Origin of the sequence: Castellaniella denitrificans (assembly GCF_027214045.1) — a bacterium.
In the GTDB taxonomy this organism is placed as follows: Bacteria; Pseudomonadota; Gammaproteobacteria; order Burkholderiales; family Burkholderiaceae_B; genus Castellaniella; species Castellaniella denitrificans_A.
Map to the genome: position 1 here is coordinate 108168 of NZ_JAPWHE010000003.1, position 112003 is coordinate 220170.

General features: G+C 67.8%; 104 protein-coding genes, 4 tRNA genes and 1 pseudogene (1 of these 109 running past the window's edge). 56 read left to right on the forward strand and 53 right to left on the reverse strand.

All coding sequences use genetic code 11. The features are described from left to right. Window positions 1–122: 122 nt before the first annotated feature. Both O4H32_RS06320 and O4H32_RS06325 read right to left on the reverse strand, forming a co-directional pair. The gene (locus O4H32_RS06320; RefSeq protein ID WP_269357698.1) at window positions 123–1181 is read right to left on the reverse strand and encodes a TRAP transporter substrate-binding protein; all 1059 of its coding nucleotides are present in this window, start codon (window positions 1179–1181) and stop codon (window positions 123–125) included. Between the two features lie 201 nt (window positions 1182–1382). Continuing rightward, window positions 1383–2288: a LysR family transcriptional regulator gene (locus tag O4H32_RS06325; RefSeq protein WP_269357918.1), complete on the reverse strand. Its 906-nt coding sequence runs from the start codon at window positions 2286–2288 to the stop codon at window positions 1383–1385. 121 nt (window positions 2289–2409) lie between these two features. On the opposite strand from O4H32_RS06325, the gene ychF reads away from it, so the two are divergent. From ychF to O4H32_RS06355, 6 genes are all read left to right on the forward strand, one after another. Continuing rightward, window positions 2410–3501, forward strand: a complete 1092-nt coding sequence (gene ychF, locus O4H32_RS06330) for a redox-regulated ATPase YchF (RefSeq protein ID WP_269357699.1) — start codon at window positions 2410–2412, stop codon at window positions 3499–3501. A gap of 127 nt (window positions 3502–3628) precedes the next feature. Beyond that, on the forward strand, window positions 3629–3949 hold the full coding sequence (locus tag O4H32_RS06335) for a nucleotide pyrophosphohydrolase (protein WP_269357700.1): 321 nt from the start codon (window positions 3629–3631) through the stop codon (window positions 3947–3949). Next, window positions 3946–6138 (forward strand): DNA/RNA helicase domain-containing protein, encoded by a 2193-nt coding sequence (locus O4H32_RS06340; protein WP_269357701.1) that lies wholly within the window; start codon window positions 3946–3948, stop codon window positions 6136–6138. Before O4H32_RS06335 ends, O4H32_RS06340 begins: the two co-directional genes overlap by 4 nt. A 266-nt stretch (window positions 6139–6404) precedes the next feature. Beyond that, complete coding sequence (locus O4H32_RS06345; protein ID WP_269357919.1) at window positions 6405–7406, forward strand: linear amide C-N hydrolase; 1002 nt, start codon at window positions 6405–6407, stop codon at window positions 7404–7406. 100 nt (window positions 7407–7506) lie between these two features. Beyond that, window positions 7507–8736, forward strand: coding sequence for an MFS transporter (locus O4H32_RS06350; RefSeq protein WP_269357702.1), 1230 nt, complete (start codon window positions 7507–7509; stop codon window positions 8734–8736). A gap of 28 nt (window positions 8737–8764) precedes the next feature. Continuing rightward, window positions 8765–9394, forward strand: coding sequence for a MiaE family protein (locus O4H32_RS06355; RefSeq protein WP_269357703.1), 630 nt, complete (start codon window positions 8765–8767; stop codon window positions 9392–9394). A gap of 44 nt (window positions 9395–9438) precedes the next feature. On the opposite strand, the gene O4H32_RS06360 is transcribed toward O4H32_RS06355, so the two are convergent. Continuing rightward, window positions 9439–10050, reverse strand: a complete 612-nt coding sequence (locus O4H32_RS06360; RefSeq protein WP_269357704.1) for a LysE family translocator — start codon at window positions 10048–10050, stop codon at window positions 9439–9441. Between the two features lie 2 nt (window positions 10051–10052). Next, the gene (locus O4H32_RS06365) at window positions 10053–10694 is read right to left on the reverse strand and encodes a trimeric intracellular cation channel family protein (protein WP_269357705.1); all 642 of its coding nucleotides are present in this window, start codon (window positions 10692–10694) and stop codon (window positions 10053–10055) included. Between the two features lie 502 nt (window positions 10695–11196). Between O4H32_RS06365 and mgtA the strand changes: the two genes are divergently transcribed. Continuing rightward, window positions 11197–13962 carry a magnesium-translocating P-type ATPase gene (gene mgtA, locus O4H32_RS06370; RefSeq protein ID WP_269357706.1) on the forward strand — a complete coding sequence of 922 codons (2766 nt, stop codon included), beginning with the start codon at window positions 11197–11199 and terminating at the stop codon, window positions 13960–13962. A 112-nt stretch (window positions 13963–14074) separates the two neighbouring features. Here mgtA and amaB read toward each other — a convergent pair whose 3' ends face one another. Next, window positions 14075–15571 carry an L-piperidine-6-carboxylate dehydrogenase gene (gene amaB, locus O4H32_RS06375; protein WP_269357707.1) on the reverse strand — a complete coding sequence of 499 codons (1497 nt, stop codon included), beginning with the start codon at window positions 15569–15571 and terminating at the stop codon, window positions 14075–14077. Between the two features lie 192 nt (window positions 15572–15763). Between amaB and O4H32_RS06380 the strand changes: the two genes are divergently transcribed. From O4H32_RS06380 to O4H32_RS06395, 4 genes are all read left to right on the forward strand, one after another. Continuing rightward, complete coding sequence (locus tag O4H32_RS06380; RefSeq protein ID WP_269357709.1) at window positions 15764–16945, forward strand: NAD(P)/FAD-dependent oxidoreductase; 1182 nt, start codon at window positions 15764–15766, stop codon at window positions 16943–16945. Window positions 16946–16989: 44 nt separating this feature from the next. Then, window positions 16990–17652 (forward strand): helix-turn-helix domain-containing protein, encoded by a 663-nt coding sequence (locus tag O4H32_RS06385; RefSeq protein ID WP_269357710.1) that lies wholly within the window; start codon window positions 16990–16992, stop codon window positions 17650–17652. Continuing rightward, on the forward strand, window positions 17645–18568 hold the full coding sequence (locus tag O4H32_RS06390) for a delta(1)-pyrroline-2-carboxylate reductase family protein (RefSeq protein ID WP_269357711.1): 924 nt from the start codon (window positions 17645–17647) through the stop codon (window positions 18566–18568). Before O4H32_RS06385 ends, O4H32_RS06390 begins: the two co-directional genes overlap by 8 nt. 98 nt (window positions 18569–18666) lie before the next feature. Continuing rightward, on the forward strand, window positions 18667–20313 hold the full coding sequence (locus tag O4H32_RS06395) for a thiamine pyrophosphate-binding protein (RefSeq protein WP_407932628.1): 1647 nt from the start codon (window positions 18667–18669) through the stop codon (window positions 20311–20313). Window positions 20314–20347: 34 nt separating this feature from the next. On the opposite strand, the gene O4H32_RS06400 is transcribed toward O4H32_RS06395, so the two are convergent. After that, a complete protein-coding gene (locus tag O4H32_RS06400) occupies window positions 20348–21292 on the reverse strand; it encodes a LysR family transcriptional regulator ArgP (protein WP_269357713.1) in 945 nt (314 codons plus the stop codon). Window positions 21293–21471: 179 nt separating this feature from the next. On the opposite strand from O4H32_RS06400, the gene O4H32_RS06405 reads away from it, so the two are divergent. Then, a complete protein-coding gene (locus O4H32_RS06405) occupies window positions 21472–22104 on the forward strand; it encodes a LysE/ArgO family amino acid transporter (protein ID WP_269357714.1) in 633 nt (210 codons plus the stop codon). Here O4H32_RS06405 and O4H32_RS06410 read toward each other — a convergent pair. Further along, window positions 22101–24122 (reverse strand): methyl-accepting chemotaxis protein, encoded by a 2022-nt coding sequence (locus O4H32_RS06410; protein ID WP_269357715.1) that lies wholly within the window; start codon window positions 24120–24122, stop codon window positions 22101–22103. The genes O4H32_RS06405 and O4H32_RS06410 overlap by 4 nt on opposite strands. Before the next feature lie 213 nt (window positions 24123–24335). On the opposite strand from O4H32_RS06410, the gene O4H32_RS06415 reads away from it, so the two are divergent. The 8 genes from O4H32_RS06415 to O4H32_RS06450 all read left to right on the forward strand — a co-directional run bounded on the left by O4H32_RS06415 (window position 24336) and on the right by O4H32_RS06450 (window position 32752). Next, entirely contained in the window at window positions 24336–25508 is a 1173-nt protein-coding gene (locus O4H32_RS06415; RefSeq protein WP_269357716.1) for a mechanosensitive ion channel family protein, read from the forward strand. A 143-nt stretch (window positions 25509–25651) separates the two neighbouring features. After that, entirely contained in the window at window positions 25652–27556 is a 1905-nt protein-coding gene (gene htpG / locus O4H32_RS06420) for a molecular chaperone HtpG (protein WP_269357718.1), read from the forward strand. A gap of 83 nt (window positions 27557–27639) precedes the next feature. After that, window positions 27640–28758 carry an S-(hydroxymethyl)glutathione dehydrogenase/class III alcohol dehydrogenase gene (locus O4H32_RS06425; RefSeq protein ID WP_269357719.1) on the forward strand — a complete coding sequence of 373 codons (1119 nt, stop codon included), beginning with the start codon at window positions 27640–27642 and terminating at the stop codon, window positions 28756–28758. Then, window positions 28745–29584, forward strand: a complete 840-nt coding sequence (gene fghA / locus O4H32_RS06430; RefSeq protein ID WP_269357721.1) for an S-formylglutathione hydrolase — start codon at window positions 28745–28747, stop codon at window positions 29582–29584. Before O4H32_RS06425 ends, fghA begins: the two co-directional genes overlap by 14 nt. A 107-nt stretch (window positions 29585–29691) precedes the next feature. Next, entirely contained in the window at window positions 29692–30360 is a 669-nt protein-coding gene (locus O4H32_RS06435; protein WP_269357722.1) for an ankyrin repeat domain-containing protein, read from the forward strand. Window positions 30361–30390: 30 nt separating this feature from the next. Further along, complete coding sequence (locus tag O4H32_RS06440; RefSeq protein ID WP_269357724.1) at window positions 30391–30864, forward strand: nucleoside deaminase; 474 nt, start codon at window positions 30391–30393, stop codon at window positions 30862–30864. Continuing rightward, the gene (locus tag O4H32_RS06445) at window positions 30861–32060 is read left to right on the forward strand and encodes a cyanate transporter (protein ID WP_269357726.1); all 1200 of its coding nucleotides are present in this window, start codon (window positions 30861–30863) and stop codon (window positions 32058–32060) included. The genes O4H32_RS06440 and O4H32_RS06445 overlap by 4 nt, the downstream gene beginning before the upstream one ends. Window positions 32061–32122: 62 nt before the next feature. Next, entirely contained in the window at window positions 32123–32752 is a 630-nt protein-coding gene (locus O4H32_RS06450; RefSeq protein WP_269357728.1) for a Fic/DOC family protein, read from the forward strand. On the opposite strand, the gene O4H32_RS06455 is transcribed toward O4H32_RS06450, so the two are convergent. The 3 genes from O4H32_RS06455 to O4H32_RS06465 all read right to left on the reverse strand — a co-directional run bounded on the left by O4H32_RS06455 (window position 32721) and on the right by O4H32_RS06465 (window position 34406). After that, window positions 32721–32909: a hypothetical protein gene (locus O4H32_RS06455; protein WP_269357730.1), complete on the reverse strand. Its 189-nt coding sequence runs from the start codon at window positions 32907–32909 to the stop codon at window positions 32721–32723. The two genes, O4H32_RS06450 and O4H32_RS06455, sit on opposite strands and share 32 nt — an antisense overlap. Window positions 32910–33000: 91 nt before the next feature. Further along, entirely contained in the window at window positions 33001–33831 is an 831-nt protein-coding gene (locus O4H32_RS06460; protein ID WP_269357731.1) for an isocitrate lyase/PEP mutase family protein, read from the reverse strand. Window positions 33832–33959: 128 nt separating this feature from the next. Next, window positions 33960–34406 carry a carboxymuconolactone decarboxylase family protein gene (locus tag O4H32_RS06465; RefSeq protein ID WP_269357733.1) on the reverse strand — a complete coding sequence of 149 codons (447 nt, stop codon included), beginning with the start codon at window positions 34404–34406 and terminating at the stop codon, window positions 33960–33962. A 156-nt stretch (window positions 34407–34562) separates the two neighbouring features. Between O4H32_RS06465 and pdxR the strand changes: the two genes are divergently transcribed. Further along, on the forward strand, window positions 34563–35981 hold the full coding sequence (gene pdxR, locus O4H32_RS06470; protein WP_269357735.1) for a MocR-like pyridoxine biosynthesis transcription factor PdxR: 1419 nt from the start codon (window positions 34563–34565) through the stop codon (window positions 35979–35981). Window positions 35982–36019: 38 nt separating this feature from the next. On the opposite strand, the gene O4H32_RS06475 is transcribed toward pdxR, so the two are convergent. The 4 genes from O4H32_RS06475 to O4H32_RS06490 are packed head-to-tail and all read right to left on the reverse strand — an operon-like array spanning window position 36020 to window position 38124. Continuing rightward, window positions 36020–36442, reverse strand: coding sequence for a VOC family protein (locus O4H32_RS06475; RefSeq protein ID WP_269357736.1), 423 nt, complete (start codon window positions 36440–36442; stop codon window positions 36020–36022). Next, window positions 36402–37031 carry a 1,6-anhydro-N-acetylmuramyl-L-alanine amidase AmpD gene (gene ampD, locus O4H32_RS06480; RefSeq protein ID WP_269357737.1) on the reverse strand — a complete coding sequence of 210 codons (630 nt, stop codon included), beginning with the start codon at window positions 37029–37031 and terminating at the stop codon, window positions 36402–36404. The genes O4H32_RS06475 and ampD overlap by 41 nt, the downstream gene beginning before the upstream one ends. After that, a complete protein-coding gene (locus O4H32_RS06485; protein ID WP_269357739.1) occupies window positions 37032–37280 on the reverse strand; it encodes a PP0621 family protein in 249 nt (82 codons plus the stop codon). It abuts the gene before it with no gap. After that, on the reverse strand, window positions 37273–38124 hold the full coding sequence (locus tag O4H32_RS06490; protein WP_269357741.1) for a cytochrome C assembly family protein: 852 nt from the start codon (window positions 38122–38124) through the stop codon (window positions 37273–37275). The genes O4H32_RS06485 and O4H32_RS06490 overlap by 8 nt, the downstream gene beginning before the upstream one ends. A 95-nt stretch (window positions 38125–38219) precedes the next feature. Between O4H32_RS06490 and ffh the strand changes: the two genes are divergently transcribed. Next, entirely contained in the window at window positions 38220–39635 is a 1416-nt protein-coding gene (ffh, locus tag O4H32_RS06495) for a signal recognition particle protein (RefSeq protein WP_269357743.1), read from the forward strand. 11 nt (window positions 39636–39646) lie between these two features. On the opposite strand, the gene bfr is transcribed toward ffh, so the two are convergent. Genes bfr through trmB form a run of 4 tightly spaced genes read right to left on the reverse strand, consistent with a single transcriptional unit; the run spans window position 39647 to window position 42153 of the window. Continuing rightward, the gene (bfr, locus tag O4H32_RS06500; RefSeq protein WP_269357744.1) at window positions 39647–40111 is read right to left on the reverse strand and encodes a bacterioferritin; all 465 of its coding nucleotides are present in this window, start codon (window positions 40109–40111) and stop codon (window positions 39647–39649) included. Between the two features lie 50 nt (window positions 40112–40161). After that, entirely contained in the window at window positions 40162–40362 is a 201-nt protein-coding gene (thiS, locus tag O4H32_RS06505; RefSeq protein WP_269357920.1) for a sulfur carrier protein ThiS, read from the reverse strand. Window positions 40363–40381: 19 nt separating this feature from the next. Next, window positions 40382–41323, reverse strand: coding sequence for a prolyl aminopeptidase (pip, locus tag O4H32_RS06510; RefSeq protein WP_269357921.1), 942 nt, complete (start codon window positions 41321–41323; stop codon window positions 40382–40384). Continuing rightward, window positions 41320–42153 carry a tRNA (guanosine(46)-N7)-methyltransferase TrmB gene (gene trmB / locus O4H32_RS06515; protein WP_407932621.1) on the reverse strand — a complete coding sequence of 278 codons (834 nt, stop codon included), beginning with the start codon at window positions 42151–42153 and terminating at the stop codon, window positions 41320–41322. The genes pip and trmB overlap by 4 nt, the downstream gene beginning before the upstream one ends. Before the next feature lie 4 nt (window positions 42154–42157). Between trmB and O4H32_RS06520 the strand changes: the two genes are divergently transcribed. Further along, window positions 42158–42231 (forward strand) — tRNA-Gly (locus tag O4H32_RS06520). A 46-nt stretch (window positions 42232–42277) separates the two neighbouring features. Here the strand turns inward: O4H32_RS06520 and O4H32_RS06525 are convergent. Further along, window positions 42278–43102 carry a dienelactone hydrolase family protein gene (locus O4H32_RS06525; RefSeq protein WP_269357746.1) on the reverse strand — a complete coding sequence of 275 codons (825 nt, stop codon included), beginning with the start codon at window positions 43100–43102 and terminating at the stop codon, window positions 42278–42280. Between the two features lie 96 nt (window positions 43103–43198). Between O4H32_RS06525 and O4H32_RS06530 the strand changes: the two genes are divergently transcribed. Both O4H32_RS06530 and O4H32_RS06535 read left to right on the forward strand, forming a co-directional pair. Further along, window positions 43199–44182, forward strand: coding sequence for a GlxA family transcriptional regulator (locus O4H32_RS06530; RefSeq protein WP_269357747.1), 984 nt, complete (start codon window positions 43199–43201; stop codon window positions 44180–44182). Between the two features lie 65 nt (window positions 44183–44247). Beyond that, window positions 44248–45303, forward strand: a complete 1056-nt coding sequence (locus tag O4H32_RS06535; RefSeq protein ID WP_269357749.1) for a DUF72 domain-containing protein — start codon at window positions 44248–44250, stop codon at window positions 45301–45303. Here O4H32_RS06535 and O4H32_RS06540 read toward each other — a convergent pair. Next, window positions 45300–46370 carry a permease gene (locus O4H32_RS06540; RefSeq protein ID WP_269357751.1) on the reverse strand — a complete coding sequence of 357 codons (1071 nt, stop codon included), beginning with the start codon at window positions 46368–46370 and terminating at the stop codon, window positions 45300–45302. The genes O4H32_RS06535 and O4H32_RS06540 overlap by 4 nt on opposite strands. Before the next feature lie 216 nt (window positions 46371–46586). Between O4H32_RS06540 and O4H32_RS06545 the strand changes: the two genes are divergently transcribed. The 3 genes from O4H32_RS06545 (at window position 46587) to O4H32_RS06555 (ending at window position 50919) form a co-directional block, all read left to right on the forward strand. Further along, window positions 46587–47012, forward strand: coding sequence for a VOC family protein (locus tag O4H32_RS06545; protein ID WP_269357753.1), 426 nt, complete (start codon window positions 46587–46589; stop codon window positions 47010–47012). Window positions 47013–47095: 83 nt separating this feature from the next. Beyond that, on the forward strand, window positions 47096–48220 hold the full coding sequence (locus O4H32_RS06550) for a metallophosphoesterase family protein (RefSeq protein ID WP_269357754.1): 1125 nt from the start codon (window positions 47096–47098) through the stop codon (window positions 48218–48220). Continuing rightward, window positions 48217–50919: an AAA family ATPase gene (locus tag O4H32_RS06555; RefSeq protein ID WP_269357755.1), complete on the forward strand. Its 2703-nt coding sequence runs from the start codon at window positions 48217–48219 to the stop codon at window positions 50917–50919. The genes O4H32_RS06550 and O4H32_RS06555 overlap by 4 nt, the downstream gene beginning before the upstream one ends. Window positions 50920–50935: 16 nt before the next feature. Here O4H32_RS06555 and O4H32_RS06560 read toward each other — a convergent pair whose 3' ends face one another. Both O4H32_RS06560 and O4H32_RS06565 read right to left on the reverse strand, forming a co-directional pair. After that, window positions 50936–51286 (reverse strand): GFA family protein, encoded by a 351-nt coding sequence (locus O4H32_RS06560; protein WP_269357756.1) that lies wholly within the window; start codon window positions 51284–51286, stop codon window positions 50936–50938. Window positions 51287–51369: 83 nt separating this feature from the next. Continuing rightward, window positions 51370–52353 carry a LysR family transcriptional regulator gene (locus tag O4H32_RS06565; RefSeq protein WP_269357757.1) on the reverse strand — a complete coding sequence of 328 codons (984 nt, stop codon included), beginning with the start codon at window positions 52351–52353 and terminating at the stop codon, window positions 51370–51372. A 115-nt stretch (window positions 52354–52468) separates the two neighbouring features. Between O4H32_RS06565 and O4H32_RS06570 the strand changes: the two genes are divergently transcribed. After that, a complete protein-coding gene (locus tag O4H32_RS06570; protein ID WP_269357758.1) occupies window positions 52469–53083 on the forward strand; it encodes an FMN-dependent NADH-azoreductase in 615 nt (204 codons plus the stop codon). Between the two features lie 18 nt (window positions 53084–53101). Here O4H32_RS06570 and O4H32_RS06575 read toward each other — a convergent pair whose 3' ends face one another. From O4H32_RS06575 to O4H32_RS06595, 5 genes are all read right to left on the reverse strand, one after another. After that, on the reverse strand, window positions 53102–53899 hold the full coding sequence (locus O4H32_RS06575) for an RES family NAD+ phosphorylase (RefSeq protein WP_269357760.1): 798 nt from the start codon (window positions 53897–53899) through the stop codon (window positions 53102–53104). After that, on the reverse strand, window positions 53896–54267 hold the full coding sequence (locus tag O4H32_RS06580; protein ID WP_269357762.1) for an MbcA/ParS/Xre antitoxin family protein: 372 nt from the start codon (window positions 54265–54267) through the stop codon (window positions 53896–53898). The genes O4H32_RS06575 and O4H32_RS06580 overlap by 4 nt, the downstream gene beginning before the upstream one ends. A gap of 130 nt (window positions 54268–54397) precedes the next feature. Beyond that, window positions 54398–54880, reverse strand: coding sequence for a YajQ family cyclic di-GMP-binding protein (locus O4H32_RS06585; RefSeq protein ID WP_269357764.1), 483 nt, complete (start codon window positions 54878–54880; stop codon window positions 54398–54400). A gap of 45 nt (window positions 54881–54925) precedes the next feature. Further along, window positions 54926–55246, reverse strand: coding sequence for a branched-chain amino acid transporter permease (locus O4H32_RS06590; protein ID WP_269357765.1), 321 nt, complete (start codon window positions 55244–55246; stop codon window positions 54926–54928). Then, the gene (locus O4H32_RS06595; protein WP_269357767.1) at window positions 55239–55934 is read right to left on the reverse strand and encodes an AzlC family ABC transporter permease; all 696 of its coding nucleotides are present in this window, start codon (window positions 55932–55934) and stop codon (window positions 55239–55241) included. The genes O4H32_RS06590 and O4H32_RS06595 overlap by 8 nt, the downstream gene beginning before the upstream one ends. Window positions 55935–56026: 92 nt before the next feature. Between O4H32_RS06595 and O4H32_RS06600 the strand changes: the two genes are divergently transcribed. From O4H32_RS06600 to O4H32_RS06610, 3 genes are all read left to right on the forward strand, one after another. Further along, entirely contained in the window at window positions 56027–56947 is a 921-nt protein-coding gene (locus O4H32_RS06600) for a Rossmann-like and DUF2520 domain-containing protein (RefSeq protein ID WP_269357768.1), read from the forward strand. 114 nt (window positions 56948–57061) lie between these two features. Continuing rightward, window positions 57062–58231: a GGDEF domain-containing protein gene (locus tag O4H32_RS06605; RefSeq protein WP_269357770.1), complete on the forward strand. Its 1170-nt coding sequence runs from the start codon at window positions 57062–57064 to the stop codon at window positions 58229–58231. Window positions 58232–58234: 3 nt separating this feature from the next. Then, complete coding sequence (locus O4H32_RS06610) at window positions 58235–59458, forward strand: GGDEF domain-containing protein (protein ID WP_269357772.1); 1224 nt, start codon at window positions 58235–58237, stop codon at window positions 59456–59458. On the opposite strand, the gene O4H32_RS06615 is transcribed toward O4H32_RS06610, so the two are convergent. Both O4H32_RS06615 and O4H32_RS06620 read right to left on the reverse strand, forming a co-directional pair. Continuing rightward, window positions 59399–60181, reverse strand: coding sequence for a uracil-DNA glycosylase (locus O4H32_RS06615; protein ID WP_269357774.1), 783 nt, complete (start codon window positions 60179–60181; stop codon window positions 59399–59401). The genes O4H32_RS06610 and O4H32_RS06615 overlap by 60 nt on opposite strands. Window positions 60182–60212: 31 nt before the next feature. Next, on the reverse strand, window positions 60213–61616 hold the full coding sequence (locus O4H32_RS06620; RefSeq protein WP_269357776.1) for an aminotransferase-like domain-containing protein: 1404 nt from the start codon (window positions 61614–61616) through the stop codon (window positions 60213–60215). Between the two features lie 119 nt (window positions 61617–61735). Between O4H32_RS06620 and O4H32_RS06625 the strand changes: the two genes are divergently transcribed. Beyond that, window positions 61736–62629 (forward strand): DMT family transporter, encoded by an 894-nt coding sequence (locus O4H32_RS06625; RefSeq protein ID WP_269357777.1) that lies wholly within the window; start codon window positions 61736–61738, stop codon window positions 62627–62629. A gap of 63 nt (window positions 62630–62692) precedes the next feature. Here the strand turns inward: O4H32_RS06625 and O4H32_RS06630 are convergent, their stop codons facing one another. Genes O4H32_RS06630 through O4H32_RS06640 form a run of 3 tightly spaced genes read right to left on the reverse strand, consistent with a single transcriptional unit; the run spans window position 62693 to window position 64954 of the window. Next, a complete protein-coding gene (locus tag O4H32_RS06630; protein WP_269357778.1) occupies window positions 62693–63448 on the reverse strand; it encodes an amino acid ABC transporter ATP-binding protein in 756 nt (251 codons plus the stop codon). After that, window positions 63445–64125, reverse strand: coding sequence for an amino acid ABC transporter permease (locus O4H32_RS06635; protein ID WP_269357780.1), 681 nt, complete (start codon window positions 64123–64125; stop codon window positions 63445–63447). The genes O4H32_RS06630 and O4H32_RS06635 overlap by 4 nt, the downstream gene beginning before the upstream one ends. A gap of 28 nt (window positions 64126–64153) precedes the next feature. Then, window positions 64154–64954, reverse strand: coding sequence for an amino acid ABC transporter substrate-binding protein (locus O4H32_RS06640; RefSeq protein WP_269357781.1), 801 nt, complete (start codon window positions 64952–64954; stop codon window positions 64154–64156). Between the two features lie 209 nt (window positions 64955–65163). Between O4H32_RS06640 and O4H32_RS06645 the strand changes: the two genes are divergently transcribed. Beyond that, complete coding sequence (locus O4H32_RS06645; protein ID WP_269357782.1) at window positions 65164–65565, forward strand: DUF2946 family protein; 402 nt, start codon at window positions 65164–65166, stop codon at window positions 65563–65565. A gap of 96 nt (window positions 65566–65661) precedes the next feature. Beyond that, window positions 65662–67689 (forward strand): TonB-dependent copper receptor, encoded by a 2028-nt coding sequence (locus tag O4H32_RS06650; protein WP_269357784.1) that lies wholly within the window; start codon window positions 65662–65664, stop codon window positions 67687–67689. Between the two features lie 87 nt (window positions 67690–67776). Here O4H32_RS06650 and O4H32_RS15010 read toward each other — a convergent pair whose 3' ends face one another. Together O4H32_RS15010 and O4H32_RS15015 are read right to left on the reverse strand one after the other, a co-directional pair. Continuing rightward, window positions 67777–67938 carry a hypothetical protein gene (locus O4H32_RS15010; RefSeq protein WP_407932622.1) on the reverse strand — a complete coding sequence of 54 codons (162 nt, stop codon included), beginning with the start codon at window positions 67936–67938 and terminating at the stop codon, window positions 67777–67779. After that, window positions 67938–68132: pseudogene (locus O4H32_RS15015) on the reverse strand (nitrate reductase); the annotation flags it as partial. The pseudogene O4H32_RS15015 and the gene O4H32_RS15010, both read right to left, overlap by 1 nt. Before the next feature lie 241 nt (window positions 68133–68373). On the opposite strand from O4H32_RS15015, the gene O4H32_RS06660 reads away from it, so the two are divergent. After that, entirely contained in the window at window positions 68374–71214 is a 2841-nt protein-coding gene (locus O4H32_RS06660) for a bifunctional diguanylate cyclase/phosphodiesterase (protein WP_269357785.1), read from the forward strand. On the opposite strand, the gene ovoA is transcribed toward O4H32_RS06660, so the two are convergent. After that, window positions 71211–73382 (reverse strand): 5-histidylcysteine sulfoxide synthase, encoded by a 2172-nt coding sequence (gene ovoA, locus O4H32_RS06665; protein ID WP_269357786.1) that lies wholly within the window; start codon window positions 73380–73382, stop codon window positions 71211–71213. The genes O4H32_RS06660 and ovoA overlap by 4 nt on opposite strands. A 119-nt stretch (window positions 73383–73501) precedes the next feature. After that, complete coding sequence (locus O4H32_RS06670) at window positions 73502–74215, reverse strand: ferredoxin--NADP reductase (RefSeq protein WP_269357788.1); 714 nt, start codon at window positions 74213–74215, stop codon at window positions 73502–73504. 80 nt (window positions 74216–74295) lie between these two features. Between O4H32_RS06670 and O4H32_RS06675 the strand changes: the two genes are divergently transcribed. From O4H32_RS06675 to O4H32_RS06710, 8 genes are all read left to right on the forward strand, one after another. Continuing rightward, on the forward strand, window positions 74296–76239 hold the full coding sequence (locus O4H32_RS06675; protein WP_269357790.1) for a sensor domain-containing diguanylate cyclase: 1944 nt from the start codon (window positions 74296–74298) through the stop codon (window positions 76237–76239). A gap of 85 nt (window positions 76240–76324) precedes the next feature. After that, window positions 76325–77524, forward strand: a complete 1200-nt coding sequence (gene serA, locus O4H32_RS06680; RefSeq protein ID WP_269357792.1) for a phosphoglycerate dehydrogenase — start codon at window positions 76325–76327, stop codon at window positions 77522–77524. A 187-nt stretch (window positions 77525–77711) separates the two neighbouring features. Then, window positions 77712–79142 (forward strand): NarK family nitrate/nitrite MFS transporter, encoded by a 1431-nt coding sequence (locus tag O4H32_RS06685; RefSeq protein WP_269357794.1) that lies wholly within the window; start codon window positions 77712–77714, stop codon window positions 79140–79142. Between the two features lie 54 nt (window positions 79143–79196). Further along, window positions 79197–82952 carry a nitrate reductase subunit alpha gene (locus O4H32_RS06690; protein WP_269357796.1) on the forward strand — a complete coding sequence of 1252 codons (3756 nt, stop codon included), beginning with the start codon at window positions 79197–79199 and terminating at the stop codon, window positions 82950–82952. A gap of 12 nt (window positions 82953–82964) precedes the next feature. Next, complete coding sequence (gene narH / locus O4H32_RS06695) at window positions 82965–84506, forward strand: nitrate reductase subunit beta (protein ID WP_269357798.1); 1542 nt, start codon at window positions 82965–82967, stop codon at window positions 84504–84506. Between the two features lie 13 nt (window positions 84507–84519). Next, on the forward strand, window positions 84520–85218 hold the full coding sequence (gene narJ / locus O4H32_RS06700) for a nitrate reductase molybdenum cofactor assembly chaperone (protein ID WP_269357800.1): 699 nt from the start codon (window positions 84520–84522) through the stop codon (window positions 85216–85218). A gap of 10 nt (window positions 85219–85228) precedes the next feature. After that, window positions 85229–85915: a respiratory nitrate reductase subunit gamma gene (narI, locus tag O4H32_RS06705; RefSeq protein WP_269357802.1), complete on the forward strand. Its 687-nt coding sequence runs from the start codon at window positions 85229–85231 to the stop codon at window positions 85913–85915. 18 nt (window positions 85916–85933) lie between these two features. Further along, window positions 85934–86680 carry a peptidylprolyl isomerase gene (locus O4H32_RS06710; RefSeq protein ID WP_269357804.1) on the forward strand — a complete coding sequence of 249 codons (747 nt, stop codon included), beginning with the start codon at window positions 85934–85936 and terminating at the stop codon, window positions 86678–86680. 69 nt (window positions 86681–86749) lie between these two features. Here the strand turns inward: O4H32_RS06710 and O4H32_RS06715 are convergent, their stop codons facing one another. The 3 genes from O4H32_RS06715 to O4H32_RS06725 are packed head-to-tail and all read right to left on the reverse strand — an operon-like array spanning window position 86750 to window position 88938. Then, the gene (locus O4H32_RS06715; protein ID WP_269357806.1) at window positions 86750–87214 is read right to left on the reverse strand and encodes an RrF2 family transcriptional regulator; all 465 of its coding nucleotides are present in this window, start codon (window positions 87212–87214) and stop codon (window positions 86750–86752) included. A 19-nt stretch (window positions 87215–87233) separates the two neighbouring features. Next, window positions 87234–88538, reverse strand: a complete 1305-nt coding sequence (locus tag O4H32_RS06720; protein ID WP_269357808.1) for an NnrS family protein — start codon at window positions 88536–88538, stop codon at window positions 87234–87236. Next, window positions 88516–88938 carry a group III truncated hemoglobin gene (locus tag O4H32_RS06725; protein ID WP_269357810.1) on the reverse strand — a complete coding sequence of 141 codons (423 nt, stop codon included), beginning with the start codon at window positions 88936–88938 and terminating at the stop codon, window positions 88516–88518. Before O4H32_RS06725 ends, O4H32_RS06720 begins: the two co-directional genes overlap by 23 nt. Before the next feature lie 177 nt (window positions 88939–89115). On the opposite strand from O4H32_RS06725, the gene O4H32_RS06730 reads away from it, so the two are divergent. Together O4H32_RS06730 and O4H32_RS06735 are read left to right on the forward strand one after the other, a co-directional pair. Beyond that, window positions 89116–90213, forward strand: coding sequence for a glycosyltransferase family 2 protein (locus O4H32_RS06730; protein ID WP_269357922.1), 1098 nt, complete (start codon window positions 89116–89118; stop codon window positions 90211–90213). Beyond that, complete coding sequence (locus O4H32_RS06735) at window positions 90210–91856, forward strand: ArnT family glycosyltransferase (protein ID WP_269357812.1); 1647 nt, start codon at window positions 90210–90212, stop codon at window positions 91854–91856. Before O4H32_RS06730 ends, O4H32_RS06735 begins: the two co-directional genes overlap by 4 nt. On the opposite strand, the gene O4H32_RS06740 is transcribed toward O4H32_RS06735, so the two are convergent. After that, window positions 91816–92208 carry a GtrA family protein gene (locus O4H32_RS06740; RefSeq protein WP_269357813.1) on the reverse strand — a complete coding sequence of 131 codons (393 nt, stop codon included), beginning with the start codon at window positions 92206–92208 and terminating at the stop codon, window positions 91816–91818. The genes O4H32_RS06735 and O4H32_RS06740 overlap by 41 nt on opposite strands. A gap of 67 nt (window positions 92209–92275) precedes the next feature. On the opposite strand from O4H32_RS06740, the gene O4H32_RS06745 reads away from it, so the two are divergent. The 5 genes from O4H32_RS06745 to mobA all read left to right on the forward strand — a co-directional run bounded on the left by O4H32_RS06745 (window position 92276) and on the right by mobA (window position 95800). Then, on the forward strand, window positions 92276–93031 hold the full coding sequence (locus O4H32_RS06745) for a ChbG/HpnK family deacetylase (protein ID WP_407932623.1): 756 nt from the start codon (window positions 92276–92278) through the stop codon (window positions 93029–93031). Further along, window positions 93028–93390 (forward strand): protein tyrosine phosphatase family protein, encoded by a 363-nt coding sequence (locus tag O4H32_RS06750; protein ID WP_269357815.1) that lies wholly within the window; start codon window positions 93028–93030, stop codon window positions 93388–93390. Before O4H32_RS06745 ends, O4H32_RS06750 begins: the two co-directional genes overlap by 4 nt. A gap of 69 nt (window positions 93391–93459) precedes the next feature. After that, window positions 93460–93921 (forward strand): universal stress protein, encoded by a 462-nt coding sequence (locus O4H32_RS06755; RefSeq protein WP_269357816.1) that lies wholly within the window; start codon window positions 93460–93462, stop codon window positions 93919–93921. Between the two features lie 12 nt (window positions 93922–93933). Further along, the gene (gene moaA, locus O4H32_RS06760) at window positions 93934–95019 is read left to right on the forward strand and encodes a GTP 3',8-cyclase MoaA (protein ID WP_269357817.1); all 1086 of its coding nucleotides are present in this window, start codon (window positions 93934–93936) and stop codon (window positions 95017–95019) included. A 187-nt stretch (window positions 95020–95206) separates the two neighbouring features. Continuing rightward, window positions 95207–95800 carry a molybdenum cofactor guanylyltransferase MobA gene (gene mobA / locus O4H32_RS06765; protein WP_269357818.1) on the forward strand — a complete coding sequence of 198 codons (594 nt, stop codon included), beginning with the start codon at window positions 95207–95209 and terminating at the stop codon, window positions 95798–95800. Between the two features lie 44 nt (window positions 95801–95844). Here mobA and O4H32_RS06770 read toward each other — a convergent pair whose 3' ends face one another. The 5 genes from O4H32_RS06770 to moaC are packed head-to-tail and all read right to left on the reverse strand — an operon-like array spanning window position 95845 to window position 98853. Beyond that, window positions 95845–97053 carry a molybdopterin molybdotransferase MoeA gene (locus tag O4H32_RS06770; RefSeq protein WP_269357819.1) on the reverse strand — a complete coding sequence of 403 codons (1209 nt, stop codon included), beginning with the start codon at window positions 97051–97053 and terminating at the stop codon, window positions 95845–95847. Window positions 97054–97066: 13 nt separating this feature from the next. Beyond that, window positions 97067–97591: a molybdenum cofactor synthesis domain-containing protein gene (locus tag O4H32_RS06775; RefSeq protein ID WP_269357820.1), complete on the reverse strand. Its 525-nt coding sequence runs from the start codon at window positions 97589–97591 to the stop codon at window positions 97067–97069. 42 nt (window positions 97592–97633) lie between these two features. Next, window positions 97634–98086, reverse strand: coding sequence for a molybdenum cofactor biosynthesis protein MoaE (locus tag O4H32_RS06780; protein WP_269357821.1), 453 nt, complete (start codon window positions 98084–98086; stop codon window positions 97634–97636). Window positions 98087–98126: 40 nt separating this feature from the next. Further along, complete coding sequence (locus O4H32_RS06785) at window positions 98127–98381, reverse strand: MoaD/ThiS family protein (RefSeq protein WP_269357822.1); 255 nt, start codon at window positions 98379–98381, stop codon at window positions 98127–98129. Further along, complete coding sequence (gene moaC / locus O4H32_RS06790) at window positions 98359–98853, reverse strand: cyclic pyranopterin monophosphate synthase MoaC (protein WP_269357823.1); 495 nt, start codon at window positions 98851–98853, stop codon at window positions 98359–98361. The genes O4H32_RS06785 and moaC overlap by 23 nt, the downstream gene beginning before the upstream one ends. A gap of 105 nt (window positions 98854–98958) precedes the next feature. Between moaC and O4H32_RS06795 the strand changes: the two genes are divergently transcribed. After that, a complete protein-coding gene (locus O4H32_RS06795; protein WP_269357824.1) occupies window positions 98959–100287 on the forward strand; it encodes an MFS transporter in 1329 nt (442 codons plus the stop codon). Window positions 100288–100293: 6 nt separating this feature from the next. Here the strand turns inward: O4H32_RS06795 and O4H32_RS06800 are convergent, their stop codons facing one another. The 3 genes from O4H32_RS06800 to bioB all read right to left on the reverse strand — a co-directional run bounded on the left by O4H32_RS06800 (window position 100294) and on the right by bioB (window position 103322). Beyond that, window positions 100294–101313 (reverse strand): BMP family protein, encoded by a 1020-nt coding sequence (locus O4H32_RS06800; RefSeq protein WP_269357825.1) that lies wholly within the window; start codon window positions 101311–101313, stop codon window positions 100294–100296. Window positions 101314–101451: 138 nt separating this feature from the next. Next, window positions 101452–102348: an EamA/RhaT family transporter gene (locus tag O4H32_RS06805; RefSeq protein ID WP_269357826.1), complete on the reverse strand. Its 897-nt coding sequence runs from the start codon at window positions 102346–102348 to the stop codon at window positions 101452–101454. Beyond that, a complete protein-coding gene (gene bioB, locus O4H32_RS06810) occupies window positions 102336–103322 on the reverse strand; it encodes a biotin synthase BioB (RefSeq protein ID WP_269357827.1) in 987 nt (328 codons plus the stop codon). Before bioB ends, O4H32_RS06805 begins: the two co-directional genes overlap by 13 nt. Before the next feature lie 330 nt (window positions 103323–103652). Between bioB and O4H32_RS06815 the strand changes: the two genes are divergently transcribed. From O4H32_RS06815 to O4H32_RS06830, 4 genes are all read left to right on the forward strand, one after another. Further along, window positions 103653–103728: transfer RNA gene (locus O4H32_RS06815), tRNA-Ala, on the forward strand. Window positions 103729–103750: 22 nt separating this feature from the next. Further along, window positions 103751–103826, forward strand: a tRNA-Glu gene (locus tag O4H32_RS06820). 20 nt (window positions 103827–103846) lie between these two features. After that, window positions 103847–103923: transfer RNA gene (locus O4H32_RS06825), tRNA-Asp, on the forward strand. A 233-nt stretch (window positions 103924–104156) separates the two neighbouring features. Further along, window positions 104157–107042, forward strand: a complete 2886-nt coding sequence (locus O4H32_RS06830; protein WP_269357828.1) for a bifunctional diguanylate cyclase/phosphodiesterase — start codon at window positions 104157–104159, stop codon at window positions 107040–107042. On the opposite strand, the gene lnt is transcribed toward O4H32_RS06830, so the two are convergent. The 5 genes in view from lnt to miaB are tightly spaced (at most 52 nt apart) and all read right to left on the reverse strand, a layout consistent with a single transcriptional unit that may run on beyond the window. Then, a complete protein-coding gene (lnt, locus tag O4H32_RS06835) occupies window positions 107027–108670 on the reverse strand; it encodes an apolipoprotein N-acyltransferase (protein ID WP_269357829.1) in 1644 nt (547 codons plus the stop codon). The two genes, O4H32_RS06830 and lnt, sit on opposite strands and share 16 nt — an antisense overlap. Next, window positions 108660–109541 carry an HlyC/CorC family transporter gene (locus O4H32_RS06840; RefSeq protein ID WP_269357830.1) on the reverse strand — a complete coding sequence of 294 codons (882 nt, stop codon included), beginning with the start codon at window positions 109539–109541 and terminating at the stop codon, window positions 108660–108662. The genes lnt and O4H32_RS06840 overlap by 11 nt, the downstream gene beginning before the upstream one ends. 52 nt (window positions 109542–109593) lie before the next feature. Further along, entirely contained in the window at window positions 109594–110079 is a 486-nt protein-coding gene (gene ybeY / locus O4H32_RS06845; protein WP_269357831.1) for an rRNA maturation RNase YbeY, read from the reverse strand. Next, the gene (locus O4H32_RS06850) at window positions 110069–111121 is read right to left on the reverse strand and encodes a PhoH family protein (protein WP_407932624.1); all 1053 of its coding nucleotides are present in this window, start codon (window positions 111119–111121) and stop codon (window positions 110069–110071) included. The genes ybeY and O4H32_RS06850 overlap by 11 nt, the downstream gene beginning before the upstream one ends. Next, window positions 111118–112003, reverse strand: partial view of a tRNA (N6-isopentenyl adenosine(37)-C2)-methylthiotransferase MiaB gene (miaB, locus tag O4H32_RS06855; protein WP_269357832.1) — the 3' portion only. 617 nt of this gene lie beyond the right edge of the window; the window shows 886 of its 1503 coding nt (coding positions 618–1503); its start codon lies beyond the right edge, outside the window; it ends in the stop codon at window positions 111118–111120. The genes O4H32_RS06850 and miaB overlap by 4 nt, the downstream gene beginning before the upstream one ends.

The window sequence follows — 112003 nt, forward strand, 5'->3', positions numbered from 1 at the left end:
CCCCCCCCCCCGCCGCCGCGCCGGGCGGGCGCGCTCCGCCCCCGGGGGCGGCCCCCCCGGGGGGCCCCCCCGCCCCCCCCCCCCCCCCCCGGGTCTGGAGACGCGGCGCGGGCCGCGTCCGCCTACTTGGACGCGGTGATGCCCACGATCTTGCCGATCGTGCCGTTGAAGTCTTGGACGCACTGCGCGGAGCAGCGCGCGGCCCATTTCGGCACGATGGTCTCGGCCAGGACCTTCTTGAGCAGCGCCCGGTCGGCTTCGGACGGCTGGACCAGCGTCATCTTGCCCTTGACCGCCTGCTTGCAGGCGGCGGCGCCAGTGTTGCAGTCGTAGCCTTGCTGCGTCTCGGCGGCGGCGTCGGCCCAGATCTTCTCGAACATCGTGTCCAGGTTCTTTTGCAGGAAGTCGCGGACCTTGGGATCGAGCTTGTTCCAGTACGCCTTGTTGGCTGCGTGGATCTGCTGGTTCCAGTTGATCGGCAGGGCGTACAGGTGCGTGCTGACCTCGTACCATTTGGCCGAGTAGCCCGACATCGAACCGGTGATGGCGCAATCGACCACGCCGTTCTGCAGGGCCGGCACGACTTCGCCGAAGGGCAGGGTCACGCTGCTGCCGCCGAAGGCCTCGACGAACTCGGCCTGGGTGCGGCTGCTGGTGCGTACTTTTTTGCCCTTGAGGTCGGCCAGGCCGTTCATGGCGCCGTTGCAGAACAGCACCTGCGCCGGGTAGGACGAGAAGCCGAGCACCTTGATGTTCTGCTTGTCGTAGAAGGCCTCGTAGGCGGGCTTGTAGGCGTCGGTCACCTGCTTGGCGATCGCGGCGGTGGGCGCCAGGCCGGCCAGGTCGATGGCCTCGTTGATGGGATTGTCGCTGGCGAAGTAGGCCAGGGTCGAGGTGCCGACCGGGATCACGCCCTGCGACATCAGGCGCAGCATTTCCGGACCCTTCAGGCCCATTTCATTGAAGCCCTTGATGGTGGCGGTGACTTGCCCGTTCGACAGCTCGGGCACGGTCTTGGTCCAGAAAGGCTGTTCGAAGTTCTGGTAGAGCGTCAGGTTGCTGAGCGCGCCCGCGACCTGGATCTGGGTCTTGGGCAGGCCGTCCACCTTGTCTTGCGCGACGGCGGCGGAAGCGAGCAGGACGGCGCCTGCGGTGAGCGTGATGGTGGCCAGGTGCTTCATGGGGTCTCCTCGGGATGTCGAGTGCATGGAATGGGTGGCATGCCCGGATTGCACCGTGGCGGACCCGCCGCGTCCAATCATCAATCGGCATGCCTGGTCATAACGGATTCTTATCGTTCAGTAAAAAACCATTGTTTTATAAGGGTTTAATGGCCTCTTCCGAGATTCGATGTGAATACCTGACAGGCGGCTGAATAGGGGTTATCCCTGATGATCGCGCGCGCCCGCCTTGTGGGCGATTTCCTGCGCCAGCCGCGCGACGGTCAGGGCCGTATGGCTGTCGGGCGTGTCCAGCCAGCAGGCGTGGAAATCGATGTCGGGCAAGGTGGTGTCGGTGCGCAGTATGCACAGCTTGCCCTGCCCCAGTTCCTCGGCGATCACGGCGGGCGCGATCACGCAGGGCCCCATGCCGTGGCGCGCCATGTGGACGATGGTGCTGAGCGACGCGCTGCCGTACAGGCGGGGTTCCTTGATTCCCGCGTCCTGCAGGATGCGCTTGACCGCGTGGTGCGGGACGCTGGCCGGCGGATAGGTGATGATGGGATAGGCCGCCAGTTCCTTCGCCTTGACGGTGCGGCCGTGCAGGCGCAGGCTGGGGCTGGCGATCCAGGCCAGGGAATAATCCCACAGATGCAGGCTGTGTTCGCGCGGATCCTGGGATGTGCCCACCAGCATGGCCAGGTCGATCTGGTGCGACAGCAATTGCGAGCGCAGCACATGGCTGGTGTCCACCTGCAGTTCCACCACCAGCGCCGGATGCCGCTGGTGCAGCCGTTCGAGCAGTTCGGGCAGCCAGGTGTGCACCAGGGTCTCGGCCACGCCCAGGCGGAACAGGCCGCGGATCGGGGACGCCTGCCGGGCGGCCGTCAGCATCTCGGTGCGCATGTCGATGATGCGGCGGGCGTGGGACAGCAGCTCCTGGCCCTTTTCCGTCAGCTTGATGCCGCGCGCGCTGCGCTCGAACAGCCGCACGGACAGCGACGATTCCAGCGCCGCGATGCGCTGCGAGATCGCGGGCTGCGTGGTGTGCAGCTTTTCCGCGGCGATCCGGAAGCTCTCGACCTCGGCGACCCACACGAAGGCTTCGATGTGCTTGAAATCCATGATTGGACGAGGGAAGAAGCGTCTACCCGCAAGCGGGGGAAGATGTCAATGGGCGGGGTACAATCGCGGTTTCCCCAGGACGGGCCCCGGGCCCGTCTGCCGATACACAAGGATAATCGAATTCATGGCACTGCAATGCGGCATCGTTGGCCTGCCCAACGTCGGCAAATCCACCCTGTTCAACGCCCTGACCAAGGCCGGCATCGCGGCGGAGAACTATCCGTTCTGCACCATCGAGCCCAATGTCGGCGTGGTCGAGGTGCCGGATCCGCGCCTGGCGCAGCTGGCCACCATCGTCAAGCCTGAGCGCATCGTGCCCGCCGTGGTCGAATTCGTGGACATCGCCGGCCTGGTGGCAGGCGCGTCCAAGGGCGAAGGCCTGGGCAACCAGTTCCTGGCCAACATCCGCGAGACCGACGCCATCGTCCACGTCGTGCGTTGCTTCGAGGACGAGAACGTCGTCCACGTCTCCGGCCGCGTCGACCCGGTGTCCGACATCGAGGTCATCAACACCGAACTGGCCCTGGCCGACCTGGCCACCGCCGACAAGGCCCTGCAAAAGAACCGCAAGCTGGCCAATTCCGGCGACAAGGAAGCCATCCGCCTGGTGGCCCTGCTGGAACGCATCGTGGCCGTGCTGGACCAGGGCAAGTCCGTGCGCGGCCTGGGACTGGACGAGGACGAGCAGGCCCTGGTGAAAAGCTATTGCTTCATCACCGCCAAGCGCGCCATGTACGTCGCCAACGTCAAGGACGACGGCTTCACGGACAACCCGCACCTGAAGGCGGTGCAGGACTACGCGGCGGCGGAACACGCCCCCGTGGTCGCCGTCTGCGCCGCCATCGAGGCCGAGATCGCCGACCTGGACGAAGAGGACAAGACCGTCTTCCTGGAAGACATGGGCATGACCGAGCCCGGCCTGGACCGCGTCATCCGCGCCGGCTACCAGTTGCTGGGCCTGCAGACCTATTTCACCGCCGGCGTGAAGGAAGTCCGCGCCTGGACGATTCCCGTCGGCGCCACCGCCCCCCAGGCGGCCGGCGTCATCCACACCGACTTCGAACGCGGCTTCATCCGCGCCCAGACCATCGCTTTCGACGACTTCATCGCCTGCAAGGGCGAGCAGGGGGCCAAGGAGGCCGGGAAAATGCGGGCGGAAGGCAAGGAGTACGTGGTGAAGGACGGGGATGTGATGAATTTTTTGTTTAACGTGTGACCGCAGAGCCTGGACGCTGGGCTTGCCTTGCTCGGGCCAGGGGCATTGAATGCGGGTTTAAGTACAGGGGCCGATGTACCAGGGGATCATTCTTGACGGTACGTCAACCCTGAAAAGGATTGAGGAAATGGACCGGATACTGCGAAGGTTGCGACAGTTTCGCGATGATCGCGACTGGCAGCAGTTTCATAATCCCAAGGACTTGGCAGTGGCCCTGAGCATCGAAGCCAGTGAGCTGCTGGAGGCTTTTCTATGGAAATCGCCCGAAGACGCTGATCCCGAGAAGGTCAAGGAGGAACTGGCGGATGTCCTGGCCTACGCGCTGCTGCTGTCGGATGCTTACGGGTTCGACATCCAGCAAATCATTCTGGATAAAATCGAGCGGAACGAGGAAAAATATCCGGTCGACAAAGCCCGGGGCAGCGCAAAGAAATATAACGAGCTATGAGCCAGCCGGACCTTGTCGAAGTCAATCGATACGGGTTTTCCGCAGACGACTTGGCAGCCATCCAGGCGAATGCGTACGCTGTGGATCATTGGCCGCTGGTATACGTTCTCAGCGACGGTGCCGCATGCAACGCTTATGTCGGTGAAACCACCGACACGCTCACCCGGCTGAATACCCACCTCAAGCATCCGTGCAAGAAACAGCTGACCACGGTGCACCTCATCAGCAGCGAGCGCTTCAATAAATCCGCGACGCTCGATATTGAGTCTTCCCTGATCAAGTACATGGCGGCCGATGGCCGCTTCAGGCTGTTGAACGGCAACCTGGGCCTGGTCGACCACAACTACTTCCAGAAGAACGAGCTTTATTCGGCGATTTTTCGGGAAACCTGGGACAAGCTTCGGAGACAGGGTATTGCATCGCATTCCCTGGAAGCGATCGACAACTCCGATGTCTTCAAGTATTCGCCCTACAAATCCCTGTCATTCGACCAGCGCAGGGGCTTGCTTGGAATCATGCAGGCGTTGTTGGATACCGGACTGAAGAACCTGGTTGTCGAAGGTGGTGCGGGAACGGGAAAATCCGTCCTGGCCATATTTCTGTTCAAGCTGATCCATACCGACAATACTGAACTGGATTTGCGTGAATTTTCCGAAGAGGAAGCCGAACTGCGCGAACTGCTGGCGCGGTTCAAAAAGCTTTATGCACAGCCGCGCATGGCCCTGGTCGTGCCGATGAAATCCTTCCGTGAGACCCTGAAGAAAGCGTTCAGGAATATCGTCGGCCTGCATCAGGACATGGTTATCAGCCCTTCAGAACTGGCACGACAGTCCTACGATATCGTGCTGGTGGATGAATCGCACCGGCTGCGCAAACGGGTCAATTTAGGGTCTTATTACGGCGCCTTCGACAAGGCCTGCGCAGCCCTGGGATTGGACAAGAGCACATGCAGCGAAGTCGATTGGGTCACCCGGCAGTCAGGGAAAGCCGTCTTTTTCTACGACGCGGACCAATCCGTTAAACCGTCCGATGCCAATGCCGGCGATTTCCAGACCATCAAATCGTCGCCCGACTCGAAGGTCATGAGGCTGGTTTCCCAGTTCCGGGTCCAGGGAGGTCGGCACTATGTGGAGTTCCTCGACGATCTTCTGAGTGTGCGTCTGCCTGACAACGGGAAATTCCATTCAAAGAAGTACGAGTTTCTGATGTTCGACGATATATCGGACATGGTGAGGGAGATCGGTCGACGGAATCAAACGCATGGCCTTGCACGCCTGATCGCCGGCTATGCCTGGCCCTGGAAATCCAAAAAAGATCCGGGCGCATATGATATAGAGATTAAAGATATTCGGTTGCGCTGGAACAGGGTCAACATTGATTGGATCAACTCGCCAAATGCCGTGAATGAGGTCGGCTGCATCCACACCACCCAAGGCTATGATCTGAACTATACGGGTGTCATCTTCGGCCATGAAATCCGCTATGACGCGAAGCTGGACCGGATCATCATCGACAAAGCCAGTTACCACGACCGCAACGGCAAGCAAACCATCAATGATCCGGATGAGCTGAAGCGCTACATCCTCAACATCTACAAAACCATCATGCTGCGCGGCATCAAGGGGACTTTCGTTTACGCTTGTGATGAAGGCCTTCGCAGCTACCTGAAGCGGCACATCCCCGTTTATAAATCCAATGTTGTCGCGCTGGCCAGGCCGTCTGAAAAGCTGGAGCCTTACGTCAATGCAGTTCCACTCTATGACTTGCAGGCCGCCGCCGGGGGGTTCAGCGAGCTCCAGCATGTCGAGCATGAACACTGGGTCTTCGTCCCGCCAGGCATGGCGGTGGGAAGGAATATTTTCGCCTGTCGGGTGGTCGGCGAGTCGATGAACGAGATTATTCCGAATGGCGCCATCTGCCTTTTCCGCATGAATCCTGGTGGCAGTCGAAACGGGAAGATCGTGCTGGTCGAGTGCGCCGATATCCAGGATGGTGATTCGGGTTCACGATATACCGTCAAGGAATATCAGAGCATCAAGATTGATACCGAAGACGGATGGCAGCACCAGAAAATTCTCTTGAAGCCCCGCTCCCACAATCCCGACATGGCGACGATCGAGCTCTGCGGCGACGATGATGATGAGCATCGTTATCGTGTGGTTGGCGAGTTTCTGAACGTGATCGAGTAAGAGGATTTTGAGGGGCGAACAGGGTCCGGCAGGGTTTGCAACGGGTGTTCCAAGCACCGCACATTCCGCGGCGAATCAGTCTGTAATCTCCGCATGAGTCGCGGCGATCCTCGCCCCAAACCCCCCCATCCCCCACCTTCCCGCCCCCCAGACCGCCGCCCTGTTATAAACCCTCATCGACAGTCGAATGAGGTGCCTCGATGACCGCCCGGAAACGTTCCATCCCGATCCTGTGCGCCGGCCTGCTCGCGTTCGCCGGCCTTCAGATGGCGCCGGCCGCGCAGGCGTGCACGCGCTTCGTCTACCTCGGCGCCGGCGATCAGGTGATCACGGCGCGGTCCATGGACTGGAAGACCGACGTCGGGACGAACCTGTGGGCGTTCCCGCGCGGCATGCGGCGGTCCGGAGAGGCGGGGCCGAACTCGATCGAATGGACGTCGAAGTACGGCAGCGTCATCGCCTCCGGCTATGATGTCTCGACCACCGACGGCATGAACGAGGCCGGACTGGTCGCCAACGTGCTGTGGCTGGTCGAGTCCTCTTATCCCGAATACGATGGCACGACGCCGGGGCTGTCCCTGGCGGCCTGGGCGCAATATGCTTTGGATAATTTCGCCACCGTCCAGGAGGCGGTCGACGGATTGGCGAAGGAGCCTTTCACCCTCGTCACCGACCGGGTGCCGGGCGAAGACCGGCTCGCCACCCTGCACCTGTCCCTGTCGGATGCCAGCGGCGACAGTGCCATCGTCGAGTACATCGACGGGCGGCAGGTCATCCACCACAGCCGCGATTACCAGGTGATGACCAATTCCCCGGTGTTCGAGCAGCAGCTTGCGCTGAACGCCTACTGGCGGCAGATCGGCGGCACCGTCATGCTGCCGGGCACGAACCGGGCCTCGGACCGCTACGCGCGCGCCGCCTTTTACGTGAACGCGATTCCAAAGAGCGAGCGCCCGGCCGAGGCGATCGCGAGCGTCTTCAGCGTGATCCGCAATGTGTCCGTGCCCTACGGCATCACCACGCCGGACCAGCCCAACATCTCGTCCACGCGCTGGCGGACGGTCGCCGACCAGAAGCACAGGCGCTATTTCTTCGAGTCGGCGCTCACGCCGAACGTCTTCTGGGTCGATCTGGAGAAACTGGACTTTTCCGAGGGCACCGGCCGGGTGATGAAGCTCGAGCTCGGCCCCGACCAGACGCGGATCCACGCGGGGATGGCCAACGACCAGTTCGTGCCGGCCAAGCCGTTCCGGTTCCTGGGGCGCTGACCGTGCCGTGGCCGCCGGCCGCGTGCCGCGCCGGCCAACTGGGGTAAGCTAACGCCTGCGGACCCGTTGGGCCCACGTGAACGTTTCCGGCCCTTTTCCCATGCCCGCCTTTCCATCCCCCGACGCCGACGGCCATTACCGCCTGACCATCCCCCTGTTGCTGACCGTGGCGCTGGTGGGGGTGTTCGCCTTCATCCAGGTGTATTCGGTGCAGTCGATCCTGCCCGAACTGCAGCGCGACCTGAACGCGACCGTGGTCGAGATCGGCAATGCCGTGGGGATGACGGTGCTGGCGGTGGCGCTGATCTCGCCCTTCATCGGCATGCTGTCCGACGCCCTGGGGCGCAAATGGCTGATCACGGTGTCCGTGTTCGCGCTGGCCGTTCCCACCGCGCTGATGACGCAGGTGCAATCCGTGCACGGCTTGCTGGTGCTGCGCTTTCTGCAGGGGCTGGCGGTGCCGGGCGTGTCGGTGGTGGCGATCGCCTACATCGGCGAGGAATTCCGCGGCGCCGCGATGGTGCGGCTGGTCACCGGGTACGTCGCCGGCTCGGTGCTGGGCGGTTTCCTGGGCCGCTTCCTGATGGGGCACCTGACGGAATTCATGGCCTGGCGCACGGCCTTCGGGGCGATGGCGGTGATCAATCTGGCGGGGGCCTGGCTGGTGTGGCGCGGCCTGCCGCCGTCGCGCCATTTCGTGGCCAATCGCCGGATCTCCGGCAACCTGGCGACGCTGGGCCAGCTGTTGCGCAACCCCGCGTTGCAGGTGGCGTGTTCGCTGGGTTTCACGGTGCTGTTCGCCCTGGTGGGGCTGTTCACCTTCGTCAACCTTCACCTTGCGGCCGAGCCCTATCGTTTCAGTTCGGGCGATCTGGCCAATATTTTCACGGTCTATCTGCTGGGGGTGCTGGTGACGCCGCTGGCGGGGCAGGTGATCCCGCGCATCGGCTCGCGACGCACGGTGCTGACGGCGGTGGCCTTGTCCGCGCTGGGCGTGCTGGGGTCGCTGGCGGCGCCGGTCTGGGCCATCGTGATGGCGCTGGCCGTGACGGCCTGCGGGGTGTTCGTGACGCAGTCGGCCACGATGAGCTTCATCGCCCACCGGGTCACCCACGGCCGTTCGCTGGCCAGCGGCCTGTACTACGGGGCGTATTATTGCGGCGGTTTCGCGGGTGCCTGGGCCTGCGGCATTGCCTATACGCTGGGCGGCTGGCCCGGCACCGTGGCCACGCTGTGCGCCGTGCAGGCGCTGGGATGGCTGATCGCCTGGCGTTTCATGCCCGGGCTTGCGCGGCCCCTGGGGTCCGGCGGGCCGGCACGTCCTGAATGATCCCTGTGCGCCCGCCTCGAAAGCCCCGATGAACCCGCCCGAACTGCCCGCCGACCTGCTCGATTTCCTGCCGTGCCCCACGCCCGATGCCTGGGTGCGGGCCGCGCTGGCGCGCCAGGATGTGCTGTTGCTCGACCACCGCAATTGCGAACTGAAGGCGGCGGCGACGGCGATGAGCCTGATCGCGCGCTATGGCCAGGACGCCGAGCTGTCCGCCGCCCTGTCGAAGCTGGCCCGCGAGGAACTGGTGCATCACGAGCAGGTGCTGCGCATCCTGAAGCGGCGCGGCATCGCCTTGCGGCCGCTGACGGCCAGCCGCTATGCATCGGGTTTGCGGGCGGCGGTGCGCACCCATGAGCCGGCGAAGCTCGTCGATACGCTGATCGTCGGAGCCTTCATCGAGGCCCGCTCCTGCGAGCGCTTCGCCGCGCTGGTGCCGCACCTGGACGAGGAACTGGCGTCGTTCTATGCCGGGCTGCTGCAATCGGAAAGCCGCCACTACCAGGGCTACCTGCGCTTCGCGCGGCGTTTCGGCGAGGCGCGCGACGTGGAGCGCTCGGTGGTCCGGATCCGCGAGGCGGAGCGGGAACTGATCGAATCGCCGGACGCGGAATTCCGTTTTCACAGCGGCTGTCCGGCCGGCGGCGCGGCGGCCTGACCGCGCGCTGTCCGGGCCCGGACCGGAGCCACACGCCGCCGCGGCTACATCCCAGAACTGCCGACCTTGGCCGCCAGGCCCAGCAGCACCACGCCGATGGCGCGGTCGAACCAACGCAGGCGGGTGCGCAGCCATTGCAGCATGCGCGGGGCCGAGAACAGCGTGGCCACCAGGGCGAACCACAGCAGGGATTCGGCCACCAGCAGGGTCCAGACGACGGCCAGGTGCGCGCCGCCCAGGTCGGGGGTGACCGCCTGGGACAGGATGGAGCCGAAATACAGCATGGCCTTGGGGTTGAGCAGGTTGGTGAAGAAGCCTGTCACGTAGGCGCGCCGCCCGCCCAGGGCGGCCGAGCCCGACTCGGGCATGTGGCCCTTGGACCGCAGGCACTGGATGCCCAGCCACATCAGGTAGAGCGCGCCGGCGATGGACAGGGCGCGCGACAGGCCGGGCAGGGCGGCCAGCACCAGGGTCAGGCCCAGCAGGCTGACCAGGGTGTAGACGCCGATGGCGCTGGCGACGCCGGCCGCCGCCCACAGGCCGGCGCGCCGGCCCGACACGATGGACAGGCGGGTGACGACGGCGAAGTCGGGGCCGGGCGACACCAGCGCCACGGCATGGATGGTCAGGATGAGCAGCAGGGTATGCGCGAACATGGTCAGTGAAGGTTTTTGGTGTAGACGAATTTCGGCATGCTCCAGCCGAAACGCAGGGCCAGCAGCCGCAACGCCAGGCCGATCGCCAGCGCGCCGCCCGTGACGGCCTCCTGGCGCAAGTCGAGCGTCAGGCCGCCGACGTACAGGGCGCCCGCGACGATGGACACCGTGGCGTAGAGTTCGGCGCGGAACAGCAGCGGGACTTCGTTGCACAGCACGTCGCGCAGCACGCCGCCCACGCAGCCGGTGATCATGCCCGAGACGATGGCGATGCCCCAGGGCAGGCCCAGGCCCAGCGCGATGTCGCAGCCGATCACGGTGAAGACCACCAGGCCGACGGCGTCCAGGAACAGGAACAGGTGCCGCAGCGAATGGATGAACCGGGCCAGCGCGATGGTGACCAGGGCCGCGCCGCCGGTGATCAGCAGGTAGGACGGATGGGCGACCCAGGACAGGGGGTGGTGGTTCAGCAACAGGTCGCGCACCGAGCCGCCGCCCAGCGCGGTGATGCAGCCCAGCAGGCACACGCCCAGCCAGTCCATTTCACGCCGCCCGGCGGCGAGCGCGGCGGTCATGGCCTCGGCGGCGATGGCGACGAGAAACAGGGCGTGCAGAAGTTCGTTGGTGATCGGGCTGCTGGACAAGGAAAGGCTCCGGTAAGGCGATCCGGCAAGCGTATCGTCCCCGGCCGCGTCGCGCAACGTGTCCGTCCTGGCGTCCTTGCTCCCCGCAGGCGGCGGCATTAAAATCCCGTCGTTTTCATTTTCCGGAGTGCCTCCTGTGGACTTACCCAGTCGTCGATCCCTGATCGGCTGCCCGCAGGCAAGGTAACCGCGAGTCTTCTCGCCGCCTTGCCCGCAGGGCAGGGCGGCAGCCCGGACGGCCTTCCCCCGCCGCCGGTCTTCCATCCCTGAATCCGCATCGCCCCCGCAGGGGCGTCCTGTCGCCGTCGGCCCGTCCGCGGCGGCGGGCGTTCCGCGGTGAAATCGCCCTGGATGCCCGCATCCGGGCGACCGGCGCGCGCGTCCGTCCCGTCCATTTCTCCCATGACACGAACCTCGAAACCCAACGCCATGAACCCGGACCCACAGCCTCGCAAGCCACCCTCCTGACTCTTCCAGGATGGTGGCGACCAGGAGAACAAGCATGCGCATCACCATCCTGAAAAACCTCTTCGCGAACTTTCTGCAGGTTCGCCGCATGACCCGGCATTTCAGCCGGCGCGTCATGCTCGATTCCGTCGTCCGCACGGGCGTCGGCCGCGAAGCGCCCGACGCGCTGTCCCGGAACCTGGCCGCCGCAGCCCTGGACGACCGGGATGCCCTGCTCGCCCGGCTCGGCAGCCACATCGACGGCCTGACTGAACGGCAGGCCGAGACGATCCGCGCGCGGGTCGGCCTCAACGAAGTGGGCCACGAAAAACCGATGCCCTGGTGGCGGCATCTGTGGCATTGCTACCGCAATCCCTTCAATCTGTTGCTGACCCTGCTGACCGCGATCTCCTGGTGGACCGATGACCTGGAGGCCGTGGCCGTGATCGGGACGATGGTGGCGCTTTCCACTGTGCTGCGCTTCTGGCAGGAGGCCCGGTCCAGCCGGGCGGCCGATGCGCTGAAGGCGCTGGTGGGCAACACCGCGACCGTCGTGCGGCGCGCGCCCGCGGCCGACGCCGCGCCCCAGGCCGAAGCGTATTTCGGCGTGCGGCTGGCGGTGGCGCCGCCGCGCGGCGTCGAGGTGCCGGTCCGGATGCTGGTGCCGGGCGATGTGGTGCGGCTGGCAGCCGGGGACATGGTCCCGGCCGATTGCCGGGTGCTGGCGGCCAAGGATCTGTTCGTGGCGCAGGCCGCGATGACGGGCGAATCCCTGCCGGTGGAGAAATTCGCCGTCCAGTCGGACGCGACCGTCCGCAATCCGCTCGAACTGGACGACATCCTGTTCATGGGCACGAACGTGGTGTCCGGCTCGGCGGCGGCCGTGGTGCTGGGCACCGGGGACCGGACGTACTTCGGCGCCCTGGCCGGCCGCGTCCAGGCCGTGGACCGGGGGCCGACCGCGTTCCAGGCGGGCGTGAACCGGGTGAGCTGGCTGCTGATCCGTTTCATGCTGGTGATGGCGCCGCTGGTGCTGCTCATCAACGGCTACACCAAGGGCGACTGGGGCGAGGCGCTGCTGTTCGCGCTGTCCGTCGCGGTGGGCTTGACGCCCGAGATGCTGCCCATGATCGCCACCTCCACCCTGGCGAAGGGGGCGGTCGCGCTCTCGCGCCGCAAGGTCGTGGTCAAGCGCCTGGACGCGATCCAGAACCTCGGCGCCATGGATGTGCTGTGTACCGACAAGACCGGCACGCTCACGGAGGACCGGATCGTCCTGGAGCGGCATGCGGACGCCTGGGGCGAGACCTCGGACCGGGTGCTGGAGCTGGCCTGGCTGAACAGCCGGCACCAGACCGGGCTGAGGAACCTGCTGGACGAGGCCGTCCTGGCGCGGGCGGGCTCGGGCGGACCGCCCGGCCTGGCCGCGTCCTATGCCAAGGTCGACGAGATTCCCTTCGACTTCGAGCGCCGCCGCATGTCGGTGGTGGTGGCCGGCGCCGACGGCCGGCATCTGCTGATCACCAAGGGGGCGGTGGAGGAAGTCCTGCGGGTCTGCGACCGGGTGCTGCGCGATGGCGAGGAGGCGCCGCTGACGCCCGGGCTGCTGGCGCGCGTCCGCGCGGTGGCCTCGGCGCTGAACGACGAGGGCCTGCGGGTGGTCGCCGTGGCGTACCGGGAGCCCGAGCCCGCGCGCGGCGCCTACGGCGTGGCCGACGAGCGGGGGCTGGTCCTGGCGGGCACCATCGCCTTCCTGGATCCGCCGAAGGCCTCCACGCCAGCAGCCCTGGCGGCCCTGGCCGCGCACGGCGTGGCGGTCAAGGTGCTGACCGGCGACAACGAGCGGGTCGCGGCCAAAGTCTGCCGCGACGTGGGCCTGGCGCCGCGCGGTGTGCTGCTGGGCGGGGATGTGGAAGACATGGACGACACCGCGCTGGCCGGGGCCGTGGCATCGCACGATGTGTTCGCCCGGCTGACGCCTGCGCACAAGGAGCGCATCGTGCGACTGCTGAAGGCCGGCGGCCACGTCGTCGGTTTCCTGGGCGACGGCATCAACGACGCGCCCGCGCTGCGCGCGGCCGATGTCGGGATTTCGGTGGACACGGCCGTGGACATCGCCCGCGAGGCCGCCGACGTGATTCTGCTGGAGAAGAGCCTGATGGTCCTGGAGGCGGGCGTGATCGAGGGCCGGCGCACCTTCGCCAACATGCTGAAATACATCAAGATGACGGCCAGTTCGAACTTCGGCAACGTCTTTTCTGTGCTGGTCGCCAGCGCCTTCATTCCTTTCCTGCCGATGCTGCCGATCCACCTGCTGGTGCAGAATCTGCTGTACGACGTTTCGCAGGCCGCGATCCCGTTCGATCGCGTGGACGAGGAGCAGGTGCGGCGCCCGCAGCGCTGGCAACCCGGGGAGATCGGCCGCTTCATGCTGTTCTTCGGCCCGGTCAGCTCGGTGTTCGACATCCTGACCTTCGCCATGATGTGGTTCGTGTTCGGGGCGGACACGCCGGCGCGGCAGACCTTGTTCCAGTCGGGCTGGTTCGTGGTGGGCCTGCTGACCCAGACGCTGGTCGTGCACATGATCCGCACGGCCAAAGTCCCTTTCGTGCGGAGCCGGGCGGCCTGGCCGCTGATGGCGATGACGGGGGCCATCATGGCGACGGGCCTGTTCCTGCCGATGGGACCGCTGGCGCAGGGCCTGCGGCTGCAGGCGCTGCCGCCGCTGTATTTCGCGCTGCTGCCCCTGATCCTGCTGGGCTACATGGGCCTGACGCAGTGGATGAAGGGGTTCTATGTCCGCCGCTGGGGCTGGCAGTGAGCGGGCATCCGCGGGTCCGGGCGGTCCGCGGCGTCACTTCACGTCGCCGCTTGCAGGCGGCTCCGATTCGGCAGGCATGGGTCAGTCCGCGAGGACTGACCCATGTCCGGCCTCATCCAAACCGGATGCCCTGCGCCAGCGGCAGTTCGCGGGAATAGTTGATCGTGTTGGTGGCGCGGCGCATGTAGGCCTTCCAGGCGTCGGACCCGGATTCGCGCCCGCCGCCGGTCTCTTTTTCGCCGCCGAAGGCCCCGCCGATCTCCGCCCCCGAGGTGCCGATGTTGACGTTGGCGATGCCGCAGTCCGATCCCGTGGCGCCCAGGAAGGCCTCGGCCTCGCGCAGGTCCGTGGTGAAGATCGCCGAGGACAGGCCCTGCGGGACGTCGTTGTGCAGGGCCAGGGCCTCGTCGAAATCGCGGTAGCGCAGGACGTACAGGATCGGGGCGAAGGTCTCGTGGCGCACGACATCCGTCTGGCCGGGCATTTCGGCCAGGGCTGGGCGGACGTACCAGGCGTCGGGGTGGCGGTCCGCCAGCAGGCGTTCGCCGCCCGTGACCGTGCCGCCCTGGGCGCGGGCCTGGTCCAGCGCCGCCCGCATGGCCTCGTAGGCGGCCTGGTCGATCAGCGGTCCGACCAGCGTGCCGGGGTCCCGCGGGTCGCCCACCGGGGCGCTGGCATAGGCGGCCTTCAGCCGCGCCAGCAGGGCGTCGGCGACCGATGCGTGGACGATCAGGCGGCGCGTGGTGGTGCAGCGCTGGCCGGCCGTGCCGATGGCGCCGAACAGGATGGCGCGCGCGGCCATGTCCAGGTCGGCCGATGGCGCCACGACGAGGGCGTTGTTGCCGCCCAGTTCCAGCAGGCAGCGGCCGAAGCGCCGTGCCACGCGCGGGCCGACCTCGCGGCCCATGCGCGTCGATCCGGTGGCCGAAACCAGCGCCACCCTGGGATCGTCGACCAGCGCCTCGCCCGGTTCGCGGGCGCCGACCAGCACCTGCAGCAGGCCGTCGGGCGCGTCGCCGAAGTGGGCCAGCGCGCGCCGGAACAGGGCCTGGCAGGCGAGCGCCGTCAGCGGCGTCTTTTCCGAGGGTTTCCAGACGACCGGATCGCCGCAGACCAGGGCCAGGGCGGCGTTCCAGGACCAGACCGCCACCGGGAAGTTGAAGGCGGAAATCACGCCCACCACGCCCAGTGGATGCCAGGTCTCCATCATGCGATGGCCGGGGCGCTCGGATGCGATGGTCAGGCCGTGCAGTTGCCTCGACAGGCCGACGGCGAAATCGCAGATGTCGATCATTTCCTGGACTTCACCCTCGCCCTCGGCGGCGATCTTGCCGGCCTCCAGGGTCACCAGGCGGCCCAGCGCCTGTTTGTGGGCGCGCAGTTCCTCGCCCAGCAGGCGCACCAGTTCGCCGCGCCGGGGCGCGGGCACCTGGCGCCAGGCCAGGAAAGCCTGGTGCGCGCGGTCGATCATGCGTTGCGCGTCGTCCGCGTCATGAGGGCGCAGGTCCGCCAGAAGGGCGCCGTCGATGGGCGAGCGCACCGGCAGGCCGCCCGCCTGGAGCGTGCCGGCATCCAGGCCGAAAGCGTGCAGAAAATCCTGGGTGTCCATGGTGGGGGCTCCGGGCTGGGCGCGCCGTCCGGGCGGCGCGCCGGGGTCGATGTCCGGGCCAGGATATCACGCGTATTTCCGATGGGAAAATTTTCTCCTCTAGGGAAAATGCCTAGGGAAATAGGGGGGAATTGCTTCCAGAATAGGCGCCGGACAGCCCTCTCGGTCCAGGGGGCGGGGGAGAGCCTCAGGATGCCGCAGACGCAGTTCGATGTCGTGATCGCCGGGGGCGCCGCCGTCGGCAGCGCCGTCGCGTACTTCCTGACGGCGGACAGCGGCTTCCGGGGTTCGGTCGCCGTGATCGAACCCGATCCAACCTACCAGCGCTGCGCCACCGCCCTGTCGGCCGCCTCGATCCGCCACCAGTTCTCCACCGAAGAAAACATCCGCATGTCGCGCTTCGGCACGGCGTTCCTGCGCGCCTTCGCCGACACCCTGGCCGTGGACGGCGTGCGGCCCGATCCGGCCTTCCACGAGGGTGGCTATCTGTTCCTGGCCACGCCCGCAGGCCTGGACGTCCTGCGGGACAATCATGCGCTGCAGCGCCGCGAGGGCGCGGACATCGCCCTGCTGGACGCCGCCGCCCTGCGGGCGCGGTTCCCCTGGCTGCGCGTGGACGACCTGGCGGCCGGGTCGCTCGGTCTGAGCGGCGAGGGCTGGCTGGACGCCTACGGCATGCTGCAGGGGCTGCGTCGCAAGGCCGTCTCCCAGGGCGCCGTGTACCTGCCGCGCCGGGTGACGGGCATCGACCGCGCCGGCGCGCGCGTGACGGGGGTGCGCCTGGACGATGGCCTGACACTGTCGTGCGGCGCGCTGGTCAACGCGGCCGGCGTCGGCGCGCCGGCCCTGGCGCGCCTGGCGGGCATCGAGCTGCCGGTGCAGGCCCGCAAGCGCAGCGTCTTTTACGTGCAGTGTCCCGAGCGCCTGCCGGGGTGCCCGATGGTGATCGACCCCGGCGGGGCCTATTTCCGTCCCGAGGGGCGGGGCTTCATCACCGGCATCGCGCCGCCGCCGGACCAGGATCCGGAATGCTTCGATTTCGACGTGCAGCACGCCCTGTTCGAGGACGTGCTGTGGCCTTTGCTGGCGCACCGGGTGCCGGCGTTCGAGGCGCTGCGCTGCGTGCGCAGCTGGGCGGGGCACTACGACATGAACCTGGTCGACCAGAACGTGATCCTGGGTCCGCATCCCGATCTGGACAATCTGTATTTCGCCAATGGCTTCAGCGGCCATGGCATGCAGCAGGCGCCGGCCGTCGGCCGGGCGCTGGCCGAACTGATCGCGCATGGCCGCTATCGCACGCTGGATCTCGGCCGCCTGGGCTGGCGGCGCATCCTGGAAGGCCGGCCGATCATTGAAAAGAACGTGGTATAGAGTGTCCGGACCGGGCCCGGCGCCCTATCGAAAAGGATGAGGCAGTGAGTATCGACGCAGTCAAGGAACGCCAGTCCGCGCTGGCCGAACGCCTGAAGTCCCTGCGCCTGGGGCGCGGCTGGACCCAGGGCCAGGCGGGGGACGCCAGCGGGGTGTCGGTGTCCACCTGGTCGAAGATCGAGAACGGCCTGATGTCCCCCACCTACGATGTGCTGCTGCGTCTGGCCCATGGCCTGGGCGTGGACGTGGCCGAGCTGTTCGCCCCTGCGCGGGAACACATGGGCGCGGGCCGGCGCAGCGTCGAGCGGGCCGGCGAGGGCGAGATCCACGAGACCCCGATGTACCGGCACAGGCTGCTGTGTTCCCAGCTGTCCCACAAGCGCATGATGCCCTTCCGCAGCACCATCAAGGCGCGCGATCTCGCGGCGGACGAGGGCTGGAGCCGGCACGAGGGCGAGGAATTCGTCTATGTGCTGGAAGGCGCCGTCGAACTGCACACGGAATACTACCGGTCCGTGGTCCTGCGGGCCGGCGACAGTTTTTATATCGACAGCCGCATGCGGCATCGTCTGGTCAACGCCGGCCCCCGGGACGCCGAGGTGCTGTGGCTCAGCATGGCGTCGTGTGGCGCGCCGGTCCGGGCCGCGCCGGAGCCGCGGACCGGATCCGCGGGGGGCGCCGGCCAGGGGGAGGACCGCGATGAATGAGGCGGCGCGGGCCTTGCATGATGCGGCCGGGACCCGGGCCTTGCTGCCGTTCCCGGCCCTGATGCGGGAAATCGTCCGGGCGGCGGGTGACATGACGGCGGGGCGCCTGTGCGCGCCGGCGCGGCAGGCCGTGCCGTTTCCCCATGGCGCGGTCATGCTGTCCATGCCGGCCACGGCGGCGGACGTCGGCATCCACAAGTTGGTCAACGTCGCGCCGGGCAACCGCGCGCACGGGCTGCCGACCATCAACGGCGTGGTGTCGGTCTATGACGGCGAAACAGGGCGGCTGCGCCTGTTGCTGGATGGCCCGACCGTCACGACGCGGCGCACGGCTGCGGTGTCGATGCTGGCCGTGAGCCGGCTGTTGCCCGCCGGCCCCCGCCATGCGGCGGTGTTCGGCACCGGGACCCAGGCGGCGGGCCATGTCCAGGCCCTGCTCGAACTGTATCCGCAGGCGCGGGTGGACGTGATCGGTCATGCACCCGGCCGGGCCGAGGCCTTCGCCCAGTCCTGCGGCGCGGCACGGGTCCGGCCGGCATGCGGGGTCGACGCGGCCGCGGATCTTGTGATCACGGCGACGACCAGCGCCGTGCCGGTTTACGAACAGCCCGCGCGTGACGGCCGGCTGGTGATCGGCGTGGGTGCCTATCGCCATGATCTGGCCGAGATCGGCGCGCGGACCCTGGCGGACAGCCGCCTGTTCGTAGATGACCTCGAAGGCGCCCGGCACGAGGCGGGCGATTATCTGCAAGCGGGCGTGGACTGGTCCCGCGTGCGGTCACTGGCCAGCCTGTTGGCGGACGGACCGCCAGGGGGCGCGGCCGTCTTCAAGTCCGTCGGCTGCGCGGCCTGGGATCTGGCCGCCGCGCGCTGTGCCCTGTCTTTCGATCACTCTTCGGAAAGGAACCCCTCATGACCCTGCGTTCCAGCGCAAGCCCCGCCACCCCGGAGGGTTCCGGGCACGGCGGCCCCGTCCTGGCGCCGTCGCGGCGGCCGGTCCATCCGGCGCCTCGCCTGGCCGGCCACGTGCTGGTGGATCAGTTGCGCCTGCACGGCACGGAACATGTGTTCTGCGTGCCCGGAGAAAGCTACCTGCCCGTGCTCGACGGGCTCGTCGACGCCGACATCGAGGTCACGGTCTGTCGTCACGAGGGCGGGGCCGCCATCATGGCCGAGGCCTATGGCAAGCTGACCGGCCGGCCCGGGATATGCCTGGTGACCCGCGCGCCGGGTGCCGCCAACGCGTTCGCGGGGGTGCACGTGGCGTCTCAGGATTCGACGCCGCTGATTTTGCTGGTCGGGCAGATCGACCGGGCCATGCGCGACCGCGAGGCGTTCCAGGAAATGGACTACCGCGCCGTGTTCGGTTCCCAGGTCAAGTGGGCCGCCGAGATCGACCAGGCCGAACGCATTCCCGAATACCTGTCGCGCGCCTTCCATGTGGCATTGTCCGGGCGGCCCGGCCCGGTGGTGCTGGCCCTGCCCGAGGACATGCTGGAGGAGACCGTGGCGGTGGCCGACGCGCGGCCCTGCCACGTGCCCGAAACCCTGCCGCCGGCCGGGCAGATCCAGGCCCTGGCCGACCGCCTGGCGGATGCGCAGCGTCCCCTGGCCATTCTCGGCGGCAGCCGCTGGGACGCCCGTTCCGTGCAGGCCTTCGGCGCCTTCGCCGAGCGCCACGCCCTGCCGGTGGCGGTGCAGTTCCGCCGCCAGATGCTGTGCCCCGTGGAGCATTCCTGTTTCATCGGCGACCTGGGGCTGGGCGCCGATCCCCGGCTGATCGAGGCGATCCGCGAGTCCGACCTGATCCTGGCGGTGGGCGGACGCCTGTCCGAGATCCCCAGCCAGGGCTACACGCTGTTCGGCGTGCCGAACCCGTCCCAGACGCTGGTCCACGTGCATCCCGACGTGGGCGAACTGAACCGGGTCTATCAGGCGGACATCGCCATGGCGTGCGCCCCCGGGATCTGGGTGCGCGCCATCGAGCCGCTGTCCCCCACGGCGACGCCGGCGCGCGTCCGGCGCTGCGAGGCCTTGCATGCGCGGCGCCTGGCCTGGAGCGACCCCTCGGCCATCGAGCACCCCGGCGCCCTGCAGATGGGTCGGGTGATGGCGCATCTGAACGCCGTGCTGCCCGAGGACGCCATCCTGACCAACGGGGCCGGCAATTACGCCACCTGGCTGCACCGGTTCTATCATTTCCGCGCCTACGGGACCCAGCTGGCGCCCACCTCCGGCTCGATGGGCTACGGCCTGCCGGCGGCGGTGGCCGCCCAGCGCCTCTATCCGGATCGCAGGGTGGTCTGCTTCGCGGGCGACGGCTGTTTCATGATGCATGGCCAGGAATTCGCCACGGCGGTCCAGTACGGCCTGCCGATCCTGGTGATCCTGATCGACAACGGCATGTTCGGCACCATCCGCATGCACCAGGAACGGCGCTATCCCGGCCGGGTGTCGGCGACCGCGCTGCGCAATCCCGATTTCGCGGCCTATGCGCGCGCCTTCGGCGGCCATGGAGAACGCGTCGAGACGACGGAGGATTTCGCCCCCGCGCTGCGTCGCGCCCTGGACAGCGGCCTGCCGGCCATCCTGCATTGCCTGCTGGACCCGGAGGCCATCACGCCGACGACGACCCTGAGCCGTCTGCGCCAGGGCGCCTGACGGCCGCCGTGTCCGGGTGCGGCCGGGGCTGGATTCAGTCCGCGGCCGGCCCGGCGGCTTCCGGCGCCGCAGGAACCGGCGCGCGGGCCGGGCGCACCAGGGCGCGGGCGGCGCGCAGCACCGCCGAGGTCAGTCGTTCCATGGTGTGCGAACCCGTGCGCCAGTGCTGCCAGTACAGCGGCACGTCCTGCCAGGCCCGCGCCCGCAGGGGCACCAGACGGCCCGCGTCCAGCGCCTCGCGGATCATGGGCAGCGGGTTCATGGTCCATCCCAGTCCGGCCAGGGTGGCCGAAACGAAGGCGTGGGACGAGGGCACCCACCAGGTCGGCGGTTGCCAGGGCGTGTCGCCCATCACCCCGCGCGCGAACTGCGCCTGCAGGTCGTCCTTGCGATTGAAGATCAGGACCGGCGCGCCCGCCAGGGCCTCGGGCGTGACGCCCCGGGAGAAATGCCGCGCGTGGAAGTCGGGCGCGCAGGTGGCCACATAACGCATGCGGCCCAGCGCGTGGACCCGGCAGCCCTGCACCGGATCGCCCAGCGTGGTGACGGCCGCCAGCACGCTGCCGTTGCGCAGCAGGGCGGCCGTATGGTCCTGATCCTCCGAGACCAGGTCCAGTGTCGTGCGGGTCTGCGCCGCATAGCGGGTGGCCGCCTCGATGAACCAGGTTTCGAGGCTGTCGTGATTGACGGCGACGCGCAGGCTGGGCGCGGGGCGGTCCTCGCCCATGCCCAGGCGGTCCAGGGCTTCGTGCTCCAGCAGGGCGGCCTGTTCGGCCAGGCGCACCAGGACGCGGCCGTCGTCCGTGGGCTGTGCCGGAATGGTGCGCAGGATCAGCAGCCGGCCCATGCGGGATTCCAGCGTCTTGATGCGCTGGGAAACGGCCGAAGGCGTGACATGCAGGGCGGCGGCGGCCCGCTCGAAACTGCCCTCGCGCACCACGGCCGCCAGGGCGCGCAGATTGTCGTGATCCAGTTGCATGGGGGGCTCCCTAGGTCCGGCATCCGGCCCCGCGCCGGATCCACGGATTAAGTTTTTCTAAATCGTATTTAAATAAATTAGCTGTATTTTATATCTTCTCCTGTTCCACAATGATGGCCAGATCAATGCGGAGCCGGCCTTGCCGCTCCGTTTTCCGTTCATGCCGCAGGAGCCGCACGATGTTCGCCGCCGCCTTCCCCGCCGTTTCCCCCATGCTGTCCGCCTGGACCAGCGGGACGCTCACGGGCCTGGGCATGTTCGCCGTGGTGGGGGCGCAAAGCGCCTTCATCCTGCGCCAGGGAATCGCCCGGGCGCACCTGAGCGCCATCCTGCTGGTGTGCGCCCTGATCGACGCCTGCTTCATCTTCGGCAGCGTGTCGGGGCTGCGGGCGCTGACGGACTGGCTTCCCGGGCTGGCGGACGCCGTGCTGTGGTGCGGGGTCGTGTTCCTGTCGTGGTACGGCATCCAGTCGGCGCGCAGGGCCTGGCGCCCGGCCACCGGCCCCAGGGCCGATCAGGCGGCCGTGTCTTCGCGCCGTGCCGCCCTGCTGGGGGCGGTGGGCTTCACGCTGCTCAATCCGCATTTCTGGCTGGACATGCTGGTGCTGGGCTCGATCGCCCACGGCTTTGACGATGCCCGCTTCGGTTTTGCCGCCGGGGCGCTGACCGCCAGCGTGTTGTGGCTGGCGGCGCTGGGACTGGGGTCGCGCCTGTGCGCGCCCCTGTTCCGCGGCCCCGGCGCCTGGCGCTGGCTGGACGGCGGCATCGCCGCCGTCATGTTCCTGCTGGCCTGGCGGCTGCTGCCAGCCTAGCCGGGCAGGCGCGGCGCCTGGGCGCGGCCCGGGGCGCGGGGCTGCGCCGCGACCGGGGACGGCTCCCCGGTTTCCCCGGTGCGGAACACCGCCACGGTATCGGCCAGGCGGTCGGCCTGTTCCCGCAGGGAATCGGCGGCGGCCGCCGCCTGCTCGACCAGTGCGGCGTTCTGCTGCGTCACCTGGTCCATCTGGGTGATCGCCAGGTTCACCTGGTCGATGCCGGTGGATTGCTCGTTGGAAGCCGAGGCGATTTCCCCCATGATGTGCGTCACCCGGTCCACCGCCGCCAGGACCTCCTGCATGGTGGCGCCCGCGTCGCCCGCCTGGCGGGTGCCGGATTCCACTTCCCCGGACGCCGTCTCGATGAGCGACTTGATCTCGCGCGCGGCGTCGGCGGACCGTTGGGCCAGGGCGCGGACTTCGCCGGCCACCACGGCGAAGCCGCGGCCTTCCTCGCCGGCGCGGGCGGCCTCGACGGCGGCGTTCAGCGCCAGGATGTTGGTCTGGAAGGCGATGCTGTCGATCACGCCGATGATGTCGGTGATCCGGGCCGAACTGTCGGCGATCCGTTTCATGGTGTCCACCATGCCGTGGACGGCCTGCTCGCCCTGGTGCGCGGTCCGCGAGGCCCCCGCGGCCAACTGGTCGGCCTGGCGGGCGTTGTCGGCGTTCTGGCGCACGGTGGACGCCAGTTCCTCCATGCTGGCGGCCGTCTCCTGCAGCGAGGCGGCCTGCTCTTCCGTGCGGCTGGACAGGTCCGTGTTGCCGACGGCGATCTCGCGCGCGCCGGTGTGGATCTCGCCGACGCTGTGGCGCACCTGCAGGATCATGTGCCGCAGGGCTTCCTGGGTTCCGCGCAAGCTGTCCAGCAACAGGTGGACCTCGTTGCGGCTGTGGGCGGGACTGTCCGGGATTGCGTGGGTCAGATCGCCGTTGCCCAGCCGCTGCATGCCCACCACCACGTCATGCACGGGCTTCAGGGTGCGGCGGGCCAGCCAGCGGATCAGCAGGGAAATCAGCAATGTTCCCAGCAGCATCACGCCCAGCTGGACCCACATCTCGCGGGTGCTATCGGCCAGGTAGTCGTCGACGCTGCCGAAACCGTACATCAGCCAGCCCCAGTTGGGCACCGTCTGCCAGGCCAGGAAGATTTCCTGGCCCCGCACCGTGACGCGCCGCACCCCGGCCGGAGCCGACTGGAACGCGCCGTCCATGGCGGCGAAGTCTTCCGGCGGATTGCCGGCGCTGAACCGGTCGCCGGGCTTGCCGAACATGCCCGCGACGCGGATCCAGTCCTTGCCGTCGGGGGTCGGCCGCAACACGAACAACTGGCCGTACTCGGCCAGCTTGGTCTCGGTCAGGTCCTTCAGCACCGGGTCGATCTGGGCGCTGATGTCCAGGTATTCGATGATCCCGCCGTAGACCTTGCCGCCGTCCTTGAGCGGATTGACCGTGATCAGGTGCCATTTCCCACCGACCAGGCCGGGGAAATTGACGATCTCGCCCTGGTCCAGGGCCTGGGCGATGCGTGCGGCCGAACCCAGTGTCTCGCCCAGCGCGTGGTCCGGCTGGTCCTGGTAGGCGCTGGCGATCCGCTGCCAGCCCTTGTCGGTGCGGGCGTAGATTTCGGCCGACATGCCGGTGACGCTGCGCATCAGGTCCTGGTCGCCGTTGATGGGCATGCCCGAGGACTTGAAGACCGGCATGCCGTTTTCCACCACGCCGGTCGGCTTGGGTTCGCCGTTCAGGTAGCGGATCAGCACCGGGTACAGAGATTCGCTGCGCTTGCGGGCGATGTCGTAGATCAGTTGCAGGGTGCGGTCGTAGCCCTGCAGGCCGTAGCGGTTGGCGGCGCTGACGTTGTCGATCGCCGTCTGCCGGTTCTGCCAGGTGATGATGGAGGCCAGGACCGCCATGACCAGGATGGTGATCAGGGTGGCGGCGATGAACAGTTGGGTGCCGAGTGTGGCGCGCGCCATGCGGCCCGTGCCAGAGCCCGTGCGTCGTCCGGACATGTGTTGTCTCCTGCAAGGAGGGTGCTGGATGAATTGTTGCTTTTGCAGAATAACCTTAGCGGATCGTCCTCTATCCGGAGATATCCGGAAACAAATGAGGACTATTCACGCCCGGCATGGTTTGAAGGCCCCCCGCCCGGGCCGATACACTGGACCCGTCCGGGGATTCCCCGCGCCGGGGAATCCCGATCCCTTCAACCGGAGTTTCGTGGTTTGATTTCTTCCATTCTTGAACAAGCGACGGCGGTCTACCACGAGTGGCGGACCGTCATCCTGGTCTTCGCCGCCGTCCTGGGCGCCCTGCTGGCCGGCGGTTTCCTGCGGATCGTCCTGGAGCGCATCGCCCGCCGCCTGCAGCCCGTGCGCCATGCCTGGGGGCATGGCCTGCTGGCGGGCGCCGCGCTGCCGGCGCAGATGCTGGTCTGGGTGCTGGGCATCGCGCTGGCCGGCCAGATCCTGCTGAGCGAGGCCGACGGCGAATTCGCCAAGGATTCGCTGCTGGCGCATGGCCTGTCGCCGATCCGCGACGTCGGGGTGATCCTGACGGTGATGTGGCTGCTGCTGCGCGCGATCAACCGCATCCAGGACAATCTGCTGCTGCGGGCGCGCGCGCACGGCCGCGAACTGGACCCCACGGCGGCCGACGCCATCGGCAAACTGACCAAGGCGTCCGTCGTCATCACGGCCATCCTGATGATGATGCAGGCGCTGGGTTTTTCCATCGCCGGCCTGCTGGCCTTCGGCGGCATGGGCGGCATTGCCGTGGGCTTCGCCGCGCAGAGCCTGGTGGCCAACCTGCTGGGCGGGCTGACGATCTTCGCCAGCCGCCCGTTCAAGGTCGGCGAATACATCATCATCCCGGGCACCGACCTGATGGGCGGGGTCGAGCACATCGGCTGGCGCGCCACCCGCCTGATCGGCTTCGACTGCAAGCCCTTCTACGTGCCCAACGCGATGTTCAACACCCAGCCGGTCATCAACCACACCCGCATGACCAGTCGCCGCATCATGGAGGACATCCACATCCGCTACGCCGACATCGACGCCGTCCCGGCCATCGTCGCCGACGCGCGCGACATGCTGGGCCGGCATCCCGGGGTGAAGCACGATTTCTTCGCCTTCAACTTCAGCAGTTGCGGGACCTTTTCGCTGAAACTGTCCCTGTATGCTTTCACAGTCAGCACCGACTACAACGACTTCATGAATGTCCAGGAGGACGTGCTGCTGAAGATCGCCGACATCATCCGCCGCCACGGCGCGCGCATGACCGGACCGGTTTCCACGGTCGAGATGCCGCAGTTGCGGACGCCGGACCGCGCGCCGGGCGCGCCGGAGACGGGCGGCACGCTGCCCCCCATGCCGCCGCCCCTGCCGTCGGCGGGCTGAGGGCGCCCCCGGCCCGCATTCCCGGGTCTTGAAAACCCGGCCCGCCGGCCCCACGTAATTCAGCAGTCCGCCCCGAGACCGTCCACCGGGCCGTCCGCGGGGCGCCATGCAATCCCGCCAGAACCTTCGAACCCATCCGAATCATGAGCGAAACCGACACCAAGACGGCCGAAACCCTGGGCTTCCAGGCCGAAGTCAAGCAGTTGCTGCACCTGATGATCCATTCCCTGTACAGCAACAAGGAAATCTTCCTGCGCGAACTCGTGTCCAACGCCTCCGACGCCTGCGACAAGCTGCGCTTCGAGGCCATCGACCATCCGGACCTGCTCGAGGGCGATGCCGACCTGCGTATCCGCGTCGAATTCGACAAGGACGCCCGCACCGTCACCATCACCGACAACGGCATCGGTCTGTCGCGCGACGAGGCCATCGCCAACCTGGGCACCATCGCCCGGTCCGGCACGCGCGAGTTCTTTTCCCAACTGACCGGCGACAAGCAGAAAGACGCCCAGTTGATCGGCCAGTTCGGCGTGGGCTTCTATTCGTCCTTCATCGTCGCCGAAAAGGTCGCCGTGCGCAGCCGCCGCGCCGGCCTGCCGGCGTCCGAGGGCGTGCTCTGGGAATCCGACGGCCAGGGCGAATTCTCCGTGTCCGCCATCGACCGCGAGGCGCGCGGCACCTCCGTCACCCTGACCCTGCGCGCCGACGAGGAAGAGTTCCTCTCCAGCTGGAAACTGCGCGAAGTCCTGCGCCGCTATTCCGACCACATCTCCCTGCCCATCCAGATGAAAAAGGAAGAGTGGGACGCGGAAAAATCCGAGCAGGTCGTCAAGGACGAATGGGAAACCGTCAACCAGGCCAACGCCCTGTGGACCCGGTCCAAGTCCGACGTCACCGACGAACAGTACAAAGAGTTCTACAAGCACGTCTCGCATGACTACGAAGACCCGCTGGCCTGGACGCACAACCGCGTCGAGGGCCGCAGCGAATACACCCAGCTGCTGTTCGTGCCCAGGCGCGCGCCTTTCGATCTGTGGGACCGCGACGCCCGCCGGGGCGTGAAGCTGTACGTCAAGCGCGTCTTCATCATGGACGACGCCGACCAGTTGCTGCCGGCCTACCTGCGCTTTGTGCGCGGCGTGGTCGACTCCGCCGACCTGCCGCTGAACGTCTCGCGGGAAATCCTGCAGGAAAGCCGCGACGTGCGCGCCATCCGCGAAGGCTCCGCCAAGCGCATCCTGGGCCTGCTCGAAGACCTGGCCCGCGACAAGCCCGAGGAATACGCCGAATTCTGGACCCAGTTCGGCCAGGTCCTGAAGGAAGGCGTGGGCGAGGATCCCGCCAACAAGGACCGCATTGCCGGCCTGCTGCGCTTCGCGTCCACCCAGGCCGACAGTCCGGCGCAGACCGTGTCCCTGGCCGACTACATCGGCCGCATGAAGGAAGGCCAGGACAAGATCTACTACCTGAGCGCCGACTCCTACGCCGCGGCCGCCCACAGCCCGCACCTGGAAGTCTTCCGCCGCAAGGGCCTGGAAGTCCTGCTGCTGTCCGATCGCGTGGACGAGTGGATGCTGTCCTACCTGCGCGAATTCGACGGCAAGGCCCTGGCCTCGGTCGCCAAGGGTGGCCTGGACCTGGACGCCCTGGCCGACGAGGAAGAAAAGAAGCAGCAGGCCGAGGCCGCCGAGGCCTTCAAGCCGACCCTCGAGCGCCTGAAGACCGCCCTGGGCGAACGCGTCAAGGAAGTCCGCGCCACCGCCCGCTTGGTGGATTCGCCCGCCTGCGTGGTCGTGGACGAGCACGAACTCAGCCCGCATCTGCTGCGCATGCTCAAGGCCGCCGGCCAGGAGGCCCCCGAGGTCAAGCCCATCCTGGAAGTGAACCCGCAGCACGCCCTGGTCAAGCGCCTGGAGGCGCAGCCCGACGAATCGTTCGGCGACTGGGCCGAACTGTTGCTGGACCAGGCCATGCTGGCCGAAGGCGCGGCCCTGAAGGATCCGGCGGCGTTCGTGAAACGGGTGAACGCGCTGCTGCTGGGGAACTGAGCGCGTTTGTCATCCGGCGGGGTTCTGGCCATAATCGGCCTGAACCCCGCCTGCGCCGGGCGGGCGGAATTGGAGATTGACCGATGAAATCCCGCGCCGCCGTGGCCTTCGAGGCCGGCAAACCCCTGCAGATCGTCGAGATCGACGTCGAACCGCCCCGCAAGGGCGAAGTCCTGATCCGGATCACGCACACCGGCGTCTGCCACACCGATGCCTTCACCCTCAGCGGCGACGACCCCGAGGGCGTGTTCCCGGCGGTGCTCGGCCACGAGGGCGCGGGCATCGTCGTTGAGGTCGGCGAGGGCGTCACCAGCATTGCGCCGGGCGATCACGTCATTCCCCTGTACACCGCCGAATGCGGCGAATGCCTGTTCTGCAAGTCGGGCAAGACCAATCTGTGCGTGGCCGTGCGCGCCACCCAGGGCAAGGGCCTGATGCCCGACGGCACCACGCGCTTTTCCTACCAGGGCCAGCCCATCTACCACTACATGGGTTGCTCGACCTTCAGCGAATACACCGTCGTCGCGGAAGTCTCGCTGGCGAAGATCGACCCCGAGGCCAATCCGGAACAGGTCTGTCTGCTGGGGTGCGGCGTGACCACCGGCATCGGCGCCGTGCGCAACACCGCCAAGGTCCAGCCCGGCGACACCGTGGCCGTCTTCGGCCTGGGCGGCATCGGCCTGGCCGTGGTCCAGGGCGCGCGCCAGGCGGGGGCCGGGCGCATCATCGCCGTCGACACCAACCCCGACAAATTCGCGCTGGCCAAGGTCTTCGGCGCCACCGACTGCGTCAATCCCAAGGACCACGCCGAGCCCATCCAGCAAGTCATCGTCGGCATGACCGGCTGGGGCGTGGACCACAGCTTCGAGTGCATCGGCAACGTCAACGTCATGCGCGCCGCGCTGGAATGCGCCCACCGGGGCTGGGGCCAGTCCATCATCATCGGCGTCGCCGGCGCCGGCCAGGAAATCTCCACCCGGCCCTTCCAGCTGGTCACGGGCCGGTCCTGGCGCGGCACCGCCTTCGGCGGGGTCAAGGGCCGTTCCCAGCTGCCCGGCATGGTCCAGGAAGCCATGCGCGGCGAGATCGATCTCGCCCCCTTCGTCACCCACACCATGGGCCTGGACGGCATCAACCATGCCTTCGACCTGATGCACGAAGGCCAATCCATCCGTTCGGTGGTGCGCTATGGAACGCATTGAACAGCACGCCTGTTTCGGCGGCCGCCAGGAAGTCTGGCGGCATGCCTCGGCCGCGCTGGGCTGCGACATGCGCGTCGGCGTCTTCCGGCCCTCGGCCGCCTTGCGCGGCGAATCGTGCCCTGTCCTGTACTGGTTGTCGGGCCTGACCTGTACGGAACAGAACTTCATCACCAAGGCCGGCGCCCAGGCCCATGCCGAACGTCACGGCCTGATCCTGGTCGCGCCCGACACCAGCCCGCGCGGCGAGGGCGTGGCCGACGACCCCGCCTACGACCTGGGCCAGGGCGCGGGTTTCTATCTGAACGCCACCCAGGCGCCCTGGGCGGCCCATTACCGCATGCAGGACTACGTGGCCGAGGAACTGCCCGCGCTGATCGAGCGGCATTTCCCCGCCACGGCCGCGCGGTCCATCGCCGGCCACTCCATGGGCGGGCACGGCGCGCTGGTCACCGCCCTGCGCAACCCCGGGCGCTATCGCAGCGTGTCGGCGTTTTCAGCCGTCGTCGCGCCTTCGCAGGTGTCCTGGGGGCAAAAGGCCTTCGCCGCCTACCTGGGCGAGGATCGCGAGGCCTGGGGACGGTGGGACGCGGTGGCGCTGATCCGCGCGGCCTCGCCCTCGGAACACGTGCCGATGCTGGTGGACCAGGGTCTGGACGACGAGTTCCTGGAGGCGCAATTGCGGCCCGAACTGCTGGAAGCGGCCTGCCTCGATGCCGGTTATCTGTCGACCGTGCGCCGGCACGCCGGCTATGACCACAGCTACTACTTCATCGCCAGTTTCATCGGGGAACACATCGCGTTTCACGCGCGGGCGTTGCGGGAGTAGGGCACGTCATGCGGAATTCCGATGGGTGGGATGCAATAATTTAATTTCCAAATATATTGCGGCGGCACTATTCTGACGTCCATTGAGGAACCGTCTTGGGAGGCCGCATGACCAGACCGTTTGCGATGATGCTCTGCGCATTCGTGCTGTTCGCCAGCGCGCGCTCCGTCTCCGCGGAATCCGCCGGTCAATACCCGCTGCATGCCGCCGCCGCGCGGGACGATGCCGCCGCCATCGACAGGCTCTTGTCCGAGGGGGCGGGACTGGACGGACGCGACGGATCGGGTTCGACCCCCCTGCTGGTGGCGACCCGGGCGAACCGGGTGCGCGCCGCCCGGGCGCTGATCGATGCCGGTGCCGACGTGAATGCCAAGGACCGGATCCAGGACAGCGCCTATCTGTATGCAGGCGCGCGAGGACATCTGGAGATCCTGAAGATGACCCTGGCGCACGGGGCCGACCTCAAGAGCACCAATCGATACGGGGGAACCGCCCTGATCCCCGCCGCCGAACGAGGCCACGTCGAAACGGTGCGCACCCTGATCGCAGCGGGCGTCGAGGTCGATCACGTCAACCGTCTCGGCTGGACCGCACTGCTCGAAGCCATCATCCTGGGCAACGGGGGCGAACGGCACCAGCGGATCGTGGATCTGCTGCTCCAGGCCGGCGCCGATCCCGATCTGGCCGACGGAGAGGGCGTGACACCGCTGCGGCATGCGCGTTCGCGCGGCTACCGCAAGATCGAGGCCGCGCTGCTGGCCGCCGGCGCGCGCTGAGTGTCAGCGGCATTCAAAGGAAATCGTCCAATGGAACAGCAATCGGATTATCTGCGCCAGGCTCTTGAACTGGCCTACGCCCATGCCGAACGGGGCGGGCGCCCCTTCGGCGCCGTGGTGGTCAAGGACGGCAAGATCATCGCCCGGGCGGTCAACGAGATCATCGGCACCAACGACCCCACCGCGCATGCCGAACTGCTCGCGATCCGCGCGGCCAGCCAGCATCTGGGCTCCCCCCGTCTCGACGGCTGCGCGGTCTATGCCAGCGGGCATCCCTGTCCGATGTGCATGGGCGCGATGCGCCTGTCGGGCATCCAGGAGGTCGCCTACGCCTATTCCAACGAGGACGGCGAGCCCTTCGGCATGTCCACCGCCGCCGTCTACGCTGATCTCGCCAAGCCTTTCGACCAGCAGTCGATGAAAATCCGCCATGTCCCGGTCAGGCTCGACGGCAGGCAGGATCTTTATGCGGACTGGCAGGCACGGAGCCTGAACCGGCGATGAGCATGGAGTCGAAGTCCGGGCGCCTCGCCCTGATCGCCACCGTGGCGCTCATCGGGTTCAATCTGCGTCCATTTCTCACCAGCATCGGGCCGCTCGCGGCCGGCATCCAGGACGGCACGGGGCTGAGCCTGCAGGGCATGGCCTTGTTGACGCTGATCCCCATGCTGCTCATGGGCGCCGTGGCGTTCGCCGGCCCGGCCTTGCAGGGCGCGTTCGGCGCGCGCCGGTCGATGATCGGCGCCTTGCTGGTGATCTGCGCCGGCATCGCCCTGCGCCTGCCGGCCTCGACCGGCTGGTCGATGGTCGCCACGGCCGCGATGATCGGCCTGGGCGTGGCGGTCGTCCAGGCCGTGTTTCCGGGCATCGTGAAGCGGGAATTCCCGCGCCACGTGGGGCCCATGATGGGCCTGTATTCCGCCACGCTGATGGGCGGCGGCGCCCTGGGCGCCGTGGCGTCTCCGGTGGTCGCGCATGCGACCGGCAACTGGGCGGCGGGGCTGGCGTGCTTCGCCTTGCCCGCCGGGGCGGCCGTCGTCCTGGCGGGCGTCTTTCTGCCGGGCGACGCGCGTGCGCGCCAGACGGCCAATCTCACGCGCATTCTGCTGTCGCGGCCGCGGACCTGGCTGCTGATGGGCTGCTTCGGTCTCATCAATGGCGGCTATACCTCGGTCGTGGCCTGGCTGGCGCCCGCGTATCAGGCGCATGACTGGGGCGCCGCCGCCAGCGGCAGCCTGCTGGCCGTCCTGTCGGTCAGCCAGGCCGCGACGGCCTTGACCCTGCCCATTCTGGCCAGAAAAACGCCCGACCGGCGGACATGGCTATGGCTGACGCTGGCCCTGCAGGCGGCCGGTTTCGCGGGGCTGGCGTTCATGCCCACCGTGGCGCCTTTCGTCCTGGCGGTCATCCTGGGCGCAGGCCTGGGCGGGTGTTTCGCCCTGATCATGATCGTGGCCTTGGACCACCTGCCCGACCCGGCGCAGGCGGGGGCGCTGTCGGCGCTGATGCAGGGCGGCGGCTTCATCCTGGCGGCGGTTCCGGCATGGCTCGTCGCCGCGCTGCACGACGCCACGGGCGGCTACGCGGCCGGGTGGCTCTGGCACCTGGCCTGCGTCACGATCGTCGCCGGCCTGGTGGTCCGGTTCGCGCCCGCGGGGTATGCGCGCGTGATGCCGGTGCTGGTGGCAGCCAGCGCCTGAAGGCATACTGATACACCCAGCGGCCGCGCCCGGCCGTGATGTTCAACGCATTGATGAGTGATATGGCCGCCGATCGTTATCACGCCACCGGTTCGCAAGTCGAGTACCAGCACGGCTCGAACGAGCAGGTGCTGCGGAATCGGCCAGGCATCACGGATCCGGCCGTCATGGACGAACTCGAGACGAGACTGCTGCTGCGGCTCTATGAACGCGTGATGCGGGAACAGTTTCCCAATCGGCGGCTGGATGTCGCCGACCTGATGGGATGGCATCACCAGTGGCTGGGCAATCTGTACGATTGGGCGGGACGGCCCCGGTCCGTCAATATGAGCAAGGACGGTTTTCATTTCGCCGCCGCCCTGCAGATTCCCCGGCTACTGGACGAGTTCGAGCAGAAATACCTGCATCGCTACACACCGTGCCATGACGTGGACAATGAATCGTTGGCCGATGCCATTGCCGTTTGCCATGTCGAACTGATCCTCATCCATCCGTTCCGAGAAGGCAACGGACGCGTGTCGCGCCTGTTGGCGGACGTGATGGCAGTGCAGGCCGGACATGGCCCGCTGGACTACAGTCGATGGGATGCGGACAAGACCGCGTATTTCACCGCGATCCAGTGCGGCGTGGGCATGGACTACGTGCCCATGCGCGCATTGGTCAGCGTTGCGCTGGCTGGGCGGGGCGGGTGATCGTCGCCAGGGAAACCTGGGGCAGGTGGCTGTCCCCGCCGCGAAGTTTTGCCTCGATGTCGGCGATGCGTTGACCCGTTTCGATGGCCGTGGAACTGGCCACGGCGCGCAGGATGGCCTCCTGGCTGGGGTGCTGATGCATGCGCTGACTGGACATGAAAATGCCTGATTCAAAAGGAATGTTCCATTTTACCGCCTGCGCCCGGGCGAAGCCATCCTGTTGTGGCGCTCATCCCACGCCGCCCGCGTCATGACGGGCGGGGGCCAAGCAGCCGGGCCATGTCCGCGTAGCTGACCGCGTCTTCCCCGAACGTGAACGTGCCGCGTTCCGCCATTTCGCGGCCGGCGCGCAGGAAAGCGCCGAACGCCGCGCGGCCGAGCGCGCTGCCCACGCTGATGCGCTTGACGCCCATGCCGGATAGCTCGTCCAGCGTGAAATTCATCCCGGGCGAGCCCATCAGCACGTTCACCGGGCGGTCCACCGCACTGACCACGGCCTGGATTTCCTCTCGCGTGCGCAGCCCCGGCGCGTAGAGCACGTCGGCGCCCGCCTCCTGGTACGCCTGCAGGCGGCGGATCGTGTCTTTCAGGTCGTCACGCCCATGCAGATGGTTTTCCGCGCGCGCCGTCAGCGTGAAGGGGTAGGGCAGCGCCCGCACCGCCTCGACCGCCGCCGTCACGCGGTCCACCGCCTCGGCCAGATCGAAGATCGGGGCGTCCACCCGGCCCGTGGCGTCTTCGATGGAGGCGCCCACCGCTCCCGCCTGCGCCGTCAGCCTGTAGGTTTCCGCAATGCCCTCCAGCGTGTCGGCATAGCCGCTTTCCATGTCCGCGCTGACGGGCAGGTCCGTGGCCTCGGCCAGCGCTTTCACGTGCGCCAGCATCTGGTCCCGGTCGACCTGGTAGTCGGACAGGCCCCGGGTGTAGGCGTAGCCCGCGCTGGTGGTCGCCAGTGCCTGGAAACCCATGCCCGCCAGCAGTTTCGCCGTGCCGATGTCCCAGGGGTTGGGGATGATGAAGGCGCGGGGGGCGTGGTGGAGAGATTGGAAAAGGTGGGCTTTTTGGGTGGGCATGGGCATGAGGGGCGGATTGGGGGCGGTTTGATGAGTGCCCTGGTGTGAAGAGGGTGTCGGCTTTCAGAGGAAATTTCTTGCGGAATGGTCACACTCGGCCCAGACGCGCGTTCGACATGATTGTCCGGAACGGATCACAATGTGGCGGCGACAGGAAGCCGAAATGGCGCACCCAGCCGGTTGAACGCGTTCATTGCGGCGATCGTGATGGTGAGGTCGACCAGATCTTTGGGCGTGAATTGTGCCGAGGCTGCGGCATACGCTTCGTCCGAGGCATGCGTTTCGCTGACAAGGGTCACCTCCTCCGCCCAGGCCAGCGCGGCGCGCTCCTGGTCAGAGAATAAGTGATGCACCTCGTCCCAGACCGGTACCAACGCGATCTTGTCGATCGACATGATTTTCCTCAGGTCGCGGCTGTGCATGTCGATGCAGTGGGCGCAGCCGTTGATTTGTGAAACGCGAAGGAACACGAGGTGCACGAGTTCCTCGGGAAGGTTCGTCTTCTGCGTGATGTATTGGTGGATACCGAAAAGAGCCTTCGCGCCGTCAGGTGCGATCTCTTGCCAGTTCAATCGGGCCATTTCAATCCTTTACTGTCGTTGATGGTGAGTCGTGTCGCGGTCGGCACGCCCCGGGAGCGCCTATCGACTTCGGCCGCGATCCATGTCATAACGCCACGATACTCCGCCGGATATCGGAGAAACAGGCCCAAAAAATGCCGAAACGACTGACCCAAGATGACTGACCCCAAGACGCCCAATGCGCTTTCCTTCCAGGTGGACCGTGCCGCCATCGCCCCCATAGGCGACCAGATCCATGCGAGCCTGCGACAGGCGATCGTCGAGGGACGGCTTGCGCCAGGGCAGCGTTTGCCTTCCGGCCGAGACCTCGCCGCGCAGCTTGGCGTTGCGCGCGGCACGATTCGTGTGGCCTATGATCGGCTGATTGCCGAGAACCTTGTGTTCGGTGCCGGCCCCGCAGGCACACGCGTATGCACTCGACCACCCGCCCGCCAAGAGGACGACGAGGCGCCCCTCGACGGGCCTTTGGCGGCTTTTACCCGCCCCTATTCGAGCGCCCCGCTGCCGTTCCAGATGGGCGTGCCGGCTGACGACGCGTTTCCCGCCAAGCTCTGGGCCCGCATGCGGGCGCGCGCCGTACGCGCCGATGCCATGACTTACACGGCCTACGCCGACCCGCGCGGCGAACCTGCGCTGCGGACTCAGATCGCGAGCCATCTGGCCATCAGCCGACATATGCAATGCCACCCGGATCAGATCATCGTCACCAGCGGATACCGGCAGGGTCTGATGCTCGCGTTGACGGCACTGCGCCCACACGGGCGCAAGGCGTGGATCGAGGAGCCAGGCTACCCGCTGGGAAGGCGCGCGCTGGAACTGACCGGAGCCGCGCTCGAACCTGTGCCTGTCGATGCCGAGGGGCTGCGCGTAGAAGAGGGCATCGTTCGCGCGCCAGACGCCCTGCTGGCACTGGTGACCCCGGGTCAACACGCACCGCTCGGCGTGACCTTGTCGCCGGCGCGCAGACACGCCCTGCTCGACTGGGCGGTGGCAAGCAAGGCATGGATCATCGAAGACGACTATCTCGGAGAACTACAACTCGACGGTCGGGCGGCACCGGCCCTTGCCGTAGGTAAAGCCGCCGAGCGCGTGATTCACATCGGTTCGTTCAGCAAGACGCTCAGCCCGGCGTTGGGCCTCGGTTTCGTCGTCGCCCCCCGTTTGCTGGCGGAGCGTCTGGTCGAGGTTGCCGCCGTGTTGGCCCCGGCTCCGAACCGGACCACCCAACTCGCTGTCACGGAGTTTTTGGCGGATGGGCACTTCCTGCGTCATCTGCGCCAGATGAAGACGCTCTATGCCGAGCGCCGCAATCTCGCGCTGGCGCATGTCGGCAAGTTTCTGTCGGGCCCACTCACCGCGGGCCTAGGCGTGATTGCCCCGCTTCCACAGAGCGCCGACGACAGCGCCATTGTCGACATTGCCCGCACACACGGCCTGGCGCCCTCCGCCCTCTCCGCCTGGTACCTGCGCCGCACGCATGCGCAGCGAGGCTTGTTACTCAGCGTGACGAACCTGCGGCCCGAAAACATCGATGACGCGTGCGCGAAACTTGCGAGTGTCGTTGCATCTCATTGAGTTGTGGCGCACAGGCGCCCAACATGCCGCACGCCTTCTTACGCTTCAGGTACCAACCCCGGATTCCAGACCACCTCCCACACATGCCCGTCCGGATCCTGGAAATACCCCGCATATCCGCCCCAGAACGTCTCCTGCGCCGGCTTCACGATCACGGCCCCCGCCGCGGCGGCCTGCGCCATCACCGCATCCACTTCGTCGCGCGACGCCACGTTATGGCCCAGGCTGAATGCCGTGGCACTGGCCGGGCCCGGCGGTAACCCGGAATCCTTTGCCAGGCTCTTGCGCGGCCACACCGCCAGCTTCAATCCCGCCTGCAGGTCGAAAAAAGCGACCGCGCCGTTTTCGAATTCTTTTCCGATGATGCCCTCGGTCGCCAGCCCCAGGCCGTCCCGATAGAACCGGACCGAACGGTCCAGGTCATCGACCCCCAGGGTGATGACGGTGATGCGTGGTTTCATGGCTGCGCTCCCCCCGCTCGAATCGTTCCCAGTCAAACGCTTCCCCCGGATCCGTCTTCCGGCCCGGCGCGATATGTTCGTGTCCCCGCACCGCCCGGATCGGGTGCCGGGCGCGGATTGCCGCCGCCAGGGCGTCCAGCCGTTCGTACTGCGCGTCCGTATAGGCCAGCGTGTCCGTGCCTTCCAGTTCGATGCCGATGGAAAAATCGTTGCAGCGCTCGCGCCCTTCGAAGGACGAAACGCCCGCATGCCAGGCGCGCAGCACCGTGGGCACGAATTGCACGATCGTCCCGTCGCGGCGGATCAGGAAATGGGCGGAGACCCGCAGGTCGCGGATGTGCTCGAACCAGGGGTGGGATGCGATGTCCAGGCGGTTCTGGAAAAAATCGATGATGGCCTCGCCCGTGAACACGCCGGGCGGCAGGCTGATGTTGTGGATCACCAGCAGGCAGGGGTCTTCGTCGTCGGGCCGCTGATCGTGATTGGGGGAGGGACGGCGCAGGACTCCGCGGCCCTCGGCCAGCCAGCCATCCGGCCCGATGGACAGGGACCGCTCCGGCGCGGGCGCGGCAGGCGTCCCCGCCGTCATTTATTTCCCCAGGCTCAGCCGGGCGTGTTCCGGGCTGCACCAGGTCTTGCCCTGGCTCTGGTAGGCCTCGGACCGGGGCAGGTAGATGCGGCAGTGGGCGCAGCGCACCATGGTTTCGGAGGCGGCCTTGGCGTCGTCGGCCTGGCGGCGGGCGGCGGCCTGGCGGGCGTTGGCCTTCTGGTGGCTCAGGACGCGGGAAACGAACAGGACGGCCAGGATGATGATCGCCCAGAGCAGGAATTTACCCAAGAGTGCCTCGTTGCAGGATGACTTCCAGGACGAACCGGCTGCCCGTGTAGGACAGCAGCAGGAAGGCGAAGCCGGCCAGCGTCCAGCGCAGGGCGACGCGGCCGCGCCAGCCCTGGATGTGACGGCCCGCCAGCAGCACGCCGAAGGTGGCCCAGGAAAGCAGGGTGAAGACGGTCTTGTGGTCCATGGGCAGGGCGCGGCCGCCCAGGCGCAGGGACACGGCGCTGCCGGTCAGGACGGTCAGCGTCAGCACGCCGAAGCCGATCCAGATCAGGCGGAACAGCAGTTGTTCCAGGGTCAGCAGCGGCGGCATGGCGGTCATGGCGCGGCCGATGGCGCCCTGTTCGCCGGCCGATTCGATGGGACGGTGCAGGTGGCGGTCCAGCACGGTCATCAGCATGGCGTGCAGCGCGGCCACGGTGATCAGGCCGTAGGCCGTCATGGCGATCAGCAGATGCACGCGCAGCCAGTCGTTGCTGGCGTGGGGCACCAGGTAGCCGTGTGGAAACAGGGTGGCCAGCAGACTGACGACGACGGCGGCGGGCAGCAGCAGGAGCAGCAGGCTGTCCAGACGCAACAGGAAGTTCTCGATCCAGAAGACGATCATGCCCAGCCACATGGCGGTGGACAGGGCCAGCGCCCAGCTCAGGTGCAGACCGCTGGGGACGATGACGGCGGCGGCCAGGCCGACGCCGTGCAGGGCGATGGCGCCCAGCAGGCAACTGCGGCCGATGGTGCCGGTGGGGCGGACGTCGCTGGCTTGCGCGATGGGCCGCCACAGGGCGATGCCCAGCACGGCGTAGGCCAGCGCGGCGAGCAAGTGAAATACAATGCTGACTGACATAGTCCTATCGGTGTCCGGCGCGCAAGGCCGCGCCCCCAAAAGCATCCATTTTATGCGCTGGCCGACGGATCAACCAGTTTTACGGATACGGCATCATGCTCGATAACCTGACATCCCGCCTGTCGCGCGTCGTCAAGACCATGCGCGGCGAGGCCCGCCTGACCGAGGCCAACACCCAGGAGATGCTGCGCGAGGTCCGCATGGCGCTGCTGGAGGCCGACGTGGCGCTGCCGGTGGTGCGCGATTTCGTGGCGCGGGTCAAGGAATCCGCCCTGGGGCAGGAAGTCGCCGGCAGCCTGAACCCGGGCCAGGCGCTGGTCGGGGTGGTGCATAAAGAACTGACCGCCCTGATGGGCGGCGACCTGGGCGCCGAGGCGGGCGAACTGTCCCTGGCGACGCAGCCCCCGGCCGTGATCCTGATGGCCGGCCTGCAGGGCGCGGGCAAGACCACCACCACCGGCAAGCTGGCGAAATGGCTGTCCGAGGGCAATCACGTCCAGCACGGCCGCAAGACCGGCCGTAAAAAGGTGCTGGTGGTCAGCGCCGACGTCTACCGCCCGGCCGCCATCGATCAGTTGAAGACCGTGGCCGCCCAGGTGGGGGTCGATTTCCTGCCGACCGAGCCCACGCAAAAGCCCCAGGACATCGCCCGCGACGCCCTGGACCATGCCCGGCGCCACCACTACGACGTGCTGATCGTCGACACGGCGGGCCGCCTGGGCATCGACCAGGCCATGATGGACGAGATCCGCGCGCTGCACCAGTTGCTCTCGCCGATCGAAACCCTGTTCGTGGTGGACGCCATGCAGGGCCAGGACGCGGTCAACGTGGCGCGCGCGTTCTCGGACGCGTTGCCGCTGACCGGCGTGGTGATGACCAAGCTGGACGGCGACGCGCGCGGCGGCGCCGCGCTGTCGGTGCGCCAGATCACCGGCAAGCCGCTGAAATTCGTCGGCGTGTCCGAAAAGCTCGACGGGCTGGAGTCCTTCCACCCCGAACGCATGGCCCAGCGCATCCTGGGCATGGGCGACATCGTGTCGCTGGTCGAGCAGGCCCAGAAGAACATCGACATCGCCGAGGCGCAGAAACTCGCCGCGCGCATGAAGTCCGGCGAACGCTTCGATCTGAACGATTTTCGCGACCAGTTGCAACAGGTGAAGAAACTGGGCGACATGGGTTCGCTGCTGGAAAAGCTGCCGGCGCAGTTCGCCCAGGCCGCGTCCCAGGTCCAGGGCGGTCAGGCGGAAAAGCAGATGGCCCGCACGGAAGGCATCCTGAATTCCATGACGCCGCTGGAACGCGCCAGGCCCGAACTCATCAAGGCCTCGCGCAAGCGTCGCATCGCCACGGGCTCGGGCGTCCCGGTGCAAGAGGTCAACCGCCTGCTCAAGCAATTCGAGCAGATGCAGGGCATGATGAAGCAGATGAAAAAAGGCGGCATGGCGAAGATGATGCGCGCCATGGGCGGGATGAAGGGCCTGGGCGGATTCGGCCGGGGCGGCTTTCGCTGATCCTCGCCGGATCAGGTCTGCGACTGCAGGTAGTTCCGCAGGCCGATCTTCTCGATCAGGCCCAGCTGCTTTTCCAGCCAGTAGGCGTGGTCGGCCTCGGTGTCCTGCAATTGCTTCAGCAGCAGGTCGCGGGTGACGTAGTCGCCGTGGGCCTCGCAGAGCGAAATGCCCTCGCGCAGGGATGCGCGCACTTCGTATTCCAGTTCCAGATCGGCGCGCAGCATGCCGGGCACATCCGTTCCCGCCGTGAAGGCGTCGGGGCGCATGTCGGGCTCGGCTTCGAGCATCAGCAGGCGTTGCAGCAGCGCGTCGGCGTGCTGGGTTTCCTCTTGCATTTCATGATCGCTGCGGGCGTGCAGTTTGCTCAGGCCCATGTCCTGATAGCGGCGCGAGTGCAGGAAATACTGGTCGCGCGCGGCCAGTTCGCTGCGCAGTTGCCGGGTGAGGTAGGCGATGACTTCGGGGTGACCTTGCATGGGGGGCTTTTATCGATGCGATGACGGGTGAAAGTATGCCACGTCTGCAATCAGCCGCCCCCCACCGCCACCACGATCTCGATCCGGTCGCCATCGGCCAGCGGGGCCTGGGCGTGCTGGCTGCGGGGCACGATGTCGCCGTTGCGTTCCACGGCGATGCGTTTGCCTTCGTAGCCCAGGTGGACCACCAGGTCGTGGACGGTGCGCACGTCGTCCAGGGCGGTGTCAGTGCCGTTCAGCAGGATGTTCAGGCTCATGGCGTCGGTCTCCTCAATCGCCCGCGTAGCGGTCGGTGGCGGCCAGCAATTGCGTCAGAATGCCGGGTTCGTCGAAGGCGTGGCCGGCGTCCGGGATCATGTGGAATTCCGCCTGGGGCCAGGCGCGGTGCAGGTCCCAGGCCGATCTGGCCGGCGTGCAGGCATCGTAGCGGCCCTGGATGATCACGCCCGGGATGCGGGCCAGCTTGTGCGCGTCGCGCAGCAACTGGCCTTCTTCCATGAAGCCCCGGTTCACGAAATAATGATTTTCGATGCGGGCGAAGGCCAGCGCCGCCTGGTCGGCGGCGTGCGCCTGGTGATGCGCCGGATTGGGCAGCAGGGTGATGGTGTGACTTTCCCATTGGGTCCAGGCGTGCGCGGCCCGCAGTTGCGCCTGGGGGTCGTCGCCCGTCAGGCGGCGGCGGTAGGCGGCCATCAGGTCGTCGCGCTCGGCCTCGGGGATCGGGGCCAGGTAGTTTTCCCACAGGTCGGGGAACAGCCAGGACGCGCCTTCCTGGTAGAACCAGCGCAGTTCCGCCTGGCGCAACAGGAAGATGCCGCGCACGATCAGGGCGCTCACCCGTTCCGGGTGGGTCTCGGCGTAGGCCAGCGCCAGGGTCGAGCCCCAGGAACCGCCGAACACCACCATCCGGTCGGCGTGCAGGACTTCGGTGCGCAGGCGCTCGATGTCGGCGATCAGATCCCAGGTGGTGTTGTGCTCGATCTCGGCCGACGGTGTGGACCGGCCGCAGCCGCGCTGATCGAACAGCAGGATGTTGTAGCGTTCGGGGTCGAACAGGCGGCGGTGGGTGGGCGAGCAGCCCGCGCCCGGGCCGCCGTGCAGGAACACCACCGGCCGCCCCTGGGGGTTGCCGCACAGCTCCCAGTAGACGCGGTGGCCGTGGCCGGCGTCCATGAAGCCTTGCGCGTAGGGCTCGATCTCGGGATACATCAGGGGGTCTCCGGTGCGGGCGCGGCGTCCGCCATGGGGCGCCGCGTGAAGATCAGGTCCCAGACTCCGTGGCCCAGCCGCAGGCCGCGGTTCTCGAACTTGGTCAGCGGGCGGTAGTCGGGGCGCGGCGCGTAGTCCGCGCAGGTGTTTTGCAGTGACGGCGCCGCCGACAGGACTTCCAGCATCTGCTGGGCGTAGTGTTCCCAGTCCGTGGCGCAGTGCAGATAGGCGCCCGGCGCCATGCGGCCGGCGAGCAGTTCGATGAACGCGGGCTGGATCAGGCGGCGCTTGTGGTGGCGTTTTTTCGGCCAGGGGTCGGGGAAGTAGATGTGCACGCCGGCGAGCGAGCCCGGCGCGATCATGTCACGCAGCACCTCGACGGCGTCGTGCTGGATGATGCGGATGTTGTCCAGCCCGTTGTCGTGGATGCGCTTGAGCAGCGCGCCCACGCCGGCGTTGAAGACCTCGACCCCCAGGAAATTGTCGCCGGGACGGGCCTGGGCGATCTTCTGGGTGGTCTCGCCCATGCCGAAGCCGATCTCCAGGATCACGGGCGCCGTCCGGCCGAAGGCCGCCGACAGGTCGATGGGCGTGTCCTGGTAGCGGATCGACCAGCGCGGCAGCCATTCGGCGATCGCCTGCTCCTGGCTGGGGGTGATGTGGGCGCGGCGGTGGACGAAGCTGCGGATGTGCGTGCTGCCCGACGGAGTCTGGGCCGTCACGACGGGCGGGGGGGATTTGGATGGGTTCAAAATGCTGTTAAAATGCCGGGCTGCAAGGGATTTGGTGAGTCTTGATTTTACCAATGAATCCCTGCTGTCATCGATCTCCATCGATGCGGGTGTAGTTCAATGGTAGAACGGCGGCTTCCCAAGCCTCAAGCGTGGGTTCGATTCCCATCACCCGCTCCATTCCGGCTTTCCATGCCGTTGGCTCAACGGCTCGTGACGACGGCATCTAGCCTTTCAACAGACGCTGCGCGAAGAAGCCCAGAATCTCGTCGCGCGCCGCCACGGTCGGCTGGCCCGGTTCGTCGATCAGATGCGCCGTCACCACGCTGTGCGGACTGGCCACCACTTGTGCGAAGAAGGATGGCGTCACCGTGTTGGCCGCGTCGTCGGGCAGCACCCGTGCCACGAAACGGTCACCCAGCGCCTGCGCGAAGGCGGCGAAGCGTTCGGCTCGGCAGTGGCGATCGCCCTCGAAGCGGTAGGCCCGCACCGTCAGCGCCTCGCGCTGCATGCGCTCGCCCACGGCCGCCAGTTCCTCGGGGTCGATGTTCATCGCCGCCGGCTTGTCCATCGGCAGCGAGGGCTGGCACATCACCGGCGCCAGCATCGCGGGCTCCAGCATCATCGACAGCGCGAAATTGCCGGTGAAACACATGCCGATCGCGCCCACGCCCGGCCCGCCGCATTCGGAATGCGCCTGCCGCGCCAACGCGCGCAGCCATTGCGTGACCGGGTGCGACTCGTTGGCAGCGAAGGCGCGGAACTCGGCACTGACGCAGGCGCGTCTGAAAACCGCCACGCCTTCCTCCACACCTGGCACAGCGCCGTCGCGCCCGAAGAGCGAGGGCATGTAGACAGTGAAGCCGGCATCGCGCACCCAGCGGGCGAAGCGCGCCACGTGCGGGCTGATGCCGGGCATCTCGGCCATCACGATTACCGCCGGGCCGCTGCCGGCCACGTGCACCCGCTTTTCCACGCAGTCGAGCGTGATGCGGCGGGGCGTGAAATCGTCCAGCGAGTCATCTTGGTCCAGCCTGCGGTCGGTCGTCATGGGGTGTCCTTTTTTTGGGCGGAGAAACTGGTATTGGAGCCTTGGCGCATGCAGAATGGCAGTGTCTGTTTTGTCTTTTTCAAGGCTTTATCCGACATGCACGATTTCACCGTCCTGGCGCTGGACGACGCCTACGCCAGCAGCCTTGCCGTCACACTCGACATCCTGAACGCCGCCCGGGTTATCGCGCCGCGCCTCGGCCTGCCTGCGCCGCGCTGGCGGCTGTGCTCGGCCGAAGGCGGCATGGTGCGGTTGCAGGGCGGCATGCAAGTCGAGGCGGCGCGGCTGCCCGCTCGCGTACGCGATGACCGCTCCACCTGGGTGCTGCCCGGCCTGGGCCTGAACACCGCCGCCGCCGTCACCCAGCGGCTGGCCCGCCCCGACACCGCAGCGCTGGCGCGGCGCATCGCGCGCCATGTGCAGGGCGGCGGGCGCGTCGCCGCATCGTGCTCCTCGGTGTTTCTGCTGCAGGCGGCCGGACTGCTGGAGGGGCGCCGCGCCACCACCTCGTGGTGGCATGCGCCGCTGCTGCAGCGCCTCGCGCCTGGCTGCGTGGTCGATGCGGACCGCATGGTCTGCGCCGACGGCCCGATCATCACCGCCGGTGCCGCTTTCGCGCAGACCGACCTGATGCTGCACCTGCTGCGTGGCCAAGGCGTCGGCGCGCTGTCCGATGCGGTCTCCCGCGTGTTATTGATCGACGGCCGTCAGGCGCAGTCGCCCTACATCGTGGCCGAGGTGCTGGCCAATGGCGACAGCCTGGTCACGCAGCTCGTCGCGCGCATCGAGGCCGCGTTGCCGGCGCCTCCCAGCGTGGCTGCGCTGGCTCAGGCCTTTTGCATGTCGGAGCGCACCCTGTCGCGTCGCATCCGCCGGGCCACCGGCAAGAGCACGCTGGCGCTGGTGCAGAGCGTGCGCCTACGGCGAGCCCGTGTGCTGCTCGAAGGCAGTCGCATGACGGTGGACCAAGTGGCCGAGGCGGTAGGCTACCAGGACGCCACCGCGCTGCGGCGGCTGATGAAGAAGGTTGCCGGCGCCAACCCCAGCCGCTACCGTGTCTCGACGATGGCTGCGGCATAGGATGTGCCGACGCCTGCGCGGCGGTGAGGTACGCTGTCGCCTGTCACACTGACGATGAGACAAGCATGCAAGGCGATCTTTTCGGAGCGGCTGTTTCCTTGCCGCCGGACGGACTGCCGGCGGATGCGGCGTCTTCCGCGACCCCGCCGTCCTCCGCGCCGCGGCGCCCGTCCAGGGTGCGTCCCGCGCCCGTTGCGCAAGACTGGCATGCGCTGGCCCGGCGACTGCCGGCACCGCTGCGTTTCGGGGTCTCGACCTGGTCCTACCCAGGCTGGGACGGCCTGGTCTGGGACGGCGAGTACAGTCCGGGCGTGCTGTCCAGGCACGGCCTGGGCGCTTATCACCGGCATCCGCTGCTGCGCACGGTATGCGTGGACCGTGCCTTCTGGCGTCCGCTGACGGCGGGCCAGTATGCCGCTTACGCGGGCCAGGTCGATGACGATTTCCGTTTCGTCGTCAAATGTCCGGCCCTCGTCACCGACGCCCAGGTGCGCGGCGAAACGGGCAAGGCGCTCAAGCCCAATCCGGACTTCCTCGACCCGCGCCTGGCCGTCGAACACTTCGTGCGGCCGGCGTCCACGGGGCTGGGCGACCGGCTCGGCGTGCTCGTCTTCCAGTTGAGTCCGTTGCCCCTGGGCTGGCTTGGACGCCCCGCGCCGCTGCTGGACAGGCTGGGGCTGATGCTGGCCGCCGTCCGGCAGGCCCTGGCCGGGCATCCCGCCGTGATCGTCGCCGTGGAAGTCCGTGATCCGGAACTGCTGGGCCCGGCGCTGGCCGACACGCTCAAGGCGCATGGCGCCACGTTCTGTCTGGGTCTGCATGGCAAGATGCCGCCGATCGGGGCGCAACTGCCGATGCTGCGCGCGCTGTGGCCGGGCCCGCTGGTCTGCCGCTGGAGCCTGAACCGCGTGTTTGGCGCGTACGGCTATGCCGACGCGCAGAAAAAGCATGCGCCGTTCGACACCCTCGTCAGCGAGGACCCCCACACCCGCGCCGAACTGGCGCGCGCCATTCGCGGCATCACGGGCGCGGGCCAGCCGGCCTATGTGACCGTCAGCAACGATGCCGAGGGTTGCGCGCCGCTGTCCATCCAGAAGCTCGCCCAGGCCGTACTGCTCTAAACACCGGACCCCAGCGCGATCGCCAGGCCGCCGGCGAGCACACCCATCCCCGCGACGCCCAGTGCCAGGACGGCCAGTTCGGCGCGCCGGAACGACCGGCTGACCATGGCCAGCGACGGCAGGCTGACCGGCGGCAGGGTCACCAGCAGCGCGGCCGCCGGTCCCACGCCCACGCCCAGCGCCAGCAGGGCCTGGACGATGGGCACTTCGCCGGCGGTCGGAATGACGAACAGCGTGCCCACGAGAGCTGCGCCCACGACCCACATCAGGCTGTTGTCGATGCTGAAGTCCAGCACGGGAAACAGCCAGGCGCGGGCCGCGCCCAGCAGCAGCACGAGAATCAGGTATTCGGGCAGCAGCCGCAGCGCCATGCCGGCGAAGACCCGCGCCCAGCGCCGCAGGACCTGGCCCGGCAGGAAGAACGCGGGATCGGTTCCGGCGGCAGCCGCGTCGGTGTCGTTGGCGGGCGTGCTGTCCGTCTTGTCCATGCGGTTCAGCGCCCAGCCCAGGCCCAGCACCATGGCCAGGCCCAGTGCGAGACGCAGCCCAGCCCAGTGCCAGCCCAGGACGAAGCCCATGAAGACCAGGGTGGCCGGGTTGAGCATGGTGTTGCCCAGCCAGTAGGCGGCCGTGTTGCCCGGCGCGGCGCGGCAGTGGCGCAGCCCGGTGATCACGGGGGCGGCGCAACAGGTGCACATCATGCTGGGGATGGACAGCAGGCCGCCCGTCACGACGCCGCTGGCGCCGGGACGACCCAGCCAGCGTTCGATCCAGCGGGGCGGCAGCAGGGTCTGGATGGCGGAGCCCAGCAGCAGCCCCAGCAGCAGGGCCTTCCAGATGGCCAGTCCGTAGGCCTTGGCGTAGTCGAGCGCGGCGTGCAGCGAGGGCGCGGGCGGCGCGGCCTGGCCGCCCGTCAGGATGGAGGCGCCGATGGAATGGGTCTGTGCGGCCGTGAAGGCGCGGTCGTAGTACGGCGACCATTTCACGTAGAACAGGCCCGCCAGGGCGATCAGTGCCACCAGGGCGATGCCCCAGGCGGGGTGGCGGGCGGGGCGGGACGGGCTCAACGCGGCCTCCGTGCGGAGACAGGGCGGACGAGCGGGGTGGAAGCGCGGTTCATGAGTCTGGGGAGATGGCATCAAGCCGGCATCATAAACCCGTCCACTTTCCGGGAGCCGGACCGATGGCCGGCGCGGGGCGGGGATGGCGCGGTTTCGCGGCCGCCCCTACAATCCTTTCAGATATACCATCTGGATATTCCCTGTCTCCCTTCTGGAGTTCCCATGAGCCTGTCCCCGTTCCACCTGGCCATTCCCGTGTACGACCTGCCCGCCGCCCGCCGATTCTACGGCGAGGTCTTCGGTCTGGAGGAAGGCCGCTCCAGCGCGCAGTGGGTGGATTTCAACTTCTATGGCCACCAGCTGGTGATCCATGAGCATCCCCGCACGCCGTCCCAGGAAAGCGCCCACACCAATCCGGTCGACGGCCACGATGTGCCGGTGCCGCACTTCGGCATCGTTCTGCAATGGGACCAGTGGGAAGCCCTGGCCGAGCGCCTGAAGTCCTTCGGCACGAAGTTCGTCATTGAGCCCTATGTCCGCTTCAAGGGACAGGTCGGCGAACAGGCCACCATGTTCCTGCTCGATCCCTGTGGCAACGCCCTGGAGTTCAAGGCGTTCAAGGACCTGGGCCAGCTGTTCGCCAAATAGACGGCGGACCGGACCGCCACGCGGTCCCGCGCGGGTCGTCCGCGCTTTGACTCCGGGCCGGGGTCGGTGTCAATATCCCGGCCATGCCCAGATTCCTGCACACCGCCGATTGGCAGATCGGCCGCCAGTACGGCCGTTTCGCTCCCGAGGACGCCACGGTCCTGGCCGAGGCCCGCTATGACGCGGTCGAACGCATCGCCGCGCTGGCCGCGCGCGACCGGGTCGACGCCGTGCTGGTGGCGGGCGACGTGTTCGATGCCCAGACGGTGTCCGACCGCACCATCCGGCGCCTGTTCAATGCGCTGCGCGGCTACGAAGGCCCCTGGATCCTGATTCCCGGCAATCACGACGCCGCCCTGGCCGAAAGCGTCTGGACCCGCGCGCAGCGCCTGGGCGCGGTGCCGCCCCACGCGCACCTGCTGCTGGAACCGGGCGTGCGCGCGTTCCCCGAACTCGGGTTCGCGGTGCTGGCCGCGCCCCTGACCCAGCGCCAGACGCACGGCGACTTGACCGCGTGGTTTGACGCGGCGGACACGGCCGAGGGCCTGGCGCGCATCGGCCTGGCCCACGGCAGCGTCCAGGGCCTCCTGGCCGAGGACATCGATTCCCCTAATCCGATCGCCGCCGACCGGGCGGCGCGCGCGCGACTGGATTATCTGGCGCTGGGCGACTGGCATGGCTTCAAGCAGGTGGACGCGCGCACCGTGTACAGCGGCACGCCGGAGCCGGAACGCTTCCGCGACAACGGCTCGGGCCGGATCGTGCGGGTGGACGTGCCGGGCCCCGGCCAGACGCCGGTGGTGGAGCCCATGGAGATCGGCCGCTACCGCTGGCTGGCCTGGGACGAAATCCTGTCGGTCGCGTCCGACCTGGACCTGCTCGTCGGACGCCTGGACAGCCTGCCGCCAGAGTCCGTGCTGGACCTGACGCTGAGCGGCGCCCTCGACCTGGCGGATGCGAGGCGCCTGGACCAGGCGCTGTCCGTGGCCCAGGGGCGCTGCCGCAGCCTGCAGGTCCATCGGGCGGGTCTGCGGCTGGAACCTACCGACGAGGACATGGCCGCCTTGCGGGCCGACGGCTACGTGGGCGAGGTGATCGCGCAACTGCGCCAGCGGCAGGATGCGGCCGCCGATGGCGCGGACACGGCGCGCGAGGCGCTGGCGGTCCTGGCCGGTCTGCTGAGCCAGGACGCGGGAGAGGCGTCATGAGACTCTTGCGCCTGCGGGTCGAACAACTGCGGCGTTTCCGCGAACCAGTGGAAATCCGCGACCTGGAACCCGGCATCAATTTGTTCGCCGGCCCCAATGAATCCGGCAAGAGCACGCTGGTGCGGGCGATCCGCGCGGCGTTCTTCGAGCGTTTCAAGTCCAATGGCGCTGCAGATCTGCAGCCCTGGGGCGATACGTCCGCCGCGCCCAGCGTGGAGCTGGAATTCGAATGGCAGGGCGTGCACTGGAAACTCAGCAAACGGTTTTTGAAGCAGAAACGCTGCGATCTGGAAATCGGCGCCCGGCGTTTCAACGGCGACGAGGCCGAGGAAAAACTGGCGGAATGGCTAGGCTATCAATTCCCCGGCAAGGGGCCGAGCAAGGCGCCGCACTGGGGCGTGCCGGGGCTGCTGTGGATCGAGCAGGGCGAGGGCCAGGAATTGCGCGGTCCGGTGGGCTACGCCGGCAATTATCTGAAATCCGCCTTGGGCGAGCACCTGAGCGACATCGCCAGCAGCGCGGGGGATGCGCTGATCGCCCGGGTCGAGACCGAACGCGCCAAGCTGCTGACGTCGACGGGGCGCCCCACCGGGGAATACGCCGAGGTCCTGCGGCAGCATGAGGACGCCGGGGCGCGCCTGACGGAACTCGATCGGGACATCGCCGCGTATCGCCAGCAGGTGGACCGGCTGGCCGAACTGCGCCGCTTGCAAGCCGAGGACGAGGGCAGGCCCTGGGAGGCCTACCGCCGGCAGGCCGTGGACGCCCAGGCGAGACTGACCGAGGTCCAGGGCTGGTGCCAGGCCCGGGCGCGCGAGGCGCAGGATCTCGAGCATTGTGTCGCCAGTTTGCAGCATGGCAGGGATCAGCAGGCGGCCTATGCACGCCAGCACCAGGACCTGGAACAGCGTGCCCGGGATCGGGATGCGACCGGGCTCCAGGTCACCGAATTGCAGGCCGACCGGCCGCGGATCGACGCGCAGGTCGAACAGGCGCAGGCGGCCTACCGGATGGCCGAGGCCCGTCTGACGATGGCGCGCCGGCAAGCCAAGCGCGCCGTGCTGGCGGCCGATCTGCACCGGTTGACGGCCGAACAGGCCCGGCTGGCGGCCGACCTGGAACAGGCGCAAACCTTGCAGGCGCGCGTGCAGGCCTTGCGCGCCCGTTTGCAGGGCATCCGGCTGGACGAGGCGGCCTTGAAGCAATTGCGGTCGCTGGACCGGGCGCTCGCCGAACTCGATGCGGTCCGGCAGTCCGCCGCCACACGGCTGGCCTACGATCTGCTGCCGCAGCAGCATGTCCAGGCGGGGGACGAGTCCCTGTCTGGCCGCGGCGAACGCCTGCTGCTGGAACCCGTCGCACTGGACGTGCCGGGCATCGGCCGCCTGCACATCCGGCCCGGAGGCGAGGATCTGGCCGATCTGGCGCGTCGCCGCCAGGAGACTCGTGCCCGGTTTGATGCATTGCTGGCCGGCCTGGGGGCGGCGGACTTGCGGCAGGCCGAAGATCGGGTCGAACAGGCCCGCACCCTGCGGCAAGAGATCGAGCTGCATGAAACCCGCCTGGGCGGACTGGCGCCGCAGGGCGTGGATGCCGTGTCGAACCGGCTGGCGCTGGTCGAGCAAGCACTGCGGACCCTGTCCGAATCGCTGGCGGCCCTGCCTCAGGATCCAGCCGAGACGGATTCCGGGGCGGGCACGGCTCAACTCAGCCCTGAGCGGGTCATCGCCGGGGCCGCCGCCGGACCGCTCGATGAGGCCCGGGCCGAACGCGAACTGGCCGCCGTGCGCGAAAGGCTGCAGGCTGCCGAACGTCAGGCAGCCCGGCATGCGCAGACGCTGGTCCTGGCGGAACAGGCCGGCCGCACGGCCGCGGCCGAATGGCAGCGGCTCCGGGACGCGGTCCAGGCGCCGGAGCGTCAGCGGCAGGAGCGGGAACTCATCGCCCGTCTGGCGGCGCTGCAGGCGCGGGAACTGGCTGTGCGGCAATTGCTGGACGCGCTGGACGCGCGGATCGCCGAGGCCCGTCCGGAGATTCTGGAGCAGGACGTGCAACGGTTCGATCGCACCGCCGTCCAGATGGAGCAGGCCGCCAAGGAACGCCGCGAGGAAGCCATCCGGGTGCAAAGCGGGCTGGAAGCGTTGGGTGCGCATGGCCTGGAGGAACAGCGCGCCGACCTGGCCCGCGAGGCGGAATTCATCGCCCGGCGCCGCGACGAACTGCGGCGCCGGGCCGAAGCCCTGGACTTGCTGCTGGAATTATTGAAAACCGGCCGCCAGGCGCTGACCCGCCGCATCCAGGCGCCCCTGCAGCGGCATCTGAACCATTATCTGCACCTGCTGTTTCCGCAGGCGCGGCTGGACGTGGACGAGGACCTGCTGCCGGAGCGGCTGGTCCGCACGGGGGCGGACGGCGCGGTGCACGAGGCGGTGGATGCCCTGAGTTTCGGCGCGCGCGAGCAGATGGGCCTGATCAGCCGCCTGGCCTACGCCGATCTGTTGCGCGAGGCGGGCCGGCCCACCCTCATCATCCTGGACGACGCCCTGGTGCATAGCGACCACGCGCGCCTGGACGGCATGAAGCGCATCCTGTTCGACGCGGCGCAGCGCCACCAGATCCTGCTGTTCACCTGCCACCCCGAGCGCTGGCGCGACCTGGGCGCGCGGGTCGTGGAGATGGGAATGCTGGGGGCGGCGTAGGCCGGTTCGCGCCGGGTCAGCGGCTGGCGCCGTCGTGGGGGATGCGCTTCAGGGTGTCCGGATCGATCTCGGGAACGCAGCGCAGGTTGATGCAGCGAGACAGGGTCCCGTCGGGCAGGGCGCCCAGCGCCATAGGTTGGGTGCCGCAGGTCCGGCAGAACTGGTGCTCGATCTTGTGCGTGTTGAAGCGGTAGGACTGCAATGCGTCCTCGCCCTGGTCCAGATGGAACTGGTCGACGGGAAAGAACGCCAGCAGCATGCCCTTGATGCGGCAATGCGAGCAGTTGCATTCGATGGCCTGGGTGGGGAGGGCGGCGTCGATGGTGAATCGGACGGCGCCGCAGTGGCAGCTTCCTTGGAAGGACATCGGCAGGCTCCTGGCGCGACCGGGGCCGGGATGGCATCCGGTCAATAAGGCAGGATAAACCACGGGGCGGGGTGAACGCCAGATCAGTCCGTCTCCGGGGGGTTGGCCGGAGACGGGGCTGGCGCCCCATTGGCGGGTCGCAGCGGCGACACCCCCACCAGATCGCCCTCGGGGTCCCGCGCCAGTTTTTCGCCCAGGAAATCCAGGAAGGAGCGCAGCGCCGGCGACATGCCGCGCCGCGACAGGTAGGCGGCGTGCACGATCCCGGACACCAGCGACCAGTCGGGCAGGATGCGCTCGAGCCGCCCCTGGGCGATGTCCTCGTGGCACATGTAGTCGGGCAGCATGCCGACGCCCACACCGCCCAGGATGGCGAAGCGCAGCGTCATCAGGTCGTCGGCGACGCACGCGGGGCGGCAGGCGGCCTCGTGCCGCGCGCCCTGCGGACCGAGCAGCCTCAGACGCACCTTGCCGCCCGTCGCCGACATGCCCACCGCGTCGAAGCGTTCCAGGTCGGCGGGTTGCTCCGGACGGCCGTGGCGCCGCAGCAGTGCCGGACTGGCGACCAGCAGGCCGTGGCTCAGGCCGAGCCGTTTGATGATTGCGCTGCCGCTGTCGTCCAGGGTCGGGCGGACCCGCAGGGCGACGTCCACGCCTTCCTCGGCCAGGTCGACCACGCGGTTGCTGACCTGCATTTCGAGGCGCACCTTGGGGTGGCGCGCCAGATAATCGGGAATCAGGGGGCCGATGGTGGCCTGGGCCAGGGTCACGGGGCAGGACACGCGCAGAGGACCGCGCGGCTCGGTCAGTATCCGGGCGAGTTCGGCCTGGGCCTGGTCGGCCTGGTCGCGCACGGCGACGCAATGCCGATGGTATTGCTCTCCGGCCGCCGTCAGGGACAGCTTGCGGGTGGTGCGGTTCAGGAGCCGCACACCCAGTTCGGCCTCCAGCCGGGCGATCCGCCGCGACAGCCGCGAGGTCGGCAGTTCCAGGATCCGGGCCGCACCCGAGAAGCTGCCATGGTCCACGACTTCGGCGAAATAGCGCATGTCGTTCAGGTCGTGCATGGTCAATTCATCTCAAAAATAGAAAAATCTATGCTTTTAAAGGCATCTTATCAATGATCTTTGTGTAATGGACAATGATTCCCTTCTCCAATCTGTCATCCGAACGGGACCCATCATGAAACTGCTGCACATCGATTCCAGCATCTCCGGCCAGAATTCCGTCACGCGCGGCCTGACGCGCAAGATCGTCGAACGGCAGAAGGCCGCGAACCCCGGCCTGGACGTGGAATACCTGGACCTGGCCCTGCAGGCGCCCGCCCCCCTGTCGCTGGACGCGCTGGGCTTCCGCCTGCCGCCGTCGGACGAGGCTCTGACCGACATCCAGCGCCGTGAAAACGAACTGTCCGAGGCGCTGGTCGCCCAGTTGATCGCCGCCGACGTCGTGGTGATCGGTTCGCCGCTGTACAACTTCACCGTCCCGGCCCAGTTGAAGGCCTGGCTGGACCGCGTGGCCCAGGCGGGCCGCACCTTCAAGTACACCGAGAAAGGCCCGGTCGGCCTGCTCGGCGGCAAGACCGTGATCCTGGCGCTCAGCCGCGGCGGCGTGTATTCGACCAGCGACGCCGGCAACGCCATGGAACACCAGGAAAGCTATCTGAAGACGATCTTCGGCTTCATGGGGGTGACCGACATCCGCGTGGTGCGTGCGGAAGGCATGGACATGGGCCCAGAAAGCCGCGAGCGCGGTCTGGCCCAGGCCCAGGAAGCCATTCTGGCCCTGGCTGCCTGATAGCCGCCCGGGCCCGCATCAAGCGGGCATGGGCAGCCGGCCATCCACCAGGAACGCGTCGAGCGGGTAAGTGTGGACGGCGCGGTCGCCGACCGGCTTGAACGCGACTTCGCGGGCGCTCAGCTGGCATAGCCAGGGGCGCATGTCCCGGGGGGTCTTCCCGGCCAGCGCCCGTGGCGTGAACAGGCCGACGCACAGTCCTTGCGCCGGGTCGCGCGCCGACGGGTATTCGAAGGCCTCGACGCCCGCCGCGCGCATGTCGGTCCCCAGCGCCTGGGTCGCCCGGTAGCGTACGGGATCGGTCAGTGCGGCCCGGTGGGCGTCGAAGGGCGGATCCTGCAGCCGCAGGCCGCGATCCGTGCGGTAGCCGGCGGAAAACAGGGTGTGCTGGCTCTGGATGGCGTCCCCCGCCGGGGGCGCATCCATGGACCACCAGAACACGAAGCGGTAATAGGCGGATTCGGCCAGTGTTGCGCCGAGGTCGCGGCCGCCATACAGCAGGCTGGGCTCGTGGGACCGCCCGAAGCGCGATCCCCAGGGCAGCGGCGGGTAGCGGAATGGCGTGCGCAGCAGGTAATGCAGACGCCCGCTGTCGGCGGGCCAGGGCGGCTTGACGCTGTCGAGCAGGGCCTCCAGGACGGCCTGTTCCTCCAGCGTGTCCACATAGCCCAGGGTGGCGACGTGTTCCTGGCTTTCGACCAGGCGGTGCAGCAGCCCCTGGAGGGGGACGATGCCGCGCCCACCCCCGCAATCACGCCACAGGCCGCCGTCGCCGGGCCCGGTCTCCGGGCCGAAGTCGCTCCTGTGCGCGGTCAAATCTTGCCCCGCATCGCGTCCACGAAGCGCAGGACCGTCATCAGGCCCTGGATCGTGGCGATCTGTTCGGCCGGCACGCCGCCCGTGACACGGTTCGGGGCGCGCATGAAATGCCGCATCCATTCGACGTCGCCGCCCGTGAGCGCGTACAGGGCGCGCGCCAGGCGCACCAGCATCAGGGCCAGTTCGCCCTGCTTGGAGGCGGGGTCCAGCGACTGCGCGGTCTTCATCCGGCTGATGGCGGTGCGGTGCATGCCCAGGACGTCCGCCAGCCCCGCCTGACGCAGGCCGAGCTGTTCGGCGGCCCGCAGGACGGCCTTGGCCAGTACGGCGTCCGGCGCGGGCGCGGTGTTCCGGAGGGCGGTCACGATGGCGTTCCGAGCATGTTCAACATGCACATATTATGGTCCATCGGTGCGGATCGCACAATACGTGGAAGGCCGGGAAAGCCCCATCGGTCGCCTGGGGCCGGCGATCCGGCCGGGGACGACGGGGGCGTCAGTCGCGGAAGTTCTGGAACTGCAGCGGCAGTTCCACGTCCGTCTTGCGCAGCAGGGCGATGACCTCTTGCAGATCATCGCGCTTCTTGCCGGACACGCGCAGTTTGTCGCCGTTGATCTGGGTCTCGACCTTGATCTTGGCCTGTTTCACGGCGGCGATGAGCTTTTTCGCCACGGCCTGTTCGATCCCTTGGCGGATGGTGATCTTCTGGCGGGCGCCGCCCAGGTTTTCCAGCGGTTCGGCCACGTCCATGCAGCGCACGTCGATGCCGCGAGCCGACAGGCGTCCGCGCAGGATGTCGATCATCTGCTTGAGCTGGAAGGCGCTGGGCGCGACCTGGGTGACGACGTAGCCTTCCAGTTCGAAGTTCGCGTCCGTGCCCTTGAAATCGAAACGGGTGGCGAGTTCGCGGTTGGCCTGGTCGACGGCGTTGGTCAGTTCGTGCTTGTCGACTTCGGAGACGACGTCAAAGCTGGGCATGGGGCGGGCTCCTGGAATAAGGGGGCGATCCCCCGATTGTAGGGCCTACAGCGCGCGCAGCCCCACGTAAAGCGCAGTTCCGGCGGCGATGCTCAGCAGGGTCTGGCGCGTGCGCCATTGCAGCAGGGCCACCACGACCACGGCGGCCATTTCCTGCCAGGGCAGGCCCCCGCGTGCGCGCGCCTGGCCGGCCGCACTGTCGATCAGCAGCAGGACCATGATCGACAAGGGCAAGGAGGCGCCGAGCTTGTGGACGAGGGGGTGGCGGCGCAGCCAGTGGCCGGCGATGAAGGGCAGGGCGCGCAGCAGAATCGTCACGAGGGCCATCAACGCGATGGCGGTCAGGATGTAGCCGGTGTCAGTCATGGGCGGCCCCCGTGGCCGGCGCGGGCCGGGCGGGCCGCGCCGCGGCGGCCAGCAGGCTGAGCGCGATGGCGATGGCCAGGGCCTGGGACGGCATCAGGAGGCAGCCGGCGGCGTAGGCGGCGGCTGCGATCCAGATCGGGACCGCGTCGCGTCGCGCGCGCCATTGCTCGACGGCCAGGACGGCGAACAGCGCCGCGAGCACGAAATCCAGCCCGGCCAGGCCGACCTGCGCCTGGGCGCCCAGCATGGCGCCCAGCGCGGTGCCGATCACCCACCAGCCCTGGTTCAGGGCGCTGATCAGGGTCATGCGTGGCGCCCGCTCCCTGGCGGGCAGCGCCGTCAGGACGGAATAGGTCTCGTCGGTCAGGGCGAATATGCAGTACCAGCGCCGCCAGCGGCTGGCCGGCAGGGTGTTCAGCAGCGACAGGCCGTAGAACACGTGGCGCAGGTTGAGCACCAGGGTCGCCAGGACGATGGCGCCGACCGGCAGGCCCGCGGCCAGCATCGGCACCATCATGAACTGGGCGGCGCCGGCGTAGATGAGCAGGCTGGCGGCCAGGGCCAGCCAGCCGGAGCCGCCGGCCTGCACGAACAGAAAGCCGAAGACCGCGCCGAGCGGCACGTAGCCCATGGCGACCGGCGCGGTCAGGCTGGAAATGGACAGAGGGTTCGAGGTGGGCCGGGGCATGGATGGAAAGCGGGTCGGAACGCCGGGTTTTGCGGCGCGCAAGCCTACAATTATAAAGATCGGGGCATGACGGATCGGCAGGAGGAGACGGGATGGGCGAATCGAACGGATCGAAGGCTGTGGCGTGTCCGCCGCCCGACTTGCGCGCACCGAGGATCGGCTTCATTGGCGCGGGACGGTTGGCGCGGGCACTGTCCCTGGCCCTGCGGGCGGCCGGCGTCCCGGTCGTCGGGGTCGCCAGCCGGTCCGAGGCCAGCGCCCGGGCCCTGGCGGGGTCGCTGCCGGACTGCCGGGTCGGCGATGTCGAGGCCGTGGCGCGGGACTGCGATCTGGTGTTCCTGACCCCGCCCGACGGCCTGATTGCGGAGATCGCGCGCGCCGTGCCCTGGCGTGAGGGACAGTCGGTGGCGCATTGCAGCGGCGCCACGCCGGTCGCCGCGCTGCGGCCCGCCGCCGATGCGGGGGCGCGGATCGGCGGCTTTCATCCCATGCAGGCTTTCGGCGCCGATCCCGAGGCGGCGCTCGCCAGCCTGCCGGGCTGCACCGTGGCCATCGAGGCGGGGCCGCCGCTGGATGCCGTGCTGCATGACCTGGCCCGCCGCCTGGGCTGCGTCGGCCTGACCCTGCCGCCGGAGGCGCGCGTGCGCTATCACGCGTCGGGCGGCTACGCGTCCCAGCATGTCCATGCCCTGCTGGCCGAGGCGGTGCGTCTGTGGCGGTCCTGGGGGGCGACCGAACAGCAGGCCCTGGATGCGCTGCTGCCGCTCCTGCGAGGCACGTTGGAGTCTCTCGCGCGCAGCGGCGTGGCGGCCGGCATGCCCGGCCCCGTGTCGCGCGGGGACGCGGGAACGGTGCGTCTGCACCGCCAGGCCTTGCAGGCGGTCGATCCGGACATGCGGGATCTGTACGATCGCCTGTGCCGCCGAGGCCTGGCCCTGGCCCGCCAGGCGGGGCGGCTGGACGCGGCCGGTGCCGAGGGCGTCGAACGGGTGCTGGACGCGTCTCCGGATTGACACGATCGTCATCTAAAATTTCAGGGTTATTCCGTCTATCATCATCGGCATTTCAGACATGAAATGCTTTGAAACATTCCGGTCTTTCCGGCTCGAAAACAAAACGATGGCCCGATGTTGAATCTGGATGCCCGCACCCTGCTGATCGTCGAAGCCTTCGTGCTGTTTCTCGTGGGCGGGCTGATGCTGCTGGCCGCCCTCCAGGGGCGGCGCGATCGCACCCTGCTGTGGATGTCGGGCGCCCTGCTGCTTGGCGGGGCGGGTTTCGTCGTCAGCACCGCGCGCGGGATCCCGGACTGGCGGGATCCGGTGATCGTGTTATCCAACATGCTGCTGATCACGGGGTATGCCTGCATCTTGACGAGCCTGCGGAGCTATGTCGGCCGTCCCATGCGCGTGTGGGCGTTGTTGGCGGGGGCGGCGGTCTGGTTCGCGCTGTGCCTGTGGCCCTGGTTCCTGGCCTCGGACGCCGCGCGGCTTCTGGTCTTTTCCCTGCTGTCGATCGCCTATCTCGCGGCGGCGGGCCGGACGCTGTGGCCCGAACGGCGCGAGGACGCGGGGTCGGTGTTTCCCCTGCTGATCGTGCTGGCCGCCCACGGCCTGTTCTATGTCTATCGTGTGGTGTCGGCCGTCCGGGTGCCGGGCATGTCCTGGCTGCTGTGGCCGGATTTCACCGTGACCCTGCTGGAAGGCATCCTGTTCGCCATCAGCCTGTCCTTCGCTGTCCTGATCCTGGTGCGCGCACGCGCGGAACGGCGGTATCGCCATGCGGCCCTGCACGATGCGCTGACCCGGCTGCCCAACCGTCGCGCCCTGTTCGATCTGGGTGCGGAGACCCTCGCGAAGGCGCAACGCGAAGGCCGCGACATGGCGCTGCTGATGTGCGATCTGGACTGGTTCAAGCGCATCAATGACGAACAGGGGCACGACGCGGGGGACCGGATCCTGACGGTGTTTGCGGACGTCCTGCGCGCCCGGGTGCGCGCGGCCGATCTGTGCGCGCGCATCGGTGGCGAGGAATTCGTGATCCTGGCGCCGGACATGGGCCCCCTGGGCGCGCTGGACCTGGCGGACCGGATCCGTCGCGCCCTGGCGGAACATGCCCCCCGGGCGGGCGGCCGCCTCAGCGTGAGCATCGGCATCGCCTGCGCCTCGACGGATGGCTATGAACTGGACAGTCTGATGGCTTGCGCCGATCGGGCTTTGTACGAAGCCAAGGCCTCTGGGCGGGACTGCGTCCGCCAGTCGGCGGACGTGTCCGCCTTATCTTCCATGGGAACCTGACCGATGGGCCATCTGGACGCACGCACCCTGCTGATCGCAGAAATACCGATCCTGCTGCTGGTGGGCGGCCTGATCCTGGCGGCGGCCCTGCTGGGACGCCGCGAACGGACGCTGGGGTGGACCGGCGCCGCGTTGTTGCTCATGGGGGTGGGTTTCCTGCTGGGTGTGGCCGATCCGGGCAGCGCCTGGCAGCAATCGGTGAGCCGTTTCGGCGCCCTGCTGATCCTGGCCCATGCCTGCGTGTGGACCGGCCTGCGGGCGTTTTCCGGGAAGCCTCCGCTGTGGCTGTGGATCGTGGCCGGCCCGCTGGCCTGGTTCGCGGTTTGTCAATGGCCCGGATTCGTGTTCTCGGGGGTCGCGCGCGGGATCGCGTATGGCCTGCCGACCCTGGCCTATACCGGGGCGGCCTTGTGGGAACTGGGATTCGATCCGCGCGGCAAGGGTGGGAATACGAAGCTGGCGATCCTGCCGTCCGGCATGCTGCTGCTGCATGGCCTGCTGACCGTCGTCCGGATGGTGGCGGTGTCCCTGTCGGAACCCGGGACGGGTCGGCTGCGCACGGACTTTCCGATGGCGGTGTTCGAGGGCATGCTGTTCTTCATCGGCGTGGCCTTCGCCGTCCTGATGATGGTGGGCGCGCGCTCGGAACGGCGGTACCGCCACGCGGCCCTGCACGATGCCCTGACCGACCTGGCCAATCGGCGCGCCCTGTACGAACAGGGGGGCGACATGCTGCGGGACGCCCGGGCCCAGGGGCGGACCGTCGCGCTGCTGATGTGCGACCTGGACCGTTTCAAGCGCATCAACGATGATTGCGGGCACGAGGCCGGCGACCGGGTGCTGGCCGCGTTCGCGGGGGTGCTTCGCCGCGTCGTGCGCAAGGGCGACCTGTGCGCGCGCATCGGCGGCGAGGAATTCGTGGTCCTGGCGCCGGACATGGATGCCGAGGGCGCCCTGGGCCTGGCGGAGCGGATCCGGGAGCAGTTGCGGCAATGCGACTGCCAGGTGTGCGAGCCTTTGAGCGTGAGCATCGGCGTCGTCTGCGCGCCTCGGGGGGACGATGACCTGGGCACGCTGCTGGCCCGGGCCGACCGGGCGATGTACCGGGCCAAGGATGCGGGCCGCGACCGCGCCTGCCTGTGGACCGAGGATCCGGAGGCCGGCGTGTCAGCCGCCGTAGCCGGGGGCGGCGGCGGGCGCGCGGGCCAGCATCCAGTCGATGCCTGATTCCCCGTGGGCCCGCAGCCAGTCGTTGGCCTGGCGGAAATGGCCGCAACCGATGAAGGGGCGCGGCGGCCGCAGGGCGGACAGGGGCGAGGGGTGGTTGGCGATCAGGACTTCGACCGGTCCGGCCGGCGGCTGTGTGTCCAGCAGCGCGCGGCGCGCCTGGGCGTGCGAGCCCCAGAGCAACAGGACTTTCGGGCGGGTCTCGCGCAGCACCCGCATGATCAGGGCGTCCGTGATGTGCTCCCAGCCTTTCCGGGCGTGCGATGCCGGCTGGTGGGCTTCGACGGTGAGCGAGGTGTTCAGCAGCAGCACGCCTTGACGCGCCCAGCGCACCAGGCTGTTGCGTGGCGGCTGATCGGGTTCGCCGTATTCCCGGGCCAGTTCCTTGAACATGTTGCGCAGACTGGGCGGCGTCGGGCAAAAATCGGGCACGGAGAATGCCAGGCCTTGTGCCTGGTTCGGGCCATGATAGGGATCCTGGCCGACGATCACGACTTGCACCGCCTCCGGCGGGATTTCGATCAGCGCCCGGAAGGGCCGCAGGGGAAAGACATGGACCCCGGCGGCCAGCCGTTCGGCCAGCATCGCGTCGAGCCGGCCCAGGACTTTCTTCAGATGAGGGGCCTCGAGCACGGATTTCCAGGCGTGCGGCAGCGCATCGACCTGGTCGTGCAAAGAGCCCTGGAATGCGTTCTGGACTTCGGTGTCGGGCGGAGGAGGCATGGTCTTTCTTCGGGATGGAGGTTCGGTGCGCTCAGCGCGGGCAGGTCCTGATCAGTGTAGCCAGACGGTCGGGCAGACGGGGGTCGTCCATCTGCGACACGTTGAAGCGCATCATGGCGCCTGCCGCCTGCGTCTGGCTGAAGACATTGCCGGGCGCCAGCATCAGGCCCTGCTGCAGGCCCGCCTGGGCCAGGCGGGCGCCGTCGATGCCTTCCGGCAGGCGGCACCACAGAAACATCCCGTCCTCGGGCTCGTGCCAGGGCCGCAGGCCCAGCGCATTCAACTGCCGGATCGCGCGGGTCATGGCCCTCGCCAGCCGCTGGCGCAGCCGCCGCGTGTGCTCCTGCCAGGCGCCGTCGCTCAGCAGCCGGGCGATGACGGCCTGGGTCAGGCCGGCGCCGGAAAACGTCGTCGCGGTGCGCAAGTCGGCCAGGGCGTCCAGCCAGTCTTCGCGCGCGATCAGGTAGCCGCAGCGCAGGCTGGCGGACAGGGTCTTGGAAAAACCGCCGACCTGGGCGACACGGCTGCGATCGTCGTCCGTCGACAGCCGGGCGGAGGGACGGGATTCGAAGTCGCCAAAAATGTCGTCCTCGATCAGGATCAGGTCGTGGACGTGGGCCAGCGCCCGGATGCGTCGGGCCTTGTCGGCCGACAGCCGGGCGCCCGTCGGATTGTGCGGCCCGGCATTGCTGAGATAAAGGCGGGGGCGTTGTTCCCGCAGGGCGGCCTCGAACCGGTCCATGTCCGGGCCGTCGGGGGTGTGGGGCACACCGACGATGCGGGCCCGGTGCGCGCGCAGCAACGCCAGGAAATTGAAGTAGCAGGGGTCGTCGACCAGGACGGCGTCGCCCGGTTCGATCAGGAAGCGGCACAGCAGGTCGACGGCCTGGGTCCCGGAGTCGGTCAGCAGGATCCGCCGGGGATCGACCGTGAGGCCGCGCGCGGCCAGGTGCCGGGCGATCTGGCTGCGCAGCGCCGGCAGGCCCAGGGCGGGCGCATAGTCTGTCAGCGGCGCGTCGGGGTCGCGCGCGACCTGGCGCAGGGCGCGGCGGATGGCGTCCCGGGGCATCCAGTCATCCGGCAGCCAGCCGCAGCCGGGTTTCAGGGCCTGGGCGCCGAGGTCCAGCGATTGGCGCGACACCCACAGGGGATCGATCTGGCGGTCCAGGCGCGGACCGATTTCGGCCAGCGCCAGCGGCGCCAGGGGACCGGCGACGTAGAAGCCGGCGCCGGCGCGCGCGCGGATGACGCCTTCGGCCGCCAGCCGGTCGTAGGCCTCGACGACGGTGGATTTCGACACGCCGTGCTGCAGCGCCATCCCCCGCAGGGAAGGCAGGCGCGCGCCGGGCGGCCATTCGCGGGCCGCGATGCGCTGGCGCACGAATCGCATGATGCCGGCGGTGCGGCCCGGATGAGGGTGGGGTGGCGTGTCCATCGGTTTGGAGTGACCAGTACAGTTCATCAATACTGTACTGCACTGTATCTGGATTGCTCTGAGCGGGCAAGGCATGCTGCAACCCATACCCTTCCCGCACAGCATGAAAGGAAACACGAATGAACGCCTCCACGCGCGGCTGGATCAATGGCATGATCGGCGTTGCGATCTTCAGCGGTTCGCTGCCGGCGACGAGGCTGGCCGTCCTGGGGCTCGACCCCCTGTTCGTCACGGCGGCGCGGGCGGCCCTGGCCGGCCTGCTGGCGCTGGCCGCGCTGGTCCTTACACGCAGTCCCCGGCCTGGCCGGGGCGATCTGCGCACCCTGCTGCTGGTGGCTTTCGGCGTGGTGGTCGGCTTCCCCCTGTTTTCCGCCCTGGCCCTGCGGACCATCACGTCGGCGCATTCCCTGGTCTTCATCGGCCTGCTGCCGCTGGCGACGGCGATCTTCGGCACGTGGCTGGGCGGTGAACGGCCTTCCCGCGCTTTCTGGGCGTTCGCCCTCCTGGGCGCGGCCTCGGTGGCCGGGTTCGCGCTCAGCCGGGATGGTTCGGGCTCGCTGGGCGCCGACGCCCTGATGATGGCGGCCATCGTCACCTGCGGCTACGGCTACGCCGAAGGCGGGCGCCTCTCGCGCCGGCTGGGCGGCTGGCAGGTCATCTGCTGGGTGCTGGCGCTGTCGCTGCCGGTCAGCCTGCCCCTGGCGGTGATCCTGCGTCCGTCCGTGTGGGCCGGCGTCGCCGCGTCCGCCTGGGGCGGTCTGGCCTACGTGGCGGTCTTCAGCATGCTGGTCGGTTTCATCTTCTGGTACCGGGGCCTGGCCCAGGGCGGCATCGCCGCCGTCGGTCAATTGCAACTGCTGCAGCCCTTTCTGGGGCTGATGCTGGCGGCGTGGCTGTTGGACGAACCCGTCACGCCCGTCATGCTGGTGGTCACGGCTTTCGTCGTCGCCTGCGTGGCAGGGGCGAAATACACGGCGGGCATGCCGGCGACGGCCCCGGGGGCCGCGCGCTGACCGCCCATTCCAGGGCGCGCGGCGCGGAAGGCCGATCCGGGCGATCGCTTTCTGGCGGCCTGCTCAGACGGCCGCGTCGGCCCGCAGCGTGGCGACGAAGCGCTGCGTGAGCGGGTCTTGCGGATGCCGGAACAGGTCGGCGGACGCACCGGCCTCGATGACCGCGCCATCCTGCAGGAAGACCGTCTGGCGGGCGATCTGCGCCGCCAGCCGCAGGTCATGGGTGGCCATCAGCATGGTCATGCCCTCGGCGGCCAGTTTCCCCAGGACGGCGACCACTTCCGCCGCCAGGCCCGGATCCAGGGCGGATGTGGGCTCGTCGCACAGCAGCACGCGCGGCTCGGGCGCGAGCGCGCGGGCGATGGCCACGCGCTGTTGCTGGCCGCCCGACAGGCTGGACGGCCAGGCATCGGCTTTTTCCAGCAACCCGACTTTGTCCAGCAGCCCCAGGGCGCGTTCCCGGGCGCGCTCGCGGCTCCAGCCCTTCACTGTCACCAGGCCTTCCATCACGTTTTGCACGGCGGTCCGGTGCGGGAACAGCTGGAAGTTCTGGAACACCATGCCGGTCTGCTGGCGGATGCGCTGCACCGCCGGGCGGGGCGGGTGGTGGCCGGGCCGGAATGCCAGGGTTTCCTCGCCCAGCGTCAGCCGACCCGCATCGGGGACGTCCAGCAGGTTCACGCAACGCAGCAGGGTGCTCTTGCCGCTGCCTGACGGGCCGATCAGCGCGGTCACCTGGCCTTCGGGGACGTCGACGTCGACGCCGTGCAGCACTTCGTGGCCGGCGAAGGACTTGCGGATGCCTCGCAGTTCGATCATCGCTGCCCCTCGGTGAAGACGGCGTGCTGGCCGAAATGGCGTTCCAGGCGCGACTGGGCCGCCGACAGGAAGGAACAGAGCACCAGGTAGATCAGGGCGGCCTCCACGTACAGGATCAACGGTTCGTAGGTCACGGAAGCGATGCGCTGGGCCGCCTGGAAGATTTCCGGCACAGTGATCACGGCGGCCAGCGAGGTGTCCTTCACCAGGGAGATGAAGGAATTGGCCAACGGCGGCACGGCCACGCGCGCCGCCTGGGGCAGCACCGTGCGCCGCAGCGCCTGGGCGCGCGTCATGCTCAGCGAATAGGCGGCATCCCACTGGCCCTTGGGGATGGCTTCGATGGCGCTGCGGATGACCTCGGCGTTGTAGGCGCCCACGTTCAGCGAAAAGCCGATGAGTGCGGCTGGCAGCGGATCCAGCACGAAGCCGACGCTGGGCAGGCCGTAGAAAATCACGAACAATTGCACCAGCAGCGGCGTGCCCCGGATCAGCCAGACGTAGAACCGGACCAGCGCCACCAGGGGCGGCGGGCCGAACAGCCGGGCGATCGCGGTCAGGAACGCCAGCAGCAGCCCGACCGCGAAGGACAGGAGCGCCAACGGCACGGTGAATTCGATCCCCCCGACCAGCAGCGGCCAGAGGGAGTCCAGCATCAGGCGTAGCCAGTCCGGCATCGGAACTCCTGGGTGTCGCGGGGCGGGCTTACTTGACCTTGGCGGACAGATCCTCGCCGAAATAATGCTCGGAGATCCGCTTGTACGTGCCGTCGTCGCGCAGCGCGTCCAGTGCCTTGTCGATGGCGGCCTTCAGGGCCGGCTGGTTCTTGCGCATCAGCACGCCGGACTGGCCGAATTCGGCACTGTCGTCGGTGGCGACGACCTTGACCTTGGCCTTGGGCTGCTGGTGCTTGAAGTCGAGGAACGACAACTGGTCGTTGACGGTCGCGTCCACGCGGCCCGAGGTCAGCAGGGCGATGGCGTCGTTGAAGCCCTGCACCGGCACCACTTCGGCCCCGCTGCGTTGGGCGAGCTTGCCGAAGTTGCTGGTGATGGTGTTGGCCGAGCGCTTGCCCTTCAGGTCGGAGAAGGCGTGGATCGTGTCGTTGTCCGCGCGCACGATCAGCGCCGCGGCCGAGGCGATGTAGGGTTTGGAGAAGTCGAACTTGGCCTGCCGTTCGGGGCTGATGCCGACCTGGTTGATGACCACGTCATAGCGGTTGACGTCCAGCCCGGCGATCAGGCCGTCCCATTTGCCTTCCACGAATTCCGCCTTGACGCCCAGACGCTTGGCGATGGCGCGGCCGATGTCCACGTCGAAGCCGACCAGGCGATTGTCCTTGGCGTCGTGGTAGGAGAAGGGTGCGTAAGTGCCTTCGGTGCCGATGCGCAGGACGCCGGCCTTCTGGATGGCCGCGAGGTCGTCGGCGGCCGCCTGGGCGGCGGGCGCGGCGGCCAGCAGGGGGAGCAGGGAAGCGAACAGCAGGGCGGAGAGTTTTTTCTTCATGATGGACGGGCCAGTGGTGATTAATTCAACGAGTTATATGGATGACGCGTTTTATCTTTTTTCATTCTAATGAGGCGTCCTTCAAGCCGCAAAGGTTTTCAGTCTATCTCTATATCGCCTGGGGAAATATGAACCGGTGCCGGCCGGGATGCCGCGCGGCTTGACCCCCGTCAATCGAGGTACGGCGCATCTCGCATAGAATGCAGCCCATGCGATATGCGGACAGGCGTACACGCGGATGTGTCTTCATCCACTGGCTTCTGGTCCTGGGGCTCTGGCTCCAGGTCGTCGGGCCTGTGTTCGCCGGCATTCCGCCGGCCGACCCCTTGCGGGGCGTGCAGATCGTGGCATGCACGCCGGCCGGCATGGTGGTCATGGACCTGTCGTCCGATCTGGACGGTTCCGGATCCTCGCGCATGCTCCGGACCGGCCATTGCCCGCTGTGCGCCACCACGCCCGCTCCACCGATGGCCGCCATGGCCGGCACTGTCGTGCCGGCCGCGCCCTGGGCCCAGCCCGCGGCAGGGTTCGACGAAACTCCCTGCGCCGCACGGATTGCCGGGACCTGGGCATGGCCGCCCGCTCGCTGTCCCCCGTCCCGTTCATGCTGAAACCCTGATTTCTTGTCGCCGGGGTCGCCCCAGCCTGATGCTTCGGCTGCGGACGACCCTGGTTGTCTTTCAGCTTTTTCGCATATCGAGATTTTGATGAAGAAGGAAACCTTGTGGGTGTCCGGGATCCCGGTCGCCCTGATGACGCTCGGCCTGCCGCAGGCCGCGTCGTCCCAGCCCGTGCGGGCATTGTCTCCCGTGGTCGTGACCGCGCCCGCCGCGGACGAGCCCCTGGTGGTGCGCACGGACCCGAAGGCCCCGCGCCAGCCCGTGCCCGCGCATGACGGCGCCGATTTTCTCAAGAGCATCCCCGGATTTTCCGTGATCCGCAAGGGCGGCACGGACGGCGATCCGGTGCTGCGCGGCTTTTCCGGCTCGCGCCTGGGCATTCTGCTCGACGGCCAGGAAATCTACGGCGGTTGCGGCGGGCGCATGGACCCGCCCACGGCCTATGTCTATCCCGAATCCTATGACCGCGTCACCGTCCTCAAGGGGCCGCAGAGCGTGCGCTACGGGGCGGGCCAGTCGGCCGGCGTAGTGCTGTTCGAGCGCGACGTGAAGCGCATGGAGTCCTTCGGCTGGAAGGCCGATGGCAGCCTGACGCTGGGCAGCTTCGGGCGCAACGACCAGATGGCCGATGTGTTGGTCGGCGGGCCGCAGGGGTACGTGCGCGCCGGCGGTACCCGTGCCCAGGCCAACGATTATGAAGACGGCGATGGCAATCGCGTGCATTCCGAATACCTGCGTTGGAGCAGCCATGCCGCCGTCGGGCTGACGCCGGACGACAAGACGCGCATCGAGCTGTCGGCCGCCCTGAGCGACGGTCGCGCCGCCTACGCCGACCGGAGCATGGATGGGGCGAAGTTCAAGCGCGAGAACGTGTCCCTGATGTTCGAGCGCAAGCGCATGGACGGCCTGGTCGAAGAGATCGAAGGGCGGGTCTACTACAACTACGTGGACCACGTCATGGACAACTACACCTTGCGCGATGTGCCGCAGGGCAGGATGAATCCGTACATGGCCGGCAATCCGGACCGCCGCACCACGGGCGGGCGGCTGAGCGCGACGTTGCGTCCCGCCGAGTCCTGGAAACTGGTTGTCGGCGCCGACGCCAAGCAGGACGTGCATCGCGGCCGGGGCAGCGGCATGCAGGCCTCGGCCGACGCCGCCAATGCCGCCTATCGCGCGGCGACCCGGGTCGAGGACATGCGCTTCGAGCAGCATGGCGTCTTCGGTGAAAGCACCTGGTTCCTCACCGACGCCGACCGCGTCGTCGGCGGCCTGCGGGTCGACTGGATCGAGGCGCGCGACAAACGCGCACCTGCCAGGTCGGCCACCTCCGGCCGCACGAACGACCGCGCCCTGTCCAGCGGCTTTCTGCGCTACGAACGGGATTATGGCGACAACAGCACCTGGTACGCCGGGTTCGGCCATTCCGAGCGCTTTCCCGATTACTGGGAGTTGATGAAGGGCGGTTCCGACGGGACCAACAGCGCCTTCCTGTCCACCCGGCCGGAAAAGCTCGACCAGCTGGATGTCGGTACGAACTGGCGCAGCGGACCCTTCGCGCTGTCGGTCTCGGCCTTCTACAGCCAGGTGAACGATTACATCCTCATCGATTGGAACCGCAGCCGGACCCGCAACGTGGACGCCACCGTCATGGGCGGGGAACTGGACGCCGCCTGGCAATTCCACCCGGCGTGGCAGGGCGTGGCCAGTCTGTCCTATGTGTATGGCAAGAACCGTACGGATGGCACCGCGCTGGCGCAGCAACCGCCTTTGGAAGCCCGGTTGGGGCTGAACTATGCGCAGGGGCCGTATTCCGCGGGCGTGCTCTGGCGGCTGGTGGCCGCTCAGAACCGCTACGACGCAGGCATGGGCGGCATCGCCGGCAGGGATCTCGGCCCCACCGGCGGTTTCGGCGTATTGTCGCTCAACGCCGGCTGGCGCCCGAACAAGACGGTGCTGCTGACCGCCGGCGTGGACAACGTCCTCAACAAGACCTACGCCGAGCACCTGTCGAAGGCGGGCGTGGACATTCCCGGCAACGTGTCCTTCGTGAACACCCGGATCAACGAGCCGGGCCGGGTCTTCTGGCTGAAAGCCCAGTTCGCGCTGGATTGATCCGCCGGCATGAAAAAACGGCCCGCAGCCCGGCTGCGGGCCGTCCGCCTGAGTGGCTTCGATCGTGGCGGTCAGCGCGGCGATATTTCAGCCTCCGTGGAACTGGTAGGCGCCGTCCTCGCGGTACAGATCGGCGACCCTGATCTCGCCCTTGGCGATCAGGTAATAGTCCACCAGGCTGATGTCCAGCGTGGCGACAGCGAAGGTCAGGGCGGCCAGCAGCGAAAACAGGATCAGGTTGACCAGCACAGCACCAGCATGGCGATCCAGACGGCGGGGCCCGCCCAGTCCTGGAATTTGCGCACGGTTTCCATGCCGTTCTGGATGATCAGCAATTGCAGCGCCCAGACAACTACGAAGCAGATCACGTCGAGTGTCGAATGCCCGAGCAGGTGCGAGTTCTGGTGGAACGCCAGGAGGGTTGCGTTGCGTGTCAGCAGGGCGGGCAGGTTCGCTCCCCAGACGCCGAACGAGGCCCGCGCCAGGTCTTCGTCGTACAGGCCGCGCACGAAAAATCCCCATGCAACGAGAAAACACAGGGGATCATCCCCGCCATGGACGAGCGCCCGAGGATCCTCGACGCCGCGCGGGGTAGCCGCCCGCCGTCGCGAGCCGGCCCGCATCGGACTTGCCGGTAAAGATCAGGCCCATTACATTGGATTGCACGTTCGGCGAGCAGCATCCATGACCATCCATCCGGCTCATTTGGGGGAAACCCGCCCCGCCTTCGGCGCCGTCGGCGCGCTGCTGGTGATCCTCGTCGTGGCCACGACGCTGCGCCTGCCCGCCGCCGCCAGCGACCTCAGCCATCTCCTGCCATTGCACATGGCGCTGGAAACCCTGTCGATCGTGGCGGCGGCCCTTATCGTCAGGCTCGTCTGGAGCGTGCGCCATGAAAATCCGCCGGCCAATCTCCTGTGGCTGGCGAGCGCCTTTCTGGGCGTGGCGCTGCTGGATTTCCTGCACGTGCTGTCCTTGCCGGGCATGCCGGATTTCATCGCGGCCAGCCCGATCGCCACGAGTACGGGTTTCTGGCTGGCCGCCCGGTTCGTGGGCGCACTGGGCCTGCTGGCCGCCGTCTGGATGCCCTGGCGGGTACGCCCGGCCCGGGTCCCTCAGGGCGCCCGGCAATTGCCCGTTCTGTTGCTGGTCCTCGGGGCGACGGTCCTGCTCTTTCGCGCGCCGCCGTGGCTGCCGCTCGTCCACACGCCGGGCCAGGCGCCGACCGCGTTCATGGTCGGCGCCGAATACGGCATCCTCGTCCTGAACCTGTTGGCGGCCATCCGGCTGCTCTGGCTCATGCGCCTGCCCCGCCGCTTCAACGTCGGCGCTCTGTTCGCCTCCGCCTGCATCATGGCCCAGAGCGAATTCTTCCTGACGCGGCACACCGGCGCCACGGACGTCTACAGCCTGTTCGGCCATGTCTACAAGGTGCTGGCCTATTTCTACCTGTACCGGGCCGTCTTCGTGGCAATGGTCCGGGATCCCTATGCCCGGGTGGATGAATCCCGGCGGCGCCTGCAGGCGACCTTGCAGGCCGTGCCCGATCTGGTGGTGGTCATGGACGCGCGGGGCCGCTATCTGGCCGTGCACGCCGTTCCGGAGACGGCCCGGCCCGGGCCCGACCTGCGCGGTCGGCTGGTCGAGGAAATCCTGCCGCCGCAGGCCGCCGACACGGTGCTCGCGGCGCTCGAAGAGGCCGGCCGGCAAGGGGTCTCGCGCGGCCGTCTCCTCAGCCTGAGGATCGGCGAGCACACCCGCTGGTTCGAACTGTCCGTGGCACGCAAGCCGGCCTGGGCGGGAGAGAGCGATCATTACGTCGTCATTTCGCGGGACGTCACCCAGCGCCACGAAAGCGAACAGATGCTGCGCAAGTTTTCCCTGGTGGTGGCGCAGAGTCCGGTGTCCATCATGATCCTGGACCGGGCTTACCGCATCGAATACGTCAACGAGGCGTGCACTCGCCTGAGTGGCTACACCAGTCAGGAACTGCTGGGACGCAGCCCCGTCGACTTGTGGTCTCCCCGCGTGCCGACGGCGACCGTGCTCGCCATGACCGCTCAGGTCGCCCGGGGCGAGCCCTGGCAGGGCGAACTGGTCAGTCTCGACAAAGCCGGCCGGGAATTCACGGAGTCCGTGCTGGTCTATCCGCTGCGCAGCGCCGACGGCGCCATCACCAACTACCTGACGCTCAGGGAAAACATCACCGAAAAGAAACAGGCGGCCGCACGGCCCCAGGCCCTGTCGCATTACGACCCCTTGACCGGATTGCCCGACCGCGCGCTTTTGCACGAGCATTTCCAGTATGCACGCCGGCAATTCCGCACGCTGGCCGTCCTGTGGGTCGGCCTGGACCGCGTCAAGAGCGCCAACGATTCCCCGGACCACCGGTTCGGCGACGCCTGGCTGCGGGGAATGGCCCAGCGCCTGCGCTCGGCGCTGAGAGCACAGGACGTCCTGTCGCGTCTGTCGGGCGAGGATTTTCTGGCCATCCTGCCGGACACCGGTCAGCAAGAGGCGGCGCGCAGTGCGCAGGCCTTGCTGGACTCCGTGACCCTGCCGCTGCGGCTGGAGGGTCGGAAAGTCGTCGCGACTGCGTCCGTCGGCATTGCCATGTACCCGTCCGACGCCGACGGGTTGGACGCTTTGTTGAAGCACGCGGAGACCGCGATGCGCCGCGCCAGGGCCGAAGGCCGCAACGGCAGTTGTTTTTTCACACCCGAAATGCAGGCCCATGCCGTCCATCTGGTCGCGCTGATCCATGCGCTGAGGCAGGCGCAGCAGCGCGGCGAATTGCGTCTGGTCTACCAGCCGCAGCTGCGCCTGTCCGAGCACCGGGTCTTTGGCGCGGAGGCGCTGCTGCGCTGGGATTCGCCCCAATGGGGGACGGTCTGCCCGGCCGAATTCATTCCGCTCGCCGAATCGTCCGGCCTGATCGTGCCCATCGGGGACTGGGTGCTGCGCACCGTCCTGCGGCAGATCCGGGTCTGGCGGGACCGTGGCCTGTCCGGTCTGGTCGTCGCCGTGAATCTGTCGGCGGTCCAGTTCGACCAACCCAATCTGACCAACCGGATCGGTCGGCTGCTGGACGAAGCGGGCGTCCCGCCTCATTGCCTGGAACTGGACCTGGCCGAGGCGACCCTCATGAAAACCCCGGACATCGCCGCGCGGAAGATCCAGGATCTCCATCAGCGGGGCATCCGCCTCGCGATCGATGATTTCGGCGCGGGCCATTCATCGTTCGGCCACCTCAAGCGCTTCAAGATCCACAAGCTCAAGATCGACCGGAGCTTCGTGCGCGATATCGATGCCGACGTGGACGATCAGGCGATTACGTCCGCCATCGTCCAGATGGCCCGCAGTCTGGGCCTGGCCACGCTCGCCAAGAACGTGGAAACGGCCGGGCAACTGGCCTTTCTCAAGGCCAGCGGCTGCGACGACATCCAGGGCCGGCATTTCAGCCAGCCACTGGAATCCGAGGACTTCGAGCGTTTCGTCCTGCGCCTCGGCGGGAACCCGACCTAGGACCGGTCCGGGCGCCGTTCCCAGATCGTCAGCTCCGACAGCGTGTGCTGGAACTTGCGCCGCGTTTCGCGGATGACGAAGGGCACGTCCGTCGGCTCGCCCAGCAGCCGGAAATGCGGCGCGAGGTGTTCCTTCAGGCCGTCCAGGGTCGTGTGGCTCTCCGCGTCCCGTTTGAAGCCGCCCAGCCAGGAGTCGCGTGGCGTGTGCTCTTCAAGCCAGGTGTAGGGCGAGGCGAGCACCAGCAGGCCGCCCGGAACGATGCGCTCGTGGATCCGGTCCAGGAACCGCGCGGGATCATACAGCCGGTCGATCAGGTTGGCGGCCAGGATCAGGTCGTAGTCCGTGAACTGCGGCTTCAGGTTGCAGGCGTCGCCCTGGAAGAACTCCACCCGGCCGATGGCCTCGTCCAGGCCCAGCTCGGCCAGCGTGCGGGACTTGTAGGACACCAGTTCGCCCTCGTCGGCCAGGGTGTAGCGTAGCTGGCCCGTCTGGATCAGTTGCACGCCCTGGTTGATGAAGCGGGCCGAGAAATCCACGCCTGTGACACGCGCGAAGACCCGGGCCAGTTCGAAAGTGGCCCGCCCGGAAGCGCAACCCAGATCCAGTGCGCGGCGGCGCGGGCGGTCGCCCAGGGCCTCGATGGCCCGCCGCGCCAGCGCCTGGGGGAAGTTGGGGACGCCGAAATACGAGTCGCCGTAGTGGAATTCGGCGTATTCGGACATCAGCTTGTCGGTTTCGTAGTAGGCGGCCGGAGCCTCGGCGGGCGCATGGGACACAACGTAGCGGAAGCCCGCATGCTGAAAGAAGTGCCGCCGGAAAGCGTAGCGCGAAGCGCGCACGGCCTCGTTGCCGCAGGAAATCCAGGAGCCCCCCTTGAGCAGGTTGTGGCGGCCGTCGAAGGTCGGCGTCGTGAAGTCGTCGTAGATCGGGTGGACGTCGAAGCCGTCGAACGGATAGGTGGGCGTCTCGGTCCATTGCCAGACGTTGCCCACCACGTCGTACCAGTCGCCGTGGCGCCAGGTGTCCACGGGGCACGACGAGGCGCCGTGGTCCAGGTGCAGGTTGGCGGCACAGGGGCGGTCGTCGGGGTCGCGCAGGCCGGCCGCATCGTACAGCCGGTACCATTCGTCCTCGGTGGGCAGGCGCACGGGCTGGCCGGTCTCGGCCGCCTTCCAGTTGCAGAAGGCCTTGGCCTCCAGGTAGTTGACTTCGACCGGCCAGGACCAGGGCATGGGAATTTCCCCGGTCATCAGGCGCAGAAACCAGCCCTGGGTCTTCTTGACCCAGAAGGTGGGATGTTCCGCCTGGCTGTAGGCCAGCCACTGGCGGCCTTCCTCGGTCCAGTCGCGGTGGTTGCGGTAGCCGCCCGCCTCGACGAAAGCCAGGAATTCGCGGTTGCTCACCAGGCAGCGCCCCGCCTCGAAGGATTCGACCTCGGCCGCGTGGGTGCCGTATTCGTTGTCCCAGCCGTATTGCGGGTCGTCGAAGGACTTGCCCACACGCACCGTGCCGGCCGGCACGCGTGCGAGACTGTTTTCGGGCGGTTCGCCGCCGATGTCGGGGATCGGCGCCCATTCCGGGACGGCGCGTACGTATTTCAGCGCGTGCTGGCGGATCAGGACCGAGGATGTCTCCAGGTGGATGCGCTCGTGCTCGACGCCCATGACGATGGCCCACCAGGGATTCCGCCAATCGATCGGGGATTGCAGCGGAGCGTGATCGATCAGGTCCAGGACCAGGGCGCGCACGCGGTCGCGATAGGCGCGGACCTCGGCCACGGAGGGCCAGTCGTAGTGGGCGTCGTCCAGGTCGTCCCAGCTCATCTCGTCCACGCCGACGGCGAAGATCGACTCCAGCCGGTGGTCCAGGCGCTGGTCGATCAGACGGGCGAGCAGCAGCTTGTTGACGAAGAACGTCGCGGTGTGGCCGAAGTAGAAGATCAGCGGGTGGCGCAGGGGGATCGGCTTGACGACGAAGGCCTCGTCGCTCGACAGGCACTGGAACAGGGACTCGTAGCGGTCGAAGGTGTCCAGGAAATAGCGCCGGACGGTGGCGCGCAGGCGGTCGATGTCCGGCTCGGCGAGATCGGGGGTGCGGGCGAACAGGACGTCGGGCGCGGTCCGGTCGTCCGGGGAGGTGGGCAGTGGCGCGGCTGTGGAGGGCATCATTGGATTCCTGCGGATTCGGCCTTGCGGCATGCGTGCGTGATGAGGGATCAACCCGTGACGGGGAACCGGATAATTAGACTACCACGGCCTCGCGGAGCGCGAGGCCGTGCGCGGGCGTATCAATAACCATGGAAGCTTTCGTCCAGGATGGCGTCGTCCGCGACGCCGAGCCCGGCCAGATGCGCGCGGACCTCCTCGACCATGGCGGGTATGCCGGTCACATAACACAAGGGGTCGTCCAGCCCCCGGAGTGCCTGTTCCAGCAGGGCGCTGTCGATCCGGCCGCGCAGCCCGTCCCAGGCATCGTCGGCCGGGCCGGTCAATGTGGCCAGCAGGCGCAGGCGCGGATTGAGCCGCGCGAGTTCGCGCAGTTCTTCCAGGAATGCGGCCTGTTCCCGGGTCCGGTTGGAATAGAGCAGCATGAACCGCCGGTCCGAGCCCTGGTGCGCTGCGTCGCGCAGCATGCTCACGCAGGGCGTGATGCCGATGCCGCCCGCGATCAGGACCAGGGGCCGGTCCGTCCCCGCCGGCGGAGTGAGCTTTCCGTAGGGACCGCCGAACCGCAGTTCGGCGCCGGGCCGCAGCCGCGCCAGGGCCTGCTTGAACGGGGTGGCGCGCATGCGGGTGGCGATGCACAGATCGCTCTCATGCGGCGCGCTGACCAGCGAAAAGGTATGCCGCAGGACCGGCACGTCCGGCGCGTCCGAAGGCAGCGTCAGCGAAAGGGTCTGCCCGGGCAGGAACTGGAAGTCTCCGGGCTTGCGGAAATGCACCGCGACGGTGTCGCGCGCGATGTCGTCGATGCGCAGCAATGCGCTGGGCCAGGTGGCCATGGCGTTCTCCTAGGGCCGTCCCCCGTGGACGGATTTTGATCCATAATTCCCTTGGATGCGCAAAAACGATCATGCGTTTCATGTCTGTCCCTGAGGAGGCTGATCTGTCGGATTGCGACCGGATTGCTGGAACATGGCGCGGCATGGCGATGCCGGCCATCGGGCATGCCCGATGGCGCGCGTGGATCATCGCGGTGATCGGCCTGTCGCTCTACCTGTTTGGCGCGGCGCGGGCCCTGGCGGCCATCCCCGACGCCGCCTGCCCGGCGCTCGGTCTGTCCTCCAGACATGCGGACATTCCTTCCCTGCCGCAACTCTGCTTCCTGCGGGACGAGGCCCACGCCCTCGGCCCGGGCGACGTCCTGGGCGGGACGCTGCCGATGGAACGCCGGGATGCGGACCGGCTCGTTTTCCGGCACAACCAGTCCGCCTATTGGGTCTACGTGCCCTTGCGCAACCTGGACCCCGAGGGCAGCACCTGGTACCTGCAACTGGACTATCCGCTGCTCGATGAAATCGATGTCTGGATCTACGATCTCGGTTCGGAGCCCGGTCCGCGGGCGCGGCCCAGGCTCCTGGGCACGGCGCGCATGGGGGATGCCCGGCCCTTCGGCGACCGGCCGGTGCGGCATCGACTGTTTCTGCTGCCCCTGGATTTCGGGGCCGGACAGTCGCTCGCGGTCGTCCTGCGGGTCCACAGCAGCGGGGCGATCAATATCCCCCTGTCGCTGCATTCGGGCGCGGCGGCCATCGGCCAGGCCCAGGACCACGGCCTGAGCCAGGGCATGTTCCTGGGCGCCCTGGCCATGCTGGCCCTGTTCAACGCCGCCCTGTACCTGCGGCTGAGGGTCCGGCAGTCCCTCTACAACACCGCCTACATCCTGTGCGCCGGGCTGTTCCTGACGTCCATGTCCGGCCTGTCGTTCCAGTATCTGTGGCCGGACTGGCCCTGGCTGGCGAACCGCTCGGTGCCCTTGAGCGAAATCCTGGCCATCCTCAGCCTGCTCTGGTTCACGCGCCATTTCCTGGGCATCGGGCCCGCCCGCTGGCCACGCCAGTCGTGGTTGATCCGCGCCCTGGCCGGGACCGGCGCGGCGCTGCTCGCGGCCAGCCTGGCCGCGCCCTACGCGCTCATCATCAAGATCGACACGGTCTACGCCCTGGCCTGCATGGTGGCCATGTTCGGCCTGGGCTTGCGCCACTGGCGGCGGGGCGAACGCGCCGCGCGCTGGTACGTGCTGTCCTGGCTGGTGTTCTTTGCCGGCTACCTGGCCTACGGGCTGGCGGCCTTCGGCTACATCCCCGGATTCATGGCCCAGGAACGCTGGATGCAGATCGCCCTGGGCAGCCAGATGTTCCTGCTGACCTACGCCGAGGTCATGCAGTTGCACGACCTGATGCGCCGGGCGCTCGACATCGAAGCCGGCGCCCGCAACTCGCTGCAGCACGAGGTCCAGTCCCGCACGGCGGACTTGCGCGCCACCATGGGGGCGCTGGAGCAGGCCAACCGGCAATTGCGCGAACTGACGCTGCACGATCCGCTGACGGGTCTGCTCAACCGGCGCGGCCTGGACGCTGCACTGGCGCGAGCAGCCGAGACGCAAGGCGCGTCCGCGCGCGGGACGCTGGTCATCTTCGACCTGGACCATTTCAAGCAGGTCAACGACACCCATGGACATGACGCGGGCGACGCCGCGCTGCGCTGGGTCGCCGAAGTCCTGCTGAACCTGCTGCGGCGCCGTTCGGACGTATTGGCCCGGTTCGGCGGTGAGGAATTCGTCGCACTGCTGCCGGCCACCTCGCTGGACGACGCGGTCATCCTGGCCGCCGGCGTGCTCGAACATGTGCGCCGGAACCCCGTCGACCTGGGACGTGGCCGGGTGATCGAACTGACCCTGAGCGCCGGCGTGGCCCAGTGGCGGGAGGATGAAACCCCGCAGTCCCTGTTCCGCCGCGCCGACGAGAACCTGTATTGCGCCAAGACCGCCGGCCGGAACAGGCTGGTCGCAGACGAAGGGCTTTGACCCTGTTCCCATTAGGGATGACCCTGACGAGATGCTTGAAATATCGCACAATGAACGTTTTTTCATTTGCCGGTAAAGGGTCGAGATGCCACGCATAGTCCTGTTCGAAAACATACACGCCAGCGCCCGGGAAGTCTTCGTCGCGGCGGGGTTCGACGATGTCGTCACGCATGCGGGCGCGCTCGCGGGCGACGCCCTGCGCGAGGCCCTCCAGGGCGCGCAGGCGGTCGGCATCCGGTCCCGGACGCATCTCGACCAGGCCGTGCTGGCCGACCTGCCGGACCTTCGGGCCATCGGCTGCTTCTGCATCGGCACCAACCAGGTGGATCTGGAAACCGCCGCCCTGCGGGGGATTCCGGTGTTCAACGCGCCGTTCTCGAATACCCGTTCGGTGGCCGAACTGGTGCTGGGCGAGGCCATTCTGCTGCTGCGCCGCATCCCCGAAAAGAACGCCCGCGTCCACGAGGGCTTCTGGGACAAGACCGCCGACGGCGCCTACGAGGCGCGCGGCAAGACGCTGGGCATCGTCGGTTATGGCAACATCGGTTCCCAGGTCGGCATCCTGGCGGAATCCTTCGGCATGCGCGTGATCTACCACGACATCGAGGCCAAACTGCCCCTGGGCAATGCACACGCCACGTCCTCGCTCAAGAAATTCCTCGGCCAGGCCGACGTGGTCACCCTGCACGTGCCCGGCGGCAAGGACACGGCCAACCTGATGGACGCCGACGCCATCGCCGCGATGCGTCCGGGCAGCATCCTGATCAACGCCTCGCGCGGCACGGTGGTGGACATCCCCGCCTTGCAGCGCGCACTGAAGTCCGGCCATCTGTCGGGCGCCGCCATCGACGTGTTTCCCACCGAACCCAAGAGCCGCGACGAGGCGCTGGACAGCCCCCTGCGCGGCATGCACAACGTGATCCTGACCCCCCACATCGGCGGCAGCACCCAGGAATCCCAGGAAAACATCGGCCGGGAAGTCGCGGAAAAACTCAAGCGCTTCATCAGCAGCGGCACGACCAAGGGCGCCGTCAATTTCCCGGAAATCTCCTATCACGAGCAGGCGGGCGCGGCGCGCATCATCCACATCCACCAGAACGTGCCGGGCGCCATGGGCGCGCTCAGCAACCTGATGGGCGAATACGGCCTGAACATCGTCAGCCAGCAACTGCAGACGCGCGGCAAGATCGGTTATGCCATCACCGACGTCGACGGCGAGGCCACCGACCAGGTCATCGAGGGTTTGCGGCGCCACCCCATCACGATCCGCTGCGATCGGGTTTGACCTCTTTGCGCAGTCATCGGGCCGCCACTATACTGGGCATGCATTCCCAAGTGACCCGATGACATGATTGATCCTGTTTCGACAGTCCGGTGTCCGCCACGGAAATCGGCTGCGGTTTGATTCAGATCATCGCCCTTGCCGCGCGTGGGGGTTTATGGTGGAGGGTCTCTGAACCAGGAGCCCTTGCATGAGCCTCACACCTTCTGATGCTTCGCCCAAGGCCCGCCGTGGTCGCCTGCTCACCGTCTGGACGCCCGAGGACCAGGCGTTCTGGGCCCGGGAAGGCAGCGCCATCGCCAACGTCAATCTCTGGATCTCGATCCCGGCCCTGTTCCTGGCCTTCGCCGTCTGGCAGATGTGGAGCGTGGTGGCCGTCAACCTGCCCAACCTGGGCTTTCGCTACACCGAAAACGAACTCTTCTGGCTGGCTGCGCTGCCGGCCCTGTCCGGCGCCACGCTGCGCATCTTCTATTCGTTCATGGTGCCCGTGTTCGGCGGGCGGCGCTGGACGGCGCTGACCACGGCCAGCCTGCTGCTGCCCACCATCGGGGTGGGGCTGGCGATCCAGGATCCGGGGACGCCGTATTCCACCATGCTGATCTTGGCCCTGCTGTGCGGGCTGGGGGGCGGGAACTTCTCCTCGTCCATGTCCAACATCAGTTTCTTCTTCCCCAAGGAACGCAAGGGCTCGGCCCTGGGCCTGAACGCCGGGCTGGGCAACCTGGGGGTGTCCTCGGTACAGTTCCTGGCGCCGCTGGTCATCACGATGGGCATCCTCGGCCCCTGGGCGGGCGGCCCGCAGACGGCACAACTGTCCGGCGCCCACGGTGGCCCGGTCGAAGTCTGGGCGCAGAACGCCGCTTTCATCTGGGTGCCGTTCATCATCATCGTGTCGATGCTGGCCTGGGTCGGCATGCACGACATCGCCGACGCCAAGGCGTCCTTCCGCGAACAGGCGGTGATCTTCAAGCGCAAGCACAACTGGATCATGTGCTTTCTTTACCTCGGCACCTTTGGTTCCTTCATCGGCTTTTCCGCCGGATTCCCGCTGCTGATCAAATACCTGTACCCAGAAATTCGTCCGTTGCAGTACGCCTGGCTGGGACCGCTGGTCGGTGCCATGGCGCGGCCCTTCGGCGGCTGGCTGTCCGACCGCATCGGCGGCGCGCGGGTCACTTTCTGGACCTTCTTCTGGATGATCCTGGGCGTGCTGGGCGTGATGGCCTCCTTGCCGGGCGGCCAGTCGCCGGGGAGCTTCATGGGTTTCCTGCTGTCCTTCCTGTTCCTGTTCTTCCTGACCGGCATCGGCAATGGTTCCACCTTCGCCATGATTCCCGTGATCTTCAACACCTTGGCGCAGCGCCGCCATGCCGCCGGGGGCACGGCCGGACAGGTCCGGGCCGACGCCGAGGGCGCCAAGGAATCCGCCGCCGTGCTGGGGTTCAGCAGCGCCATGGGCGCCTACGGCGGCTTTTTCATCCCCAAGAGTTTCGGGACGTCCTTCGCGCTGACCGGCACTCCCTACGCCGCGCTGGTGTTCTTCGTCGTCTTCTATGCCGTGTCGATCGCCGTGACGTGGTGGTATTACTCTCGGCGCCGCGCCGAAATCCCGTGCTGACGCGCGGCTGCGCCGCCAGCCTGCGGCCGAACCCTTTCTAACGGAGCGCCCATCGTGAGCCATTTCATCGATCGCCTGAAATATTTTTCCCGCCCGAAGGAAACTTTTTCCGACGGGCACGGCGCCGTGGTCCGCGAAGACCGCACCTGGGAAGACGCCTACCGCAACCGCTGGCAGCACGACAAGATCGTCCGCTCCACCCACGGCGTGAACTGCACCGGGTCCTGCTCCTGGAAAATCTACGTCAAGGGCGGTCTGGTCACCTGGGAAACGCAGCAGACCGATTACCCGCGCACCCGCCCGGACATGCCCAACCACGAACCGCGCGGCTGTCCGCGCGGGGCCACGTTCTCGTGGTACCTGTACAGCGCCAACCGGGTCAAATACCCGATGCTGCGCGGCCGTCTGGCCCGGCTGTGGCGCGAACAGCGCAAGACGATGGGCGCCGTCCAGGCCTGGGAAGCCATCGTCTCCGATCCGGACAAGGCCGCCAGCTACAAGACCGCGCGCGGCCTGGGCGGCTTCGTCCGCTCGAACTGGGACGAGGTCAACGAGATCGTTGCGGCGGCCAATATCCACACCATCAAGCGCCACGGTCCGGACCGCATCGCCGGCTTTTCGCCGATCCCGGCCATGTCCATGGTGTCCTACGCCTCGGGCAGCCGCTATCTGTCGCTGCTGGGCGGGTCGCTGCTCAGCTTCTACGACTGGTATTGCGACCTGCCGCCCTCCAGCCCCCAGACCTGGGGCGAGCAGACCGACGTCAGCGAATCGGCCGACTGGTACAACTCGACCTTCATCATGCTGTGGGGCTCGAACGTGCCCCAGACCCGCACGCCCGACGCCCACTTCATGGTCGAGGCCCGCTACCGGGGGGCCAAGGTCGTGTCCGTGTTCCCGGACTACGCCGAAGGCGCCAAATTCGGCGACATCTGGCTGCATCCCAAGCAGGGCACCGACGCGGCGCTCGCCCTGGCGATGGGCCACGTCATCCTCAAGGAATTCCACCTGGCGGGCAAGAGCGCCTACTTCGACCGCTATTGCCGCCAGTACACCGACATGCCCTTCCTGGTGCGCCTGGTGCGCCAGGGTGACCGCTACGTGCCCGACCGCAAGCTGCGGGCGGACGATTTCACCGACCGGCTGGGCCAGGACAACAACCCCGAATGGAAGACCGTCGCCTTCGACGAGGACACGGATGAACTGATCGTGCCCCAGGGCTCCATCGGTTTCCGCTGGGGTCAACAAGAGGGCGGGGACGCCGGCAAGTGGAATCTGGAACTCAAGGACGCCCGGGGCCACGATGTGCGGCCGCGTCTGTCCCTGCTCGATGTCCACGACGAGGTCGCGCCGGTGGCCTTCCCGTATTTCGGCGGCGTCCACCACGACCATTTCCAGGGCTCGGAACACGACGAGGTCCTGGTGCGCAACCTGCCCGTCAAGCGCGTGCGGACCGCCGAGGGCGACGTGCTGGTCGCCACGGTGTTCGATCTGTTCGTGGCCAACTACGGCATCGACCGGGGCCTGGGCGGCGACAACGCCGCCGCTTCCTACGATGACGATGTGCCCTATACCCCGGCCTGGCAGGAACGCATCACCGGCGTGGACCGCGAAAAGGTCATCACCGTGGCCCGCCAGTTCGCCGACAACGCCGCCAAGACCGAAGGCAAGTCCATGGTCATCCTGGGCGCCGGCCTGAACCACTGGTACCACATGGACATGGCCTACCGGGGCATCATCAACCTCGTGTCCATGTGCGGCTGCGTGGGTCAGTCCGGCGGCGGCTGGTGCCACTACGTGGGCCAGGAAAAACTGCGTCCGCAGACCGGCTGGACCATGCTGACCTTCGCGCTGGACTGGCTGCGTCCGCCGCGCCACATGAACGGCACGTCGTTCTTCTATGCGCACACCGACCAGTGGCGCTACGAAAAGCTCCAGGTGCCGGAACTGCTCTCGCCCCTGGCGGACGCCTCGAAATACCAGGGCAGCCTGATCGACATGAACGTGCGCGCCGAGCGCATGGGCTGGCTGCCCACGGCGCCGCAACTGCAGACCAATCCGCTCCAGGTCGTGCGCGACGCCCGGGCGGCCGGCGTGGATCCCAAGGAATACGCGGTGCGCGGCCTGCGCGATGGCGCGCTGAAATTCTCCTGCGAGGATCCCGATCACCCCGACAACTTCCCGCGCAACCTGTTCGTCTGGCGCTCCAACATCCTGGGGTCTTCGGGCAAGGGGCACGAATATTTCCTCAAGCATCTGCTGGGGACCCAGCATGGCGTGCAGGGCAAGGACCTGGGCGAGGCGGGAGGGGTCAAACCCCTGGAGGTGGCCTGGCACGACGATGCGCCGCAGGGCAAGCTCGACCTGTTGGTGACCCTCGACTTCCGCATGTCCACGACCTGTCTGTATTCGGACGTGGTGCTGCCCACGGCGACCTGGTACGAAAAGAACGACCTGAACACGTCCGACATGCACCCCTTCATCCACCCGCTGTCGGCGGCCGTGGACCCGGTCTGGGAATCGCGCAGCGACTGGGAAATCTACAAGGGTCTGGCGAAGAAATTTTCCGAGCTGGCGGCCGACGCGGATCTGCCCGACGAGGACCTGGTGCTGCAGCCCCTGCAGCACGATTCTCCGGGCGAACTCAGCGACCCCTACGATGTGCGCGAATGGCGCAAGGGCGAATGCGACCTGGTCCCCGGCAAGACGATGCCGAACATGATGGTCGTGAACCGGGACTACAAACATGTCTACGAGCGTTTCACCACGCTCGGGCCGCTGGCCGAGAAACTGGGCAACGGCGGCAAGGGCATTTCCTGGGACACGAAGGAAGAGGTCGAGTTCCTCGGCAAGCTGAACGGCCGCGAGCGCGAGCCCGGCGTCGGCCAGGGCCAGCCGCGCATCTTCACCGACATCGACGCCTGCGAGACCGTCCTGACCCTGGCGCCCGAAACCAATGGTCACGTCGCCCTGAAGGCCTGGGAGGCCCTGTCCAAATTCACCGGACGGGACCATTCCCACCTGGTCAAATCCAGCGAACACGAAAAAATCCGCTTCCGCGACATCCAGGCCCAGCCGCGCAAGATCCTGACCTCGCCCACCTGGTCGGGCATCGAGTCCGACAAGGTCAGCTACAGCGCCGGCTATACCAACGTGCATGAACTGATTCCATGGCGCACGCTGACCGGACGCCAGGAACTCTACCAGGACCACCCCTGGATGCGCGATTTCGGCGAAGCCCTGTGCGTGTACCGGCCGCCGGTGGACACCAAGACCATCGGACCCATGCTGGACAAGCGCTTCAGCAATGGCGAACCGCACGTGGTGCTGAACTTCATCACGCCGCACCAGAAATGGGGGATTCACTCCACCTATTCCGACAACCTGATCATGCTCACGCTCTCGCGCGGCGGCCCGATCGTCTGGATGTCGGAGATCGACGCGGCCAAGGCCGGCATCGTGGACAACGACTGGATCGAGGTCTTCAACGTCAACGGGGCGCTGGTCGCGCGCGCCGTGGTCAGTCAGCGCGTGCCCGAGGGCATGACCATGATGTACCACGCCCAGGAAAAGATCGTGAACGTGCCCGGGTCCGAGATCACCGGCAAACGCGGCGGGATCCACAATTCCGTGACCCGCACCGTGCTCAAGCCGACGCACATGATCGGCGGCTACGCCCAGTTGTCCTACGGCTTCAACTACTACGGCACGGTCGGTTCGAACCGCGACGAGTTCGTGGTCGTGCGCAAAATGAAAAACATCGACTGGATGGACGAAACCCACGAGGTTTCCGCCCAGACGCAGGCCTGAGGAGTCCGACCCATGAAAATCCGCGCGCAAGTCGCCATGGTCCTGAACCTGGACAAATGCATCGGCTGCCATACCTGTTCGATCACCTGCAAGAACGTCTGGACGTCCCGCGAAGGCATGGAATACGCCTGGTTCAACAACGTCGAGACCAAGCCCGGCGTGGGCTACCCCAAGGACTGGGAAAACCAGGACCGCTGGAACGGCGGCTGGCGCCGCCGCGACAACGGCCGCATCGAGCCGCGCCAGGGCGGCAAGCTGCGCCTGCTGTCGCGCATCTTCTCGAACCCGAACCTGCCCGAAATCGACGATTACTACGAGCCCTTCACCTACGACTACGACTACTTGCAGAAGGCCCCGGAACGCACCACGCCCCCCGTGGCGCGGCCGCGTTCCCTGATCACCGGCCAGCGCATGGAGAAGATCGAGTGGGGCCCCAACTGGGAAGAAATCCTGGGGGGCGAGTTCGCCAAGCGTTCGCAGGACTACAACTTCGAGGCGGTGCAGAAGGACATCTACGGGCAGTTCGAGAACACCTTCATGATGTATTTGCCGCGCCTGTGCGAGCACTGCCTGAACCCCACCTGCGTGGCCAGTTGTCCGTCCGGCTCCATCTACAAGCGGGCCGAGGACGGCATCGTCCTGATCGACCAGGACAAGTGCCGCGGCTGGCGCATGTGCGTGTCCGGCTGCCCTTACAAGAAGATCTACTACAACTGGAAGTCCGGCAAGGCGGAAAAGTGCATTTTCTGCTATCCGCGCATCGAGGCCGGCATGCCCACGGTCTGTTCCGAGACCTGCGTGGGCCGGATCCGCTATCTGGGCGTGCTGCTTTACGACGCCGACGGCATCGAGGCCGCCGCCGGCACGCTCCATGAAAAGGATCTCTACCAGGCGCAGCTGGACCTGTTTCTGGACCCGGAGGACCCGGAGGTCCGCCGCCAGGCCCTGGCCGACGGCATTCCGGAAAACTGGCTGGACGCGGCCCGCAATTCCCCGGTCTACAAGATGGCCGTCGAATGGAAGATCGCCTTCCCCCTGCATCCGGAATACCGCACCCTGCCCATGGTCTGGTACGTGCCGCCGCTCTCGCCCATCCAGTCCGCCGCCAACAGCGGGCAGATCGGCGCGTTCGGCGAGATTCCCGACGTGCAGTCGCTGCGCATTCCCCTGCGCTATCTGGCGAACCTGCTGACGGCCGGCGACGAGGCGCCGATCGCCACGGCGTTGGAGCGCCTGCTGGGCATGCGCGCCTTCATGCGGGCGCGTTCGGTGGACCGCCAGGAACGCCACGACATCCTGGACCAGGTCGGCCTGACCTTGCATCAGGTCGAGGACATGCACCGCTATCTCGCCATCGCCAACTACGAGGACCGCTTCGTGGTGCCCACCGCCCACCGGGAAAACGCCGAGAACGCCTTCGAGATCCGGGGCGGCTGCGGGTTCACCTTCGGCAACGGCTGTTCGGGCGGCACATCCGAGGGCTCGCTGTTCGGCAAACCGCGCAACAAGCGCAAGCCGAGCGTGGTGTTCCTCGACCCGGCCCGCTCGGCCTGAACGGAGGCATGACATGGATTCCGTCACGACTTCCCGCCAGGCACCGGTTTTCTCCATCCTGTCCGTGTTGCTCGGCTATCCCGAGCGGGACTGGCTGGACGCCCTGCCGGAACTGCACGCGACCCTGCCGGCCGAGGCGCGCGCCCGGCTGGCACCCCTGTTCGACTTCCTGGACCGGGGAGAGGACCTGATCGACCTCCAGGAACAGTACGTCGCCACCTTCGACCGCCGGGCGGCCCATTCCCTGCATCTGTTCGAGCACGTGCACGGGGAATCCCGCGACCGCGGCCAGGCCATGGTGGATCTGCGCAACGAATACCTGAAACACGGGCTGGAGCCCGACACCACGGAACTGCCCGACTACGTGCCGCTGTTCCTGGAATTCCTCGGCCAGATCCCGGCCGAGGCGGCGGAGAACCTGCTGGGCGACGCCATCCATGTGCTGGCCCGGCTGGGCGACAAGCTTGCTGAATCGGGCAGCCCCTACGCCTGCCTGTTCGCCCAGTTGCGGACCATGACCGACGTCGAACCCGAGGTCCTGCCCGATCCCCCCGAAGGGGACATGGAAGAGACCCTGATCACCTTCGGCCCCCAGGCCGACGGCACCGAACCGCCTGTCATGCGGCGTCCGGGCGGCGGGGATGTCGCGCAGCCCATCGTGTTCCACCCGCCCCGTTCCCGCAAGGCCGGCCCGGCCGACGGCCAGGACTGAGGAGATTCCGATGAAAGACACACTCGATCTGTTCTTCTTTGGGGTGTACCCCTATATCGCGCTGACCGTGTTCTTCGTGGGCAGCCTGCTGCGTTTCGAGCGCGAGCAGTACACGTGGAAAAGCGACTCCAGCCAGCTATTGCGGCGTGGGTCGCTGCGTTGGGGCGGCAACCTGTTCCACATCGGGATCATCTCCTTGTTCTTCACCCATCTGGTGGGGCTGCTGACACCGCCGGCCGTCTATCACGCCTTCGGCGTGACGACGGAGTTCAAACAGATGATGGCCATCGTGGTCGGCGCGATCCTGGGGGTCGTGTGCCTGATCGGCCTGCTGCTGCTGATCCATCGCCGCTGGTCCGAAATCCGCCTGGCCCACAATTCCAATCTGTCCGACTGGGTGACGCTGCTGTGGATCCTGCTGGTCCTGGTGGTGGGGCTGGTCTCGATCTTCACGTCCGTGCGCCACACCGATGGGGCGGTGATGATCCAGCTGGGCGAATGGGCGCAGCGCATCGTCACCTTCCGTGGCGGCGCGGTCGGCGCCCTGGCGGGGGTGCCCGCCGTCTACCGCCTGCACATGGTGCTGGGCATGACGCTGTTCGTGATCTTCCCCTTTACCCGCCTGGTGCACGTGTGGTCGGGCTTCGCTTCGGTCACCTACCTGGCGCGGGCCTGGCAGATCGTGCGGCCGCGCTGACCGGACCCGGGAAACGGAATGATCACCGTCAACGACACGACCATCACCGAGGCCGAGATCCTGGCCGAGGTGCCGCGCCATCAGCGTGAAGCCAACCCCCGCCTGGCCGCCGGCCAGGAACTGGTGCTGCGCGTCCTGTGCCGCCAGCGCGCCGCCGAACTGGACCTGTCGGCCGAGGACGACGAGGCCCTGCTGGATGCCGTGCTGGCCCGCGATGTGCGCACGCCCGAAGCGGACGAGGCCAGTTGCCGACGCTACTATGAGCAGCATCCCGACGAATTCCGCGAAGGCGACCGCGTCGAGGCCTGGCACATCCTGTTCCAGGCCACGTCCGGTCTGGACGTGCAGAAATTGCGCGCCCGCGCCAACGGCATTCTGGCCGAGTTGCACCGCGACGGCCTGGGCGCGTTCGCGGCCTGCGCCCGGCGCTATTCCAACTGTCCGTCCGGGGCCAAGGGCGGTGCCCTGGGCGAACTGTCCCGTGGCGAAATGGTGCCGGAATTCGAGCGGGCGATCTTCGCTCTGCCGGAATACACCCTGGGCGGCGAGCTGGTCGAGACCCGCTTCGGTTTTCATATCGTGCGCACCGGCTTCAGGATCGAAGGCCGCGCCCTGCCGTTCGAGGACGTGCATGAGAGGCTGGCGGGCTGGCTGGAAGAAGCCAGCCGACGGCGGGCGGTGCACCAGTACTTGCAGCAGTTGGTCGGGGGCGCTCGCATCGAGGGCATCCCCATGCAGGGCGCGGATTCGCCGCTGGTCCAATAAAAGACTCCCGCGCCGCGCAGCCTGCGGCCGCTTGCCGCCCCCGCTCTTCCTTCGGACGCGGCCGGCGCCTCACGCGGCTGTCGTTAAACCGCCCGCCGCCACGCGCTCGGGCGCGATGCGGATCGCGGCCGGAGGGAAGGGCGGAATCACGTCGGCCAGCGTATGGGCGTCCAGGTGGTCCATGAAGGCCTGCATCGCGCCCGCCACGATGGGTTTCAGGCCGCAGCAACCGCTCAGGATGCAGTGGTTGTCTGTGCCCATGCATTCCACCAGCGCCAGGTCGTTCTCCATGTCGCGGATCAGCGCCCCCAGGCGGATCTTTCCGGGCTCGTGGGCCAGCTCCATGCCGCCGTTCTTGCCGCGTACCGTGCGGATCCAGCCGCGCTGGGCCAGACGGTGCGTGATCTTCATCAGGTGCGGTTCGGAGATGCCGTAGACCTGGGCGATCTCGGCGATCGTGCAAAGGCGGTCGCGGTGGCTGCCCAGATAGATCAGCAGCCGCACCGCGTAGTCGCTCATGTTGGTCAGGCGCATGGTGGGTTCCTGTCCGGTCTCAGCGCGCCTGGGCGGGCTGCGCGGTGGCCCGGGGCGGGGCGGCGGGCACGGGCTTGTCCGGCCGGGGGCGGATCAGCATCGGCGCGAAACGCCACAGATACAGCCCCATGCACAGGATCCAGGCGCAAGCGGCCAGATGCAGCAGGGTCTGGCTGGCGGCCGAGGGCCACAGCGCGGCCAGCCGGAAGATGGCGGCGGCGATCATCAGCCAGTAGCCGGCCAGCATGTTGCGGTCCAGGGCCAGCGGGCGGCCCAGGTGGCCCAGCGCCGTGCGGGTCAGCATCCCGATGATGAGGATGCAGAAGCCCGCCATGCCGATCAGGTGGACGTGCGTGGCGCTGCGCGCCAGCATGCCGCGCAGCAGCGACGGATCGAACAGGCCGCTGACCTGGACGGCCGCGGCCAGCAGGCCGATGCCGATGAAGGCGTAGCCCAGATACAGGATCCACAGCATGGGCTTGCGCAACACGGCCAGCGGCCGCCAGGCCAGCAACTGGCCCAGGGCGATCAGACCGGTCAGCGCCAGGCTGAAGGCCATGAGCAGCGGCAGCAAGGCCGGGCCGCCGTCGGCGGGAGGCGGCACGATCTGCATCAACACCCCGGCCGTCAGGGCCAGGGCGCTGAAGATCATCTGGACTTGGCCGGAGCGGGTCAGCATGGGAATCTGCAGGCCCTGGACCATGCGCATGGAGAAGAAAGGGATGACGCGTCGGGCGATCAGCAGGGCGATCACGGCCATGCCGATCAGGCCCAGGTCGAAGCGCCGCATCAGCAGCGTGTAATCGCCGCGCAGGGCCGCCAGCAGGTAGAGGAGGTCGGCCACGCCGAGCGCCAGCATCACCACCGGCAGGCCGTAGTTGCGGCGGCTGCGGCCTTTGATCATGACGCGCATCAGGCTCGCCGAGGCGGTCAGGAAGAACAGCAGCTCGGCCGCCGTGGCGATCCAGAAGCCCGTCAGCCCGCCCGCCAGGAAGCCGACGCGGGCGACGAGCCACAACAGGCACAGCAGGCCCAGGGGCCGGCCGGAGAGGGGGTTGAAGCCGGTCCAGGTGGCGCTGGCGGTCAGCAGGAAGCCGACCGCGATGGTGATGATGAAGCCCCACAGCATTTCATGGGCGTGCCAGTAGACCAGGGGCAGAGGGCCGTTCAGCACCTGGGGGGCGAAGATCCACAGGGCGATGGAGATCAGCGCCCAGGCCGCGCCGGCCAGGTACAGCGGCCGGAAGCCGAGGGCCAGGAAAGCCGTCATGGACGGCCGTGGGGCGGCGGCGGCCGGTTCCTCAATATTCAGCAGGCGGGACATGGGTGTCGAACTCCGTCACGGGTTGATCGGGTTGGTGGCTGATCTGGTAGCCATACCACAGGCTGCGGGCGATGCGGCGGGCGAAATCCTCGGCCTGGGCCGTGAAGGCGGGATTGTCGAATTCATCCAGCGTGTCGCGGAACAGCTCCAGCCAGCGCACGAACATCGGGCCTTCCAGGCCCGGCAGGGCGATGTGGCGCGGCATGGGCGTGCCGCTGTAGGTGCCGGTGCGCCGCAACAGCGACGACCAGAAGCGCACCATGCGTTCCAGGTGTTCGTCCCAGTCGTCGATGTGGGTGTCGAAGATCGGCCCCAGCACCTGATCCTGGCGGATGCGGCGGTAGAAATGGTGGACGAGGGCCGTGATTTCGTCCTCTGAGCAGACCGGAGTGTCTTCCATGCGGCGGCGTGTCTGGATTCCAAAGATTCATATTATAGGTATCTTAATAAGGAACCGCAAAATTCCGCCTGGCGGGATGGAGCCCGCCAGGCCCGGCGTTCAGTTATGATCGGGGTCTTCATCGGTTTTTCCTCTTTCCGGATCGCGCCCCTCGCGGCGGCGCTGGCGTTTCCCATCATGCCCGAACCCGTCACCCTTTCCTGCGTCATCCCCTGCTTGAACGAACAGGCCAATCTGGGCGTGCTGCTGCCGGAATTGCTGGCCATGCTGTCGCGCCAGGATTGCGTGCCGGAGATCATCGTCGTCGACGATGGCAGCACCGACGGCACGCCCGATCTGATGCGCCACTGGACCAGCCTGCATCCGGAAATCGTCTACCTGCGGCTGTCCCGCAATTTCGGCAAGGAGGCCGCCTTGACCGCCGGCCTGGAGGCCGCGCGCGGCGACGCCGTGGTCTGTCTGGACGCCGACATGCAGCACCCGCCCGACATGATTCCCGCGATGTTGTCGCGCTGGCGCGACGGGGTGCACATGGTCTACGCCGTGCGCGCGACGCGCGACGACGAAACCTGGTTCAAGCGCGTCGGCACCCGGCTGTTCTACGCCTTGATGCGCACATCCGACGGCATGGGCGTGCCGCCCAACGCCGGGGACTTCCGCCTGATGGACCGTGCCGTGGTCGACGCCCTGAAGCAGTTGCCGGAACGCGACCGCTTCATGAAGGGGCTGTTCGCCTGGGTCGGCTTCCAGTCCGAGTCCATGGTCTACACGCCGCCCCAGCGGCTGCACGGCGCCAGCCGCTTCCGGCCGCTGAAACTGCTGCGCTTCGCCGTGGACGGCCTGACGGCTTTCACCACCTGGCCGCTGCGCCTGCTCAGCCTGCTGGGCGCCTGCCTGTCGCTGCTGGCTTTCCTGTATGGCCTGATCATCATCGTGTCCCACCTGCTCTACGGCGACGCGGTGCGCGGCTGGGCCACCCTGATCACCGTGATCCTGTTCTTCGCCGGGGTCAATCTGATGTCGCTGGGGGTGGTGGGCGAATACGTCGCGCGCATCTTCACCGAGGTCAAGGGCCGGCCCGTCTATTTGCTGCGGGAACGTGCGGGCGCGGGCCTGGGCGGTGCGGACCCCGCCCGCGGCCAGGGGGGCGGATCCGCCCCCCGACCCGGCGTGGATGTCCCGCCGCCGCGCTATGCGAGCGCCGACATGGCCGACGCGGACAAGCCGCCGGCGACCACCGATGACTCTTTTCCGCCGGGAGGGCGGCAGGCATGAAATTCCCCGTTTTCGGCACACGGCTCGTGGACGCCGGCGAGTCCGTCTGGCTGCGCTTGCGGACCCGGCGCGCCTGGCCCTGGGTGGCGCTGTTCACGTTTCTCTGGCTGGCTGCCACGACCTGGATGTACCCGCTGTTGCTGCCCGACGAGGGCCGCTATGTCGGGGTGGCCTGGCACATGCTGGCTTCGGGGGACTACCTGACACCGCGTCTGGACGGCATGCCCTTCTTCCACAAGCCGCCGCTCTTCTACTGGCTGACGGCGGCGTCGCTGGCGGTGTTCGGCGACAATGCCTGGGCCGGGCGGCTGTGTTCGGTGCTGGCCGCCACGGCGCTGGTGACGGTGACTTACGTGTTCCTGCGTCGCTACGCCAGCGGCCGCGCCGCGGGCCGGACGGCCCTGATCCTGGCAGTGCAGCCTTTCCTGTTCGGGGCGGCGCACTACGCCAATCTGGACATGCTGGTGGCCGCCCTGATGAGCATGACCGTCATGGCGGGCGCCGACGCGGTGTTCCGCCGCGAGCAGATGCGTCCGGACGCCTGGTCGCTGACGGCCATGTACGTGGCGGCGGCGGCCGGGTTCATGGCCAAGGGCCTGATCGGCGTCGTGCTGCCGGGCGGAGCGCTGTGCTTCTGGCTGCTGGGCCGGCGCCGGTATCGCGCCATGGGCCGCCTGCTGTGGTGGCCTGGCATCCTCCTGTTCCTGGCGCTGACCCTGCCCTGGATGGCGGCCATGGAGACGCGCCATCCCGGCTTCTTCGACTATTACATCGTCTATCAGCATTTCCAGCGCTTCCTGGAGTCGGGCTTCAACAATCCGCACCCCTTCTGGTTCTATGTGCCGGTCGTGCTGGGCCTGACGCTGCCCTGGTCGATCCAGATCTGGCGATGGTTCCAGCCCAGGGGGCCGCTGCAGACGGCGTTCGTGCCGCCCGCCCATCGTATCGAGCAGGTCGACCGCCGGGTGCTGCGCGGCCTGATGCTGTCCTGGCTGCTCATGGTGCTGGTGTTCTTCTCGATTCCCACCTCGAAACTGGTCGGCTATGTGATCGCCGTGCTGCCGCCCCTGGCCTGGTTCATCCAGGAAACTTTCGAGCAGCGCGAGGAATCCACCGCCCCCGGGGCGGTCCGCAGTCTGGTGCGTCACGCCTTGGTGGCGGGCGGCTTGTGCCTGCTGGCCGTGGCGGCGATGGTACTGTTTCCGCAACGCAGCACCAAAAGCCTGGCCCAGACGTTGGCCGCGTCGGCGGCGCCCGGCGATCGCCTGGCGATGCTTGATCAGTATGCCTACGACGTGCCGCTGTACGCCGGCTGGGACGGTCCGGTCATCGCCGTCGCGCCCTGGGACGATCCGGATGTCATGCGAGGCGACGACTGGCGCCGCGAACTGGCCGACGCCGCCACTTTCACGCCCGACCGGGGCGCCGACAGGCTGTGGACGACACAGCGGCTGCAGACCTATCTGTGCGACCCGGGCCATGCGACGACCTGGCTGCTGGCCTGGCTGGACGAGGCCGGTCACTACCCGGCGCTGTCGGGCCGCGAACCCCTGGCGCGGACGTCCAGGATGGGCCTGTGGCGCATTCCGGCCGCGGAGACCGTCAATGGCTGCGGCGGAACGCCCAGTAGCGCCCCAGAATGAAGGTCATCCCGGCGATACCGATCAACACCAGGGCCAGCAGCACATCGTAACGGATTGCCGTCAGGCGCAGCAGGGCGGCGTAGGCGGCCTCGTTGACGGCGAAGCCCAGCGCCGACACCAGAAAGAATCGCGCCGCCGCGCGCCGCAGTGGCGCGCGATGATGGCGGAAGGTCAGGCGGTAATGGCCCGCGAAGGACACGCCGAACGCCACCAGCCAGCCGAAGACGTTGGCGGCCAGCGGTGCCAGGCCCCCCAGGGCCACGCAGGCCACGGCGACCGCCCAGTGGGTGGCCGCCGCCGCGCAGCCTACAATGACGAACCAGCCGATCTGGGCAGCGAACTTATTGAACATGGATCCGGATTCACACGCAGCAGGGCATCGATACCGGCGCATTGTATTGTGCGCCGATGATTTCGGGATGAATCCGGCGGTGAATGCCGGCATTCTGTCGCTGGCCGGAAGCGGCCGCCTTTCGGCCACCAGTCTGCTGGTCGATGGTCCGGCCGCGCGCCGGGACACGCCTGCGCTGCTGGCGTCCGGGCTGCAGATCGGCCTGCACCTGAATTTCACCGAATCCTTCGGCCAGCCCGGCCTGTGCCTGCCGCTGGGGCGGCTGATCCGGGCAGCCTGGCTGGGGCGGTTGCCCGACGACGCGGTGCGCGACGCCGTGCGGCGTCAACTGGCGTTGTTCCAGGACATCACGGGCCGCGAACCCGATTACGTCGATGGCCACCAGCATGTGCATCAGTTGCCGGGCATCCGCGACGCGCTGCTCGAATCGCTGCCCGCGCCCTGCGCCGGCCGGCCCTGGATCCGGGATGTCGGGCGGCCCCGCATGGCGGGCCTGCCGCCGCGCCTGCGCTTCAAGGCGGCGGTCATCGCCGGGCTGGGTGCCGCCGGTCTGAGGCGGCGGGCGGCCGCGCGCGGGCATGCGCTCAACCCCGGTTTTCTGGGCGTGTATGATTTCAAGGGAGGCGTTCCGGCCTACGAGGGCTGGATGCGCCGCTGGCTGGCGTCGTGCCGCGACGGCGACGTGCTGATGTGCCATCCCGCGCTCGGCGCGGATGCCACCGACACCCTGTCGGCGCAGCGCCAGGCCGAATACGAAGTGCTGGCGGGCCCGCTGATGGGGCGGCTGCTGGTGGAACATCACCTGAGGATCGAGACGATATGAGCCTGACCTACCAGACCCTGACGCCGGATTTCTCCGTTGCGCCTCAACTGCAGCCCGACGACATGCGGGCGCTGGCGGACGCGGGGTTCAAGTCCGTCATCATCAACCGCCCGGACGGCGAGGGCGGCCCCGGGCAGCCCCTGTCCGAAGACGTGTTGCGGGCGGCCCGGGAAGCCGGCCTGCAGGCCCGCTACCAGCCTGTGGTCAGCGGCTCGATCACGGCCGCCGACGTGGCCGAGTTTGCCGGCCTGCTGCGGGACCTGCCCGCGCCGGTGCTGGCGTTCTGCCGCTCGGGGGCGCGCTGCACGAATCTGTTCCTGGCGGCCCGGGAATATGGTGTAGATCAAACCCAGGGCTGATCCGACTGTCATTTCGGGGAGCCAGCAGGTATGCTGATGTCTCCCGTTAGCGTTTTGGATGATCCGCGCATGTTCAAGAAAATCCTGATCCCCACGGATGGCTCCAAGCTTTCCGCCCAGGCGGCCAACAAGGGCGTCTGCTTCGCCCGCACCATCGGTGCCGAAATCGTCGCCTTGCACGTGACCCAGCCGTTCGCCGCCACGGTCGGTTTCGACGGCATGGCCGCCGCCTATGCCATCACGGACGAAGACTACGACCGCACCGCCGCCGAACAGGCCAAGAAATACCTCCAGGCCGTGCTCGACCGGGCCGAGACCGCCGGCGTCAAGGCCAAGCCCCTGGCGGTATCCAACTTCAACGTCGCCGATGGCATCGTGCAGGCCGCCCAATCCGAGGGCTGCGACCTCATCTTCATCGGCAGCCACGGCCGCAGCGGCCTGTCGCGCCTGCTGCTGGGCAGCGTCACGGTCAAGGTCCTGGGCCTGGCCAAGGTCGCGACCCTGGTCTATCGTGTCAAGGAAAACGACTAGGGCCGTTGCCCCATGCCTGGCGTGATCCACCACCGGCCCCACCCGGAGCCCCTGGGCTGCGATGCGGCCCAGGGGCCGGGCGGGACAGTGCGCGACGCGCTCGGGCGGCCGTTGCGCGACCTCCGGATTTCCGTCACGGATCGCTGCAATTTCCGCTGCACTTACTGCATGCCGCGCGAACTGTTCGGGACGGACCACGTCTTTCTGCCTCACAGCGCCCTGCTGACCTTCGAGGAAATCACCCGGGTGGCACGGATCGCCCTGGCAAGCGGGGTGCGCAAGATCCGCCTGACCGGCGGTGAACCCTTGCTGCGCAAGCAGATCGAGACCCTCGTCGGGCTGCTGGCCGGCCTGCGCACGCCACAAGGCGAACCGCCGGAATTGACCTTGACTACCAATGGCACGCTCCTGGCCCGCAAGGCACGCGCGCTGGCCGAAGCAGGCCTGAAACGCGTCACGGTCAGCCTCGATGCGCTGGACGACGCCCTGTTCGAGCGCATGAGCGACAGCGGGGTCCCGGTCGCCACGATCCTCGACGGCATCGAAGCCGCCGCCGCTGCGGGCTTGTCCCCCGTGAAGGTCAACATGGTCGTGCGCCGGGGCATGAACGACGGCCAGATCCTGCCGATGGCGCGCCATTTCAGGCACACCGGCCACACGTTGCGTTTCATCGAATACATGGATGTCGGCAGCACCAACGGCTGGCGCATGGATGAAGTCGTCACCGGGGCGGAAATCGTGCGGATCGTCGGGGGCGAATTCCCGCTGCGGCCGCTCCAGGCCCGCTACCAGGGAGAGGTCGCCGCACGCTGGGCCTATGCCGATGGCGCGGGCGAGATCGGTTTGATCACCAGCGTGTCCCAGCCTTTCTGCGGTGACTGTACGCGGTTGCGGTTGTCGCCCGAAGGGCGGCTTTTCACCTGCCTGTTCGCCGAGCAGGGCCACGACCTGCGCGCGTTGCTGCGCGGCGGCGCCGACGACGCGGCGCTGGGCCGGCGCCTGTCGGGCGTCTGGCAGGCGCGCGACGACCGCTATTCCGAACGGCGCGGCGAGGCGCACCGCGATCACAAGATAGAAATGAGCTACATTGGTGGATGAGATCGGACACATAAAGGCCCCTGCGGGCCTTTATGTGCCGATCGAATCCGAGCGGCATGCAGGCCGCGAGGTGGGGGGATATTCCAATCCAAGACAGGCCCCTGCGGGCCTTTATGTGCCGATCGAATCCGAGCGGCATGCAGGCCGCGAGGTGGGGGGATATTCCAATCCAAGACAGGCCCCAGCGGTGGAGACAAAAGCCGAAGTGTTCGATGGTCTGATTCTGGCGGGCGGGCAGTCCCGGCGCATGCGGTCCGCCGATGCGCCGCATGTCGACAAAGGGCTGATGCCCTGGCGCGGCGAGCCCCTGGTGGCCCATGCCCGCCGTTTCCTGCGGGACCAGGGCGCGCAAACCCTGTGGATCAGCGCCAACCGCCATCCGGACGACTACGCGGCGTATGGCGAGGTGGTGCGTGACGACGCCGGGCATGCGGATTGCGGCCCCCTGGCCGGCGTACTGGCCGGGCTGAAGCACAGCCGGTCTCCCTCGCTGTTGGTGTTGCCGGTGGATGTCGTGCATTGTCCGGCCGATCTGGGCGCGCGGCTGAGCGCGGCGGCCAGCCCGGGCCGGCCGGCCTATGCCCGCACGCCCGATGGCCCGCATCCCCTGTGCCTGATGGCGCACCGCGATCTGGCGGACGGGTTGCGGGTGTTCCTGGAGTCCGGCGGACGACAGGTGCAGCGCTGGTTGCGGTCTTGCGATGCGGTCGCCGTCGATTTCTCCGACGCCGACGCATTGGTCAATCTGAACACGCCCGAAGACTGGGCCCGCTGGGCCTGAGCCATCCGCATGCGATGCCGCCGGGCCTTCGGGTCGGCGGGGCGTCAGGCCAGCCAGTCGGACAGCGCCATCCAGTCGACTTCCGCGCCGGACTCCAGCCGCGCGCCGGCCGGTATGCGGGCCAGGCCGTGAGCCCAGGCCAGGCTGCCGATCGCCCCCGAACTTTGCTGTGTGTGCGGCGTCAGGACAGGCAGTCCGGTGGCGCCCTGTGCAGCCTGGATGCGCAGGAAATCATCGCGTTCGCCGCCGACGGGGCGGGGGGTGTCCAGAATGCCGCGCCGCAAGGGGGGCAGCACGTCTCGCCGGCCCTGCAGGCCCCGGATGAGGGGGCTGACCAGCAGCGTGAATACGGCGAACGCCGAGACCGGGTTGCCTGGCAGGCAGACCACCGGACGGCCGTCGAGTTCGGCCAGCGCCACCGGCTTGCCCGGTTTCATGCGCACGCGCCACAGGTCCAGCGTGCCGCCCAGGGCTTCGATGGCGGGTTTGACCAGATCCTTTTCCCCGACCGAGGCGCCGCCCACGCTGAGCACCAGGTCGCAGGTTTCATTCAGTTCGGCCAGGGCCTGGCGCGTGGCGTCCGCATCGTCGCGGGCGTGACGCAGTACAGGCGCGGCCGTGCCCAGCCCGCCGCACAGGGCGGCGAGCATGGGCGCGTTGGAATTGTGAATGGCGGCGGGCGGCAGTGGCTGGCCGGGGGGGACGAGCTCGTCCCCGGTGGTCAGGATACCGACTTTAAGGCGTGGGAAAACGGCTGCCCGGTCGTGGCCCTGGGCCGCCAGGATGGCCAGATGGCCGGCCGTCAGGCGGGCGCCCCGGACGAGGACGGTCTGTCCGGTCCGCATGTCCTCGCCTCGGCGACGGATGTGCTGTCCGGGCGGCGGCGGCGCGAGAATGGCGACCCGGCCGTCCTCTTCGCGGCAGTCCTCCTGCATGACGACGGTGTCCGCGCCCGCCGGGATCACGCTGCCGGTGAACAGCCGGATGGCCTGGCCGGTCCGCAGGGGTTCGGGCGCCTGTCCGGCGAAGCAGCGCTGCTGGATCGGCAGCGTGGCGCCGGGGGTGGTCGCGTCGGCGGCGCGCAGCGCGTAGCCGTCCATGGCGCTGTTGTCGGCGGGCGGCAGGTCCAGGGCGGCGACGATGTCCTCGGCCAGCACGCGGCCGTGCAGGGCGTCGAGGGTAAGAGTCTCGTGTCCGGCGGGCGCGTGTCCGCGCGCCGCCAGGCGGGCCTGGGCGGTATCGAAGTCGAGCATGATCAGGGGCTGTTCACTCTGCTGGCGCGCGGTAGGCGCTGGCGAAATTGCAGGGACGCTGGCGGCTGTCGAACTGGGGCTGGAGGATTTTTTCCCAGGCCAGCTTGCAGGCGCCCGTCGAGCCGGGCAGGCAGAACACCAGGGTATCGTTGGCGGTGCCGCCCAGTGCGTCGGATTGCAGGGACGAGGCGCCGATGTCCAGCCAGGACAGGTGGCGGAACAGTTCGCCGAAGCCGGGTATGACCTGGTCCAGCAGCGGCGTGACGGCGGGAATGGTGGATTTTCCGTGGGAGAATCCCGTGCCGCCGTTGCACAGGATGACCTGGATGGCCGGATCGGCGATCCAGTCGCTGAGCACCTGGCGGATCCGGTAGCGGTCGTCCGGACACAGCGCGCGCGCCTGCGGGACGTGGCCCGCTTCGGCGAGGGCGGTGGCCAGGTAATCGCCGGTCGTGTCCTCGGCGGCTGTGCGGCGGCTGGAGATCGTCAGCACCGCGCAGCGCAGGCTGACGGGTGGCAGGGCGGGGTCGGCTTTCATGGCGTGTCCTGGGGCGATCCCCTTGATTAGTGTGAGCAGGCCCTAGTCCCATTGGGCGGTTTTTTCGGTGTCGGCGGCCCGCTGTTCGACCCAGAAGGCGCGGCCGTCGGCCAGGGTCTCGCGTTTCCAGAAGGGCGCGCGGGTTTTCAGGGCGTCGATGATGTATTCGCAGGCCTGGAAGGCCTGGCCCCGGTGGGCGGCGGCCACGCCGACGAAGACGATGGGGTCGCCCAGGGGCAGCTCGCCGACCCGGTGGACCACCAGCGTGTCGAGAATGTCCCAGCGCTGTGTCGCATGGTCGCACAGCGCCTGGATCTCGCGTTCGCACATGCCCGGGTAATGCTCCAGGAACAGGCTGCGGGAACCGGCGTCGGGGCTGTAGTCGCGCACCATGCCCAGGAAGTGCACCAGGGCGCCGGCGCGGCCGCTCGCGCGGGTCTGCAGTTGGCCGGCCAGTTCGGCGACGTCGAAGGGTTCGGTCTGGATGCGGATCATGTCGGGGTCCTGTCCGGGTTCGTCGGGCGCGCGCCGGACGCTAGCCGCCGGTGACGGGTTCGAACACGGCGACTTCATCACCCGGCCGGATCGTGGCGGCGCGGCCGGCGTGTTCCTGGTTGATGGCGAGCTTCAGGCGGGCCGTGGGTCCCAGCGCGGGGCAGCGCGCCGCCAGCGCGTCCAGCCAGGCGCCCGCCTGGACGGGCGCGTCCAGGGGCAGGGTCTCGCGCCGCCGGCCCATGTGTTCCGCGACTTGGGCGAAATACAGGACTTCAATCGTTGTGCCAGTCGCCACTCTTGCCTCCGGTTTTGCTGCGCAGGCGGACCTGCTCGATGACGATGCCCTTGTCGGCGGCCTTGCACATATCGTAGACCGTCAGGGCGGCGACCGAGCAGGCCGTCATGGCCTCCATTTCGATGCCGGTCTGATGGCGGGTGCGGCTGGTGGCGCGGATGGTCAGCGTCCGGTTGGATTCGTCGGCGGAAAAGTCCACCCCGACGAAGCTGAGCGGCAGGCTGTGGCACAGGGGGATGAGTTCGGCGCAGCGTTTGGCCGCCAGGATGCCGGCGATGCGGGCCGTGTTCAGGACTTCGCCCTTGGCGTTGGCCTGGGCCGACAGCAGGCCCCAGGCGTGGGCGTTCAGGCGCACCCGGGCCTCGGCCACGGCGGTGCGGTCGGTCGGGGCCTTGGCGCCGACGTCGACCATGCGGACCTGGCCATTTTCGTCCAGATGGCTGAGGGTGGGGGAAAGGTCTGAGTCGCTCATGAGCCTATGATAAACGAGGACGCCGCCGGGCGGCATGCGCCGCTGCTATGATGCTTGCTTGAGGGCAAAGCCGGATGCCGGCGGCGCTCCCGACCGGAATTCCGCATGACCAAGACGATCGGCGCATTCTTTTCCCTTTACTTGGCGACCCTGATCCTGCTGCTCAGTTCCGGGCTCTTCAATACGTACCTGAGCCTGCGGCTGACGGCGCTGTCCGTCTCCGAGGTCTGGGTCGGGGCGATGATCGCCGCGTATTACCTGGGCCTGGTGCTGGGCGCCCGGGTGGGGCACCGGCTGATCATCGGCGTGGGCCACATCCGCGCCTATGCGGCCTGCGCGGCGCTGGTCACCATCACCGTGCTGGTACTGATCCTGATCGACGATCTGTGGGTCTGGCTGGCGCTGCGTTTCATCGCGGGCATCGCCATGGTCAGCCTGTTCATCGCCATTGAAAGCTGGCTCAACGAGCAGACCGAGAATGCCTCGCGGGGGACGGTGTTCGGCTTCTACATGGTCGCGTCCTGTCTGGGCACCGTACTGGGCCAACTGGCGGTCGGCCTGTTTCCGGAACTGGATGCCGCTCCGCTGGTGTTCGTGGCGATCTGCAGCGTGCTCAGCCTGATCCCGGTGACGCTGACACGGCGCCTGCACCCGGCCCTGCAGGTGCCGGCGCCGCTGGCCCTGCGCTACTACGTGGCGCGCGTGCCCCTGTCCCTGACGGTGCTGTTCCTGGCCGGCATGCTGACGGGCGCGTTCTACGGGCTGGCCCCCGTCTACGGGCTGCAGCATGGCATGGACACTCACCAGGTTGGGGTGTTCCTGGCGGTGTCCGTCGCGGCCGGCCTGGTGTGCCAGTGGCCGCTGGGCTGGCTCGCCGATCACATGAGCCGGGTGCGCCTGATCCGCCTGGGCGCGCTGCTTCTGCTGTGCCTGGGGGTGCCTTTGTGGGGCTGGCTCCAGTTTCCCTATCCGGCGCTGGTCGCCTTTTCGGGCGTGCTGGGTATCGTCCAGTTCACGCTCTATCCCATGGGCGCGGCCTTCGCCAACGACAATGTCGATCCCGACCGCCGGGTGGGCCTGAGCGCCTTGCTGTACATGGTCTACGGCCTGGGGGCCTGTCTGGGGCCCTTGGCGGCGGGTGGCCTGATGCAGGTCTGGGGGGCGGACGTGTACTTCGTCTTCGTGTCGGCGTGCGCCGCCCTGCTGGTGGTGCTCATCCGCGAACGGAAGGTCAAGGGCACGCACCGCAGCGAGGACGCGCCCACCCAGTTCGTGCCCATGGCCGACACGCTGCAGAGCTCCAACGTGATGGCGGTGCTGGATCCGCGCGTCGATCCCCAGCGCGACATTTCGCACGATCCGGTGATCGACGATCCGCTGCCGCCGTCGGCAGGCGTGGCGCAGACCGGCACGAATGCCGGGTCGCCGGCCTGACGGGGCTTACAGCTGGAATTCGGGGCCGGTATAGTCGGCTTCGACCTGGATCGTGCCGTTCAGGATCTCTTCGCGCAGTGCGGCGATGCGTCGCCGTATGGGCTCGGGCGTATCCGGGGTCATGATCAGGCGGACGGCCTCGGGCTGTCCCAGCCCCACCTTGAATATCCGTCCGGCCTTGAAATGGCCGTTGCTCAGGTCCTGGCATGCCTGGAAGACGCCGATGCCGACGTCGGCCCAGGCGGAACCGATGAAGACATCCGGCTCGCGCGCCACCCAGTCGGTCACGTTGCCGATTTCCTTGATGCCCAGTTCCCGGCAGGCCTGGGTGGTGCCATCGCGGCCCTTGTTCAGCATGGTGTAGATGATGTCCGCCCCGGCTTTGGCCTGCGCCCGGGTGACGCGTGCGGCGAGCGCTTTGTCATCCTGATTGCCCGAAAAATTCGTCAGCAGCCTCACATCGGGATTGGCGTGCCGGACGCCGGCGGCATACGAGGCGCGGGCGCGCAGGCCGGGAGGCACGCGGATGCCCGATTGGTGGGCCACGATGCCGGTCCGGGTCATCAGGGCGGCATAGGCGCCGGCCAGCCAGGCCGATTCTTCCTGGCGCACGTCGTAGCTGCTGAGATTGCCGGCGGTGACGGCGCCTTGCGTGACGACGAACCGGATGTCCGGGAAATCCTTGGCGACCGTCAGTGCCGCTTCCGTGTTCTGTCCGCCATGGGCGATGATCAGGACGGGTTGGTGCGTTGTGGCCAGTTCACGCAAGGCGGCGATCTGGGCCCGGGTCTCGTTGGCGACCTTGTCTTTGTAGCGGGCCACGATGGGAAGGCTGTCCTGCGCTTTCTCGAGGCCTTGGTAGCCGGCCTGCATGAAACCGTGGTCGTCGATGTGGCCGCAGAACAGCGCGGCCACCACGGGTTTGTCGGCGGCGAAGGCCCCGCGCCCCAGCCAGGGGGAGGCCAGGGTTCCGGCGCTGGCCGAGGCGGCGGCCAGTAACCATTGCCGGCGGGTGAGTCCAGTCATGTGTCGTCTCCTGAAGCATTGAGGGCGTTTGTCGATGAAAGTCTTTTTATGCATCAAGCATATAGAGAACGCCTTGCAAGATTGCTTCAAGATCGAAATAGCGCTTATGGGGTATCGAGCATGTCCGGACGGATGGCCTCAGCGGGGAAATAGCAGCACGATGGCGCCCAGGGCCAGGCCGATGCCCAGCATGTTCAGCGCGCTCAGTCGTTCGCGGAACAGGCCCGCGCCCGCCAGTGTCCCGATCGAGATCACGCCGATGTTCATCGCGGCGAACACCAGGGTCGGGTTGTCCGGAAAGGTCTGATGCGCGCGGATGTAGAAATAGATGTTGCCGAAGTTCAGTACGCCCAGCAGCAGCCCCGAAGCCAGGCTGCGGGCGTGCCAGCGGGCGCGCCGGAACAGCAGCCACAGGCCCGTCAGCAGTCCGGCCAGGGCGAAGCTCAGCAGCAGGCTGCCGGTGAAGCCCGCGCCGCTGCGCGCCATCTGCTTGAACAGAATGTCGATGCAGCCGTAGCCCGCCCAGACGCCTAGCAGCGTCGGCCAGCCGCGCGCCGCCGACCCGCGCGTCTCGTCTTCGGGCGTCACCGTATCGACGGCTTGCGACGCTTCCGCCGCGGCGGCCCGGGGACGCGTCAGCAGGCAGGCCAGGGCGCACAGCGCCAGGGCGACGCCGAAGGCCTTGCGTCCAGAGACCGCCTCGTGAAACACCAGGAAGGCGGCCAGGATCGGCAGGATCAGCGACAGGCGCTGGGCCGTGTCGCTGCGCACGATCCCCGCCCGGCGCACGGCGGCGGCCATGATCAGGAACACGCTGGGCAGCAGCACGCCCAGCAGGCCCAGGATCAGCCAGACGGCGGGCGGCTGCTGGAACAGCGTGTCCAGGGGCGGGCGCAGCAGCCACAGGCAGAGCGCCACGGCCGTCGCATAATTCACGGCGATCGCCTGGTCGACACGAATGCCGCCCCGGCGGGCCAGCTTCAGGAAGATCGAGACGGCGACGCTGAAGGAGATGCTGAAGATCAGGGTGTGCATGATTCCGCCTCCGGCATCGGCACCAGCCCCAGACGTTCGAACAGAAGGGCGTCGGCCTGTGCCTGCGGGTTCGGCGTGGTCAGCAGCCGCTCGCCATGGAAGATCGAATTGGCGCCGGCCATGAAGCACAGGGCCTGGGTGCTGTCGTGCATGCTTTCGCGGCCCGCCGACAGCCGCACCACGGCGCGGGGCATGACGATGCGGGTGACCGCGATGGTGCGCACGAACTCGATGGGATCCAGGTCGGGCGCGTCGGCCAGCGGCGTGCCGGGCGCCTTCACCAACTGATTGACGGGCACGGATTCCGGATAGGGGTCCAGGCCGGCCAGTGCAGCGATCAGGCCGGCGCGGATCTCGCGCGATTCCCCCATGCCGACGATGCCGCCGCAGCAGACCTTCAGGCCGGCGTCGCGCACGCGGTGCAGCGTATCCAGCCGATCCTGGAACGTGCGGGTGCGGATGATCTCGCCGTAGTGTTCCGGCGCGGTATCCAGGTTGTGATTGTAGTAATCCAGGCCGGCGGCTTTCAGGCGTTCGGCCTGGCCGTCCTTCAACATGCCCAGGGTGACGCAGGTCTCAAGGCCCAGCGCTTTCACCGCCTGCACATGTTCGATCACCTGATCCAGCTGGCGTTCGGTCGGAGACCGCCAGGCGGCCCCCATGCAGAAGCGCTGTGCGCCCGCGTCCCGGGCCTTGCGCGCCGCCGCCAGCACCTGGTCCAGCGGCATCAGCGGCGCCGCTTCCACCTCGGTTTGATAGCGCGAGGATTGCGGGCAATAAGCGCAATCCTCGGGACAGGCGCCGGTCTTGATCGACAGCAGGCTGGATTGCTGGACGGCATTGGCCGGGTGGTGCGCCCGGTGGACTGTCTGGGCTTGCAGCAGCAGGTCGTTGAAGGGCAGGGCGAACAGATCCAGAATGTCCTGGACCGCCCAGGCGGGCGCCAGGGTTTCTTGACGGACGCGGGCATGCATGGCGGGCTCCGGAATGAAAACAGCCCGGATCGTAGGCGCTGCGGTGGCGGTCCGGCAAGCGCGGATCTCCCGGGATCGAGGTGGAAAACAAGCGGTGACAGGCCGATCTTGGCGCCTACTCCGCAATAGGGAGGCGCGCGTTCCGGACTTCGGGCGCGATCTTTTCCCGGGCGCGGAGATGTAAAGAGTTGTGATCCCGGGGTGGCGGGCACGGGTTTTGCCTGGGCCGGCATGAAAAATCCGGGACCACATTAAAAAAATCCAGCCTCGCTTGCACACGAAAAAAAATTCGTGCATAATCTCGTTTCTTCGTTAACGAAGCCCTTGTTTGGGGGTATAGCTCAGCTGGGAGAGCGCTTGCATGGCATGCAAGAGGTCAGCGGTTCGATCCCGCTTACCTCCACCAAACTTTCGTTGTCGAATGTCCTGTCCCCTTCGTCTAGAGGCCTAGGACATCACCCTTTCACGGTGAGTACAGGGGTTCGAATCCCCTAGGGGACGCCAGGATTTTCTGGCACCGCTGCGGAGCGGTAGTTCAGTTGGTTAGAATACCGGCCTGTCACGCCGGGGGTCGCGGGTTCGAGCCCCGTCCGCTCCGCCAAGGAATTCAGCAAGGCCCTGTCGGCAATCGCCGACGGGGCCTTTGTCTTTTCGTGTCCGGATTTCCTGCCCTCCGTATTGGTCTGACCACACCGAACCAAAACCCCGATATCCGCCTGTGGATTCCGGTTGTTAGCGTGTTGTGCTTTTCCCGCATCCAGTAACATGCCTGAGGATGGCGACCCCGGCCGCGCATCGGCCAGCCATCGCCGTCGTTCACCTCACAGGGAAGGCATGAGCCCTCATACATTGCGCGCGGACCTGCCTGCGGCCCGGAGCTCTTTCGGACCGGGGACGGCGTCCGTCGTCTTCCTCCTGTTCATGCTGGTCTTCGTGCTGGGCAACGCCGTCCTCGTGCATACCCTGCTGTCGCGTTATGAAAGCGCGCTCGACCAGGCTGCCACGCTGGGCCGCATGCGCGCGACCAGCCAGCAACTGGCGGTCCGGGCGATGCGCCTGTCGGACGGAGCCCTGGTGCAGGCCGGCCAGCTCAGCCAGGAAATGGAACTGATGGACCGCGCCTTGCAGGCGCTGGATCAGGGCGGCGTCATCGACGGCCGCGAAATACCCGCCCTGGCCCAGTCGGCGGCGCGCGACTTCCTGCCCCGGATCCGGCGGGACTGGGCGACCCTGCGTGACCGCCTGCAGACGGTGCTGCTGGGTACCTATGTGCATGACGAGCGCGCGGCCGATGCGCAGGAACTGCCGCAGGTCATCCAGCGCCAGTGGGTGGCCGACGACGCCGAAAATCTGTTCGGCACGCTGGACGCCTGCGCCGATGTGCTGATGCCGCTGCTGCGCCAGGACAAGAACCGCGCGCAACTGATGAGCGGCGGGCTGGTGTTGCTGAATCTGCTGCTGCTGCTGGCCCTCTACCTGATGCTGCGCCGCCATCTGGTCCGGCCCTTGCGCGAACTGCGGATCGCGTGCCGCGAACTGGTCCGCGGGCATTACGACGCCCGGATCGGCTATCGGGGACGCGGAGAACTCGGCCAGGTGGCCCGGGATTTCAACGACGGCATCCGGCAGGTCCATGACCTGCTGTCCAAGATGCGCGAAGATCAGGCCGGCCTGCTGCGGGCCGACACCATCTTTCAGGGCCTGGCGTCGAACTCCATCGTGGGGATCTTCCTGGTAGAGAACGAGCGCTTCACCTTCGTCAGCGACAAAATGGCCGAAATCTTCGGCTACGAGCCGCAGGAAATGATCGACACCATGACGCTGCTGAGCATCGTGGTGCCGCGCGAACGCTTCCTGATGGCCGAATCGATCAAGGCCAGCCAGAGCCGGCGGGACGGGACGTTGCGCTTCGAGCGCCACGGCCGCCGCAAGGATGGCTCGGAGATCGATATCGAGGTCTTCAGTTCGACCCTGCGGGTGGGCGATCAGGTCGCCATCATCGGGATCGTCCAGGACGTCACCGAACGCAAGCAGGCCGAATCCTCGGCCCAGTTGGCCGCCATTGCCTACGAGAACAGCAGCGAGGCCATCGCCATCACCGATTCGGCCGGGGTGGTCATCGACGTCAATCCCGCCTATTCGCGGATGACGGGCTTCTGGCCCGACGAGATCGCGGGCGAATTGCTGCCTCTGCTGCGGCCCGGCCGCCACAACCGCGATTTCTACGACGAGATGTGGCACGCCATCAATACCCAGGGGCGCTGGGAAGGCGAATACTGGGGCCAGCGCAAGTCCGGGGAGGACTATACCGAGCGTGTGGTCATGGATACCGCCTGGAACCACGACGGCTCCGTCAATTGCCGGGTGGCGATGCTCAGCGACGTGACCCAGAAAAAGCAGATCGAGGCCCAGATCTGGAACCAGGCGCATCATGATCCGCTGACCGGCTTGCCGAACCGCCAGTTTTTCAATGAACGCCTGCGGGCCGCCGTCCAGTCCGCCGACCAGTCGGGCCAGTCCCTGGCGCTGCTCTTCCTGGACCTGGACCTGTTCAAGGAAATCAACGATTCCATGGGCCACGCGACCGGCGACCGGCTGCTCGTCGAGGTCGCCGGGCGCATGCAGGCCAGCGTGAGTCCCGAGAACAGTTTCGTGGCGCGCCTCGGAGGGGACGAGTTCGTCGTGCTGCTGCACGATGCTTCCGACAAGGCGAGGATCGACTCCCTGTGCCGTACCATCCTCGACCAGATCACGGAACCGTACTGTCTGGGCGGCGATCCCCTGCGGATCTCGGCCAGCCTGGGGGTGGCGTTGTATCCCCGGGACGCCGAGGATGCCGAGACCCTGATGCGCCACGTGGACATGGCGATGTATGTCGCCAAGGACTCCGGCCGGAACTGCTTCCATTATTTCGACCGGAGCATGCGGGAGCGCGCGCGCATGCAGCGCGACCTGATGTACGCCTTGCCGCAGGCCATCGAGGATTCGCAGTTCTTCCTCCTGTTCCAGCCGATCCATGCCTTCGCTACGGGCCGCATCGTCCAGGCCGAGGTGCTGCTGCGTTGGCGGCATCCGGAATTCGGCGTGGTCTCCCCTGCGGATTTCATCCCTTTCGCCGAAGAGCGCCTGCTGATCCGTCCGCTGGGCGACTGGGTGTTCTGCGAGGCGATCCGTCAGTTGGCCCGCTGGCGCGAGGACCTTGCGCCGGACCTGCGCCTGACGATCAACGTCTCGCCGGGCCAGCTCGGCCTGGAGGACGCCGGCCTGGAGGTCGTGTTCGGGCTGTTCGACTCGCTGGGCCTGCCGCCGGACTGCCTGGTGCTGGAACTGGGCGAGCAGATGCTCATGAACGAGAACCCCCAGGCGTGGGACCGTCTGCGGCGTCTGCATGAAGCCGGACTGCGCTTCAGCGTCGGGGCCGTGTCGATCGGCATGCCGGCCCTGCTGGCGGTGCACGAACTGCCGTTCGAGACCATCAAGCTCGAGCGTGCGACGACCGAGCGGCTGCTGGACGGCCGGCATGCCGCCATGGTCAGCGAGGCCATCATCACCCTGGCCCACCGGCTGGGCCTGCGGGTGACCGCCGAAGGCATCACCCGCCAGGCCCAGTACGAATTGCTGCGCGACGCAGGGTGCGACGAGGGTCAGGGCTACTGGTTCGACGAACCGCTCGACCAGGCCGCCTTCGAGCGGCGGTTGCTCGATCAGGCCGGTTCGTAGCGCCGCCGCGACCGGACGGCCAGCAACAGACCCAGCAGCGTCCAGATCAGGATAGGCGCATTGCCCCAGCGTACGTAGGGCGTCAGCCCCTGGGTGCCCTGGACCTCGGCGTCCAGGACGCCGGGCCGGCCCGGGTCGAGCACGCCCCGCACCTGTCCGCGCGCGTCGATGACGGCCGTGGCGCCGGTGTTGGTGGCGCGCACGACAGGGCGCGCGGTCTCCAGGGCGCGCATGCGGGCGATCCACAGATGCTGGCGCAGCGCCCAGCCGTTGCCGAACCAGGCCAGGTTGCTCAGATTCGCCAGGATGCTGGGGCCCGGCGCGTCGGGTCCGTCGGGCGCCACTGTCGCGGCGATCTCCTCGCCAAAGGCGTCCTCATAGCAAATGTCGAAGGCCAGCAACTGGTCGCCGATCGCCAGCGGCGGCTGATGCGCCGGCCCCCGGTCGAAATCGCCCAGCGGGATCCGCATCGCGCGCACGAACCAGTGGAAGCCGGGAGGGATGAACTCGCCGAAAGGCACCAGGTGGCGCTTGTCGTAGTGCCAGACGGGATCGGCCGTGGGCGAGGCCGCGTCACGCGGGCGCAGGGCGATGGCGCCGTTGGTGTAGCGATCGCCGACCGGCGTGGCGATATGCAGCGGCGCCCCCAGCACGAAGGTTGCCCGCATCGATTCGGCGGTCTCGCGCCATTGCCGCCAGACGGAATCGGGCACCTGGTCCTGGAAGATGGGCAGCACGGTTTCCGGCAGGATGACCACGGCGGGACGGTCCGCTTCGCTCTTGGGCGCCAGCGCGGCCAGGCGCTGGATGCGCGCCTGGGTGGGCAGGAACAGATCGGGCTGGAACTTGTCGGATTGGGGCGTGGCCGGCTGGACCAGGCGCACCATCAGGGGTTCGCCCAGCGGGCGGGACCATCCGATGTGTCCCCAGGCGATGCCCAGCAGTCCGGCCAGCAGCGCCAGGCCCACCACGGCGGCGGCGCTGCGGTCGTAAGCGGTGTCCTTGGCGCGTGCCATCAGCGCGACGGCGGCGGCGGAGAACGCCGCCAGCCAGGCCAGTCCATAGACGCCGGCGAATGGCGCCCAGGCGGCGAACATGCCCTCGACATGGGCATAGCCGACGTTCAGCCAGGTGAATCCTGTGAACAGGGTGCCGCGCAGCCATTCGGCCAGCGTCCAGGCCGAGGCCCAGGCGACGGCGTTCAGGATCTGGCGCGGGGCGCGTCTTTCGGGGTGGCCATGTCCGGCGCACAGCCAGGCGGTCAGGGCGCAGGCGCCGGCCCCGTAGACGGCCATCGCGGCCGAGAACAGCAGCAGGGCGGCGATGGCCAGCGGCAGGGGCAGGCCGCCGAACTCGTGCATGCTGACGGTCAGCCAGTAGACGCCGATGCCGAACTGGGCCAGGCCGAACAGCCAGCCCAGCCCGGCCGCCCGTCGCGGGCCGGGTGCCTGGAAGGTCAGGGCGGCGAGGACGGCCAGCGTGGCGATCTGCACGAAAGGCAGGCCCCAGGCCGGCAGGGGGCCGGGCGCGAAACAGAGCGCCTGCAGGCTGCCGGCCAGGAGCGCCGTCAGGGGGCCGCGCCAGGCACGGCGCGCCGCCGGCGGTGCGGCGGCGGACTCAGGCGGCATGTTCCTCGGCGGGTGGCGTCGGGTTCAGGCGCTGGATGTGCAGCCAGCGGGCTCGTTTGCCGTCGGCGCTCACGACGGTGAAAGCCAGTCCATGGCGTTCGAGGCGTTCGCCGCGCCGGGGGATATGCCCCAGTTCGGCCGCCAGCCAGCCGTTGAGCGTATCGGCGTCTTCATCGGGCAGCTGGACAGTGAAAGCTTCGTTGAAATCCTCGATTTCCGCCGAGCCCATTGCACGCCAGCTGTTTTCGCCCGTGCGGAAAATGGTCTTTTCGGCCTCGTCGTCGAACTCGTCCTCGATGTCGCCGACGATCTGCTCCAGCACATCTTCCATCGTCACCAGGCCGCAGATGCCGCCGTGCTCGTCGATGACGATGGCCAGATGGTTGCGGCTGACGCGGAACTCGTGCAGCAGTTCGTTCAGGCGCTTGGATTCGGGGATGAAGACGGGCGGTCGCACCAGCGCGCGGATGTCGAGTGCGTGGTCGGCCAGCGCCAGCAGCAGATCCTTGGCGAGCAGCACGCCGACGATGTTGTCGCGGTCGCCCTCGTAGACGGGGAAGCGGGAATGGCCGGTCTCGGTGATGACCGGCATCAGTTCCGGAAGCGGCCGGGAGATGTCGAGCAGGTCCATGCGCGCGCGCGAGACCATGATGTCGGCCACGGTCTTGTCCGCGACCGCGAGGGCCCCGGAAATCATGGCGTACGATTCCCCATCGAGGACAGAGTGGTCGTGGGCGGCTTCAAGGACGGCCCGTATATCGTCCCGGTCGGCGGGCGGGGCGGGGCGCAGCAGGGCCTTGAATCGGGAAAGCAGGGAACGCGCGGGCCGGGGAGGTCGAGGCTCCGAGTCGGAGGCGTGGGGGTCTGGCATTGTCCTGGGGACGAGTGACGGATTCTGTAGCATAACCGATAAACGGCCTGCTTCAGGATCGTTCGTTTTCCGTATAAGGGTCGGGGATGCGCTGGGCGGCCAGGATGCGGGTCTCCAGGGCCTCCATGCGCTCGGCTTCGCCGGTGTCGATGTGGTCGTGGCCCAGGGCATGCAGTACGCCGTGGGTGACCAGGTGGGCGGCATGGTTTAGCAGAGGCTTGCCTTGCTCGGCCGCCTCGCGCTCCAGGACCGGCAGGCAGAGCACGATGTCGCCGCTGATCAGCCCCGAGGGGTCGGCGCCGTATTCGAAGGTCAGCACATTGGTGGCGGTGTCGCGTCCGCGCCAGGCGGCGTTGAGTTCGCGGCCCTCATGCGCATCGACGATGCGCAGGGTCAGGGCCACCGGACTGCCGGCGCGCGGCTCGGGGGGGGCCAGGGCGAAAGCCAGCGCGCGACCCACCCAGCGGCGCAGCCGCCATCGCGGCAGCGCCGGGGCCTGGACCGCGTACTGGACCGACAGGGTGAAATCAGGATACATGGTCGCCCGCCCGTTCGTAGGCCTCGACGATGCGGCCCACCAGCGGGTGGCGCACCACATCGCGGCTGGTGAATCGGGTCTGGGCGATGCCCGGCACATCGTCCAGGACGTCCAGGGCGTGCAGCAGGCCGCTCTGGTGGCCCTTGGGCAGGTCCACCTGGGACGGGTCGCCGTTGATGACGGCCTTGCTGCCGAAGCCGATCCGCGTGAGGAACATCTTCATCTGTTCCGGCGTGGTGTTCTGCGCCTCGTCGAGGATGATGAAAGCGTGGTTCAGGGTGCGGCCGCGCATGTAGGCCAGCGGCGCGATCTCGATGGTCTGTTTTTCGAACAGGCGTTGCGTGCGCTCGAAACCCAGCAGGTCGTACAAGGCATCGTAGAGCGGCCGCAGGTAGGGGTCGACCTTCTGGACCAGGTCGCCGGGCAGGAAACCCAGACGTTCGCCGGCTTCCACGGCGGGGCGCGTCAGTACCAGCCGCGACACCGATTCGCGCTCCAGCGCGTCGATGGCGCAGGCCACGGCCAGCCAGGTCTTGCCGGTGCCGGCCGGACCCACGCCGAAGGTCACGTCGTGCTTGAGGATGGCGTTCAGGTAGTCGCGCTGGCGCGGCGTGCGCGGCCGCAGGTCGGTCTTGCGGGTGCGCAGGCTCAGGCTGGCGTCGTCCACGGGCGGCAATTCAGGCAGGTCGGGCGCCCCGTCGGGGGGCGTGCCGGAGCGGGCGCCCAGTTCCACCAGGCCGAGTTGCAGCGTGTCCAGGGACAGTGGCGCCTGGGCGGCGCGTTCGTGGAACCAGCGCAATGCCCGCGCCGCAGGCCGCGCCTGTGCGCCCCGGAGGGTGTAGCGGTTGCCGCGCCGGCCGATTTCCACCCCGTAGGCCTGGGCGATCTGGCGCAGATTCTCGTCCAGCGGCCCGCACAGATTGGCCAGATGGGTATTGTCGGCCTCCAGCTGGAGCGTCAGGGGGCGGGATTTGGCGGCGGTCTTCGGGGCGGTCCCGGCGGCGCGGCGGGGCGTGTTCATCGGGCTTCCTTTGGTGCTCATGCATGCTCCCGGGCGCCGCGCGTCGCGGCCGAGTCGGTCGTGACGATTTCGCCGCGCAGGGTATTGCTCAGGGCCTCGGTGATGCGCACGTCGACCATCTGTCCGATCAGGCGCGGCTGGCCGGCGAAATTGACGATGCGGTTGTTTTCCGTGCGGCCTTTCATGTCGCGGGGGTCTTTTTTGGACGGGCCCTCGACCAGCAGGCGCTGGACGCCGCCGACCATCGACCGGCCGATGGCGGCGGCCTGTTCGTTGATCAGGGCCTGCAGCCGGTGCAGCCGGTCGAGTTTTTCGGTTTCCGGCGTGTCGTCGGGCAGGTCGGCGGCCGGGGTGCCCGGGCGGCGCGAATAGACGAAGGAGAACGACTGGTCGAAGCCCACGTGGCGCACCAGGTCCAGCGTCTTCTGGAAGTCGGCCTCGGTCTCGCCGGGAAAGCCGACGATGAAGTCCGATGACAGCGTCATGTCCGGCCGCGCGGCGCGCAGACGGCGGATGATGGACTTGTATTCCAGGGCCGTGTAACCGCGCTTCATGGCGGCCAGCACCCGGTCGCTGCCGGCCTGGACCGGCAGGTGCAGGAAGGGGACGAGCTTGGGCAGCCGGCCATGGGCCTCGATCAGCCGCGCGGTCATTTCCTTGGGGTGCGAGGTCGTGTAGCGGATGCGCTCGATGCCGGGAATATCGTGGACGTAGTCCAGCAGCATGGCGAAATCGGCGATCTCGCCGTTTTCGCCCGCCGGTCCCCGGTAGGCGTTGACGTTCTGGCCCAGCAGGGTGACTTCGCGCACGCCCTGGTCGGCCAGGTCGGCGATTTCCATCAGCACATCGTCGAAGGGCCGCGAGACTTCCGCCCCGCGCGTGTAGGGCACGACACAGAAGCTG

What these genes read in the sequence shown, in the direction of transcription:
- O4H32_RS06320 (WP_269357698.1), bottom strand. Translation starts at nt 1,181, where the DNA reads ATGAAGCACCTGGCCACCATCACGCTCACCGCAGGCGCCGTCCTGCTC.
- ychF (WP_269357699.1), top strand. Translation starts at nt 2,410, where the DNA reads ATGGCACTGCAATGCGGCATCGTTGGCCTGCCCAACGTCGGCAAATCC.
- O4H32_RS06335 (WP_269357700.1), top strand. Translation starts at nt 3,629, where the DNA reads ATGGACCGGATACTGCGAAGGTTGCGACAGTTTCGCGATGATCGCGAC.
- O4H32_RS06340 (WP_269357701.1), top strand. Translation starts at nt 3,946, where the DNA reads ATGAGCCAGCCGGACCTTGTCGAAGTCAATCGATACGGGTTTTCCGCA.
- O4H32_RS06345 (WP_269357919.1), top strand. Translation starts at nt 6,405, where the DNA reads ATGGCGCCGGCCGCGCAGGCGTGCACGCGCTTCGTCTACCTCGGCGCC.
- O4H32_RS06350 (WP_269357702.1), top strand. Translation starts at nt 7,507, where the DNA reads ATGCCCGCCTTTCCATCCCCCGACGCCGACGGCCATTACCGCCTGACC.
- O4H32_RS06355 (WP_269357703.1), top strand. Translation starts at nt 8,765, where the DNA reads ATGAACCCGCCCGAACTGCCCGCCGACCTGCTCGATTTCCTGCCGTGC.
- O4H32_RS06360 (WP_269357704.1), bottom strand. Translation starts at nt 10,050, where the DNA reads ATGTTCGCGCATACCCTGCTGCTCATCCTGACCATCCATGCCGTGGCG.
- mgtA (WP_269357706.1), top strand. Translation starts at nt 11,197, where the DNA reads ATGCGCATCACCATCCTGAAAAACCTCTTCGCGAACTTTCTGCAGGTT.
- amaB (WP_269357707.1), bottom strand. Translation starts at nt 15,571, where the DNA reads ATGGACACCCAGGATTTTCTGCACGCTTTCGGCCTGGATGCCGGCACG.
- O4H32_RS06380 (WP_269357709.1), top strand. Translation starts at nt 15,764, where the DNA reads ATGCCGCAGACGCAGTTCGATGTCGTGATCGCCGGGGGCGCCGCCGTC.
- O4H32_RS06390 (WP_269357711.1), top strand. Translation starts at nt 17,645, where the DNA reads ATGAATGAGGCGGCGCGGGCCTTGCATGATGCGGCCGGGACCCGGGCC.
- O4H32_RS06400 (WP_269357713.1), bottom strand. Translation starts at nt 21,292, where the DNA reads ATGCAACTGGATCACGACAATCTGCGCGCCCTGGCGGCCGTGGTGCGC.
- O4H32_RS06405 (WP_269357714.1), top strand. Translation starts at nt 21,472, where the DNA reads ATGTTCGCCGCCGCCTTCCCCGCCGTTTCCCCCATGCTGTCCGCCTGG.
- O4H32_RS06410 (WP_269357715.1), bottom strand. Translation starts at nt 24,122, where the DNA reads ATGTCCGGACGACGCACGGGCTCTGGCACGGGCCGCATGGCGCGCGCC.
- htpG (WP_269357718.1), top strand. Translation starts at nt 25,652, where the DNA reads ATGAGCGAAACCGACACCAAGACGGCCGAAACCCTGGGCTTCCAGGCC.
- O4H32_RS06425 (WP_269357719.1), top strand. Translation starts at nt 27,640, where the DNA reads ATGAAATCCCGCGCCGCCGTGGCCTTCGAGGCCGGCAAACCCCTGCAG.
- fghA (WP_269357721.1), top strand. Translation starts at nt 28,745, where the DNA reads ATGGAACGCATTGAACAGCACGCCTGTTTCGGCGGCCGCCAGGAAGTC.
- O4H32_RS06435 (WP_269357722.1), top strand. Translation starts at nt 29,692, where the DNA reads ATGACCAGACCGTTTGCGATGATGCTCTGCGCATTCGTGCTGTTCGCC.
- O4H32_RS06440 (WP_269357724.1), top strand. Translation starts at nt 30,391, where the DNA reads ATGGAACAGCAATCGGATTATCTGCGCCAGGCTCTTGAACTGGCCTAC.
- O4H32_RS06445 (WP_269357726.1), top strand. Translation starts at nt 30,861, where the DNA reads ATGAGCATGGAGTCGAAGTCCGGGCGCCTCGCCCTGATCGCCACCGTG.
- O4H32_RS06450 (WP_269357728.1), top strand. Translation starts at nt 32,123, where the DNA reads ATGGCCGCCGATCGTTATCACGCCACCGGTTCGCAAGTCGAGTACCAG.
- O4H32_RS06455 (WP_269357730.1), bottom strand. Translation starts at nt 32,909, where the DNA reads ATGTCCAGTCAGCGCATGCATCAGCACCCCAGCCAGGAGGCCATCCTG.
- O4H32_RS06460 (WP_269357731.1), bottom strand. Translation starts at nt 33,831, where the DNA reads ATGCCCATGCCCACCCAAAAAGCCCACCTTTTCCAATCTCTCCACCAC.
- O4H32_RS06465 (WP_269357733.1), bottom strand. Translation starts at nt 34,406, where the DNA reads ATGGCCCGATTGAACTGGCAAGAGATCGCACCTGACGGCGCGAAGGCT.
- pdxR (WP_269357735.1), top strand. Translation starts at nt 34,563, where the DNA reads ATGACTGACCCCAAGACGCCCAATGCGCTTTCCTTCCAGGTGGACCGT.
- O4H32_RS06475 (WP_269357736.1), bottom strand. Translation starts at nt 36,442, where the DNA reads ATGAAACCACGCATCACCGTCATCACCCTGGGGGTCGATGACCTGGAC.
- ampD (WP_269357737.1), bottom strand. Translation starts at nt 37,031, where the DNA reads ATGACGGCGGGGACGCCTGCCGCGCCCGCGCCGGAGCGGTCCCTGTCC.
- O4H32_RS06490 (WP_269357741.1), bottom strand. Translation starts at nt 38,124, where the DNA reads ATGTCAGTCAGCATTGTATTTCACTTGCTCGCCGCGCTGGCCTACGCC.
- ffh (WP_269357743.1), top strand. Translation starts at nt 38,220, where the DNA reads ATGCTCGATAACCTGACATCCCGCCTGTCGCGCGTCGTCAAGACCATG.
- bfr (WP_269357744.1), bottom strand. Translation starts at nt 40,111, where the DNA reads ATGCAAGGTCACCCCGAAGTCATCGCCTACCTCACCCGGCAACTGCGC.
- trmB (WP_407932621.1), bottom strand. Translation starts at nt 42,153, where the DNA reads ATGGAGATCGATGACAGCAGGGATTCATTGGTAAAATCAAGACTCACC.
- O4H32_RS06525 (WP_269357746.1), bottom strand. Translation starts at nt 43,102, where the DNA reads ATGACGACCGACCGCAGGCTGGACCAAGATGACTCGCTGGACGATTTC.
- O4H32_RS06530 (WP_269357747.1), top strand. Translation starts at nt 43,199, where the DNA reads ATGCACGATTTCACCGTCCTGGCGCTGGACGACGCCTACGCCAGCAGC.
- O4H32_RS06535 (WP_269357749.1), top strand. Translation starts at nt 44,248, where the DNA reads ATGCAAGGCGATCTTTTCGGAGCGGCTGTTTCCTTGCCGCCGGACGGA.
- O4H32_RS06545 (WP_269357753.1), top strand. Translation starts at nt 46,587, where the DNA reads ATGAGCCTGTCCCCGTTCCACCTGGCCATTCCCGTGTACGACCTGCCC.
- O4H32_RS06550 (WP_269357754.1), top strand. Translation starts at nt 47,096, where the DNA reads ATGCCCAGATTCCTGCACACCGCCGATTGGCAGATCGGCCGCCAGTAC.
- O4H32_RS06555 (WP_269357755.1), top strand. Translation starts at nt 48,217, where the DNA reads ATGAGACTCTTGCGCCTGCGGGTCGAACAACTGCGGCGTTTCCGCGAA.
- O4H32_RS06560 (WP_269357756.1), bottom strand. Translation starts at nt 51,286, where the DNA reads ATGTCCTTCCAAGGAAGCTGCCACTGCGGCGCCGTCCGATTCACCATC.
- O4H32_RS06565 (WP_269357757.1), bottom strand. Translation starts at nt 52,353, where the DNA reads ATGCACGACCTGAACGACATGCGCTATTTCGCCGAAGTCGTGGACCAT.
- O4H32_RS06570 (WP_269357758.1), top strand. Translation starts at nt 52,469, where the DNA reads ATGAAACTGCTGCACATCGATTCCAGCATCTCCGGCCAGAATTCCGTC.
- O4H32_RS06585 (WP_269357764.1), bottom strand. Translation starts at nt 54,880, where the DNA reads ATGCCCAGCTTTGACGTCGTCTCCGAAGTCGACAAGCACGAACTGACC.
- O4H32_RS06590 (WP_269357765.1), bottom strand. Translation starts at nt 55,246, where the DNA reads ATGACTGACACCGGCTACATCCTGACCGCCATCGCGTTGATGGCCCTC.
- O4H32_RS06595 (WP_269357767.1), bottom strand. Translation starts at nt 55,934, where the DNA reads ATGCCCCGGCCCACCTCGAACCCTCTGTCCATTTCCAGCCTGACCGCG.
- O4H32_RS06600 (WP_269357768.1), top strand. Translation starts at nt 56,027, where the DNA reads ATGGGCGAATCGAACGGATCGAAGGCTGTGGCGTGTCCGCCGCCCGAC.
- O4H32_RS06605 (WP_269357770.1), top strand. Translation starts at nt 57,062, where the DNA reads ATGTTGAATCTGGATGCCCGCACCCTGCTGATCGTCGAAGCCTTCGTG.
- O4H32_RS06610 (WP_269357772.1), top strand. Translation starts at nt 58,235, where the DNA reads ATGGGCCATCTGGACGCACGCACCCTGCTGATCGCAGAAATACCGATC.
- O4H32_RS06615 (WP_269357774.1), bottom strand. Translation starts at nt 60,181, where the DNA reads ATGCCTCCTCCGCCCGACACCGAAGTCCAGAACGCATTCCAGGGCTCT.
- O4H32_RS06620 (WP_269357776.1), bottom strand. Translation starts at nt 61,616, where the DNA reads ATGGACACGCCACCCCACCCTCATCCGGGCCGCACCGCCGGCATCATG.
- O4H32_RS06625 (WP_269357777.1), top strand. Translation starts at nt 61,736, where the DNA reads ATGAACGCCTCCACGCGCGGCTGGATCAATGGCATGATCGGCGTTGCG.
- O4H32_RS06630 (WP_269357778.1), bottom strand. Translation starts at nt 63,448, where the DNA reads ATGATCGAACTGCGAGGCATCCGCAAGTCCTTCGCCGGCCACGAAGTG.
- O4H32_RS06635 (WP_269357780.1), bottom strand. Translation starts at nt 64,125, where the DNA reads ATGCCGGACTGGCTACGCCTGATGCTGGACTCCCTCTGGCCGCTGCTG.
- O4H32_RS06640 (WP_269357781.1), bottom strand. Translation starts at nt 64,954, where the DNA reads ATGAAGAAAAAACTCTCCGCCCTGCTGTTCGCTTCCCTGCTCCCCCTG.
- O4H32_RS06645 (WP_269357782.1), top strand. Translation starts at nt 65,164, where the DNA reads ATGCGATATGCGGACAGGCGTACACGCGGATGTGTCTTCATCCACTGG.
- O4H32_RS06650 (WP_269357784.1), top strand. Translation starts at nt 65,662, where the DNA reads ATGAAGAAGGAAACCTTGTGGGTGTCCGGGATCCCGGTCGCCCTGATG.
- O4H32_RS06660 (WP_269357785.1), top strand. Translation starts at nt 68,374, where the DNA reads ATGACCATCCATCCGGCTCATTTGGGGGAAACCCGCCCCGCCTTCGGC.
- ovoA (WP_269357786.1), bottom strand. Translation starts at nt 73,382, where the DNA reads ATGATGCCCTCCACAGCCGCGCCACTGCCCACCTCCCCGGACGACCGG.
- O4H32_RS06670 (WP_269357788.1), bottom strand. Translation starts at nt 74,215, where the DNA reads ATGGCCACCTGGCCCAGCGCATTGCTGCGCATCGACGACATCGCGCGC.
- O4H32_RS06675 (WP_269357790.1), top strand. Translation starts at nt 74,296, where the DNA reads ATGTCTGTCCCTGAGGAGGCTGATCTGTCGGATTGCGACCGGATTGCT.
- serA (WP_269357792.1), top strand. Translation starts at nt 76,325, where the DNA reads ATGCCACGCATAGTCCTGTTCGAAAACATACACGCCAGCGCCCGGGAA.
- O4H32_RS06685 (WP_269357794.1), top strand. Translation starts at nt 77,712, where the DNA reads ATGAGCCTCACACCTTCTGATGCTTCGCCCAAGGCCCGCCGTGGTCGC.
- narH (WP_269357798.1), top strand. Translation starts at nt 82,965, where the DNA reads ATGAAAATCCGCGCGCAAGTCGCCATGGTCCTGAACCTGGACAAATGC.
- narJ (WP_269357800.1), top strand. Translation starts at nt 84,520, where the DNA reads ATGGATTCCGTCACGACTTCCCGCCAGGCACCGGTTTTCTCCATCCTG.
- narI (WP_269357802.1), top strand. Translation starts at nt 85,229, where the DNA reads ATGAAAGACACACTCGATCTGTTCTTCTTTGGGGTGTACCCCTATATC.
- O4H32_RS06710 (WP_269357804.1), top strand. Translation starts at nt 85,934, where the DNA reads ATGATCACCGTCAACGACACGACCATCACCGAGGCCGAGATCCTGGCC.
- O4H32_RS06715 (WP_269357806.1), bottom strand. Translation starts at nt 87,214, where the DNA reads ATGCGCCTGACCAACATGAGCGACTACGCGGTGCGGCTGCTGATCTAT.
- O4H32_RS06720 (WP_269357808.1), bottom strand. Translation starts at nt 88,538, where the DNA reads ATGTCCCGCCTGCTGAATATTGAGGAACCGGCCGCCGCCGCCCCACGG.
- O4H32_RS06725 (WP_269357810.1), bottom strand. Translation starts at nt 88,938, where the DNA reads ATGGAAGACACTCCGGTCTGCTCAGAGGACGAAATCACGGCCCTCGTC.
- O4H32_RS06730 (WP_269357922.1), top strand. Translation starts at nt 89,116, where the DNA reads ATGCCCGAACCCGTCACCCTTTCCTGCGTCATCCCCTGCTTGAACGAA.
- O4H32_RS06735 (WP_269357812.1), top strand. Translation starts at nt 90,210, where the DNA reads ATGAAATTCCCCGTTTTCGGCACACGGCTCGTGGACGCCGGCGAGTCC.
- O4H32_RS06740 (WP_269357813.1), bottom strand. Translation starts at nt 92,208, where the DNA reads ATGTTCAATAAGTTCGCTGCCCAGATCGGCTGGTTCGTCATTGTAGGC.
- O4H32_RS06745 (WP_407932623.1), top strand. Translation starts at nt 92,276, where the DNA reads ATGAATCCGGCGGTGAATGCCGGCATTCTGTCGCTGGCCGGAAGCGGC.
- O4H32_RS06750 (WP_269357815.1), top strand. Translation starts at nt 93,028, where the DNA reads ATGAGCCTGACCTACCAGACCCTGACGCCGGATTTCTCCGTTGCGCCT.
- O4H32_RS06755 (WP_269357816.1), top strand. Translation starts at nt 93,460, where the DNA reads ATGTTCAAGAAAATCCTGATCCCCACGGATGGCTCCAAGCTTTCCGCC.
- moaA (WP_269357817.1), top strand. Translation starts at nt 93,934, where the DNA reads ATGCCTGGCGTGATCCACCACCGGCCCCACCCGGAGCCCCTGGGCTGC.
- O4H32_RS06770 (WP_269357819.1), bottom strand. Translation starts at nt 97,053, where the DNA reads ATGCTCGACTTCGATACCGCCCAGGCCCGCCTGGCGGCGCGCGGACAC.
- O4H32_RS06775 (WP_269357820.1), bottom strand. Translation starts at nt 97,591, where the DNA reads ATGAAAGCCGACCCCGCCCTGCCACCCGTCAGCCTGCGCTGCGCGGTG.
- O4H32_RS06780 (WP_269357821.1), bottom strand. Translation starts at nt 98,086, where the DNA reads ATGATCCGCATCCAGACCGAACCCTTCGACGTCGCCGAACTGGCCGGC.
- moaC (WP_269357823.1), bottom strand. Translation starts at nt 98,853, where the DNA reads ATGAGCGACTCAGACCTTTCCCCCACCCTCAGCCATCTGGACGAAAAT.
- O4H32_RS06795 (WP_269357824.1), top strand. Translation starts at nt 98,959, where the DNA reads ATGACCAAGACGATCGGCGCATTCTTTTCCCTTTACTTGGCGACCCTG.
- O4H32_RS06800 (WP_269357825.1), bottom strand. Translation starts at nt 101,313, where the DNA reads ATGACTGGACTCACCCGCCGGCAATGGTTACTGGCCGCCGCCTCGGCC.
- O4H32_RS06805 (WP_269357826.1), bottom strand. Translation starts at nt 102,348, where the DNA reads ATGCACACCCTGATCTTCAGCATCTCCTTCAGCGTCGCCGTCTCGATC.
- bioB (WP_269357827.1), bottom strand. Translation starts at nt 103,322, where the DNA reads ATGCATGCCCGCGTCCGTCAAGAAACCCTGGCGCCCGCCTGGGCGGTC.
- O4H32_RS06830 (WP_269357828.1), top strand. Translation starts at nt 104,157, where the DNA reads ATGAGCCCTCATACATTGCGCGCGGACCTGCCTGCGGCCCGGAGCTCT.
- lnt (WP_269357829.1), bottom strand. Translation starts at nt 108,670, where the DNA reads ATGCCGCCTGAGTCCGCCGCCGCACCGCCGGCGGCGCGCCGTGCCTGG.
- O4H32_RS06840 (WP_269357830.1), bottom strand. Translation starts at nt 109,541, where the DNA reads ATGCCAGACCCCCACGCCTCCGACTCGGAGCCTCGACCTCCCCGGCCC.
- ybeY (WP_269357831.1), bottom strand. Translation starts at nt 110,079, where the DNA reads ATGTATCCTGATTTCACCCTGTCGGTCCAGTACGCGGTCCAGGCCCCG.
- O4H32_RS06850 (WP_407932624.1), bottom strand. Translation starts at nt 111,121, where the DNA reads ATGAGCACCAAAGGAAGCCCGATGAACACGCCCCGCCGCGCCGCCGGG.